Raw genomic sequence first — 112,731 nt, 5'->3', positions numbered from 1 at the left:
CGCCTTCGCGCCCGGCGAGGTGCTGCGCAGCGATCCCATGGCCAACTACTTCGGCTGGGAGTCGAAGGGCGGCAAGCAGGTTCGTGGCAACGGCGCGCTCGTGCTCACGGGGCAGCGGCTGTGGTTCCGGCGCGCGGGATCGTCCGAGCCGCTGGAGATTCCGCTCACCGCGGTCACCGGGGTCGAGATCGTGCGCTCGCACAACGGCAAATCGGTGCGCCAGGACCTGCTGCGGATCTCCGTCGACGGCGACAGCGTGGCCTGGTGGGTGCGCGAGCCCAAGGTCTGGGAGGGGCACCTGCGCTCGCTGCTGCCGCGGTGAATCCCGAGCATCGGCAGGGGGAGTACCGGGCCCGCTTCGACTGGGGGCTCGTCGGCGCGGAGGCGGTTCGCGCCGACGTGACCGTCGTGGTCGACGTGCTCTCCTTCACCACCACCCTCTCGGTCGCCGCCGACCTCGGGATCGAGGTGTTCCCGTACCGGTGGGGGCACGGCGGGGTCGCCGGGTACGCCGCCGCGCGGGGTGCCGTCGGCGCGGTCGGGCGCCGGGTGGCCGGGCCGGGGCAGGGGGAGATCGGGGCGGCGTTGCGGGGGTGTGCGTCGGGGCGGGAGTTGATCGCGGCCGGGTTCGCGGAGGATGTGGGGATCGCGGGGGAGGTGGGGGTGAGTTCGGTGGTGCCGGTGCTGGACGGGGAGCGGTTCGTCAGCACAGTTCCCGGTAGGGGATGGCCGCCAGGTAGCGGGGCCACTCCTCGCGGGTGAGGCCGCTGGTCCCGCTCGCGCAGAGGCCGGCGATCACGGCGTCCGGGTCGGTCGCCCAGACGCGGAGGACGCCGGCCGGGCCCGCGCCGACGAGGAAGCGGCCGCCCGCGCCGTAGGCGACATCGTTGACCCGGCCCTCGTAGGCCCTGAGCTCGGCGAACGGCACCTCGGGCTGCGCGAGGTCCCAGATCCAGGCGCCGCCGTCGGCGCCGCCCGCGACCACCCGATCGGAATCCGGACCGAAGTTCACCGTGAGCAGTGCGTCGGCCGGGCCGCGCAGGACGGCGAGCCGCCGGGGGCGGTCCCGATCCGCGATGTCGAACAGGTGGACGCTGTGGTCGGCGTCGCCCGCGGCGAGCAGCCGGCCGCTCCGGTCGATCGCCACCGTGAGCACGTCCCGGCCAGCGAGGTCGGCGAGCGGCGGGCGGGGGCGGGGGCGGCGCGGGTCGGTGACGTCCCAGAGCAGGACGCGGTCGTCGGAGGTCGAGATGGCCAGCAGATCGCCCTGCGGGGCGAAGGCGACCATGGAGGGAAGGCCGGGGCCGCAGTCGAGTTCGGCGATCCGGACCGGAGCCGCCGGGTCGGAGACGTCCCACGCGGTGGCGACGGAGTCGTCCTGGCCGGCGACCACCAGGATCGAGCCGGTCGGGTCGAAGGCCATCGCGCCGACGATCTCGCGCACGGCGGGGAACTCGGCCCGCCACCGCGGATTCTCCGGATCGCTCACGTCCCAGAGCTGGGCACCGCCCGACGTGGTTCCCGCGGCGGCGAGGCTGCCGCCCGGCGCGAGCGCGGCGGCGCCGGATGCCCGTGCGCCGCCCGACATCCGGAGCCCGGGGAACTCCGTCGGGGCGGCGGGATCGGAGAAATCCCAGTGGTGGGTGATCGGGTCGTCGGCGTTCGAACCGGTGAGCAGGCGGGTGCCGCTGCGGTCGAACCACGTCTGGTAGAGCTTGCCCGTCGACCCGGGCAGCACCGGGCCGGGGCGCGGCCAGAATCGCAGCACGCCGTCGGCGCCCGCGGCGATCAGGGTGCGGCCGTCCGGCGCGAACTCGACCGCGGTGACGATGGCGGAGGCGAGCAGCGCCTCGCCGGCGTCGGCGGGGTCGTTCACCCGCCAGACCCGGGCGGTGTTGTCGGAGCCGCCCGCGGTCAACAGCGTGCCGTCGGCGCTGAAGCCGACGTCGTTGACGTAGCTGCCGAAGCCGGACAGCTCGCGGATCGGGTTCGAGCCCGCGCCCGCGATGCGCCACAGCGTCACCCGTGTGCTGCGGCCGGTGACCGCGAGCGTGCTGCCGTCGGGGGAGACGGCGAGCGCGTGGATCCACGCGCTCGCGGTGGGTTCGGGGGTGTGCGCGAAGACCTGGCGCGGGGCGGAGCCGGGGTCGGCGATGTCCCAGAAGCGCAGCGCGCCCCGGCCGTCACCGGCGACGAGCAGCGTGCCCGCGCCGTCGAAGGTCACGATGGTCTCGGCGCCCATCGGCAGTGCGGGCAGCTCACGCACCGCGGCGGCGCCGATGTCCCAGCGCAGCACCCCGCCCGCCGCGGTGCCGGCGGCCAGCTGGGCTCCGCCCGCTCCGAATGCCACGGCGCGCACCGTGCCCGCCACCGGGAGCTCGGCCCGGCGGCGCAGTCCGGTCCCGCCGTCGACCTCGACGAGGTGGACAGCCCCGTCGACCGCGACGGCCAGGGTGCGGCCGGCCCGGTCCACCGCGATGGCGGGTGCCGTCGCCCGGTCGGTGAGCGGGATCGCGGCCAGGACCGTGCTGTAGTGCGCCGTCGAGGACAGCCGGAGCTCCCCGTCCGCGCCGATCGAGGCGACCCAGCGGCCGCCGACCGGGTCGACCGCGCTGCTGATCTCGGAGGTGCCGGTGACGAACCGGCCGGGGGTGGGCACCGCGGTGGAGTCGAGCAGCGCCGACCTGGCCCGGTCCGTCGGGTGGTGCCGGTAGGCGGCGACCGCCATGAGCTGGGCGACCGCCGGGTCGGTCTCGCGGAATCCGGCCGTCGCGCTGGCGATCAGCCGGGACTGGGCCTCCACCCGGACGCGCTCGGCGACCGCCTGGGCCGCGCGCTCGGAGCGTCTGGCGTCGGCCAGCGCGACACCACCCGCGCCGACCACCCCGACCATGACGACCGCGAGCGCGGCCGCGCCGAAGGCGGCGAGGTTGTAGCGCCGCCGGGTGTAGCGAATCGCCTCGGGCAGGGTGGCGGCGCCCCGCACGGAATCCTCGAACCCGGCGGGCGCCTGCTCCCTGACCTCGCTGACCTCGCTCTTGGCGACGATCACCCGCAGCGCCGCCAGCTGCGCGGCCTTCAGCTTCTCGCCGTAGTAGCCGACCCGGGTGAGCGCGGCGCCGTCCAGCCCGGCGGTGACGGCGCTGCGGGTGTCGAGCGTGCGCCACCGCCAGCGGCCGGTGTAGGGGCGCGGCAGCAGGTCGTCCAGGCCGATCGCCATGGCCGCCGCCATGGACGGGCCGCGCAACCGGGTGGCAGGCACCCCGTGGTCGTGCGTCACCGACCAGGCGACGCAGGCCTTCCCGACCCCGCGGCTCGACTGCCACGCCTCCGCGAAGCCGCGGGCGAGTTCGGCGTCGGCCTCCAGGAAGAGCATGCGCGCGGGGTCGGGGTGCAGTCCGACCGGCCCGTCGTCGAGGTGCCGCAGGTGCAGGGTCGCCGTCACCCCGGTGCCGCCGACCTCGAGCAGGACCGTCGTCCGGGTGCTGTGGCTGACCCGGCACCGGCGATCGGCGAGCTCCTGCGCGAGCAGCAGGACGAAGCCGCGGACCCGTTCCAGGCCGGGGATCCGCTCCTCGCCCTCGCCGACGAGCAGTCTGCGGAGGAGCACCGGCAGCGCGCCGGTGCCGAGCATCATCGGGAGCCGGGGATCGATCAGCTGGAGGTCGGTCGAGACGAGCCCGGCGCGCTCGGCGTGCGCGATCACCGGCTGCAGCGCGGCGACGGCGGCGGCGTCGGAGAGCTGTGGCGTGGCCAGCGCGACCGCGAGCGCCCTGCTCGCCTCGGCGGCCGCCAGCTGGTGCGGGTTGTCTCCCAGCGCCGCCCGGTCCTCCTGGCTCAGCAGTCCGCTCGCGGCGTCCGCGCCCGCCGCGATCGCGGCCCGGCACAGGGCCAGCCAGTGCTGGTCGCGGCCGGTCAGCCGGACCCGGCGCTGCTGACGTTCGGCCTGCACCGGGGGCCGGCCGGCACCGAAGAGGTGGTCGAGGTCGTCGTCCCCGGTCACGGCGTGGCCGCCGCGATGGCGGCCGCGGCCCAGTGCCCGGTGGGCAGCGCCACGGCCGCACGGTGCCAGACGGCCCGGATACCGGGGCTGCAGACCGCCACCGAGTGGGTGAGTTCGGCGGCGGCCTCCGGCAGGGCGTGCAGCGGTGTCGGCTCGCCGACCGCGATGGCGCCCCAGCCGGTGCCGATGTCGAGGAAGGTCTCGCCGACCGCGAGCGCGCCCTGCTGCTCGAGCACCAGGAAGCGGACGAGCGGCGCGGTGCCGACGGTCAGCCTGCTGACGTGCAGGTCGGCCGCGCGGGCGAATTCGAGCACCAGGTGCAGCCGCGCCTCCTCCGGCAACGGCGTGCGGGTGATCCGGAAGCGGTGCTCGGTGTCGGTCTGGCTGTGCGGCCCCGCCGCGGGCTGCTCATCCGCTGCCGCGGCCGCCATCGGCAGGTCGGTCCTGGCCGGGATCACGCGCAGCACCGCGGGGATGCTCCCGGGGAGCGCGGCGTCGAGCAGGGCGGCGTGCAGGCGGGCGCGCTCGTCGCTGCCCGCCGCGATCCGGCGGATCCGCGCGCCCGGCGGTTCCGCGGCCCAGAGCCGCCGGAGCCGATCGAGCAGAACCGGATTCCGGAGCACCGCCGCCGCCTGGAACTCCGAGAAACCGAGGGTCGCGGCGTCGGCGATCTCCAGCGGGTGCAACCCGGGCAGCTCCCCGCCGCGGTACGCCGAGACCACGAAGCCGAGCTGCGCGCCGAGCTCGTCCCCGCCCGCGCCGTCGGCGAGCGCCGCCAGCTCATCGGGGGTCAGGTGGGTGCGGAACTCCTCGTCTGCCACGGCGATCAGTGCTCCCAGCCGCGGGTCGGATCCGGGTTGTGCGGTGCGCACACGGTGACGCAGTTGGGGTGCGGGTTCCCGAGTTCCGCGGCGAGCCCCGCCTCCGCGGTGTGCAGGCTGTCGATCCATCCGGCGGTGTCCGGCGGCTGCCGCTCGGCGGCGAGGCGGGCGAAGCGGACGCGGTCGGCGCGGGTTCCGGTGCTCTCGCCGGTTCCGAGGGTGGTGGCGGCGAGCTCGAGCAGCTCGAGGGCGGGACGCTCCGCGGCGGAGCGGAAGCGGTCGTAGCCGTCCAGCGCGGCGTGGATACCGGGCGCGCTGCGCATGGTGCCGGTGGCGGCGAGCACACCGGCGACGTAGATGCCGCGCCGCAGCACGGCGAGCAGCGCCGCGTTGCCGCGGGAGACCGTCGTGACGCTCGTGCCGAGATCACCGGCCACCCTGGTGATCCGGCCGCGATTCGGATCGTGGGTGTGTCCGTTCCGCTTCCTGGCGCCGCGGGCGCGGCTGCCGGTCGGCGCGGCTCGCTCCGGCGGCGCCTCGGTGCCGGTGAAGGCGTAGATCCGGTCGATGAGCTCGACGGTGCCCGCGGAGAGGCCGCCGCGCTCCAGCAGCACCCGGACCAGCCGGCGCAGGGCGGCGTGGCGGCGTGCGGAGCTGTGCTCGGTGAGCACGACGACCGCGGGATCGATGTCGAAGGTGGCGTACGGGTCGCGGGCGAAGCGGTCGCCACCGGGTTCGGCGATGGAGCGCGGCGGGCCGTCGGGCACGGGGGTGTATCCGGTCGGCGCGGCGCCCGCGCCCGCGCCGGGGTCGGCAACGGGCGTCGCCGCGGTGGCCCGGCAGTCGCTGAGATGCCGGTTGCGCACCGCCGTGTAGAGCAGCCCCCGCCCGGGGCGCTCGGTCAGCTTCCCGACCAGCTCGCGCACCCGCGACTCGTCGGGCTCCCGACGTAGGCGCAGCTCGTCCAGCTCGGCCCCGGCGTCGGCCAATCCACCGAGCAGGCTCCGGTACGTGGCGCCGACGATGTCCTCGGCGTCGGCGCGCTGCACGCCGCGGCGGGCGAGAAACGCGAGCAGGCCGTCGTATTCGGCGAGGAAGGTCTCGCTGAGCAGATCGCGGGCCCGCTCGAACAGGTCATCGATGTCGCCGGTGTGCACCGGGGTCGCGCCCATCGGTCCGCCTACCGGGACGGCTCCCGCCGGGGCCGCGGTGGTATCGACGCTCTCCGAATTCGGGTGCCGTGCATGCGATCCGTCCCTTCGATCCGGCGATGCTCCCAGTGTGGCCCACCCGGCGGGGTTCGGGCTGTCCGCGAAACGTCTGTCGCCCGAACGGCGGACACGCCCGAGCTGTCAGCCCGGCGCCCGGACCACCCCGACCGCCCGTGCCAGCCGCGACGCGTACCCCCGCCCGCGGAACCCGGCATCGGTGCAGACCGCACTGATCTCCGTCCACCCGGTCGGATGCATGCGCTCCCCGGCCGTGGCGACCAGCGCACCGCGCACCCGGATGCCGGGGTAGGTGCCCATCTCGATGGTGCGCGGGGCGAACGGGCCCGGTTCGGTGCGGGCGATGGGCTCGAGGATCTCCGGGACGTCGGCGGCGGTGAGCACCTCGAGGGTGGGGTCCGGTTCGGTGGGGTGCAGTGCGATCTCGGGTTCGATGGCCGTGTCGATGGTCAACGCACGCTCCTCCTGCCCGGTGTCCGACCTAGGACGTCAGCGAGGCGCACGATCGCGGGCACGGGTTGCGCTCACCGCAATTCCATCCGGAGGCGCCGCCGATCATCCAGGGCGGCGCCTTCGTGCGCCAGGACCGCTTCGCCACCATGCGGAAGCCGCGCGAGGTCTCCGAGGCGAAGAAGCTCTCGCTGCGCGAGGTGGTCGTCGACCAGTTCGAGCGCGGGCCGCTGGCCGGCACGCCGGAGCAGGTGGCGCAGCAGATCGACGACTTCGTGCAGAACGACGGCTCGGACGGCTTCATCCTCGGCTCGCACCCGATGCCGACCGGGCTGGACGAGTTCGTCGACGACAACCTCGGCCTGCCCGACCTGCGCAACGCCGACCGGGTCGCCGCCGACGCCTGACCGGGGCGGGCGGCGCCGCCCCGCCCGTCCCGGCCCCGGTTCAGGCGAAGTCGAACACCGGTGGCCAGAGCGCGAGCACCAGCGCCGCCCAGATCCCGAAGACCGGCAGGTAGCCGGTCTGCCAGCGCTCGATGTCGGCGAAGCCGCGCCTGCGCCGCAGGAATCCCCACGCCAGGTAGGCCGCCCCGGCGAGGTTCACCAGCAGCACCAGGTTCATGCCGAGCGCCGCCGTCTTGTTGGCGGTGGCGCCGAACTCCGCGATCCGGCCGAGCATGGCCGCCAGCATGAGCAGGTCGACCGCGAGCGCCAGCGCGATGAGCAGCAGCTGCAGGTGGTCGAAGAGGTCGGGCGGGCGCAGCGGGTCGCGGGCGGAGACGGCGTAGAGCACCAGCCCGAGCACCAGGATCAGGATGGCGTCCATGGTGATCAGCAGGCCGCGGTCCACGTCGGTGACGCTGCCGCTCGCGGCCAGCGCCACCAGCAGCGCCAGCAGCATGAGAATGGTGAGCGGCGTGAACACGCGGGTCAGCACCGGCGCGATGTTCTCCACCACGCTCTGCTTGGCCTCGACCAGCCAGGCCGCCACCACCAGCGCGGTTCCCGCGCCGATCGGCAGCACCCACTCGGCCACGAAGTCCTCCACCTCCAGCCCGACGGCGTCGAAGGCGCCGACGGTGAGCCCGGTGAGCACGCCGCCGCCGAGCGCGAGCAGCGTCAGGTAGACGACCCACTCACCGGTGAAGCGGACGAAATCCATCCGACGCCGGTCCGAGCGCCATTCCCCGCCCAGGTAGGCCCAGCCGACCGCGAGCCACAGCACGATCGGCGCGTGCACGATCACGACGATCTCGACATCGCCGTCCTCGGCGAACGGGTAGACGTTGAGCAGCACCCCGGCCAGCGCGAACGGCACCGGCAGCAGCGCCACCGCGCGGCCGGGCATGCGCCGCTTCCAGGCGAAGTAGACCGCGAGGAAGGGCAGCACGAAGAGCCCGATATTGCGGGCGATCAGGCTGTCGTCCAGCTCGAGCACCCGGGCGAGCTCGAGCGTGAGGCCGGCGCCGAGTCCGAGCAAGAGCACCACGAGCAGCTCGAGGTCGGGTTTGCGGCCGCCGGTGCGCTCGGGGGCGGGCGGCAGCACCAGCTGCTTCCACAGCCGGTCGGAGTGCTCGCGGGCGAACTCGCGGGAGATGTCGTCCACCCGGCCCATGCGCTTCACCGCGACCAGGAAGGCCTCGTCCGGCTCCAGCCCCGCGGTGGTGAGCTCGGCGATCCGGTCGCGCAGATGGTCCTCCATCTCGTCGGCGTCCGCGGCCGAGATCACCCGGTGCCGCACGACGTAGCCGCGCCATTGCCCGATCTGCGCCTCCAGCGCCACGTCGGTCACGCGGGGCTGCCCGCGGTGACCGGGGGAAGGCCGCGCCAGACCTGGTCCAGCGCCGCCGCCACCACCACCCACTGGCTGCGCCGCTGCGCGAGCGCCTCGCGGCCGGCCGGGGTGATGGCGTAGTGCTTGCGGCGCCGCCCGGCCGGGGATTCGCCCCAGGTGGCGCTGAGGTAGCCGGAGCGCTCCAGCCGGTGCAGCAGGGGGTAGAGCATGCCGTCCGACCACTGCATGCGGCCGCCGGAGAGCACCCGGACCCGCTCCAGAATGGCGTAGCCGTAGGACTCGCCGTCCGCGAGTATGCCGAGCACGAGCGGCGTCGCCGAAGCCGCCACCAGATCCTTGTCGATGTACATGGCACCCCTATGCCTAGTTCCGCTAGGTATGTGGGCACCAGCCTAGCAGCTCGAGGTATGGGTGATGTGGATCACGGTCACGGCGGGGCCGGGCGCGGTGTCGAAACCGGTGTCCGACTCCGACGAAGGGATGCCGCCGTGCCCGCTCTGCCCGTTCTCGATTCGTTCCTGCACTACACCGACACCGGTAGCGGTGCCGTCCCGGTGGTGTTCCTGCACGGGAACCCCACCTCCTCGTACATCTGGCGGCGCGTGCTGCCCCACGTTTCCGGTGCGCATCGCTGCCTCGCGCCCGACCTCATCGGCATGGGGGATTCCGGGAAACCGGAGATCGGGTATCGGTTCACCGACCACGCCCGCTACCTGGATGCCTGGTTCGACGCGGTGGTCCCCGGCGAGGTGGTGCTGGTCGGCCACGACTGGGGCGGGGCGCTCGGCATGGACTGGGCGGCCGGGCATCCGGGGCGGGTGCGCGGGATCGCGCTGGTGGAGACCTTCCTGCGACCGCTGCGCTGGGCCGAGCTGCCGCCGCGGGGGGCCGAGCTCTTCCGCCGGTTCCGCTCGCCCGAGGGGGAGCGGATGGTGTTGCGGGAGAACATGTTCCTGGAGTTCAACCTGCCCGGCCAGGTGCCGGGACTCACGCCGGACGACCTCGACGTCTACCGGGCGCCGTACCCGGCACCGGGCTCGCGGCTGCCCATGCTCGCCTGGCCGCGCGAGTTCCCGCTGGACGGGGAGCCCGCCGATGTGGTGGCGATCGTCGAGCGGTACGGGCGGTGGATGGCCGGGTCGCCGGAGGTGCCGAAGCTGCTGATGGCGGTCGAGAACGGGGTCGGGCTCGGCTCGCCCGAGGTCATCGACTGGGCTGCGGCGGAGTTCGCCGCGGTCGAGGTGGTGTCGATCGGGGCGGCCGGGCATCACGCGCCGGAGGAGCGGCCGGACGAGATCGGCACCGCCGTCGCGGCGTGGCTGCGGCGGAACGGGCCGGCCGCGTGAGCGCGGTTGCGGAGGGGCCGGGCGCGGGTGACCATCGGGGCATGGTGCACGAGGCCGACGCGGAGCCGGGCGGCGCCGAACTCGTCGCCGGGGCGACCGGTGGCGGGGTCGCGGAGCCGGGCGATGCCGAGCTGGTCGCCAGGGCGGTGGGCGGCGAGGTCGCGGCGGCCGAGGCGGTGCTCAGGCGGCTGCAGGACCCGCTGTACCGGCTGGCGCTGCGGATGACCGGCAACCGCGCCGACGCCGAGGACGCCACCCAGGAGATCCTGCTCCGCGTCCTCACCCACCTCGCCACCTGGCGCGCCGACGCGGCGCTGCTCACCTGGGCCTACCGGATCGGCGTGAACCACCTGCTGAACCAGCACCGCCGCTCCCCGCAGGAGCGGGGCGGGATCGACCTGGAGATCTTCGCGAACACCCTGCTCGACGGCCTCGCCACCGCCGATCACCGCGGCCCCGAGGCCGAGCTGCTCGCCACCGAGGTCAGGTTGCAGTGCAGCCAGGCCATGCTGCAGTGCCTCGACCGCCCCGAGCGGGTCGGGTTCGTGCTGGCCGAGGTGTTCGAGCTGAGCTCGGCCGACGCCGCCTGGATCCTCGGCATCACGCCGGCGGCGTACCGGAAGCGGTTGCAGCGCACCAAGGCCAGGCTCGGCGGGTTCCTCACCGCCAACTGCGGCCGGGTCGACAGCAGGGCCCGCTGCCGCTGCACCCGCCGGATCGACCCCGCCACCGCACGCGGCCGCATCGACCCCGCCCGCCCCGCGTTCACCGGCCACCCGGTCACCCCCGGCGGCCGCGACGCCGCAGCGGCCGAGCGGCAGATGATCCGGCTGCACGACGCGGCCGCCGTCTTCCGCGCGCACCCGGACTACGCCGCCCCGGCGGAGAAGGTGGAAGGCGTTGTCGCGCTGCTGCGTTCGGGACGATTCCCGCTACTCGGCTGAGACGCCCGCCGGCGCCGGCCGGTTCGTTGTTCGCGCGCCCGGCCGTGCGGGTGGCGGCCAGGCCGCGGGGTGCGAGCCGATCCCGGCCGCTCCAGCGAGGCGCCGGCGCCGTCCCGCGCCACCACGTCGGTCACCGCCTGTTCGCCGGAGCGGGTCAGCGGGCGGCGGCGAGTGCGGCGAGGGTCTCCGCCGCGGTGTGCGTCGGCTGCCAGCCGAGGTCGCGCTTGGCGCGGGTGGTGTCCATGACCACGGGGGTGCGCATGATGTGCAGCCACTCCAGGGTGGCGGGGACGAAGGGGAGCCGGGCCAGCGCGGCGGAGGCGACGGTGGCGGTCGCGGCGGGCACTCGTACCGGGCGGCCGCCGAGCGCGGTGGCGACCTCGGAGAGGGTGAGGGTGCCGTCGCCCGCGATGTTGTAGGGACCGGGCGCGGCGGAGGTGGTGGCGGCAAGGGCGATCGCGGCGGCGACATCGTCGTGGTGCACCAGTTGCAGCGGGTGCCCCGGGTCCGGGATCACCGGCTTGAACAGCGGCGCGGAGCGCATCAGCGCGCGGACCGGGCCGGGCACCTTCTCCCACGGAAGGTCGTGCAGCGCGGGCGCTTTCGGCCCGGCGACGATACACGGGCGGAGGACGTAGACCTCGAGGCCCGAGTTCGCGGTGAGCTCGAGCAGCGCGCGCTCGCAGGCGGCCTTCTGCTCGGAGTAGTAGTGCTCGGGGGAGCCGATGGGCGGCACGTCCTCGGTGATCGGCGACGGGTTCTCCGGGTGGTAGCCGTAGGCGGCGACCGAGGAGGTGTAGACCAGGCGGCCCGGGCGGCCCGCGGCCACGGTCGCCGCGAAGACGTTGCGCGTGCCCTCCAGGTTCACCCGGGCGCTCTCCGCGCGCGAGCCCATGATGACGAAGGCCAGGTGGATCACCACGTCGGCGTCGGCGACCAGGGCGTCGACCGCGGCCCGGTCCAGGATGTCGCCGCGCCGGTACTCGGTCCGGGTCCAGCCGTGCGCGGCCGGGTCGAAGGGGCGGCGGGCCATCCCGATGATCCGGTCGACGGCCGGATCACCTTCCAGCGCGGTGACGGCGGAGATGCCGATCTCACCGGTCGGACCGGTGACGGCGACGGTGATTCCCATGGGGTCGGGTTGCCCGCGCCGCCACCGGTGAAACAGTCAGTCGGGGGGCTCGACGGCGTCGGCGTCGTCGTTGCCGTCCTCGTTCTCCGGGACCTTCCGCTGCTCGGATTCGTAGTCGTCGGGGTGCGTGGTGTCGGTGTGCTCCCCGAGATCGGGCGCTGTGGTGTTTCCGGGTTCGGTCACGGAATCGGGATTACCCATTCCGGGCGCGGAATCTCAGCCGATTCGCTCGGCGGCGGCGATCAGGTAGGAGCCGCCGGTCGGCTGCAGGGTGAGGACGCGCTGTTCCCGGCGGATGCTGCCGTCCGTGCCGGTGAGGAGGAGTTCGAGGGAGACCCGGTTGCGGGGCGCGTCGACGCCGGTGACCGTGACCGAGAGGGCGGCGATGGTGGACCAGAATTCGGTGTGCGCGGTTCGGCCGATGGTGCGCTGGTAGGCGGGGGTGAAGCGGGTCCAGCTGGCGGCGGGGTCGGCGGGGAGGTCGGAGTAGTGGTCGAGGACGAAGGCGGTCATCGTCTCCTCGGCCGGGGGGAGCAGGTCGGTGGTGGCGGGGGCGGCGGTCGGCGGGGCGGGGGAGTTCGGGACGGTGGCATTGCCCGCTCCCGCGCCTCCGCCCGTGGCGGTGCCGGGGACGGGGGCAGAGGTGGCGACGGTGGCGGAGCCCGCGGATTCGGTGTCGTCCGGGCGCAGGATCAGCACCGCGGCCGTCGCGAGCACGAGAACCGGAACCGCCACGGCCGCGCCGATGAGCGGCCACCTGCGGCGCCCACCCGGCGTCGTCGTAGCCGGAGGCCCCTGATCCGGCGCGGCCGAACCCGGCCCGAGCACCGTCGGCGCCGTCCGGAACGAGTGGTCCGCACCCGTGCCCGGCACAGCGGGATCCGGCCCCGGCCCGTGCGTGGTCCGCACCCCCGCATCCGCCGGCCCACTGGACCCGAGCACTGTCGGCGCCGTTCGTGACCCCTGCTCCGGGCCCCCGCCCAACGCCGCCCGGGCCGCCGCCGCGAGCGCCCCCGCGGTGGCGTACCGCGCGTCCGGCTCCTTCGCCATCCCGCACCGCACCACCGCGTCGAACTCCGCGGGCACCCCGGGGAGCACCTGCGAGGGCGCGGGCGGCGGCGTGTTCAGGTGCGCCACGATCTGGTGCTGAATGCTGTCGCCGGGAAACGGCAGCTGCCCGGTCAGCGCCTGGTGCAGCACGCAGGCCAGCGCGTAGACGTCGGCGCGGGCGTCGACCTCGGCCGCGCCGAGCCGCTCCGGCGCCATGTAGGTGAAGGTGCCGATGGTGGCGCCGGTGCTGGTGATGCCGGTCGCGGCCAGATCCTTGGCGATGCCGAAGTCGATGAGGTACGCGAAACCGCTCGCCGTGACGATGACGTTCGACGGCTTGACGTCGCGGTGCAGCAGTCCGGCCCGGTGCGCGGCGTCGAGCGCCTGCGCGACCTGCTCGAGGTAGTGCACGGCGTCGGCGGGCGCGAGCGGCCCGGCCGCGATGATCTTCCCGAGGTCGGTGCCCTCGACCAGCCGCATGTCGAGGAAGAGCTGCCCGTCGATCTCGCCGTAGTCGTGGATCGGGATGACGTGCGGGTCGGTGAGCCGGGCGGCGGCGTGCGCCTCGCGGCGGAACCGCTCGCGGAACCCGGCGTCCGAGGCGTACTGCTCGGGCAGCACCTTGAGCGCGACGGTCCGGTCGGTGCCGGTGTCGTGCGCCCGGTACACCCGGCCCATACCGCCGGCGCCGAGCAGATCAAGCAGCCGGTACCGGCCGAACGATGTCCCGTCCATCCCGTACTCGTACCATGAACCGCGCGTCAGGTCAGCCTGCGCACCACCGAGAGCGGCAGCCCGCGCAGCGCGTAGCCGAGCGGAATCCACGGCCACGCGGGCACGTACGCCTGGGCCTTCTCCTTCTCGACGGCGGCGACGATCGCCCTGACCCCGGTCTCGGTGTCGACCATGAACGGCGTCTTCTGCGTGACGTGCTCGTTCATCTCGGAGCGGATGTAGCCGGGGTAGACGGTGGTGACCTTCACCCCGGGGATCCGCTCCGAGCGCACCCCCTCGGCCAGGTGCGCCAGCCCGGCCTTGGTGGCGGCGTAGGTGGTGAGCGTCTTGCGCATGCCGCGCAGCCCGGAGATCGAGGAGATCACCACCAGGTGCCCGCCACCGGCGGCGCGGAAGATCTCCAGCGCCGCCTCCATCTGGGCCAGCGCGCCGACGAAGTTGGTGAGCGCGGTCTCCCGGTTGGCGTCGGCGCGGCCGGTGCCGAGCGGGGCGCCCTTGCCGAGCCCGGCGTTCACGATCACCCGGTCCAGCCGCCCGAACGCCGCCGCGATCTCCGCGAAGACCACGGGCACCGCGTCGAAATCGGTGACGTCGAGGGTGCGCACCTCGACCCTGGTACCCGGGTGGATGGCGGCGATCTCGCCCGCCAGCTGCTCCAGCCGCGCGGTGCGGCGCGCGGTGAGCGCGAGATCGTAGCCGCGCGCGGCGAATCGGCGCGCCATCTCGGCGCCGAGCCCGGAGCTGGCGCCGGTGATCAGCACGACCCCGCGGCTCATCGCTTCGCCCCGTGCTTGCCGAGCTCCAGCCGCGCGATGACACCCTTGTGTACCTCGTCCGGCCCGTCGGCGAGCCGCAGCGCGCGGGCGCTGGTCCATGCCGCCGCGAGCGGGAAGTCGTCGGAGAGGCCGCCGCCGCCGTGCAGCTGGATGGCGAAGTCGATCACCTGCTGGGCCATCGTCGGCGCCGCGACCTTGATCTGGCTGACCTCGCTGAGCGCGTTCAGCGGCCCGCCCTCGTCCAGCTTCCACGCGGTGTTGAGCACGAGCAGCCGGGTGGAGTCGATGGCGATCCGCGCCTCCGCGATCCGCTCCCGGTTGCCGCCGAGGTTCACCAGCGGCTTGCCGAAGGCGGTCCGGGCGAGGCCGCGCTCGCAGGCCAGCTCCAGCGCCTTCTCGGCGAGCCCGATCAGCCGCATGCAGTGGTGCACCCGGCCCGGCCCGAGCCTGCCCTGGGCGATCTCGAAGGCCCGCCCCGGCCCGGCGATCACGTTCGACAGCGGCACCCGGACATCGGTGAAGGAGACCTCGCCGTGGCCGAACGGCTCGTCCTGCATGCCCATGGTGGAGAGCATCCGCTCCACCTTCACGCCGGGGGCGTCGCGCGGCACGAGCACCATGGAGTGCCTGCTGTGCCGCGCGGCCCCGGGGTCGGTGAGCCCCATGACGATCAGGATCTTGCAGTCCGGGTGGCCGACGCCGGTGGACCACCACTTGCGGCCGTTGATCACCATCTCGTCGCCGTCGACGACGGCGCTCAGCTCCATGGTGGTGGCATCCGAGGAGGCCACGTCCGGCTCGGTCATACAGAAGGCGCTGCGGATCCGGCCCTCCAGCAGCGGCTCCAGCCACTCCGCGCGCTGCGCGTCGTCGCCGTACTTGAGCAGCACCTCCATGTTGCCGGTGTCCGGGGCGTTGCAGTTGAACAGGTACGGCGCCAGGAACGAGCGGCCGGTGACCTCGGCGATCGGCGCGTAGTCGGCATTGCTCAGCCCGGCGCCGCCCGCCGTGCCGTACCGCGCGGCATAGGCGTCGCCCTCGCCCGCGGGCAGGAAGAGGTTCCACAACCCCTGCGCCCGCGCTTTCTCCTGCAGCTCGGCCAGGAGCGGCAGCGGCTGCCACGGGTCGCCGCCGGATTCGCGGAGCGCGGCCACCTCGTGGTGGTACCGCGCCTCCACCGGCTCGATCTCGGTGTCCAGGAACGCGCGGGCCGCCGCGGTGAGCTCGGCGGCACGGTCGGAGGGCCGGAAGTCCATGGCCCGACCCTAACCCACTATTGATCGCTGATCGATAAGATCCCCGGCGCCGCGCTCAGCGTCGCCGGTAGGCGTCGATCTGCGCGGCCACCGTCTCGACGGCGTCGCCGAGCGGGAGGGTCAGGTCGGCGACGTGCAGCCCCCAGCCGGGGTCGGGGAACGGGCCGAGCGGCGGGGCGCCGGGCTCCGGCGCGGCCAGCAGCACGTGCGCGCCGCCGACGTGCGCGCACTGCGCCCGGTAGCGCTGCGCGGGCCGCAGCCAGGGGGTCGGCGGGGTGGGCAGGGCGGTGCCGAGCGCCCGCGGGGCGGTCCCGGTGCGGACCAGCGTGTGCAGCGCGACCTCGTCGGTGCTGCCCGGCGCGGCCGGATTCACGCACGCCACCTCGTAGCCGGGGCCGTACGGCCGCGGCGCGGCCTCGGGGGTGGTCGGCGTAACGCCGTAGCGCGCATCCGCGGGCGGGGCCTCGCCGAAGAGCGACCAGGCCAGCGCGCAGTGCGTCTGCGCGCGCTCGCGGCAGAGCGGCACGGTGCGGAAATCGCCGCCGACGTCGGCGCCGCGCGGTACCACCACATTGCCGCCCGCCAGCACCGCCGACACCAGCCGCGCGTTCACCGCCGGATCCGGCTCGATCCGTTCGCGGAGCAGTTGCCTGAGCATCCTGGTCCCCTGCGAGTGCCCGATCAGCACGACCCCGCGGCCGCGGTTGTCGTTGGCCAGGTACTGCTCCCAGGCCCGCGCCACGTCGGCGAAGGCGAGCTCGGCAGCGGCCCGCGCCTGCTCCGGCGAGCCGGGGGAGCGCAGCGCGAGCAGGGTGCGCTGCCGGTAGACCGGGGCGTACACGTCGCACACCTGGGTGAAGCGCTGCGCCTGCTGCTCGGCGATGAACCGAAGCGGCGGCGCGACCTCCTTGCTCGCGGAGTACGAGAGTTCCGTGGAGACCGTCGGGTAGACGTAGAAGCAGTCCACCTCGCGCGGCCCGGTGGCGGGCCGGACCACCTCGGGCGGCTGCCCGTCGCGGTAGACCGTGGTGCCGAGGTCGCCGCGGCACGGGTCGGCGGGGAGGTCGGGGCGGCAGAGCCAGAGCACGTCGTCCGGCTGCTCCGGCAGCGCCACCGCGCCCGCCGCGGCGGTGACCAGGGCGAAGAGCAGGGCCAGCAGGGTCGTCACCCCGCGCCGCGGGGACATCCGGGAGACAGGGGCCACCCGAACCTCCTTCGATCGGGCTCACTGTACGGCGATCACCCCCGGTTCCGGGGGCGGTACGAATCCGGCTGAGCGCAAACGGTGCCCGGCGTAGCGTCGGCTGTCATGGTCTCCGCACGCCGCCCCCTCGGGACCGTGACCGGAGTCAGCGGACGGGCGGACGTCTACGCCGCCGCCGTCGACCCGGCCCGCTCCACCCTGGACACCGCGGTCGAGATCGCCCGGCTGGCCGAGGAGCACCGGATCGACGCGCTCTTCGCCGCCGCCCTGCTCGCCTTCGGCAAGCAGGGCGCCATCGGCGCGCAGGAGCCGCTGATCTTCCTCGCCGCGCTCGCGCTACGACGCCGGCGTGCTCGACCTCATCACCCTCGGCGGGCTCGCCGACCCGCGCGGCCGCGAGTACGTCCTCGACGGCCTGCTCCCGCTGCTGCGCAAGCGCGGCATCGTCGGCGAGGACTACCCCGGCAGCACCTTCCGGGAGAACCCGGAGCTGCCGCCGCTGCCGTGACGGTCAGTCCGTCGGGCCGCCCGCCACGTAGATGACCTGGCCGGAGACGAAGCCGGCGCCCTCGCTCACCAGGAACGACGCGGTGTGCGCGATGTCGTCCGGCTGCCCGGCCCTGCCCACCGGGATCTGCCCGACCAAGGCCTCGGTGAACTGCTCGAAGGTGACGCCGACCCGCTCGGCGGTGGCCGCGGTCATGTCGGTGGCGATGAAGCCGGGCGCGATGGCGTTCACCGTGACCCCGAACTTGCCCAGCTCGATGGCGAGCGTCTTGGTGAAGCCCTGCAGCCCGGCCTTGGCCGCGGAGTAGTTGGCCTGGCCGCGGTTGCCGAGCGCGGAGGTGCTGGAGAGGTTCACGATCCGGCCGAACTTCGCCTCGGTCATGTACTTCTGGGTGGCCCTGCTCATCAGGAAGGCGCCGCGCAGGTGCACGTTCATGACCGCGTCCCAGTCACCAACGGTCATCTTGAACAGCAGGTTGTCGCGCAGGATCCCGGCGTTGTTGACCAGTACGGTGGGCGCGCCCAGCTCCTCGGCGACCCGGCTCACGCCGCGCTGCACCGCCTCCTCGTCGGCAACGTCGACCGCGAGCCCGATCGCGCGCCCGCCCGCCGCGGTGATCTGCTCCGCGGAGGCCAGGCCGGCAGCCTCGTCGAGGTCGAAGACGGCGACCGCGAGGCCGTCGGCGGCCAGGCGGCGCGCGGTGGCGGCGCCGATGCCGCGCGCGGCTCCGGTGACGATCGCCGTGCGAGGGGCGGTGCTGGTCATGTCGGTCCTCTCGTCGGATGTACTCAACGATTCATACTCGATCCGGCTCCGGCTCCGGCGCCGGGTGAGGTGGCCCGCGCCGCGCGTGCTGCGGTCGCGCACGGAGCGGTGGTCACCGCGGCGGCGACAGGCGGTAGTCCCGCCTTCGCGGCCGCGCCGCGCGGAGGCGGTACTCCACGAGCGCGCCCGGCCAGTTGTGCGCGTCCCGGCCCGCGGCATCGCGGTACCAGCTGCGGCAGCCCGAGTTCCAGGCCAGCGGGCGGGCGAAGCGGCGGTCGAGCAGCCGGGACCAGCGGGCGAAGGCGGCCTCGGTCACCTCGAGCGCGCTGCCCGGCGGGGCGGCGGCGAGCCGGGTGACGGCGGCGGCGATGTGCGCGGCCTGGGTCTCCAGCATGAAGACGATCGAGCCGGAGCCGAGGTTGGTGTTCGGGCCGTAGACCAGGAAGAGATTCGGGAAGCCGGGCACGGTGAGCCCGAGGTGCGCGCGGGCGGTGCCCGCCCACCGCTCGGCCAGTGTCGCGCCGGTGCGGCCGGTGATCTCCAGCGTGGTGGCGAAGCCGCCGGTGGCGAAGCCGGTGGCGAAGACCAGGGTGTCGGCCGGGTGCCGCCCGGCGGCGGTGCGCACGGCGCCCGGCTCGACGGCGATGATCGGCTCGGTGACCAGCGTGACGTGCGGGCGGGTGAGCGCGGCGTGGTACCCGTCGGCCATCAGGATGCGCTTGCACCCGGCCCGGTCCGCCGGGGTGAGCGCGGCCCGCAGCGCGGGGTCGGCCACGGTGCGCCGCAGCGCCCTGGCGTGCGCGCGCTCGATCGGCCGGAGCAACGCGGGCCAGCGCCAGAAACCGAGCGTGACCGCCTCCAGCCCGGTCCAGAGCGCGGCCCGCGTCGCCAAGCGCACCGCGGGGAAGCGCCGGTGCAGTGCCCGCACCCGGTACGGCACATCGGGTTTCGGCAGCACGTAGGGCGCGCTGCGCTGCACGACGGTGAGCGCCGCCGCCCGCCCGGCCAGCTCCGGGATCAGCTGCACCGCGCTGGCCCCGGTGCCGACCACCGCGATCCGCCGGCCGGTCGGGTCGAAATCGTCCGGCCAGTCCGCGGTGTGCAGCACCCGGCCGCCGAACTCCGCGAGCCCGGGCAGCGGCGGCACCGCGGGCACCGCGAGCTGCCCGGTGGCGGCGACCAGCACGTCGAACCGCTCGGCGGTGCCGTCGCCGAGCGTCAGCAGCCAGTCCCGGCCGGTCCATGCCGCGGCCGTGACCGCGGTTCCGGTGCGCAGGGTGAGCCCGGCGGCGCAGCGCTCCAGGTAGCCGCGGATCTCCGCACCCGGCGCGAACCGGCGCGACCACGCGGGCGGCTCGGTGAAGGAGTAGCTGTACACGTGCGAGGGGGCGTCGCAGGCGACGCCGGGGTACCGGTTCGCCGCCCAGGTGCCACCGGCGCCGTCCCGTGCGTCGAACACCGTGACTTCCCGGTGCCCGGCCGCGCGCAGCCGCAGCGCCGCGCAGATTCCGCCGAAACCCGCACCGACGACGGCAACCCGAATCGTGCGGAAATCATTGCTGCACATGGCTTCTCCCGATCACCCCGATGACCCGGGGCATCGATCACCGTAGCTGGAACCTGTTCCAGAAACAAGCGTGGATTTTTGTTGACGCGCGTCGAATCGCGGCTTAGAGTGCGTGTGATCGCCGTCACGCTACCGTCGACGGCGCAGTGGCAGGAGGCCCGATGCCCCATCCGACGGTCGCCGTGATCGGCGCCGGGATCAGCGGTTTGACCACCGGGAAGATGCTCGGCGACTACGGAATCCCGTACACCTGCTTCGAGTCGTCGGACCGGATCGGCGGCAACTGGGCGTTCGGCAACCCGAACGGGCACAGCGCCGCCTACCGTTCGCTGCACATCGATACCTCGAAGTACCAGCTCTCCTTCCGGGACTACCCGATGCCGGAGACCTACCCGGACTTCCCGCACCACAGCCAGATCAAGGAGTATCTGGAGGGGTACGCCGCCGCCTTCGAGCTGAAGCGCCGGATCGAGTTCGGCAACGGCGTCGCGCACGCCGAGCGGCTGCCGGACGGCGGCTGGAACATCGCCACCCAGCGCGGCGAGCAGCGCCGCTTCGACCTGCTGGTGGTGGCCAACGGGCACCACTGGGACCCGCGCTTCCCAGACTTCCCCGGCGAGTTCACCGGCGCGGCGATCCACTCGCACGCCTACGTCGACCCGCGCACCCCGCTGGACCTGTACGGCAAGCGCATCCTGATCGTCGGCATCGGCAACAGCGCCGCCGACATCACCGTCGAGCTCTCCTCGCGGGCCATGGACAACGAGGTCTGGCTCTCCACCCGCTCCGGCGCCTGGGTGGTGCCGAAGTACCTGGCGGGCACCCCCGCCGACCGCTACTACCGCACCCTGCCGTACGTGCCGCTGCGCTGGCAGCGCAAGCTGGCGCAGCTCTTCACCCCGGTCATCTCCGGCAATCCGGTGAACTACGGGCTGCCCGCGCCGAACCACAAGTTCATGGAGGCGCACCCGACCCAGTCGGTCGAGCTGCCGCTGCGGCTCGGCAGCGGCGACGTCACCGCGGTCGGCAACGTGGCCGGGCTGGACGGGCGCACCGTGCACTTCGAGGACGGGCAGGCGAAGGACTTCGACGTCATCATCTACTGCACCGGCTACAACATCACCTTCCCGTTCTTCGACCCGGAGTTCCTCAGCGCGCCGGGCAACAAGATCCAGCTCTACAAGCGGATCTTCAAGCCGGGGCTGGACGATCTGGCCTTCGTCGGCTTCGCGCAGCCGTTCCCGACGCTCTTCCCGTTCGTCGAGTGCCAGGCCCGGCTGGTCGCGGCCTTCGCGGCCGGGCACTACCGGCCGCCGTCGGACTCGGAGATGCAGGCGGTGATCGACGAGGACGAGCAGAAGTTCATCGGGCACATGATGAACACCGCCAGGCACACCCAGCAGCTGGACTACTGGCTCTACGAACACGACCTGCGGGTGCGCGAGCTGCCCGCCGGGTACCGCAGGGCGGGGGCGCTCGCCGGGCGGGCGACGTGAGCGCTCGGGCGCGCACCGACCGCCGGGCGCCGCACCGCGGCGACCTGCGGCGCTCCGCCCTGCTCGGCGCGCTGGCCGAGCTGCTGCAGGACAGTGGCGGCGATCTGGACCCGATCACCATCGCGGAGATCTCCAAGCGCGCCGGGGTGACCCGCTCCGCCTTCTACTTCTACTTCGAGAACAAGGCGGCCGCGGTGGCCGCGACGTTGGAGGAGATGTACGACGAGATCTTCGCGGTGACCGACGTGCTGGTGGGCGCGGGCGACCCGGCGGCGCGGATCGAGCACACCGCGCGCGGCCTCGTCGAGTTCTCCGAGCGGCACCGGCACCTGCTGCGGGCCGCGCTCGAGGCGCGCTACGCCTCGCCCGAGGTGCGGCGCATGTGGGAGGCGGATCGACAGGCCTTCATCCCGGCCATCGCCGCCATGATCGACGGCGAGCGCGCGGCGGGCCGCGCCCCCGACGGCGCGGACGCCACCGCGCTCGCCGATGTACTGCTGCTGCTCAACGAGCGGCTGCTGGAACGGCTCACGCTCGGCGACGGGCTGGACCGGGAGAACTACGTCAATGCCGTGGTCACCGTGTGGCTGCGCACCGTCTACGGCCGGACGCCGGCCGATCGGGGAACGTCATGACCTCAACGCTGCCGGCCGGCGCCACCGCGCTGACCTTCGACTCGGCCGGGACGCGCTGCGACGCCTGGCATTTCGCGGCCACCGCGGACGATTTCGCCGGCCCGGCCGGGCGGCCGGTCGCGGTGCTCGCGCACGGGTTCGGCGGGACCAAGGACTCGGGGCTCGCCTCCTTCGCCACCGCGCTGGCCGGGGCCGGCATCGACGCGCTCGCCATCGACTTCCGCGGGTTCGGCGGAAGTGCGGGGGAGCGGCGGCAGCGGATGCGGATGGGCGAGCAGATCGCCGACTACCGCGCCGCGATCGCGGCCGCCGCCGGGCTGCCCGGCGTCGATCCGGAGCGGATCGTGCTGTGGGGCGTTTCGATGTCAGGGGGGCATGTGCTCGCCCTGGCGGCCGAATTCGGCGCCGCGGGTGCGAACGGTGCACCGGGCACGGGTGCCGCGCAGGCAACGAGCGGTGCGCAGGCGGCGAGTAGAGCGCCGGGTGCGGATGGCGCGCAGGGGCCCGTTCCCGACGGCCCACGGCGCGCGGACGCGGCGGTGCCGCGGATCGGCGGCGTCGAGCCGCGGGTGGCGGCGGTGGTCTCGCTGACCCCGCTGGTCGACGGCCGTGCCGCGGTGCGGCACGCCCTGCGGCACGGCGGCCCGCTCGCCTCGCTGCGCGGCGCGGCGGGCGGCGTGCGCGCCGGAATCGCCCGGCTGCGCGGCGAACCAGGGCTCATCCCGCTGGTCGGCGCGCCCGGCAGCGGCGCGGCGCTCTCGCTGGACGGCTACGAGCGCTCCTACCGCGCGCTCAGCGGCCCCACCTGGCAGAACGGCATCGACCCCGCCGTGCTGCTGACGCTCCCCAACTACCGCCCGGCCCGCCGCGCCGCCGACATCACCGTGCCGGTGCTGGTGCAGATCGCCGACTTCGACCGCGCCGCCCCGCCGCACGCCGCCGCCAAGGCCGCCTTCGCCGCCCGCGCCGAGGTCAGGCATTACCCGTGCGACCACTTCGACGTCTGGCCCGGCGGCGAGTTCCACGCCGCGACCGTCGAGCACCAGCTGCACTTCCTGCGCAGGCACCTGGGCTGAGCCTCAGCCCGGCTCGGCGCGCGGGCGGGCGCGCAGGTGCGCGCGCTCGCCCTGCTTGCCGAAGAGGCTGAGGAACTCGACCGAGTCGGCGTCCGCGGAGCCGAACCAGTGCGGCACCCGGCAGTCGAACTCGGCCGCCTCGCCCGGGGTGAGCACCAGGTCGTGCTCGCCGAGCACCAGCCGCAGCCGGCCGTTCAGCACGTAGATCCACTCGTAGCCCTCGTGCGTCTGCTGGGTCGGTTCGCGGCGGCCGTCGCCCGCCGGGATCACCAGTTTGTAGGCCTGGATCCCGCCGGGGCGCTTGGTGAGCGGGAGGAAGGTCATGCCGCGGCCGTGCACCGGGCGCAGGTGCACCCGCGGGTCACCGGTCGGCGGCGCGTCGACCAGCTCGTCCAGGGTGACGCCGTGCGCCCTGGCCAGCGGGAACAGCAACTCCAGGGTCGGCTTGCGGCTCCCCGACTCCAGCCGGGAGAGCGTGCTCACCGAGATGCCGGTGGTCTCGGCGAGCGACGCCAGCGTGGTCTCGCGCTGCTTGCGCAGGGCCCGCAGCCGGGGGCCGACCGCCTCCAGCGCGCGGTCCAGGTCGTCGTCCATCGCCCCATTCTGCCCAGCGAGTTGCCACTTCGGCAAACCAACTTGCCACTCTCGTGGGCCGGCGGGCACTCTCGGGGCCGAGGAGGTGGTCAGGGTGACCGAAGAGTTGCGGGACGGCTACGACGTGGTGGTGATCGGCGGCGGCGCCGCCGGGCTGAACGGGGCGCTCATGCTGGCGCGCTCGCGGCGCTCGGTGCTGGTGATCGACGCGGGCGCGCCGCGCAATGCCCCGGCGGACGGGGTGCACGGCCTGCTGGCCAGGGACGGGACCCCGCCCGCCGAGCTGGTGGCGCGCGGGCAGGCGGAGGTGCGCGGGTACGGCGGGCAGATCCTGCGCGGTGAGGTGCGCGAGGTGGCCCGCGCCGGTGCCGGCTTCACTGTGACGCTCGCCGACGGGCGTGCGGTGTCGGCGCTGCGGCTGCTCGTCGCGACCGGGCTGGTGGACGAGTTGCCGGAGATCCCAGGCGTGCGCGAGCGCTGGGGGCGGGACGTGCTGCACTGCCCCTACTGTCACGGCTGGGAGGTGCGCGACCGGGCGATCGGGATCATCGCCACCGGGCCGAACGCCGTGCACCAGGCGCTGCTCTTCCGGCAGCTGAGCGCCGACGTCACGGTGTTCGCGCACACCGCGCCGCCCGGCGCCGAGCAGGTCGAGCAGCTCGCCGCGCGCGGGATCGCGCTGGTGCCGGGCTCGGTGGAAGAGGTGGTGATCGCCGGCGACCGGATCACCGGGGTGCGGTTGGGCGACGGCACCGTGCTGCCGCGCGAGGTGATCGTGGTCGGGCCGCGCATGGTGGCGCGCGGCGGACTGCTCGCCGGACTCGGGCTGGTGACCGAGGAGCACCCGTCGGGCATGGGCGAGACGGTGCCCGCCGACGCGTTCGGCCGGACCGAGGTGCCCGGCATCTGGGTCGCGGGCAACGTCACCGACCTCTCCGCCCAGGTCGGCGCCGCCGCCGCGGCCGGGGCCATGGCGGGGGCGCAGATCAACGCCGACCTGGTGCTGGCGGAGACGCGGGCCGCGGTCGAGTTGCACCGCGCCCGCGCCGGTTTCAGCCCAGCCGGGGGATGATCTGCGGCAGCTCGACGCTGCTGCGGATCCCCGGCTCGGCCGCGCGGACCGCCGCGACGACGTTCACCGCCCGGTTGGCGGTGAACGCGGGCGACACCGCCGCCATCCGCTCCAGCGGCACCGCGAACCGGAGGTCGACCTCCATCGGGGCGTCGCCGCGCACCGAGATGTGCCAGCCGGTGTCGCCGATCGGCCAGTCGACCGCCAGGTCCGGGGTGCAGTACCAGGTGGCGCGGAAGGTGAGCAGCGGCGTGCCCGCGCGGATGCCGTTCACGGTGATGCGCTGCGCGGCGACGGTTCCCGCCGGAATGGTTCCCGCCGCGATCCGCACCTCGGTGCGCGCCGTCGCCAGCTCGGCGTGCGCCACCACGTCGTCGAGCACCAGTCCGAGTGCCTCGGCGACCAGCCGCAGCGAGGGCCCGAAGCTGCTCAGCATGTGCGGGGCGAGGAACTCGCTCACCGCCGTCTGCTCGCGCCCGAACCCCATCACGTCGAAGAGCAGCTCGGGCGAGTCCCGCCGGGAGAGGTCGGCGTACTCGTCGATGACGATCCCGGTGAGCTCGCGCTGGATCGAGGCGAGCACCAGCGGCACCGCCTCGGTGATGAACCCCGGACTGCTCCCGGTGCTGTGCAGCGTGCTCCCGCCCGCCGCGCAGGCCGCGGTGACCCGCTCGCGCAGCGCGGGCTCGGTGCTCGCCGGATGGTGGAAGAGCCCGCAGGTCGTCACCACGTCGCTGCCGGCCGCGAGCAGCGCGCAGACCTCGTCGGCGTCGAAGGCGAGCGGCATGTAGAGCACGCAGTCCGGGCGCAGTGCCAGCACCTCGTCCAGGGTGCCGACCGCCGCGATGCCGATCGGCGCGATCCCGGCGAGCTCGCCCGCGTCCCTGCCGACCTTGGCGGGCGAGTGCACGCGCACACCGGCGAGTTCCAGCCCGGGGTGCGCGTGCACCGAGCGCAGCGCGTAGCCGCCGATGGTGCCGGTCGCCCACTGCACGACACGCAGCGGGGCGGGGGAGTGGGTCATGGAAACCTCAATCCAGGAAGAGATCCGGCGTCGGGTTGTCGCCGCCGCCGTAGCGGGCGAGATCGTCGATCCCGGCGTAGACCGAGACGGCGTCGGCGTCGAGGAAGCAGTTGCCGGTGACCGACTTCGCCGGCTGCGTCACGATGGCGACCGCCGCGTCCGCCATGATCCGCGGGCTGCGCGCCGCGGCCAGCTGGTTCTCCGCGTCCGGCAGCGCGGCCACCGCCGAGGTGGCGATGAAGGTCTGCGGCCACAGGCAGTTGAAGGCGATCCCGGCGTCGGCGTACTCGGCCGCCCAGCCCTGGGAGAGCAGCGTCATGCCGTACTTGGAGAGTGTGTAGACCGGATGCGCGCCGAGCCAGCGCGGGTTCAGGTTCACCGGCGGCGCGATGGTGAGCACGTGCGGATTGGCCGACTCGCGCAGGTGCGGCAGCGCCGCGGCGGTGAGCAGGAAGGTGCCGCGCAGGTTGATGTCCTGCATGAGGTCGAAGCGCTTGGGGCTCAGCTCGTGCGTCGGCTCGGTCGCGATGGCGGAGGCGTTGTTCACCACCACATCGATGCCGCCGAACCGCTCGACGGCCGTCTGCACCAGCCGCGCCACGTCCTCCTCCCGGCGCACGTCGCCGACGACCGCCGCGGCCCGGCCACCCGCCGCCTCCACCTCGGCGGCCGCGGTGTGCACGGTGCCGGGCAGCCGGGGGTGCGGCTCCGCGGTCTTGGCCAGCAGCACCACGTTCGCGCCCTGCTCGGCGGCGGCGACCGCGATGGCGAGGCCGATGCCCCGGCTGGCGCCGGAGATCACCACGGTGCGATCGAGCAGCGGACGGTCCTGGTCGGGCATGGTTCTCCTCGCGGCAGCGGTATTGGCATTCTCATTTTCTGGAAGTAGCATATCCGTCGATGAACAACCACGTGCAAAATTGGTCTCGGACCTGGTGGGAGGCACCGTGCGCATCGGCGTGATGATCGGTCCGGAGAAGGGTGATTCCGGCCGCAAGCTGGAGCGCATGCTGCGCGACATCGAGTGGGCCGAATCGGCGGGGATGGACACCGCCTGGATTCCGCAGATCCCCACCGATTTCGACGCGCTCATCACCATCGCGGCGATGGGGCTGAAGACGTCGCGGATCGAGCTCGGCACCGCGGTGGTGCCGCTGCAGGCGCAGCACCCGATCGCCCTGGCCAGGCAGGCGCTCTCCGCGCACGCCGCGGCGGGCGGGCGGCTCGCGCTCGGCGTCGGGCCGTCGCACCACTGGATCGTGCGGGACATGCTCGGGCTGCCCTACGAGAAGCCCGCCGCCTACTCCCGCGACTACCTCGACGTGCTGAACGCCGCGCTGCGCGGCACCGGCTCGGTGGACGTGGAGAACGACACCTTCACCGTGCACAACCCGCTCGACCTGGGCCCGGTGGCGCCGGTTCCGGTGCTGATCGCCGCGCTCGGCCCGGTCATGCTGCGGATCGCGGGCGAGCGGACCGACGGCACCGTGCTCTGGATGGCCGACGAGCGCGCCATCGAGCACCATGTGCTGCCCAAGATCAGCAAGGCCGCCGCGGACGCGGGCAGGCCGGCGCCGCGGATCGTGGCCGGGCTTCCGGTCTGTCTCTGCGCCGCCGGCGAGGTGGACGAGGCGAAGGCGCGGGCCAACCGGATCCTCGGCGAGGCCGAGGTCTCGCCGAACTACCAGCGGCTGCTGGAGCAGGGCGACGCCCGCGACATCGGCGACCTCTGCATCGCAGGCGACGAGGAGACCATCGCCGCCGGGCTGCGCCGCTACGCCGACGCGGGCGCCACCGACCTCTCCATCCGGCTGCTGCCGATCGGCGACGATCGGGACACGCTCGTGGCCTCCAAGCGCCGGACCAGGGAGATGATCGCGGTACTCGCCCGCGAACTGCGCTGAGCGTTCGCGTCGTCCGGCGCCGACCTCTCCGAACCGGGGACTCGGTCGGCGCCGGAACCGTAGGACCCCTCGTCCGGCGCGGGCGCTCCTACTCGTAGTCGACCGTGATGTCGGCGGTGTCCGGCACGGCCTGGCAGGTGAGGATGTACCCCTCCTCGACCTCGTCCTCGGCGAGCGCCTCGTTCTGCCGCATGGTGGCGTGCCCCTCGGTCACCACGGCGATGCAGGTGGCGCAGTTGCCCTGTTCGCAGGAGAACGGCGGGCTCAGGCCCGCGCGCCGCGCCGTCTCCAGCAGCGTCTCGTTCGCGCGCCGCGGCACCGCCGTCTTCTTGCCGTTCAGGATGACGGTCACGGTGCCGTCCGCCGGACCTGAAGAACTGGGACTCGCCATGAACATCCTCCTCCTGGTACGTATATTCTAATGCAAAGAGAATTACATTCTCACCTATGTGACGGGAACTTCCAAGATGGCGGCTGACGGGACGCTCCTCTTCGAGGATCGCGCCTATACCCGGCCCGAGCTGAGCGCGCTCGCGGCGGGGCTGGCGGCCGAGCTGGCCGCCGGCGGCGTCCGCGCGGGCGACCGGGTGGCGCTGATGTCCGGCAATCGCCCCGAGTTCGTGATCGCGGTGCTCGCGGTGTGGCGGCTGCGCGCCGCGGTCGTACTGCTGAGCCCGGCCTGGAAGGCGGGCGAGGTGGCGCACGCGCTGGCGATCACCGAGCCCGCGCACGCCGTCGGCGACAACGGGGAGCTGGCCGCGCGGCTGCCCATGCGGCACCTGGACGAGCCGATCACCCCGGCCGAACCAGTGGACGCCGCGCCCGATCCGGACGCCGACGCGGTGCTGGTCTTCAGCTCGGGGACCACCGGGCTGCCGAAGGCGGTGCGGCACACGCACGGCTCGCTCGCGGTCGCGGTGCGGCAGTGGATCGAGGTGCTCGGGCTGACCGCGGCCGACCGGCTGCAGATCGCCACGCCGCCCTCGCACATCCTCGGGCTGCTCAATATCCTCACCGTGCTGGAGGCGGGCGCGAGCATGCGGCTGCACCGCCGGTTCGACCTGGACACCGTGCTCGGCACCATCGCAACGGAGCGGATCACGGTGGAGATGGCGGTCGCGCCGATCGCGCTGGCCCTCGCCGCGCATCCGGAGCTGGAGCGCTACGACCTCAGCTCGCTGCGCTACATCATGTGGGGCGCCACCCCGGTCACCACCGAGGTCGCCGAGCGGGTCACCGCGCGCACCGGCGTGCCGTGGCTGCCCGCCTACGGCGCCAGCGAGCTGCCGGTGATCGCCTGCAACCCGCTGACCGGCGCCCGGCTGGACACCGTCGGCCGCGCCGCGCCCGGCGTCGAGATCCGGGTGGCCGAGCTGGGCAGCGGTGCGCCGCTGCCGCCGGGCGAACTCGGCGAGATCCAGTGCCGCGCCGCCTCGGTCATGGCCGGATACCTGCCGGACTCCGAGACCGCGAGCGCCTTCGCCGACGGCTGGTACCGCACCGGCGACGTCGGCTGGGTGGACGCCGACGGCTGGATCCGGCTCACCGACCGGGCCAAGGAGATGATCAAGGTGCGCGGGTTCCAGGTCGCGCCCGCCGAGATCGAGGCGGTACTGCACGGCCACCCGCAGGTGCACGACTGCGCCGTCTTCGGCACCCCCGACGAGCGCGACGGCGAGGCCGTCGTCGCCGCCGTGCACGCCGACGGCGTCACCGCCGACGAGCTGATCGCCCTGGTGGGCACGCACCTGGCCGGCTACAAGCGGCCCCGCCGGGTCGTGTTCGTGCCCGAGATCCCGCGCCTGCCCTCCGGCAAGGTGCTGCGCCGAGTCCTCGAGGAGCGCTATGGACGTCCGACTGACCAGTGAGCAGCGGCAGCTGCGCGATGCCGCGGCGAAACTCGCCGACGACCTCGGCCCCGGTTCGGTGGCCGAGCTGGACGACGCGAAGCGGCTGGCCCGGCTGGAGAAGGCGGTGAGCACCGCGGGCTGGCGCACGCTGCGCTCGGACGGCGCCTCCGGCGTCGAGGTCGCGCTCGTCGCCGAGGAGTTCGGGCGCGGGCTGGTCGACGTGCCGTTCCTCGGCCCGATCCTCGCCGACGACCTGCGCGGGCCGGTCGACGGCTCCGCGACCATCGGGCTCGGCGGCCGCGCGATCGACATCGCGGTGCCGGGTGGCGCCGCCGCCCGCCCCGCGGATGGCGCCGGGCGGCAGCGGGTGGTGCTGCTCGACGACCGGCGGCTGCTCGCCGCCGAGGTGGGGGAGCGGCTGCCCGGCGCCGACCTCACCCGGCACACGGCCGAGATCACCGGCGCCACCGAGGAGCTCGGCGAGCTCTCGCCCGAGCAGCTGAGCCAGTGGCAGGCGCTCGCCGTCACCACGACCACCGCCGACCTGCTCGGCGCCGCGCGGGGCGTGCAGGATCTGGCCGTCGAGTACGCGCGGATGCGCGAGCAGTACGGCCACCCCATCGGCTCGTACCAGGCCGTCGCGCACCTGCTCGCGGAGAGCAGGGCGCTGATCGAGGGCTCGATCAGCGTGCTCAGGCACGCCGCCTGGGCGGTGGACGAGCTGCCGCCCGCCGAGGCGCTGCGCGCCGCCCGGATCGCCAAGATCTACACCGCCCGCGCCGCGCGCACCGTGTGCGAGACCTCGATCCAGGTGCACGGCGGCATCGGCAACACCTGGGAATGCCTCGCGCACGTGTTCCTGCGCCGGGTGCTCACCTCGACCGAACTGTTCGCCGTCCGTCTGGAGGAGATCGACCATGGACTTTCGTGATTCGCCCGCGGAGGCCGAGTTCCGGGCGCGGCTGCGGACCTGGCTCGCCGGGGTGGCGGGCGAGTACCCGTCCTCCGGCGACGCGTACTGGGCCCGCGCGGGCGAGTGGCACCGCGCGCTCTACGGCGCCGGGTTCTTCGGCCTCTCCTGGCCCGCCGAGTTCGGCGGGCACGCGCTGCCGCCGGTCTACGACGTGATCCTGGACGAGGAGCTGGCCGCCGCGGGCGCCCCCGCCCGGCCCAGCCTCGGCTACCTGGTGGTCGGGCTCGGCAGGCACGCGAGCCCCGAGCTCCAGCAGCGCTTCCTGCCCGGCATGATCGACGGCACGCAGCGCTGGTGCCAGGGCTTCAGCGAGCCGGGGGCCGGCTCCGACCTCGCCTCGCTGCGCACCACCGCCACCAGGGACGGCGACGACTACGTCCTGCACGGCCACAAGATCTGGACCAGCTACTCCGACGTCGCCGACTGGTGCCTGCTGCTGGCCCGCACCGACCCCGACGCGCCGCGGCACCGCGGCATCTCCGGCTTCATCGTGCCGATGAAGCAGCCCGGGATCGAGCAGCGCCCGCTCACCATGATCAGCGGCGTCACCAAGGAATTCGGGCAGGTGCTCTTCGACGGTGCCAGGGTGCCCGCCGCGCAGATGGTCGGCGCGCCCGGCGACGGCTGGAAACTGGCCATGACCGTCGTCGGCCACGAACGCGAGCCATCCACACTGGGTTTCGCCGCCCGCTACGCGAAGACGGTGCGGCAGCTGCAGTCCCGGGTGACCGGCCCGCAGCCGGCGGAGCTGGCCTGGGCAGCGGTGGAGACCGAGATGCTGCGGCTGCACGTCCGGCGCCGACTCTCCGAACAGCTCGACGGCGTCACGCACGGCCCCGACGGCTCGCTGGACAAACTGCTGATGACCTGGGTCGAGCAGTCCGTCGGGCACGCCGCGCTCGCCGTCGCCGGTACCGGCGACGAGGAGATGCTCGGCAACTACCTCTACAGCCGCGCCCAGAGCGTCATGGGCGGCACCTCGCAGATCCAGAAGAACATCATCGCCCAGCGCATTCTCGACCTAGGAGCCTGATCATGTACGACCTGCCCGCCGAGATCCGCGTCGACGCCGAAGGCCCGCTCCGGATCATCACGCTGAACCGCCCCGACGCGCTGAACGCGGTGAACGACAGCCTGCACACCGGGCTGGCCAAGCTCTGGCCGCAGCTCGACGACGACCCCGAGGCACGGGTCGCCGTGCTCACCGGCGCGGGCAAGGCCTTCTCCGCGGGCGGCGACTTCGCCTACCTCGCCGAGCTGGCGCAGGACGCGCCGCTGCGCGCCAAGACGATCCGGCACGGCCGCGAGATCGTGCTGGGCATGGCCCGGCTGCGGATCCCGCTCGTCGCCGCCGTGAACGGCCCCGCCGTCGGCCTGGGTTGCAGCCTGGTCGCTCTGAGCGACGTCGCCTACATCGCCGAGACCGCGTACCTGAAGGACCCGCACGTCCAGGTCGGGCTCGTCGCCGCCGACGGCGGCCCGCTCACCTGGCCGTTGCACACCAGCCTGCTGCTCGCCAAGGAGTACGCGCTCACCGGCGCCAAGATCCCCGCCGCGCGGGCGCGGGAGATGGGGCTGGTGAACCACGTCGTCGCCGACCCGCTCACCGAGGCGCTCGCCGCCGCCAAGCGGATTCTGGAGTTGCCGCAGCAGGCGGTCGAGAGCACCAAGCGGCTGCTCAACCTGCACCTTGAGCGGGCGGTGCTGGCCACCCTCGACTACGCCAACGCCGCCGAGGACCTCTCCTTCCAGCACCCGGATTTCCACGCGACGATCGCGAAGCTCACCGCGGGGAAGTAGGGGTCCCGGCCGGGCAGGCAGCCACCCGGTAGCGGACACGGGTGGTACCATATGTGGCATGGTCAAGACGACGGTGTACCTTCCGGACGAGCTGGAACTGAGGCTCGATGCGGAAGCGTCGGCGACCGGGGTGAGCAAAGCGGAACTCATTCGCCGCGGCATCGCAATGCTGCTCGATGCGTCCGACCGGCCGCGCAACGACGCGCCGCTGCCGGTATTCCGCAGCGGGCGCTCGCGCGATACCGATGAGATGCGTGACGATATCTATCTGCAGATCAAGCAGCGGTCGGGCCGTCGGTGATCGTCGTCGCCGACACATCGGCGCTCTTCGCGGCGTTCGATGCCGACCAGGATGAACACGAGCAAGCGCTGCGGGTGATGGAGCGGGAAACCTTGATCATCTCGCCGCTCGTGCTGACCGAGCTGGATCATCTGACTCGCCGCGATCTCGGTTTCGCGGCGGCCATGAACATCACCGATGCCCTGCTGAATCGCGCTATCGAGGGGCGGTATCGGCTTGCCGAGCTGAAGCATGTCGATCTGTCGACAGCGCAGAGTGTTCGGGCCAAGTACGAAGGGTTACAGCTGGATCTCGCCGACGCTGTCGGCGTCGCGCTTGCCGACAAGTACAACACCGATCAAGTCTTCACCCTCGATCAGCGTGATTTTCGCGCAATCGAACCCCTGACTCCGGATTTCCGCTCGTTCCGAATCCTTCCCGCTGATCTATAGGTCGGCTGCGTCGCAAGGCGGAGGAGACGAACCAGCGGGACCGAGGTCGAGGCCGGGTTCGCCCTTTCGGGCGGCCCGGCCTCGGTCATGCCGGTGCCGGGACGCCGACAGGCATCACCTCGGCGGGAAGCGCAGGGCGCCGTCGAGGCGGATGACCTCACCGTTCAGGTAATCGTTCTCGATGATGCTCACCGCGAGCTTCGCGTACTCGTCCGAGCGCCCCATCCGCTTGGGGAACGGGATCTGCGGGGACCAGTACGCCTCGAGCTTGTCGGCGTTCTGCCCGTAGGCGGGGGTGTTGATGGTGCCGGGGGCGATGCTGACCACGCGGATGCCGAGCGGGGAGAGGTCGCGGGCGGCGACCAGCGTGATGGCGGCGACGCCGCCCTTGGCGGCGGCGTAGGGGAGCTGGCCGATCTGGCCCTCGTAGCCGGCGATCGACGAGGTGGTGACGATGACGCCGCGGGCCCCCTCTTCCAGCGGCTCGCTGCGGGCGATGCCCTCGGCGGAGAGCCGGAGCACGTTGAATACCGCGGTCAGGTAGAACTCGATGGTGGTGCGGAAGCCGTCGAGCGCGAGCGCTTTTCCGTCCTTGCCGATCAGCCGCCCGCCGGTGGCGGGGCCGCCGTGGGTGTCGACCGCGATGCGCAGCGGGCCGAGCGACTCCGCCTCCTCGACGGCGGCGCGCACCGAGTCCTCGTCGGTGGCGTCGGTGTGCACGTAGCGGATGCCGAGTTCGCTCGCGAGCTCCTTGCCCTTGTCGTCAGCCACGTCGGCGACGACGATTCGCGCGCCCGCGGCGTGCAACCTCCGCACCGTCGCCTCGCCCAGCCCACCGGTGCCGCCGACGACGAGCGCGGAGCCTCCATCGATCTGCATGTCGCAATCCCTTCTCGCAAGTCGTACTCTCGATTACAAAGAATACTATTCTCACATCGAGCCGGGGAGGCCCTCCATGCCCGAAGCCGTCATCGTCTCCGCGCTGCGGACACCGATCGGTACCGCCAGGAAGGGGACGCTGCGCGACACCAACGCCTTCGACCTGGCAAAGCACGTGGTGAGCGCGGCCGCCGAAGGGTTGGACCCCGGCCGGATCGACGACGTCATCCTCGGCGAGGGCCGCTACGGCGGCGGGGTGCTGGCCAGGCACGCCGCGGTCACCGCGGGGCTCACGACGGTGCCGGGGCTGGCGCAGAACCGGCACTGCGCGGCCGGGATGGCCGCGGTGCAGTCCGCGGCGGCGGGGATCAGGTCCGGGATGGACGAGCTGATCATCGCGGGCGGCGTGAACAGTGACTCCACCGCGCCGCGCGCCCGCTTCAAGGTCGGCGAGGACGAGTGGATCGACCCGTGGACCTCGCCGAGCCACCCGGACCGCCCGGACGCCCCGGCCATGGACATGTCCATCACGGTGGGCTGGAACGCCGCGGTGCGCGCCGGGCTCACCCGCGAGGAGCAGGACGCCTGGGCGCTGCGCTCGCACCGCAATGCCATCGCGGCGATCGACGAGGGGCGCTTCAAGGAGGAGATCGTCCCGATCGAGACCCCGCACGGCCTCTTCGACACCGACGAGCACCCGCGCCGGGAGACCAGCCTGGAGAAGCTGGCCTCGCTCAAGGTGCTGCACCCGGAGATCGAGGGCTTCTCGATCACCGCGGGCAATGCCTCCGGCGCCAACGACGGCGCGGCCGCGCTCGCCGTCGCCAGTGACAAGCTGGGGCTGCCCGCGCTCGGCTACATCCGGGCCTGGGCATCGGTCGGCGTCGATCCGGCGGTCACCGGGCTCGCGCCGATCGAGGCGATCACCAAGGCCGTGCGGCGGGCGGGGATCTCGCTGGGGCAGGTGAAGCTGATCGAGATCAACGAGGCGTTCGCCTCGGTGCCGATCGCCACCATCAGGGCGCTCGACCTGAACCCGGAGATCGTGAACTACAGCGGCAGCGGCTGTTCGCTCGGCCACCCGGTGGCGGCGACCGGCGCCCGCATGATCGTCACGCTGGTGCACGAGCTGCGCCGCCGCGGCGGCGGCTTCGGTATTGCGGCGCTCTGCGCGGGCGGCGGCATGGGGTCGGCGACCGTGATCGAGGTGCCCGCCCCCTGAAACGGGTGAGCGAGCGGAGGGCGGCGTCCCTCCGCTCGCTCACGCGTGCGTTCGTTCTCTCCGGCGGCCCACCGGACACCCTCACCGTGTCCGGACCCGGGGATCGTTCGTCCTACCCGCGCGCGAAACCGTGCGCGCAGAAGTTCCATACCTCGGTGGCGGTGATCGGGTGCTGCGTCTCCTCGTCCACCGCGCCGGTGGACTGGGCGGTGAACATGACCGTCTGCATCACCATGGCGGCGGTGCGGCGGGAATTCATGTCCTGGCCCAGCTCGCCCTTCTCCTTGGCCTGGTCCATCAATTCGGTGAAGAGCGCGAGCATGGGCGCGTGCGCCACCTTGACGTGACCGGGGTGCGAGACGAGCAGCTGCGGGGCGAAGTCGGTGAAGAGCGGGCGCTGCGCCGCCGGATCGGGCCGGCACAGCTCGAAGAGCAGCTCGACCGCGACCTGGAGCTTGTCCATCGGGTCGGTCTGGCCGTCGGCGGCCGCGCGCAACTGCTCGGAGGTGCGCGCCAGCGCGTCCTCGAAGAGCGCGAGCAGCAGCTCGTGTTTGCCGTCGAACTGCAGGTAGAAGCTGCGCAGCGACTGGCGGGAGCGGTCGACGACCTCCTGCACGGTGAAGTCGGTGCTCCCCTTCTCCGTGATGATGGCCTGGGCGGCATCGAGGAAGCGCTGTACGCGTTCCTCGGCGCGTAGCTTCGCCGAGCGCAGCGACCGCTCGATCGCGCGCTGCTTCCAGGCCGGCTTCTCGCTCGGGCTGGTCACGGGCACCTCGATCCCCGGTCATATGAAGAGAACATGAATGCACTGTACCGGAGAACGTCATGCGACAGTGCCGTCACGGTACGCATGTTTCCTCTTTGTAGAGACTATTACTTCCGCAAGTGAGAATGCTATTCTCGCTCCATCGCACCCCGGCGGCAAGGAGCACGTCTTGTACATCCGTTACGAAGTCGCGGACCGCATCGCCACCATCACCCTGGATCGGCCCGAGGTGGCCAACGCCCAGAACGGTGAGCTGCTGGACGAACTCGACGCCGCGTGGACCCGCGCCGCCGAGGACGCGGAGGTCGCGGTGATCGTGCTCAGGGCGGAGGGCAAACATTTCTCCTCCGGGCACGACCTCAAGGCAGGCAAGGGCTGGACGGACAAGATCACACTGGAGCAGATCTACGCCTCCGAGGCGCAGCGGTACCTCGGGTACTCGCTGCGCTGGCGCAACGTGCCGAAACCGTCCATCGCGGCGGTGCAGGGCCGGTGTATCGCCGGCGGGCTGCTGCTGTGCTGGCCCTGCGACCTGATCGTGGCCGCCGAGGACGCGCTCTTCTCCGATCCCGTGGTGATGATGGGGATCGGTGGCGTCGAATACCACGGCCACACCTGGGAGCTCGGCGCTCGCAAGGCGAAGGAGATCCTGTTCACCGGCCGTCCGGTCACCGCCGAGGAGGCGCGCCAGACCGGCATGGTGAACACCGTGGTGCCGCGGGACGAGCTCGACTCGCACACCAGGCAACTGGCCGCGCACATCGCGACCATGCCCGCCTTCGGCCTGCGTCAGGCCAAACGGGCCGTCAACCAGACACTGGACGTGCAGGGCTTCTACGCGGCCATCCAGTCGGTGTTCGACTCCCATCAGACCGGGCACGGGAACGCGTTGAGCGTCAACGGTTTCCCGGTTCTGGTTCATCTGGACGACATGAAGGCCAAGATGCAGTAGGTCCGGAAATCGTCCGTTCCCTCCCCCTGAAACGAGGAAGTTTCATGCGCGAATCCCTCTTCCGCAAGGCAACAGCGTGTATCGGTCTCGCGGTCGTCGCGTCCGCCGTGCTGGTCGGCTGCGGCTCGGACGACGAGTCCGACGCGGCCACGAGCACCAAGGCCGCCGCCACCACGACGGCCGCGCCCGCCACCGCCGACGCGGCGACCACGCAGGCGATCACCCAGGCCTACATCACCTTCTTCGACGCCACGCAGCCCGCCGACAAGCGGGCCGCGCAGGTGCAGAGCGGTGACGCCTTCCTGCCGATCCTGCAGGCGCAGGCGAGCAACCCGCAGGGCCAGGGCACCTCGGTCTCGGTCGGCGCGATCAAGCTGGTCGACGCGAGCAATGCCGATGTCGGGTACTCGCTGCTGATCAACGGCGCGCCGGTGCTCCCGGACCAGACCGGGCAGGCCGTGAAGGACGGCAGCACCTGGAAGGTCGCCTCGGCCACCTTCTGCGCGCTGATCGCCATCCAGGGTGGTACCTCGACCGCCTGCTGACCCGTCGGGTCCGCCGATCGCCCGGTGCCGGAAATTGTTCCGGTGCCGGGCGTTCGCTGTCGGCGGGACGGAGCAGGTCGAGCCGATGCCCGGCACGTCCCCGGGCGCCCTCGTCGGCGAGTGCCTCGGCGACCCGGTCCACGCCTGCCCGCACCGCCGAGCCGGTCGGGACGAGGGGGGTCCGGCCATCACGTCGAGCAGCAGCGCGAGGTCACCGGCGGTGCGCGCCATCGGCCCCGCGACGGCGATGTCGAGGTCGGAGCCGATGGACAGCGCGCCGAAACCGGCGGCCAGCACCGCGGTCGTGGTCCCACGGATTGCGGGTGATGCCGTAGATGTCGTCGAAGGTCTGGATGTCGCGCAGCACGAACGGCACGTTGTCTTGCCGAGGATCACCGCGCCTACAGCTTTCAACCGCGGCACCTGCACCGCGTCCTGGGCCGGCACGTGGTCCCGGTGCGCGGGTATGCCCCAGGTCGTCGGCGACCCGGCGATGTCGTAGGACTCCTCGACCGTGACCGGAATACCGAGCAGCGGCCGCCCCGCGCCCGGTCGAAATCCGGGACGCAGATCGCGTTGATCGCCTCGCCGTCGCGTTCGATGCGGGCGATCGCCTCCTCGGTGAGCTCCACCGAGGTCACCTCGCCTGCCCGCATGGCCGCTGAAAGCTCTTCTGCCGAGCACAGACTCCACTCCATGGCTCCGACGCTGACGGCCCGCCACCGGAGGCATGTCCGCTCGGCACGGTCGCGGCGAGCACGATCGGGTACGCGGCGGGGCCTGCCCGCTGCGGTGCGGGTCAGAGCTGGGCGAGCCGGGGTGCCGCGCCCGCGTTCCGGATGTAGGCGCCCGCCTCGCGGGTGAGTTCCCGTGTGCTGCCGAGCAGTCCGTCCAGCACCAGGGTGCGGCGCACGTGGCTCTGCAGTGCGTGCTCGGCGGTGAAGCCGATGCCGCCGAGCACCTGCTGGCAGTGCCTCGCCGCGGTGAGCCCCGCCTGCCCGGCCGCGGCCTTCGCCAGCAGCGCGGCGTGCGTCGCGGCCGCGGCCGGGTCGAGGCCGTGCACCGCCGGGGCGGTACCGGCCGCGGCCGCCTCGTCGGCGACGAGCAGCGCGGCTTCGGCGCCGTCCAGGGCGACGAGGGTCTCGGCGAGGCGGTGCCTGACCGCCTGGAACGAGGCGAGCGGGCGGCCGAACTGGGTGCGCTCCAACACGTGCGTGCGGGCGAGGGTGAGCATGGCGTGGCCGGTGCCGAGCAGCCACCAGCCCAGCGCCCGGCGCCCCTCGGCGAGCGCGTGCGCGGGCAGCGTCGCCCCCGCCGCGACCGCGCGCAGCGGCAGCGCCTCGTCCACCGAGCCGGGAACGTGTCCGTCGCCCGTTCCTTCGCCGTCGGGCCGGTGCCCGTCCGCGCCTGCCCCACCCGGGTTCCGGCTGTGCGCGCCGAGCCCGTCCGCGTCGTCCCCGATCCCGCTGGACCCGCTCCCGTTCGCGCCGGGTCCGCCCGCCGGGGGCGATTCGGCCCACTCCACCCACCGCCCGCCGGCGAAGGGCAGGGCGGAGGGAGCGGCGCCCGCGTGCCGGAGCACGTCGAGCAGCAGCGGGGCGTGCGCACCGGTCTCGCCGAGGAGCCGGAAAACCAGCGGAACGGCGAGTTCCGGCGCGTCGTCGAGCAGGTCGGGCCAGCCGAGCTCGCCGAGCGCGGCGACCAGCTCCGGGCCGGAGGCACGGGACATGGTGCGGCGCAGGGTGTCGGTGAGCATCGCCAGTTCGGCGGCGTCCAGTCTCACGCCTACTCCTTTCCGAGGTCGAGCAGGCGGCGCGCGATGATGTTGCGCTGGATCTCGGCGGTGCCGCCGTAGATGGTGGCCGCCCGCGAGTACAGGAACTCGGTGCGCCACGGCCCGTCGTCCAGCTCGACGGCGCCGGGAAGCAGCTCCCGCGCGGTATCGAAGAGCCGCTGCTCGGCGGTGGCGAGCAGCACCTTGTCGATCGAGGTCTCCGGGCCGAGCCTGGCGCCTGCGGCGAGGTTGCGCTGGGTGCCGCGGGAGCGGCTGCGCACCTGGTGCAGCGCCAGGTAGGCGGCGCCGAGCGCGGCGTCGTCGGCCTGCGTGGTCTGCTCGAGCACCTGGTCGAGCCGGGTGAACAGGTAGGCGATGCGGTGCCAGAAGCAGGTGGAGCGCTCGTGCGGGAGCAGGTCCATGGCGACCCGCCAGCCGTCGCCGGGCCGGCCGAGCATCCGGTCGGCGGGGACGACCACGTCGTCGAAGAACACCTCGGCGAACTCGTCGACGCCGTGCATGGTGCGCAGCGGGCGGACGGTGATGCCGGGGGAGTCCATGTCGACGAAGAACGCGGTGATCCCGTCGTGGCCGGGTCCGGTGCGGGTGAGCAGGACGCAGCGGGCCGCGTACTGCGCCAGGCTGGTCCAGACCTTCTGCCCGGAGACCACCCAGGTGTCGCCGTCGGGGACGGCCTTGGTGCTGAGCGAGGCCAGGTCGCTGCCGGAGCCGGGCTCGGAGAAGCCCTGGCACCACTGCTCGCGGCCGGAGAGCAGCAGCGGCACCATCTCGGCGGCCAGCTCGGGGCGGGCGTAGGAGATCATGGTCGGGGCGAGCACCTCGATCATGGACCAGATGCCCGGCTCGGCCAGGTCGCGGGAGGCGATCTCCTCGCCGAGCACGGCGCGCAGCGCGGCCGGGCCGCCGAGCCCGCCGACCTCGGCGGGCCAGCCGTAGCGGATCCAGTCCGCGTCGAAGAGCGCGCTCCGCACCCGGAGCAGCTGTGCCACCTGGCCGTCCAGCGAGTGGTCGGGGCCGGGGGTGAGATCATTCGCCGCCAACCAGGCCCGCAGCGCCGCGCGGAACTCCGCGACGCCCCGGTCACCGGTGTAGTCCGCGCCCGCGGTGGCACCGCTCCCGCCCGCCGACCGCGCGTCGGCACTCATCCCTTGGTGCGCTCGAAGGCGTGCGGAATCCCGGAGTCGTGATCCCCGCTGCGCCGGATGAAGGTCATCCGCCGCGTCTTGATCCGCCACCCGTCCGCGGTGCGCACCAGCGCGTCGGTGTAGTACCCGATGCGCATGTCGTGCGTGCTCTGGTCGATGAAGCAGAGCGGCTGGGTGCCCTCGGCGGTGTCACCGTCGATCTCCAGCACCGGGAGCCCGGTCAGGAAGAGCCCCTTGGGCGCCGCCGCGACCAGGTCGGGGAAGAGGTCGAGGGTGTAGGTGTCGCCGAAGGCGCTGTAGCTGCCGTCCGGGGTGAAGACCGCGAGCAGCCCGTCGATGTCGCCCTTGGTGATGGTCACCGCGTACCGGGCCAGGGTCTGCTGGATCTCCAGCAGGTCGTCACTTCTGGACATGGATCTTTCCGCCTTTCATCACGAACCGCACGTCCCTGGTGTGCGTGATGTCCTCGATCGGGTCGCCGGGGATGCCGATCACGTCGGCCAGCAACCCCTCGGCGAGCCGCCCGCGGTCCTCGACGCCGATCAGCTCGGCGCCGCGGATCGTGGCCGCGCGCAGCACGTCGACCGCGGGCAGCCCGCGCTCCACCAGCGCCACCAGTTCGTCGGCATTGCGGCCGTGCGGGATCGCCGGTGCGTCGGTGCCGACGGCGATCTTCACCCCGGCCTTGTACGCGGCCAGCACCGAGGTGCGGGCCTTGGGGAACATCAGCGCGGCCTTGGCCTGCAGCTCCGGCTCGGCCTTCGACACGTCCATGGCGTCGGCGAGCCGGGTGGTCGGCACCAGCCAGGTGCCGTTCTCGACCATGAGGTCGATCGCCTCGTCATCGATCAGGAAGCCGTGCTCGATGCAGTCGATGCCCGCCGCGACGGCGTGCTTGACCGCGTCCGCGCCGTGCGTGTGCGCGGCGACCTTCAGGCCGCGGCGGTGCGCCTCGTCGACGATGGCGCGCAGCTCCTCGTCCGAGTAGTGCTGCGCACCGGGCGCCCCGGTGAGCGACATGACCCCGCCGGAGACGCAGATCTTGATCAGCTGCGCGCCGTGCTTGATCTGGTAGCGGACCGCCTTGCGCACCTCGTCGACGCCGTTGGCGAGCCCCTCCTCGACCGTCAGCTTGAGCACGTCGGGGGCGAAGGCGGCGAACATGGTCGGGTCCAGGTGCCCGCCGGTGGGGGTGATGGCGTGCCCGGCGGGCACGATCCGCGGCCCCTCGATCCAGCCCTGGTCGATCGCCTTGCCGAGCGCGACGTCGAGCAGGTAGCCGCCGGTCTTGACGAAGAGCCCAAGGTTGCGCACCGTGGTGAACCCCGCGCGCAGGGTGCGCCGGGCGTTGCCGACGGCGCGCAGCACGCGCAGCGCCGGGTCGTCCTTCACGCTGGAGGAGAGCCCGGTCTCGCCGCGCCCGCCCATCAGCAGGTTGACCTCCATGTCCAGCAGCCCGGGCAGCAGCACGAGGTCGCCGAGGTCGACGATCTCGCCGGTCACCGGCCCGCCGACGCCGACGATCCGATCGCCCTCGATGCGCAGGATGCCGGGCCGGACGATCTCACCGGCGTCGACGTCGAGCAGCCCGGCCGCCTTCAGCGTCAGCGCTGTCATCGGCGGCACCTTCCTTCCCTGCTTGGAGAATTACGTTCTCAAAATCCAACTAGTAGATTTCCACGCAGGCGGGGCCATGTCAACGCCGGGTCGGCGGCCGGGTCGGCCGGGCCGGTGCCGTGCACCCGCATAGCGCCACTCTCCGGAAACCAGATATTGATTATCCAAATCTGAGAAGATAGTTTCCGTTGCAGTGCAGCGGCAGAGGAGGACCACGGTGAAACCGCAGCGAACAGTCGTCGCCCTGATGGCGATCGCGCTCCTGATAGCGGGGTGCGGTCGTGAAGGCGGCTCCCGCGAGGAGACCCCGACCGGCGGTGGCAACGCCCCGGCAGCCTCCGGTGACTTCGGCTCCCTGAGCGATGTCTGCAAGCCGGGCAGCCCCGGGGCCTCGTCGGCCCAGGGCGTCTCCGACACCGAGATCGAGATCGGCGTCTTCTCCGATATCGGTTTCACCAAGAACCCCGACTTCGTCGACGCCGCCAAGGTCTTCACCTCCTGGTGCAATGCCGCGGGCGGCATCAACGGGCGCAAGATCTCCACGAACCTGCGCGACGCCAAGCTCATGGAGGTGCGCCAGCGCATGCTGGAGGCCTGTCGTGAGGACTTCTTCCTGGTCGGCGGCAGCGCCGCGCTGGACGGGCTCGGCGTCAAGGACCGGCTGAACTGCCTGCTCCCGGAGTTCCCGGCGCAGGTGACGCAGACCGCGAACACCGGCTCGGACCTGCAGCTGAACGCCGGCTCCACGATGTCGGAGAACGTGAACCCCTACACCGGGTTCCAGGACTGGCTGATCAACACCGCCTACCCGGACTCCAAGGGCGCGATCGGCATGATCAACGGTGACAACCCGATCACCAAGGTGATGGGCGAGAAGCTCACCGAGTCGCTGAAGGCGGCGGGCGCGACCATCACCTACAGCGATCTGTACCCGATCTCCGGCGTGCCGGACTGGACCCCCTACGCGCAGGCGATCAAGGCCGCGAACGTCAAGGGGCTCATCTTCTTCGGCGAGTTCCGCTACCTCGCGAAGCTCGAAGAGGTGCTGACCAGCATGAACTACAAGCTGGACTGGATCGACGCGAACTCCAACTCGTACAACGAGATCTTCCTCGACGCCGCCAAGACCTCGCTCGGCTTCCAGAACAACGTGGCCGACCTGACCGACACCGCGCCGCTCTCGGCCGCGGACAAGGTCCCCGCGGTGCAGCAGCTGAAGGATCTGTACGCGGAGTACTCGCCGGACAGCGACATCACCTTCCAGGGGCTCAAGGCGTTCGGCGCCTGGCTGCTCTTCGCCAAGGCGGCCACCGCCTGCGGTGACGACCTGACCCGAGCCTGCGTCTACAACACCGCGGCGAAGGAGACGAAGTGGACCGGCGGCGGGCTACAGGCCCCGGTGGACCTCTCCAAGCCGTTCGCCGACCAGAAGCGCTGCTTCAACGTGCAGCAGGCGACCCCGGACGGCTGGAAGGCCGCGGACTTCGGGCCGAACACCGACGGCATCTTCAACTGCGGCTTCACGCCGTACAAGTACACCGCCGACTTCGGCAAGCCGCTGACCCTCGCCGACGTCGGCAAGAGCATCGCCGATCTGAAGTGACGGAGCACGGGCGCTGATGGAACAGTTCCTCGCCTTCGGGATCGTCGGTCTCAGCACCGCGGCGATCTATGCCATCATCGGCAGCGGACTGGTGCTCACCTACACCACGACCGGCGTGTTCAACTTCGCGCACGGCGCGGCGGGCATGGTCTCGGCGTTCGTGTACTGGCAGCTCTCGGTGGGCTGGGGCTGGCCGGTTCCGCTGGCCCTCGCCGCCGTGCTGCTGGTCTTCGCCCCCGGTTTCGGGTTGCTCTTCGGCAAGGCGCTGGCGCCGACCCAGGGGCTCGGCGACGCCGAGAAGCTGGTGATGACGATCGCGCTGCTGAGCGGGCTCATCGTGCTGGCCCGCTGGGTCTGGAATCCGAACGAATCCCGTTCGCTGCCGCGGTTCTTCGCGGACCAGCCGTCGATCGACCTCGGCGTGGTGACGCTCACCTGGCACCAGGCGCTCACCATGATCGTCGCGATCGCGGTCGCGATCGGGCTGCGCGTGCTGCTGACCCGCACCAGGACCGGTGCGGAGATGCGGGCCACCGTGGACGACCGCGCGCTGGTCGGGCTGACCGGCGCCGACCCGCGCAAGGCCAATCGGATCGCCTGGATCCTCGGCATCGAGCTGGCCGCCATCGGCGGCATCCTGATCGCCCCGACGGTCACCCTGGACGCCGCGCAGCTCTCGCTGCTCATCGTCTCCGCCTACACCGCCGCGATCTTCGGCAGGCTGCGCAACCTGCCGATGGTCTTCCTCGGCGCGGTCGTGGTCGGGCTGCTGGAGAGCTACCTGACCGGCTACCTGCCGCAGAACGAGTACCTGCCCGGCCTCCGGCTGGCGGCGCCCGCGCTGCTGCTCTTCCTGGCGCTGCTCGTCTTCCCGCACGGCAGGCTGCGTGGCCGGGACCGCAAGCTCGGCGCGGTCCCGCTGCCGACCCTCGGCGGCTCGGCGGCCTTCGCCGCGGCAGTGGTCGTGCTCGGGCTGATGCTGGCGAGCATGCTCAGCGAGCCGGACCTGATCACCTACGGGGCGATGTTCGCCTGGGGCATGATCGCGCTCTCCTACGTGCCGCTGCTCGGCTTCGCCGGGCAGATCTCGCTCTGCCAGCTCAGCCTGGCCGGGATCGGCGCGGTGGCCTACGGGCACCTCGGGCCGGACGGCCAGTGGTGGGCGCTCTTCGCCGCCATGGGGATCGCCGGCGTGGTCGGGGCGGTGATCGCGATTCCGGCGCTGCGGCTCTCCGGGGTCTACATGGCGCTGGCGACCGCCGCCTTCGCGGTGATCCTGGACCGCTGGATCTTCACGCTGCCCTCGTTCGAGCTGCTCGGGGTGAAGATCTCGCTGTTCGACCAGGGCTCGGTCTCCATCGTCGGGCCCGACCTGTTCGGGTTGAAGGTCGAGACCACCGCGGGAATCACGGTCTTCGCCGCGGTCTGCCTCGCGGTCGTCGGAATCGGCATCGCGCTGCTGCGGCGCAGCAAGTTCGGCCGCAGGCTGATCGCGCTGCGCGACAGCGAGGCCGCCTACGCCACGCTCGGCGGCAACCTGCTGGTGGCCAGGGTGCTGGTCTTCGCGCTCTCGGCGGCGATCGCCGGGCTCGGCGGCGCGCTCTACGGCATGCAGATCAGCGCGGTGGCGCCGGAGCAGTTCAACCTGGTCGCCGGGTTGCCGATCTTCCTGATCGTCACCATCGCCGGGCTCGGTGCGGTCGGCGCCGGGCTCTTCACCGGCCTGGTCTTCGCCGGGCCGCTGAACGTCATCCCGGTGCTCTGGCCGGGGCTGCTCAACCTCTCGCAGGTGCTGCCATCGCTCGGCGGCATCCTGTTCGGCGGCGGCGTGCTCAAGGAGGGCGCGATCACCCCGATGCGCCGCGAGTGGTTCCCGATGCTGCGCGACCGGCTGGTCGCCCCGGTGCTCATCGCGGTGATCCTCGGGCTCTGGGGGCTGCGGCTGCTGGAGACCATCGACGGCTGGGAGTTCACCGGCGGCGTCGTGCTCGCGCTGATCGCCGCCCGGGTCTGGCACAGCTCGCGCACCAGGCCCGCCCCGGATCCGGCGGTCGTTCCGGTCGAGTGGTGGGGCGTGAAACGGCCGTTCAAGACCGAGGACGAGGAGGTGCTCGACCGTGCCGTCACTACTGGAAGTTGACGACGTGACCGTGGTGTTCGGCGGCAACCGGGCGCTGGACGGCGCCGGGCTGCGTGCCGAGCGCGGCGCCGTCACCGGGCTGATCGGCCCGAACGGCGCGGGCAAGAGCACGTTGTTCGACGTGATCTGCGGCCTGCGCAACCCGACCACCGGCACCGTCGCGATCGGCGGCAAGGACGTCACCAAGCTCGGCCCCGCGCGCCGCGCCAGGCACGGGCTGGCCCGCACCTTCCAGCGGCTCGAACTCTTCGGCCGGCTGAGCGTGCGGGACAACCTGCTGGTCGCCGCGGAGCTGGGCCCGGCCAAGCGCAAGGCGGCCCAGGTCGTCACCGAGATCATCGAGCGGCTCGCGCTGCACCACGTCGCCGACCACTCGGCCGACGAGCTGCCCACCGGCACCGCCCGGCTGGTCGAGGTCGGGCGGGCCATCGCGGCCAGGCCGCACCTGATCCTGCTGGACGAGCCCGCCGCAGGCCAGGACCACACCGAGACCGACCGCTTCGCCGGGCTGCTCCGCTCGCTCGCCGACGACGGCACCGCGGTGCTGCTGGTCGAGCACGACATGGGGCTGGTCATGAACGTCTGCGACGAGCTCTACGTGCTGGATCTGGGCAAGATCATCGCCTCCGGCCCGCCCTCGGTGGTCCGCTCGGACGCCTCGGTCCTCGCCGCGTACCTGGGGGAAGTATGACCACCGGATTCCCGGCGGAGACCGGATCGCGCAACGGCTCCGGCCCCGCGCCGCTGCTCGCGCTGGACGGCATCAAGGCCGCCTACGACGCCATCACCGTACTGCACGGCGTCGACCTCGAGGTGCGGGCCGGACAGGTGGTGGCGCTGCTCGGGCCGAACGGCGCGGGCAAGACCACCGCGCTCAGCGTCATCTCCGGCACGCACCCGGCGGCCGCGGGCAGGCTGCTGCTCGGCGGCCGCGACGTCACCGGCGCCGACCCGCGCGACCTGGCAAGGGCGGGTGTCTGCCTGATCCCCGAGGGCCGCGGCGTCTTCCCGAACCTCACCGTGCGCGACAACCTGCTCATGATGACCTTCACCGGCCGCCCGCGCGCGGAGATCGAGGAGATCGCGTTCAGCCGCTTCCCGATCCTCGGTGAGCGGGCGAACCAGCTGGCGGGCACCATGTCCGGCGGTGAGCAGCAGATGCTGGCGCTGGCCCGCGGCCTGGCCACCGACCCGGCGGTACTGCTGCTCGACGAGCTCTCCATGGGGCTGGCGCCGCTGGTGGTCGGCCGGCTCTACGAGGAGGTCGCCGAGATCGCGCGGCAGGGCGTCGCGGTGCTCGTGGTCGAGCAGTTCGCCGCCGCCGTGCTCGACATCGCCGACCGTGCCGCCGTGCTCGTGCGCGGCCGGGTGGTGCGCCAGGGCCACCCGGACGACGGAATCCGCAACGAATTGGCCGCCCTCTACCTAGGAAGTCACACCCCATGACCGAAACCCGCGCGGACCGTTTCGTCCGCGAACTGCAGGAACTCAAGATCCCCGACCCGGCCGCAGGTCGCTCCGGGCTGTGGCTGCGCACCGGCGTCGTGCTCATGGTGCTCGGCCTCGTCGCCGCGGTGATCTCGTACTTCCTCGCGCACGGCACCACCGACCCGCTGGCGCAGCGCGACGCCATCACCCTCGCGCTCGGCGGAGTGGCGGGGACCATCGTGGGTTCCGCGCTCTTCCTGCGCTATTCGATCACCAACTTCCTCCGCTTCTGGCTCGCCAGGCAGTCCTACGACCTGGACGCGCTCGGCCACCGGGTGGCGGGGGAGACGCGCCTCGACGATGCGGCGCCGACGCCGGTGAACTCGGCGTCGCTCTGACCCGGTGCCACGGCACCCGGGCGACCCGCGCTCGTCCGCGCGCGCCCGCCTCGACTGGGGAGGCACAGGGGTAGCGCGCCGGATGGACGATCGCCGGTCGAAGCCGCCGGTGCGGGAGGTTGGATCGGCCTCCCGCACCGGCGTGCTCGCGACCGCATGACGAGAACTGGAGGTGCACAGTGTCCGAAGGAATGAACTTCGAACTGTCCGAGGATCAGGAACTGATCCGGTCGTCGGTGGCCGAGCTGTGCCGCAAATTCGACGACAACTACTGGATGGAGAAGGACCGGGCGCACGAATTCCCGACGGAGTTCTACGAGGCCGTCGCGAGCGGCGGCTGGCTCGGCATCACCATCCCCGAGGAGTACGGCGGGCACGGTCTCGGCATCACCGAGGCGACGCTGCTGGCCGAGGAGGTCTCCCGCTCCGGCGGCGGCATGAACGCCGCCAGCTCGATCCACATGTCGATCTTCGGCATGCACCCGGTGGTCGTGCACGGCTCCGAGGAGCTCAAGCAGCGCACCCTGCCCCGGGTCGCCGCTGGTGACCTGCACGTGTGCTTCGGCGTCACCGAACCCGGCGCCGGGCTGGACACGCCGCGGATCACCACGTCGGCCAAGCGCGACGGCGACCACTACGTGATCAACGGCCGCAAGGTGTGGATCTCGAAGGCGCTGGAGTCGGAGAAGATCCTGCTGCTCACCCGCACCACGCCGTACAGCGAGGTGACCAAGAAGACCGACGGCATGACGCTGTTCCTCACCGATCTGAACCGCGACCACGTCGACATCAGGCCGATCGCCAAGATGGGCCGCAACGCCGTGAGCTCCAACGAGGTCTTCATCGACGACCTGCGGGTTCCGGTCGAGGACCGGGTGGGCGAGGAGGGGCAGGGCTTCAAATACCTGCTCGACGGGCTGAACCCGGAGCGCATGCTGATCGCCGCCGAGGCACTCGGGCTCGGCCGCGTCTCGCTGGACCGCGCCGCGCGCTACGCCAAGGAGCGGGTGGTCTTCGACCGGCCGATCGGGCAGAACCAGGGCATCCAGTTCCCGCTCGCGGACTCGCTGGCGCACCTGGACGCCGCCGAGCTCATGCTGCGCAAGGCCACCTGGCGCTACGACAACGGCAAACCCTGTGGCCGCGAGGCGAACACGGCCAAATACCTGTGCGCGGACGCCGGCTTCACCGCGGCCGACCGCGCGCTGCAGACCCACGGCGGCATGGGGTACTCGGAGGAGTACCACGTCTCCCGCTACTTCCGGGAGGCGCGCGTCATGCGGATCGCCCCCGTGAGCCAAGAAATGATCCTGAACTACCTGGGCACGCACGGCCTGGGACTGCCGAGGAGCTACTGATGGCGCAGCGCAACCTGTTCGACCTCACCGGCCGCTCGGCCCTGGTGACCGGCGCGGCCGGCGGCATCGGCTCGGCGGTGGCCGAGGCGCTCGCCGCCGCGGGCGCGGCGGTGCTGGTGACCGATCTGGACGGTGCCGCGGCGGCCGCGGTCGCCGAGAAGATCACGGGCAACGGCGGAACGGCGGCGAGTTTCGCGCTGAACGTGACCGACCGGGATGCCGCGGGCGAGGCGGGGGAGCGCGCGGCCGCGCTCACCGGCGGCACGCTGCACATCGTGGTGAACAACGCGGGCGTCACCGCGCCGGCCATGTTCAAGGACACCACCGCGGATTCGGTGCGGCAGCTCTTCGAGATCCACGCGCTCGGCACGGTGAACGTCACCCAGGGGGCGCTGCCCTTCCTGGCCACCGACGGCACCGGCCGGGTCATCAACGTCACCTCGGCGGCCGGGCTGGTCGGCACGCTGGGGCAGGTGAACTACTCGGCGGCCAAGGCGGCGATCATCGGGATCACCAAGTCGCTGGCGAAGGAGTTCGCGCGCAAGCAGATCCTGGTGAACGCGCTGGCCCCGCTGGCGGCCACCCCGATGACCGCGACCATCCGCACCGACGACCGGTTCGCGCCCGCGATGCTGGACCGGATCCTGCTGCGCCGCTGGGCCGAGCCGGAGGAGGTCGCGGGGGCGTTCGTCTTCCTCGCCTCCGATGCCGCCTCGTTCATCACCGGGCAGGTGCTGCCGGTGGACGGCGGCACGGTGATCTGATGGGGCCGCTCGCGGGCGTCACCGTCGTCGCGCTGGAGCAGGCGGTCTCGGCGCCCATGTGCACCCGCACGCTGGCCGACTTCGGGGCGCGGGTGATCAAGGTGGAGAACCCGGCGGGCGGGGATTTCGCCAGGCACTACGACGACGTCGTGCTCGGGCAGGCGGCGCACTTCGTGTGGGTGAACCGGGGGAAGGAGTCGGTGGCGCTGGATCTCAAATCCGAGGCGGGCGTCGCCGTTCTGCACCGGCTGCTCGCCGGGGCCGACGTGCTGGTGTCGAATCTGGCGCCGGGTGCGGTCGGCCGGCTGGGGTTGTCCTCGGCCGAGCTGGCCGAGAAGTACCCGGAGCTGATCTCGGTGGAGATCGACGGGTTCGGGACCGGTGGGCCGCTCTCGCACAAGCGGGCCTACGACCTGCTCGTGCAGGCGGAGTCCGGGGTGTGCGCGGTGACCGGCACCGCCGACGCGCCCGCCAAACCCGGGCCGCCCATGGCCGACGTGACCACGGGGCTCTATGCCGCGCTGTCCATCCTCGCCGCGCTGTACGAGCGGGACCGCGCTCGTGGCGCCACGCGATCCGGCGGCGCGAGTATCGCGGTGAGCCTGTTCGACACGATGGCCGAGATGATGGGGTACCACCTGACCTACGCCAGGCACTCCGGCATCGACCAGCTGCCGCTGGGCATGAGCTCCCCCGCGGTGGCGCCGTACGGCGCGTACCCCACCCGCGACGGCCGCACCGTCGTCCTGGGCACCACCAACGACCGCGAATGGCAGCGCCTCGCCACCGCCATCCTCGACCGCCCCGACCTCGCCGCCGACGACCGCTTCCGCACCAACCCCGGCCGCACCCGGCACCGAGCCGAACTCGACGAGGCCATCACCGCCTGGTGCGCCGGGCACGACCTCGCCGACATCCAGCGCATCGCCGACGCCGCCGGAATCGGCAACTCCCAGTACAACCGGCCCAGCGAGGTCCTGAACCACCCCCAACTGGTCGAACGCGACCGCTGGCGCGAAATAGACACCCCCGCAGGCCCCATCCCCTCCCTCCTGCCTCCCGCGATCCTCTCCGGCTTCGACCCCCCGATGAACCCGGTCCCCGGCCTCGGCGAACACACCGACAGCGTGCTCGCGGAGTTCGGTTACGACGCGGGGGAGATCGCGACCCTTCGGTCGACGGCCGTGATCGGCGGCGAGTCCCGGGCCGAGGCAACCCCATGAGCAGCCCGGACGGCACCGTCCTCCTGACCGACGACCACGACGGCGTCCGAACCCTGACCCTGAACCGCCCGCACCGCAGAAACGCCATCGACGCCCGACTCTGGGCCGAACTGGCGGACGCGTTCCGAGCCGCTGCCGAGGATCGCACAGTGCGGGCCCTGGTACTCCAGGGCGCGGGCAAGGCGTTCTGCTCCGGCGCCGACATCTCGGTCCCGGACAACGCCCACCCCATCTACCGCATGCGTGCCCTCACCGACGTGGCGGTCCTCCTGAACGAACTGCCACTCCCGACCATCGCCAAGGTCACCGGTCCGGCCGTCGGCGCGGGCTGGAACCTGGCCCTCGGCTGCGACCTCGTGGTCGCCGCCGAATCGGCGACTTTCGCCCAGGTCTTCACCAAGCGCGGCCTCACGATGGACCTCGGCGGCTCCTGGCTGCTCCCCAAACTGGCAGGCATGCAGCAGGCCAAACGCCTCACCATGCTCGCCGAGACCATCGACGCCACCGAGGCGAAAGCCCTGAACCTCGTCACCTGGGTCGTCCCCGACGCCGAGATCGACCCCTTCACCGACGAGCTCGCGCACCGGCTGGCCGCAGGCCCCCCGGTGGCCCTCGCCCAGACCAAAGCCCTCCTGCACGAGGGCGCCGACACCACCCTGCGCCAGGCCCTCAGCGCCGAGGCCCGCGCCCAGGGCCTCAATTTCGCCACGGCGGACGCACCGGAGGCCTTCGCCGCGTTCGCCGAACGACGGGAGCCGCGATTCACCGGCCGGTGGACCATCCACCGCCCGCCGATCCGCCCCGAGAACGGGAGCTGAACATGCCCGAGGTAGTCATCGCCGGAGCGGTCCGCACCGCCGTCGGCAAACGCAACGGCGGCCTGGCCGGGGTGCACCCGGCCGATCTCTCCGCCGTCGTGCTGACCGCGCTCGCCGAGCGCACCGGGCTGGACCCGGCCCTGGTGGACGACGTGATCTGGGGCTGCGTCTCCCAGGTCGGCGACCAGTCGAGCAATATCGGCAGGTACGCGGTGCTGGCCGCGGGCTGGCCGGAGAGCATCCCCGGTACCACGGTGAACCGCGCCTGCGGCTCGTCGCAGCAGGCACTGGACTTCGCCGCGCAGGCGGTGCTCTCCGGCCAGCAGGACGTGGTGGTCGCCGGCGGCGTGGAGTCCATGAGCCGGGTGCCGCTCGGCGCGGCCAAGGCGGGCGGCGCGCCGTACGGGCCGCGTGCCCTTGCCCGTTACAACGATTTCGAGTTCAACCAGGGCATCGGCGCCGAGCTGATCGCCGAGAAGTGGGGTTTCGACCGCACCCGGGTGGACGAGTTCTCCGTGCTCTCGCACGAGCGCGCCGCCGCCGCCCAGGACGCGGGCGCCTTCACCGACCAGATCGTCGCGGTCGACGGCGTCACCGCGGACGAGGGCATCCGCCGCGGCAGTACCGTCGAGAAACTGGCCGGGCTGAAACCCGCCTTCCGCGACGACGGCGTGATCCACGCGGGCAACTCCTCGCAGATCTCCGACGGCGCCGCCGCCCTGCTGCTCACCACCCCGGAGAAGGCCCGCGAGCTGGGCCTGACCCCGCTGGCCCGCTACCGCGCGGGCGCCGTGGCGGGCTCGGACCCGGTGCTCATGCTCACCGGCCCCATCCCGGCCACCGAGAAGGTGCTGCGCAAGACCGGTCTCGGCATCGGCGAGATCGGCGTCTTCGAGGTGAACGAGGCGTTCGCTCCGGTCCCGCTGGCCTGGATCGCCGAAACCGGCGCCGACCCGGCGCTGGTCAACCCGCTCGGCGGCGCCATCGCGCTGGGCCACCCGCTCGGCGGCTCCGGCGCCGTGCTGATGACCCGGATGCTGCACCACATGCGGGACAACGACATCCGCTACGGCCTGCAGACCATGTGCGAGGGCGGCGGCACCGCCAACGCCACCGTCGTCGAGCTGGTGAGCTGACCGTGCGCCGCGATCTCTTCACCCCCGACCACGAGTCCTTCCGCGAGTTGGTGCGCACCTTCGTGGAGAAGCAGGTGGTGCCGAACTACGTCGGCTGGGAGAAGGAGGGCAAGCTGCCGCGCGAGCTCTTCGCCGAGATGGGCGAGCTCGGCATGCTCGGCATCGCGCTGCCCGAGGAGCACGGCGGGGCCGGGCTGCGCGACTACCGCTACAACGTGATCCTGCAGGAGGAGGCGTACCGGGCGCAGGTCACGCTCGGTACCGTCCGCACCCAGCTGGACGTCATCCTGCCGTACTTCCTGGAGTACGCGAACGCCGAGCAGCGGGCGCGCTGGTTCCCCGGGCTGGCGAACGGCACCCTGCTCACCGCCGTCGCCATGACCGAGCCCGGCACCGGCTCCGACCTGGCCGGAATGCGCACCAGCGCGGTCAGGGACGGCGACGAGTACGTGCTGAACGGGGCAAAGACCTTCATCACCGGCGGGCTCCTCGCCGACCTGGTGATCGTGGTTGCGCGCACCTCGACCGACCCGGAGAACCGCCGCGCCGGGCTCACCCTGCTCGTGGTCGAGGACGGCATGCCCGGCTTCGAGCGCGGCCGGATGCTGGAGAAGATGGGCTGCAAGGTGCAGGACACCATGGAGCTCTCCTTCACCGACGTCCGGGTGCCCGCGCGCAACCGGCTCGGCGAGGAGGGCGCCGCCTTCGGCTACCTCGGCCACAACCTGCCCCAGGAGCGGCTCACCGTCGCCGTCGGCTCGGTCGCCCAGGCCCGCGCCGCCATCGCCGCCACCATCGACTACACGAAGGAGCGCAAGGCCTTCGGCACCCCGGTCGCCTCGTTCCAGAACACCAAGTTCGAGCTGGCCGCCATGAGCGCGGAGGTCGAGGCCGCGCAGACCATGATCGACCGGGCCGTGCTCGACCTGGTGGACGGCGTGCTCTCCGGCGCCGACGCCGCCCGGGTGAAGCTCTTCTGTACCGAGACGCAGGCTCGGGTGGTCGACCGCTGCCTGCAGCTCTTCGGCGGCTACGGCTACATGATGGAGTATCCGATCGCCCGGCTCTACACCGATGCCCGCGTGGCCAGGATCTACGCCGGGACCAGCGAAGTGATGAAGATGATCGTCGCAAGGGATCTCGGGCTCTCCTAGCTCTCAGCGCGCGAAAACGGCCGGTCGGGCCCTCCTCAGCGGAGGGAACCCGATCGGCCCTTCGGCGTGCCCGCAGCACCCGGGCAACAGCGACGGTTGACGATTCGCCCGCGGGGTGAAAGTCTGTTGTTCACATATGAGAATGCTATTCTCGTAGCGGAGACGGCCACTGCCAGTATTAGAGGAGACCGACAATGCCCTTCTTCCCGAAGCCCGAGGCGGGTACCTGGACCGAGAACTGGCCCGAACTCGGCACGGCTCCCGTCAACTACAACGACTCGGTCGACCCCGAGCACTGGCTGCTGGAGCAGCAGGCCATCTTCAAGAAGACCTGGCTGCAGATGGGCCGCGTGGAGCTGCTGCCGAAGAAGGGCAGCTACGTCACCCGCGAGCTTCCCTCGGCCGGTCCGGGCACCTCGCTGATCATCGTCAAGGACACCGACAATGTGGTGCGCGCCTTCTACAACCTGTGCAGGCACCGCGGCAACAAGCTGGTGTGGAACGACTACCCGGGCGAGGAGGTGTCCGGCGTCTGCCGCCAGTTCACCTGCAAGTACCACGCCTGGCGGTACAGCCTCAAGGGTGACCTGACCTTCGTCCAGCAGGAGGGCGAGTTCTTCGACCTGGACAAGAACCAGTACGGCCTGGTCCCGGTGCGCTGCGAGGTCTGGGAGGGGTTCATCTTCGTGAACCTCGACGACAACGCCGTGCCGCTGGAGGAGTACCTGGGCGAGTTCGGCCAGGGGCTCAAGGGCTACCCGTACCACGAGATGACCGAGCACTACAGCTACCGCTCGGAGATCAACGCCAACTGGAAGCTCTTCATCGACGCCTTCACCGAGTTCTACCACGCGCCGATCCTGCACATGAAGCAGGCGGAGCGGGAGGAGGCGGAGAAGCTGGCCAAGTTCGGCTTCGAGGCGCTCGCCTACGACATCAAGGGCGACCACTCCATGGTCTCGTCCTGGGGCGGCATGTCGCCGCCGAAGGATCTGAACATGGTCAAGCCGATCGAGCGGATCCTGCACAGCGGGCTGTTCGGTCCGTGGGACCGGCCGGATATCGATGGCATCAAGCCCGAAGAGCTGCCGCCCGCCATCAACCCGGGCAGGCACAAGTCGTGGGGCACCGACTCCTTCGAGTTCTTCCCCAACTTCACGCTGCTGTTCTGGGCGCCGGGCTGGTACCTCACCTACAACTACTGGCCGACCGCGGTGGACAAGCACATCTTCGAGGCGGACCTGTACTTCGTCCCGCCGAAGAACCTGCGCGAGCGGCTGTCGCAGGAACTCGCCGCGGTGACCTTCAAGGAGTACGCGTTCCAGGACGCGAACACCCTCGAGGCCACGCAGACGCAGATCGGCACCAGGGTCGTCACCGACTTCCCGCTCTGCGACCAGGAGATCCTGCTCCGCCACCTGCACATGACCGCCCACCAGTACGTGGACCGCTTCAAGGCCGAGCGCAACGGCACGGCCGCCGCCACCGCCACCAACGGAAAGGATCGCGCCAATGTCTAAGCTGCCCGAGGAATTCGCCGATCTGGAGCGGTTCAGCGACTGGTGCCTGCCGACCGAGGAGGAGCGCTACGCCAAGCGGCTGGCCTCCACCATGGAGGAGATGCAGGAGCTCTACGACGCGGGCATGGCGCGGCTCGAGGACATCATGGTCTACGTCGACGCGCGCTTCCCGCTCGCCTCGATGCCGGACGACGCCAAGGCGCTGGTGCACCTCGGGCAGTCCGTCGTCATGGTGAGCTTCCCGATCGAGGTCTGGAAGCAGCCGCGGGTGCTCGACAGCGGTGCCGCCTACATCCGGCTCGTCAAGGAGCCGGTGGTCTAGGCGGTTGCGGCCACGTCCCGCCGAACGCGGGCGGGCGCGGCCCGCGCCGGGCCATCGTGGCGGGGTGAAGATCGTCCTCGTGGCCGTCGCGGTGGCGGCGGCGTTCGCGCTGCCGCACCCCGCGGCCGCCGCCCCGCCCGCGGGCGGCAGCACCCTGGTGGTGCTCGGCGACTCGTTCGCCGCCAATGCCGTGCACTGGGACGCCGCGGAGTGCGTGCGCGGCGCCACCTCGTGGCCCACCCAGCTGAGCAGGCTGCTCGGGGTGGCGGGCACCCCTGACTTCCTGGACGAATCCTGCGCGGGCGCCGCGCTGGAGTCGGAGACCGGCTACACGCCGGCCCGGGAGGCGGTCGAGGCCGATCGGGCCGGTGGGTTCGGGCCGGAGACCGCGCTGGTCGCGATCCAGTTCGGCTTCAACGACGCGTGGGGGACCGAGAACCCGAAGACGCTGTGGGGATCGCTGGTCTCCTGCGTCTACAACCTGCTCGACGGCTGCGACCGGGAGGCGGCGGCGCAGGGCCGGATCACCGACTTCCGCGCGGTCTCCGGCGCCGCCTACGCCGAGCGGATCGAGGAGGTCGTGCGGTATGTGCGCTATTACGCGCGCCAGGCCCGCATCGTCCTGGTCGGCTACCCGGAGCTCTTCCCGCCGGGTGACACGGTCTGTCTCAACGTGCTCGGTGCCGGCGACTTCGTGCAGCCCCGCGGCGGTGCGGTGACCGAGTACCTGAACCGGCTCGACACCGCCCAGCGCGAGGCGGCCGCGCTGCTCGGCATCGACTTCCTCGACACGCGGGCGATCACCGCCGGGCACGGGCTGTGCTCGGCCGAACCGTGGGCGAACGGCACCCTCGACCCGCGCGCCGACCTGACCGGTATCCCGTTCCACCCGTCCGCGCGCGGCGACGCGGTGCTGGCGGGCGCGCTCTACGAGCGGTACGGGAGCGGCCGCTGAACGCCGGGAAGCGCCCGGCTCGCGCGCCGGATCGCCGTCGTCGGCTTCGCGGCACTCGGTGTGGTGTCCGCCCCGCTCGTGCTGCGGCGCCCGCTGCTGCTGCCGGTCCGGACGGGTGATTGGTTCGGCTCGATCAACGGGGCCGTCCTCCGCACCGTGCTCGGGAGCGGGCGAGGTGCCCGGCCGGGTCAGCCCGGTCCCGCTGCGCGACCTGGTCGCCGTGCTGATCGCGGGCCCGAGCTCGGCGACCGTGCAGATCGTCGGCGACCTCCTGGTCTTCGCCGCACTGGGATTCGCCGCGCCACTCCGCTTCCCGGCGCCGGCCTCGATCCCGCGCGTGCTCGCGCTGGCGGCGGGCTGCTCGATCCTGGTCGAGGTCGCGCCGTACGCGCTGCGGCTGGATCGGGTCTCGTCGGTGGACGACGTCCTGCTCGACACCGCGGGCGCCGGGCTGGCCGCGCGCGCCGCGCGCCGCTGGTGGCGGATACCGGCAATGCCCTGAACTTTGTGGGCCTCCGCTGCGACCCATTCCCCGACAAACAGGGCGCACGTCGGGTTTACTCGAGCGAGCGAATCACGTCGCGCGGGTGGCTGGGAGGCGTCTTGGAGGTGCTCGGAGCGGGCGGCGGAGGGAAGGCGGCCGGGCTGCGGGCCCTGGTAGCCGCCGGGGCACGGGTGCCGGAGTGGACCGTGCTCGGGACCGAGGTGTTCGCCGGATTCCTGGCCGCCACCGGGCTGGGTGAGCGGCTCGCCGCCTTCGCGGGTGCCCCGGATCTCGACTCCGCACTGACCGCGGCCGCCGACCTGCGCAAGGCGATCGGCGAGGCGCCGCTGCCGGCCGAGGTGTTCGAAGCGATCGAGACCGCCTACGAGCGGGTCGGCGGGACCGTCGCGGTGCGCTCGTCCGGGGTCGGCGAGGACGGTGGCGCGGATTCCTTTGCCGGACAGTTCGATTCCTTCCTGCACGTCACCGGCGTCGAAGCGGTGGCCGGGCGGGTGCGGCAGTGCCTGGCCTCCGGCTTCGCCGAGCGGGCGGTCCGGTACGCCTTCGCCCGCGACCGGCCCCCGATCACCGAGCTCGCCGTGGTGCTGCAGCGCTTCGTCGCCGCGCGGGCCAGCGGCGTGCTCTTCACGGTCGACCCGGTGACCGGCGATGCCGACCGGCTGGTGGTGAGCGCGGTCTACGGCCTGGGCGAGGGGCTGGTCTCCGGCGCGGTGGACGCCGACACCGCGATCGTCGGCCCGGACGGCACGGTGCTCGAGCTGACCGTCGGCGCCAAGGAGCAGGAGTACCTGCCGGGCCCCGGCGACGGCCTCGTCGCCGTCGACGTCTCCGCCGAGCGGCGCGCCGCGCAGGTGCTCGACGCCGCCGAACTGGCCGAACTCGCCCGTCGCGGCCGTGAGCTGGCCACCGCGCTCGGCGGCCCGCAGGACATCGAGTGGGCCATCGACGCCGACGGCCTCTGGTTCCTGCAGGCCCGCCCGATCACCACCCTCGGGGCCCCCGCGCGAAGCCAGGACCAGGCGCTCGATGAGGGTGCGGGCGAGGACGTGCCCGCGGGCGAGCTGCGCATCTGGGACAACTCGAATATCATCGAGAGCTTCAGCGGCCTCACCTCGCCGCTCACCTTCACCGTGGCGGCCGGCATCTACGGCCGCGTGTACCGCGGCTACGCGAAGTCGCTCGGCGTTGCGGAAGCGCAACTGCGACAGCTGGATTCGTGGACGCCGTACCTGCTCGGCCGGTTCAACGGCCGGGTGTACTACAACCTGCTGCACTGGTACCGCATGGTCGGCATAGCGCCGGGCTACCCGCTGAACCGCAAGGTGCTGGAGGCGGCGCTCGGCGTCGCCGAGCCGCTGCCGGACGAGATCGCGAAGACCCTGCGCCCCTTCACCTTCGGCTCCCCGCTGCGCCGGGCGCGCTCCCGGCTGCGGACGGCTGTCATCTACCGGCGCAGGCTGCGCGATATCGACAGCATGATGGCGGAGTTCTGCGCCGAGTTCTACCGGGTCTACGACCGCTACGAGGCGGTCGAGTACACCGGCGGCGCCGAGGCGTACGCCGCCTACCGCGAGGTGGACCGCGACCTGGTCGAGCGGTGGGGCCCGATGATGGTGCTCGACGCCATCCTGCTCACCCTCACCGGCGCCATGTTCCTGCTCACCAGGCTGTTCCTGCCGCGCGCACCGGAATCGCTGCTCTACGCCCTGCTCGGCCCCGGCGCCGACGTGGAGTCGGCCGAACCGGCCCGCGCCATGACCGGCCTGGCCGAGCGCGCGCACGCCGACCCGGCCGTTGCCGAGCTGGTCCGCGGCACCGACCCCGGGCAGACCTACGCCGCGCTGCGGGAGGCGGGCCACCGCGATTTCCTGCGCGAGGTCGACGACTACCTGGACCGCTACGGCTACCGCAGCCTGGACGAGCTCAAGCTGGAGATCCCCGACCTGCGCGAGGACCCGTCCGGGCTCTTCGTCATGCTCCGCTCCGCGCTCGGCCGGATCGGCGCCGACGACACCGCCGTGCCCGGCGCCGACGCCATCGACCCCGATGCCTACCTGGACGAACACCTGCGCGGCGGCCGCCGCCGGATCTACGACCGGGTGCGGGCCAAGACCGCCCGCTGCGCCGCGCACCGGGAGCGGCTGCGGTTCTGCCGCACCCGCGCCTTCGGCATGGTCAAGCGGATGATCAGGGCCATGGGGCGCGACCTCGCCGAGCGCGGCGTGCTGGACGACTTCACCGACGTCTTCACGCTCACCGTCGACGAGCTGTGCGAGTGCTACGACAGCGCGCCCGCCCCTGAGCTCCGCGACCGGATCGCTGCCCGCCGGGTCGCGCGAACCGCCGACGCCGCGCTGGTCGCCCCGGCCCGGTTCGAGACGCGGGGAACCGATTTCACGCCGGGGGCGCTGGCCGCGCAGGGCTGGGTTCCGGTCACCGACGTGCCGGCCGCGGAGCCGGGCGACGTGCTCGGCGGCATCCCGTCGGCAGCGGGCGTCGTCGAGGGCAACGCGGTGGTGGTGGACGAGCCGCGCGACGTGGCGGGCGGCATCCTGGTCACCTACCGCACCGACCCGGGCTGGGTGGCGGCGCTGCCGTCGGCGTCGGCGCTGGTGATCGAGCGGGGGAGCCCGCTCACGCACGTGGCCATCGTGGCGCGCGAACTCGGGGTGCCGACGGTGGTGCAGGTGCCCGGCAGCACCCGCAGGCTGCGGACCGGGATGCGGATCCGGGTCGACGGGACAGCGGGCACGGTCACCGTGCTCTCCGGAGGAGGAGCCGAGAGTGGAGCCTGACGAGCACGTCGCGACGATCCGGGGCTGGCTGGCCGCCCCCGCCACCGATGCCGGGGTGTACTTCGCCGAGGAGGGCGACGGCTGGGAGTACCGCAGCTACGCCGAGCTCGCCGAGCTGAGCTGGTCCATCGCCGCGCTGATGCGCGAGCGCGGGCTGCCCGGCGGCGCCGGGGTCTGCGTCATCATGCCGACCGGGTTCCCCTGCGCCGCCGCCTTCTACGCGGTCTGGGCCTGCGGCGGAATCTTCACGCCGGTGGCGCCGCCGCTCTTCGGCGACCTGAACCAGTACATCGCGCACGTCGCCGCCATCCTGGAGCAGGCGCGGCCGCGACTCGTGGTGACCTCGGTCGAGTTCGCCGACCTCGCCCGGCAGGCGCACGCCGCCGCTGGCCGCACCGACGAACCCCTCGTGGTCGACCCGGCCACGCTGCCCGCCCCGGGCGAGCGGGAGTTCTCCGACCCGGACGAGTGCGCGCTGCTGCAGTTCACCTCCGGCTCGACCGGCACGCCGCGCGGTGTCCGGGTGAGCTGGCCCAACCTGGCCACCAATGTCGGCATGATCTCCCGGCTGGTGGACTGGCGGCCGGGCGAGGCCATGGTGTCCTGGCTGCCGCTCTATCACGACATGGGGTTGGTCGGGGCGTTCCTCACCACCGTCACCAACCAGGGCGACCTGTACCTGATGCGGCCGGACCAGTTCGTCCGCGACCCCGCGCGCTGGCTGCGCGCCATGACGAGAGCGCAGCACTCGCCGTCGCCGTCGTTCGCGCTCGGGTACGTCGCGCACCGGGTGCGGGCCGAGGAGATCGCCGAGCTCGACCTCTCCGGCTGGCGCACGCTCGCGGTCGGCTCGGAGCCGGTGGAGCTCGCCGACCTGCGCTCCTTCGCCGCGCTGACCGGGCCGCTCGGCTTCTCCACGCGCGCGTACACGCTCGCCTACGGGCTGGCGGAGTCGACGCTCATGGTGACCTCGTCGGCGCGGGACCGGCCGATCACCGCGCTGCGGGTGGACCCGGCCGGGCTGCGGTTCGGTGCGCCGGTCCCCGTGCTCGAGGTCGCGGAGTTGCGCGACGGGGCGAGCATCGAGGGGGCGGGGTGGATCACCGGGCTCGGGTTCTCCACGCCGGAATCGACGGTGCGTGTCGTCGATGCGGATGGTGTCGAGCTGCCGGACGGCACGCTCGGCGAGATGACGGTGGTCGGTGGGTCGGTGGCGCTCGGGTACTCCGGGCCGGCCGGGCCCGCCTCCTCCACCCGGATCGAGGGCGGGGTCCTGTACTCCGGGGACGCCGGGTTTCTTTGTCGCGGTGAGGTTTTCGTGCTCGGGCGGATGGGGTCGAGCCTGAAGGTGCGGGGCAAGCCGGTGTTCATGGAGGACATCGAGTCCCGGGTGGCGCAGGAGGCCGGGATCACCAAGGGGAAGTTGGCGGCGGTCGCCGTCCCGGATGCCGGGAACCAGGGGATCGTGCTCTTCGCCGAGTCGGCGCCGGGGGAGTGGCTGGCGAAGGCGCACACCATCATCCGGGGTGAATTGGGCCCGGCGCAGACCGTGCGGATCGTGACCGGGCCGCGCGGGATCATTCAGCGGACGTCGAGCGGGAAACCGCGGCGGCGGCACATGTGGGAGCTGTTCCGCTCGGGTGGGATTCCGGGCGGTGAGGTCTACGAGCCGGACCGGACGGCGGCCGGGGCCGTAGACCGCGATCAGGCGCGCGGTTCTGTGTCGCACGGGCATGAGCCGGATCCATCGGTGATCGGGGAGGCCGCGCCGGGCAGGCGCGTGGCGGGCGGGGTCCGCGGGCGGCCGGGACCGGCGCTGCCCGCGCAGCGGGTGGCCGGGCTGCTGGAAGCGGCGCTGCGGCAGGTGCGGGTGCCCGAGGGGGCGGCGGTGCTGTTCGAGGGGTCGCTGGCGGAGGGGTTCGGCAATGCCGGGTCCGACGTGGACTTCCTGGTGGTGGCGGCGGGCGACGAGGAGCTGCCCACGCTGCCGACCGTGCTGTTCGTGGACGGGCGGCGGGTGGAGATCCGCACCCGCTCGGTCGCCCAGCTGCACCGGCAGCTGGCCACCGTCGCCGACGGTTCGGCGCTCGACGAGGACGTGCTGAACCGGTGCCAGCGGTTCCTCGGCGCCACCGTCGTGCGGCCGGGGTCCGCGGTCGACCTCGACGCGCTGCGCGCCCTGCTCCCGGTCGAGGAGCTCGTCGCCCGGCTCTCCGGCTGGTGGAGCGGGCGGGCAGCGCAGGCGCTGCGGTACGCCGTGCTCTGGCGCGCGCTCGGGGCCGATGCCGAGGCGTCGGAGTGGGCGCGGGACGGGGTGAACCAGGCGCTCAAGGGGTGGGCGGCACGGTCGGGGGAGACCTATCTGGAGAGCAAGTGGCTGCCCGAGCAGCTGGAGCGGGCCGGTGCCGCGGGGCGTGCGGCGGCGGCCCGGGTGCCGTCCGGGGTCGCGGAGTCGCTCGCCTTCGCGGCGGAGCTCGGGGTCGACGGGGTGCCGGACGACCCGGCGCAGCTGCGCTTCACCCGGCGTCCGGGGGTGACCACCTGGCAGATCGGCGATCGGGTGCACGTGCTGCGCGGGGAGGACGTCTTCGTGCTCGCCGACGGCGCGGCGCGGGCCTGGCGGTCGGTGGTGTTCCGGCGGCCGGTGGACGCGGTGCTGGAGCGGGGTGGTGCGATCGGGGCCGAGCTGGCGGAGTTCGTGCGGCTGGGATTCGTCGGGGTCGAGTGGCGCGGAGCCGGGGTCCTGACCCCCGCCCTCGCCATGTGCGACCCGGTCCGGCCGTACACCCCCGTTCCGCACGGCGCGGCTCCCGCGCTCGGTGTGCGGGGGGCGGCGGGAAGCGGGGCCGCGGTGACGCTCTCGCCGCTGCCCGCGCGCCGCTTCACCGAGTGTGCGCTGCGGCTGGTCTGGTCGAACATCGTGCTGGAGAACGCCAGGGAGGATCTCGCCGGTGCGGTGAAGGACGGGCAGTGGGCGGTCGCCGATATCGCGGCGCACCGCATGCTCGCCATGGCGGTCCGGGTGCTGCTCTCCGCCTTCGGCGTGCACCCGCTGCCCGCCGATGTCGCGGCCGCGGCGACGCTCGAGCGGCTGCTGCCCGCCGCCGCCGAGCACCGCGCCGAGCTGCTCGTCACCCTCGGGGCCGCGCAGGGTGCGCGGTTCGCCGCGGCGGGCGACCCGAGCTCCGCCCTCGCCCTCCTCGACGACTTCGTGTCCCTGGTCCGCCGGGTCGCGGGCGGCAGCGATTTCCCGGCCTCCTTCGACTCCAGGGAGCAGTGGCGCCGCACCCTCGCCATCGGCTACGACTGGCTGCGCATCGCCGGCTACCTGAACACCGACCTCCCGCTGGACGAGGCGCGCGACCTGCTCGCCTCGGGCGGGCAGCAACCGCACCTGCGGGAAGGAGCGCAGGCATGAGCGACCCCGCCGCGGCCGCGCGGGTCCGCGAGCTGGTCGCCGCCATGGCGCCGCGCCCGGCCGCCGAGCTCACCGCCGAGCACCGCCTCATCGAGGATCTCGGCTACGACTCGCTGCGGCTCATGGAGCTCACCGTCGTCCTGGAGCGCAGCTTCGACCTGCCCGGGTACAAACCCGAGCAGCTGGCAGGCGTGCTCCGCGTCGGTCAGGTGGAAGAGCTGATCGGCTCCTCGCTCGCGGAGCGCACCGCGTGACCGGCGCCGTGCTGGTGACCGGAGCCAGCGGCCTGGTCGGCGCCGAGGTGGTGGCCCGGCTCCGGGCCGCGGGCCGCCCGGTGATCGCGCTGCTGCACGCCGCGTCGGCCGTCGTCGGCAACGACGGCACCGTGCTCGAACCGGACGAGCGGCTCTCCGGCGACGTCCGCGAGCCCGACTTCGGCGGCGCGGCGGCCGATCTCGACGGCCGCGTCGCGCTGATCGTGCACTGCGCCGCCACCACCGCCTTCGACGCCACCGAGCGGCAGTACGCGGAGCTGAACGTCCGCGGCACCGAGAACGTGCTCGCGCTGGCCCGGCGCTGGGCCGTCCCGCTGGTGCACGTGAGCACCGCCTACGTCTGCGGCATGCGCGGCGGCACCGTGCTCGAGGACGAGCTGGAGCACGGCCAGGCCTTCGGCACCGGGTACGAGGCGAGCAAGTACCGGGCCGAGCAGCTGGTCCGCGGGTCCGGCCTGGACTGGGCCGTGGTGCGGCCCGGGATCGTCACCGGCGCGAGCGATACCGGCGCCATCCGCGACCACAAGAACCTGTACACCGTGCTCAAGCTCATGGTCGAGGGCAAGCTGCGTTCGCTGCCCGGCCGCTACGACGCCACTCTGAGCCTCGCCCCGGTCGACCACGTCGCCGACGTGATCGCCACGGCGGCGCTCGATTTCGACCGGGCCCGCGGCCGGACCCTGCACGCGGTCGGCCGCGACACGCTCTCCCTGCGCGAGGTCTCCGACGTACTGGCCGAGTACCCGTCGTTCGCCGTGGCGACCTTCGTCCCGGAGACGACCTTCGAGGAGACCGACCTGCCGCCGATCGAGCGCGAGTACTACCGGCGCATCGGCGCCCTCTACACCAGCTACTTCGTCCGCAGGCTGCGCTTCGACACCCGCAACGCGGAGCTGCTGCGCCCGGCGCCCGAGTCCGGCGCCGAGTACCTGCGGCTGCTGCTCGACCACGCGCTGGAGATCGGCTACCTGGGTGACCCGCTGCCCTCGATCGAGGACATCCTGGCCGGGAGCAGGCGGTGACCGGGGGCGCGCTGGAGGCGCTGCTGGCCCGGCTCACCCCGCAGCCGGAGAAGGTGGCCGCCTACCGCGGTGACACCTACGTCGCCGAGACCGTCGAGCAGCTCGAGCGGCTCGGGCTCGACCCGGCCGCCTTCGCCATCGGCCACTCCATGCTGCTGCTGAAACCGGACGCGATCGTCGCCCGCGCCGTCGACCCGGCCCTGAAGTGGTTGCACGACAACGGCTACCGGGTGGTCGCCGCCGAGATCATCCCGGTGAACCGGCACCTGGCCCGCGCCCTCTGGTACTACGCCTGGAACATCGCCTCGCCCGAGCGCCGCCGCCTGGCCGACCTGCTCGTCGGCATCTCCGACGCCCTGCTCCTCGTCGTCACCGCCCCCGGCGACCCGCTCCCGGTCCCCCTCCGCCTGGCCCGCGCCAAGGGGCCGACCGACCCGCGCAAGCGCCGCCCCGGCGAGCTGCGCCACCTCCTCGGCCGCGACAACTACCTCCTCAACCTCGTACACACCCCCGACGACCCCGCCGACGTCCTCCGCGAACTCGCCATCTACTTCCCCGAACAGACCCGCGCGGAGGTCATCGAAGCCGCCCGCGCCGCCGACCACCCGGACGGGGCTTCATCGTCTCCCGCGACAACAGGTCGAGCCGCCGCGGGCGATGCGCCGGTCACCCCGCTGGAACCGGCGGATCGTGCCCGCGCACTGTCCGAGCAGCTGTATGCCCGAACCCCCGAACGCTCCTTCGACCCCGGCGTCGCCCTGGAGCGGATCCGCAACGACCTGAACGAATCCGGCACCGACGACAACCCCACTCTGCTCAACACCGCACTGACCCGGGGCGCCCCCGTCGACCCGTGGTCGGCGATAGTCCTCGGCTCCCAGGTACTGCCCATGCGAACCGGCACCGAGCCCCAGACCCTGCGCCCGGTAACCGCCACCGACTGGACGGAGAAATTCGGATGAGCCTGGAAGCGGTCGTCGCCGGCGTATCCCACCAGCAACCCATACGCCGCGAGCTCACCCACCGCGCCGCCGTGGCCGAGGTCTTCGTCACCTCACTCGCCACCAGGGACACCGGCGGCTATCTGGCCGGCGCCCAGCTACCCCGGATGCACGCCTACTACGGCGACCACACCGGTGCCCCCGCCCGCCTGCACGACCCGCTGCTCATCATGGAGACCGCCCGCCAGGCGTCGATCGCGCTCACCCACGAGTTCTTCGGCGCACCGCTGGACTCGGCGTTCCTGGTCCGGACCTTCAACGGTGCCGGTGTCCGCGGGGTCGCCTGGGAGACCACCCCCGATCCGACGAATCTTGTTCTCGCGGTGGATGTCCCACGCGTGCACCACCAGGCGGGCGCGGTCTGCGGCCTGGACATGGTCCTGGAGATCTCCTGTCCCGCGGGCCCCCTGATGACCGTGGACGGCTCCTTCTCCTGGACCTCCCCCGACCGCTGGTCCCGCCTGCGCGGCGCCTTCCGGCAGAGCCTCGAACTCCCGCCCGCGGTCGGCCCGACGGTCGCCGCCCGGCCGGTCCCGCCCGGCACGGTCGGCCGGGAGAACCGGCGCAATGTCATCGTCGGCGCCCCGGAGCAGTTCGGCGCGGCAGTCCGGGTGCCGCTGGCAGTCGACCCCCTGCACCCCTTCCTCTTCGACCACCACCTCGACCACGTGCCGGGCAGCGTTCTCCTGGAAGTCGCGAGGCAGAGCGCCCTCACCCTGCTGGACGCCGGATCCGCGAACCCGCAACTGCTCTCCGTCACCAGCCGCTTCGACCGCTTCGCCGAACTCGACCTCCGCACCGAATGCCGAGCCGAGATCACCGCCCGCACCGGCGACCTGACCACCGTGCGCTGCGTGATCGCCCAGGAAGCCACCGCTGCCGAGATCGACCTGACCTTCCTGGACGGCCGGGAGCCCGGGTGATCGGCACCCTCACCCGCCTGACCCATTTCACCCGGGTCATGTACAAGCCGCACTACCTGCTGTACGGCGTCCTGTGGGTCTTCGCCCTGGAGGCCACCCTCGCCCTGCTCGCGGCGCCGGACACGCCGTGGCGACCGTCCTGGTCGACGGGGCTGCGGGTGCTGATCGTCGCGATCGTGCTGCTCTACCTGCGCATGGTCGACGAGCGGAAAGATCTCGCCTACGACCGGGTGCACAACCCCGACCGGCCCCTGGTCACCGGGGCGGTCACCGCCACCGACCTCCGGATCGGCATGGCGGTCATCGCCGTTCTCGCCGTGGCCGGGAGCCTGCTGCTCTCGGTGGGGTCCGCGCTCGCCATCGGCGCGGTGCTGCTCTACGGGCTCGGGCTGTGGGGGCTGGAGCGGGTCTCGGCGTGGGTCCGGGACGACATCCTGGTCAACCTGGTGGTCACGTACCCGGTGCAGTTGCTGGTCACCGCCTACGTCCTGGTCTCGGTGCTGGACACCGAGGGATCGAACGCCGGGTTCTGGAAGTCGGCCCCCGCCGCGCTGATCTTCGCCGGTGCGTTCCTGCAGTTCGAGTTCGCCAGGAAGACGGCGCACGAACCGCTGCCGGGCGAGCACTACTACTCGAATGTGCTCGGAGCGCGGGGGAGTACGGCCGTGTCGCTGCTGTTCGTGGCGCTGGCGGTCGGGGCGGAGCTGGCGCTGGTGCGGCCGTGGGAGTACGACGGCGCCAGGTCATGGCTCGGGCTGCTGCCGGTGCCGCTGGCCCTGCTGCCCGGGTACGGCGCGCTGCGGTTCCTGCGCGGCGGGGAGTACCCGCTCGGACCGCCGGTGCTGTTCATCCTCGGGCTCTACGCCGTGCTCATCGCCCAGTCCGCGGTCGGAGCGTGACCGGAAGCCGGGACGGCGCCGCGACGAAATCCCCGCTCGACGGCCGCACGCGATAACCACTGTCCAGCGCCGGATTCCAGTGTGTGAAGAGCGCGGCGGTGGCGAGCGTGATGGTGAGCAGCGCGAAATTGTTGCCGGGGCAGTGCCTGGCGCCGACGCCGAAGGGGAGCACGGCCTTGCGGTCGATGCCGTCCACCCGCTCCGGGGCCCAGCGCTCCGGGTCGAAGCGGGCGGGGTCCGGGTAGTGCCTCGGGTCGTGGTGCACCAGGTACGGGCTGTAGACGACGACGGCGCCGTCCGGCAGGGTGAGGCCGTCGAAGGTGACCGGGCCGTCGGCGTTCTGGGTGCTCACCCACGGCCCCCAGTAGCGCAGCGTCTCCAGGATCACCCGGCGCAGGTACGGCAGCCGGTACAGGTGATCGGGCTCGACCGGACCCGCGCCGACCTCCGTATCCAGCTCGGCGCGGACGGCTTTCGCGATCTCCGGGGAGCGAAGCGTCTCGTACCAGACCCAGGCCAGGATGGAGGCGGTGGAGCCGACGCCCGCCGCGAGCATGAGGATCAGCTCGTCCACGATCTCCTCGTCGCCGAGCCTGGCGCCGGTCTCGGCGTCGACGTGGCCGATGAGCGCGGAGAGCACGTCGCGGTGGTCCCGCCCGTCGGCGCGGTAGGCGCGCACCACCGCGCCGATCTCGCCGCGCAGCGCCGCGGCCTTCGCGGCGAACCTGCGGTCGGCGAGGAACCTGGCCCGGTTCACGGCGTCGGGGAGGGCGGCGCGCTGCACCACCTGTGCCAGCAGCCACGGGATGTTCCGCCTGACCTCGGCCTTGGCGGCGGCGCCGAAATCGGCGGTGAAGAGGGTGGCGGAGATGGTGTCGAGGACGAGGGCGTGCGCCGACTCCATCAGGTTCACCGTGCCGGGCAGGGCGGCGGCCCACTCGTCGGCGATGCCTGCGGTGACGGCCGCGTAGTCCTGGAGGCGGCGCCGGCGCAGGGCGGGGGCGATCATCCGGCGGCGCAGTTCGTGCGGGGGGCCGGCGAGGACATTGGAGGCGCCGCGGACCACCTCGTGCATGGCGGCGCGCAGGTCGTCGCGGTGGAATTCGCCCGCGGTGCCGAAGCCGACCTGCCGGATGAGCTCCGGGGTGGTGAGGACGTAGGCGGGGCGCGGGCCGAGGTAGACGCGCACCACCGGGCCCACCGCGGCCAGCGAGCGGACGAAGCCGAGGCTGTCGCGCAGGGCCGCGATGCTGTGGCCGAGCAGCGGCAGCCTGCCCGGGGCGGTCGGCACCTCCGCCGGGGTGCGCGGCATGCGCGCGTGGGGCGGGTCGGCGATCAGCTCCGCGTAGACGGCGGTGATCTCGGCACTGAGCGCGGACTGGCGGGCGGGGAACGGCGTGGCCGCTATCGCTGTGCGGCGGGTTTCCAGCCCGGCGGGGGAGTCCGCGAGGGTGCGCAGTGCGGCGGCGATGGCGTCGGGTTCGGGGCCGGTCAGGACCCCGCCGCCCGGCGGAACCGACTCGCTGAGCGCGGCGTCGCAGTACACCACCGGCAACCCCGCCGCCGCGGCCTCGAGCAGGGCCATGCCCTGGGTGTCGAAGCCGAGGGACGGGAAGAGCAGGATGTCGTGCTCGCGCATGGCGTGCAGGCAGTCACGCTGCGAGCGGGCGCCGTGGAAGCGGATCCGCGGGTCGGCACCCGCGAGTTCGCGGGCCGCGGCCAGCTGGTCGCCGTCGCCGTAGACGTCGAGGACCGCGCCGGGCACCCGGAGCACGGCTTCGATCGCGGCCAGCGGCCGTTTCTCCGCGGAGAGCCGGGCGCACCACAGCACCCGGAGCGGCCCGGCGTCCGCCCGCCGGGCGGTTGCGCCGAGGTCGGCACCGAGCGCCGTCGCGTCGCGGCCGTCGGCGGGCGGCGTTGCCTCGAGTTCGTCGAGCAGGTCGTCGTCGACACCGTTGGAGATGACGTGCAGCCGCCCGGCCAGCCCGTGCGCCCGCAACCGCTCGGCGAAGTGCGCGGACGGCACGATCACCGCGTCCGCGGCCTGCGCCTGCGCGATCATGGTGTGCCAGGCGTGCCGGGCGGACCGCGACTCCGGATTGCGCGGCATCCGCCCCCGATGCGGGAGCACGCTGTTGTGCAGTGCCCGCATGGCCAGCGCCGCCGGGTAGGGGGCGGGCGAGGTGTGCTGGATGAAGACGTCGTCCCGGCTGTGGATCGTCTGCACCAGCGGAATACCGTGCCGCCGCGCCGCTTTCACCCCGGCGACGGCGACTCCGTAGGTGGTCTGGGTGTGCACGATGTCGACCGGGCCGCGCTCGGCGAAGACCGCGTCGATCAGCCGCGCGTTCGCCCTGGTCGGCAGAACCGCGGCGAAGCCGTTGACCGAGAGCGCACGCACCGGCGAAAGGACCACGAGGTCCGGGTCCGGTTCGGTAGATTCCGGACCGGGCGCGGTGAATACCGTGACGCGGTGCCCGAGCCGCCGAGCACCGCGGTACTGGGCGGCCACCGAGGTCTGGATGCCGCCGACGGTTCCGGGGTGGAAATCGGTGAACAGCGCGATGTGCATAGGGCCACGGTAGTGAGGGAGCTGGTGTGAAGATCGCAATTCCGTTGACCGGGACCAGAGGTGACGTGCAGCCCGCCGTCGCGCTGGGGCTGACGCTGCGCGACCGCGGCCACGAGGTGATCGTCGGCGCACCGCCCAACCTGGTCGACTTCACCGCGGGCACCGGACTGAAGGCTCAGCCCTGCGGGCCGGACGTGCAGCAGCTCTACTCCTCCGAGGAGGGGCAGCGGGCGCTCGCCGCGGGCAGCAGCCTGCGGCTGATGCAGCTGGTGGGCAAGCAGATGGCCGAGTACGCGGAGCGGATGAACCGCGAGGTCATCGAGGTCTGCGCGGGCGCCGAGGTGATCGTCTCCACGCTGCTCACCGAGGATCGCGCGGTGTCGGTGGCCGAGGCGTCCGGCGCCGGGCTGGTCACGCTGCACGGCTTCCCGGGCCGCAAGACCGGTGCCTACCCGTTCCCCGGCGCGCTGCCGCCGCACTGGCAGCCGCCCGCCGCGGTGAACCGGGCCACCTGGTCGGTCGCGGAGAACCTGCGACGGGTGGTCTTCCTGCGCTACCTCAACCAGCTGCGCGGCGAGCTCGGGCTGCGCAGCACCACGAAGAGTCCGGCCGCCATGTGCGCGGCGCGCGGGGTGTCCGAGGTGCAGATCTACGACCCGGCGCTGGTGCCGGGGCTGGCCGAGGACTGGGGCGATCGGCGCCCGCTCGTCGGCTTCCTCGCGCTGCCGCGCGCCGCCCGCGAGGCCGTCGGCGAGCTGGCCGACGACCACACCGAGTTGCTGGCCTGGATCGACGCGGGGGAGCCGCCGGTGTACTTCGGCTTCGGCAGCATGCCGATCCGGGACACCCACCAGGTGCTGGCCATGGTCACCGAGGTGAGCGAGCGGCTCGGCAGGCGCGCGCTGGTGAGCGCCGGGTGGAGCGATCTGGACGCGGCCGAGGCCGAATCCGGTGCGGCGGTCAGGGTGGTCGGGCCGCTGGCGCACGACATCGTCTTCCCGAGGTGCGCCGCCGCGGTGCACCACGGCGGCATCGGCACCACCTTCGAGAGCCTGCGCGCCGGGCTGCCGACGCTGGTCTGCTCGGTCTCCTTCGACCAGCCCATGTGGGGCGGGCAGGTGGAGCGGCTCGGGGTCGGGGTGCACCTGCCGTTCGCGAAGCTCGACGCCGACCGGCTCACCGCGGGGGTGCGCACGCTGCTCGAGCCGGAGACGGTGGCGCGCACCCGCGAGCTGGCCGGGCGGCTGGCGGCGCGCTCCGATGCCGCCGAGCGCGCCGCCGACCTGGTCGAGGCCGCCGCTCGGTGAACCGGCTCGCGGCCGGGTGTGCCGACTCCCTCGTCATGTTCCGGCGCGCGCTGCGCCGGACCGTGCGCGGCCGCGACACGCTGCTGGTCTCGGCGCTGCTGCCGATCCTGCTCATGCTGCTGTTCGTCTACGTCTTCGGCGGGGCGATCCAGGTCGGGATGCCGTACCTGGACTACGTGCTGCCCGGAATCGTGCTGCTCTGCACCGGTTTCGGCGCCTCCATCACCGCGACGGGGGTCGCCACCGACGTGCGCGGCGCCGCCGTCGACCGGTTCCGCACGCTGCCGATCTACCGGCAGGCGCTGCTCGCCGGGCACGCGCTGGAGGGGGTGGTGCGGAATCTCGGCGTCGTCGCGGTGGTCTTTCTCGTCGCCGCCGCGCTCGGGTTCCGCACCACCGCCGGGCTCTCCGGCCTGCTCTCCGCCGCCGGGATCGTGCTGCTGCTGGTCGTGGCCGTGACCTGGATCGCGGTGGCGATGGGGTTGCTCGCCCGCACCCCCGAAGCGGCGGGTGGCTTCACCTACGCCATCATGTTCGTGCCCTACGTGAGCAGCGCGTTCGTCCGCACGGAGACCATGCCGGGGTGGTTGCGAGGGTTCGCCGACAATCAACCGGCCACGCCGATTCTCGGAGCAGTTCGCGGTGCGCTGACCGGTGCGGGCGGGGAAGTGGTGCCCGCCGTGCTGTGGTGCGTCGGGCTCACCGCCGCCGGATACGTCGCCGCGGCCTCGCTTTTCGCCCGCCGCGTCCAGGGCTGACGGAACCCACGCGGCGAGGCCGGACCGACGTGTCGTCGGTCCGGCCTCGGCCGTGCGCTCGATTCGCTACTCCGCGAGCAGCGCGCCGCTCGCGTAGATCGACTTGTACTCGAGGAATTCGTGGAACCCCTCCGGCCCGAGTTCGCGCCCGATCCCACTGCCCTTGACGCCGCCGAAGGGGGCGTCGAAGTCGTTGACGTAGTAGTTGATTCCGATGGTGCCGGTGCGGATGCGGCGGGCGATGCCGAGTCCGCGGTGTTCGTCGGCGGTCCACACCGACCCGGCGAGGCCGAAATCGGTGTCGTTGGCGAGCGCGACTGCCTCGTCCTCGTCGGTGTAGGGGATGACGGTGACGACGGGGCCGAAGATCTCCTCGCGGGCGATCCGGTCGGTGTTGGCGACGTCGGCGAAGACGGTCGGCTCGATGAACCAGCCCCTGGTCAGCCCGGCCGGTTGCCCGCCGCCGTGCACCAGCCGCGCGCCGTCGGCGCGGGCGAGCTCGATGTACCGGCGCACCGTGGCGAGCTGGCGTTCGCTCGCCATCGGGCCGATGGTGACGGCGGGATCGAGCGGGTCGCCGATGGTCTGGGCGGCGGCCCACTCGGCCAGCGCGGCGACGACCTCGTCGTAGCGGGAGCGCGGGGCGAGGATGCGGGACTGGCCGGTGCAGGTCTGGCCGTTGTTCATGAACGAGGCGGTGCCGATGCCGGTGACGAAGGTCTCCAGATCGGCGTCATCGAGCACGATCGCCGCCGACTTCCCGCCGAGCTCGAGCGTCATCCGCTTGAACCCGCGCCCGCCCTCCGCGCCCACCTGCGCGCCGGAGGCGGTGGAGCCGGTGAAGGCGATCTTGGACACCAGCGGATGCCGGGTGAGCAGCGCGGCGGGGCCTCGATCGGCGAGCACGATATTGAGCACGCCGGGCGGCAGCCCGGCCTCCGCCGCCGCCTCGGCGATCACATAGGAATCCAGCGCGGCGTCGGGGGAGTGCTTGAGCACCACCGTGCAGCCGGCCGCGAGCGCGGGCGCGATCGAGATGAGCGCCTTGGCCTGCGGGTAGTTCCACGGGGTGATGACCGCGGCCACGCCGACCGGTTCGCGGCGCACCAGGGTCGAGCCCATGGCGCTCGGCCGGATCTCCTCGAACTCGGTGCCAGCGGCCAGATCGGCGTACTGGCGCAGCAGGTGCGCGGGCGCCTGGCCGTTGAAGACCTGGGAGAGCCCGATCGGCATGCCGATCTCCCTGGTCACCAGCTCGCTGGTGGATTCGCCCCTGGCGGCGAGCGCGTCGGCGAAGCGGTGCAGCACCTTCGCCCGCTCGGCGGGGGTCGCGTTCGCCCACTCACCGCGCTCGTGCGCCGCGTTCGCGGCGGTGACGGCGGCCTCGATGTCGGCCTCGCCACCGAGCGCCGCGGTGCCGAGCGGCTCACCGGTGGCGGCCTCGATCGCCTGCCACACCTCGGAACTCTTCGGGGCGACCCACTGCCCGTCGATGAAGAAGGTGGGGCGATCCGATGTCTGGTCGGCGCTAGGCATGAGCAGCTCCTGCCGGGGTCGGGACAAGGATCGTCGCGCGCATCACTGCATCCCCTCGGCGTACCAGGTGCGGAACTCGTCGTAGCTGGGCATCTCCTCGGAGTTCGCCTTCGGGTCGACCACCACGTGGATGACGCCCGGTTTGCCGCTGGCGTAGGCGCGCTTGATCGCGGGCGCGATGTCCTCCTCGCGCTCCACGTACTCGCCGTGGCAGCCGAACCCCTCCGCGATCTTGTCGAAGCGGGTCTCGGTGCTCCAGTGCGTTCCGGTCTCCAGCGAGCCCTGGCCGAAGAGCCCCTTGTAGACGCCGACCTCGAGGCCCCAGGAGTAGTCCACCGCGACCACGCAGACCAGCGGCAGGTTCAGCCGGGCCGCGGTCTCCAGCTCGCCGATGTGGAAGAGGAACGAGGAGTCGCCGGTGACCAGCATCAACGGGCGCTTGCGACCCTCGGCCACCGAGGCGCCGATGGCGTAGGGGAGCCCGGTGCCGAGGTGCCCGAAGTTCTGGTTCCAGATCACGTCGTGCGGCTTGGCCTGCGAGTAGGTCCAGCCGAAGATGGTGGTGGCGCCGCCGTCGCGGACCATGATGCCCTCCGGCGGGAACGCCTTCGTGGCCTCCACGATGAGCCGGGCCGGGTGCACCTGCTGCTGCCCGGACGGCGCGGTCTCGGCCAGCTCGGCGAGGCGCGCGGCGTCCTGTTCGATCCAGCCCGCCAGCTCGGGGGTCGCGGTGCGCGGGGTGTCCTTCAGCGCCGCGACCAGCTGCGGGACGATGGCGCGGAGATCGCCGACCAGCGGGACGTCGATCGGCCGGTTCACCCCGATGGCCTCCGGATTCTGTTCCACCAGAATCCATTTCCGGTTCGCCTCGCCCGCGACCCAGTGCCTGCCGACGCCGTAGTGCACCGGCTCGCCCAGCTCGGTGCCGACGGCGAGCACCAGATCGGATTTCACCACCGCGTCGATGGACGAGGGGGAGAAGCCGTAGGCGAAGGTGCGGTCCTCCAGCCCCTCGATGAACGAGGTGCCGCCGGAGGTCTGGATCACCGGGACCGCCATCAGCTCGGCCAGCGCGCGCACCGACTCCCCGGCCCTCGTGGTGTGCACACCGTGCCCGACGATCAGGATCGGCTGCTTCGCGGCGCGGATGAGCTCGGCCGCCTCGTCGATCCGGTCCTGCCCCGCGGTCTGCCCGACCAGCCGGTAGCGGTGCGGCGGCAGCGGTTCGGGGACATCCAGTTCCTCCTGGATGATGCCCTTCGGCCACTCGATGTAGACCGGGCCGGGGGTGCCGGTGAGCGCCCGGCGCAGCCCCTCGCGGATGATCTCGTCGGTCTGGTCGGCGTACTCGATACTCGCGCTGTACTTCACCGACGGCGCGAAGAGCTCGGCCTGCTTGACGAACTGGATCCGACCGCGGCGCACCCGCTGCTCGGTGATCCGGGCGCGCTGCCCGCCGAGGAAGATGACCGGGGAGTTCTCCACCTTGGCGCACTGGATGGCGCCTGCCATGTTCGCCATGCCTGGACCGAGCGTGCCGATGCAGACCGCGGCCTTGCCGGTCATCCGGGAGACCGCCTCGGCCATGAACCCGGCCGTCTCCTCGTGGTGCGGGGCGATGACGTTCCAGCCGCGCTCCTCGGCGAGGTGGAACATGTGCACGAAGTTCGGGTCCGGAATACCGAATACGGTATTGATGCCCTCGGCTTCGAAAAGCTGGATGATGCGTTCGTAGACCTTAACCGACATGCTGCGCACCCTCCGTGGCCAGCGCGAAACTTCTCGTCAAATGGTCGACGTGCCCGGTTGCGGTGGGCAGGATCCAGGAGTTCGCGGTGTCCCGGATCTCGTCGATGCGCTCGCCGACCTGCTCGACCGTCCAGGCGGGCTGGTAAACCCCTGCGGTCTCGGCGAGATAGACCCGCGCCACCCGCCCGGCCACCGCGGCGTAGATCTCGCCGCTGACCGAGCAGGATTCGTGCGCGAGCCAGCCGACGGCGGGTGCCGTCAGCTCGGGGCCCATGGGCGGGTAGGCGGAGGTGTCCAGCCCGTCCGCCAGCCTGGTGACCGCGGCGGGGACGATGACGTTGCTGGTCACGCCCGCCTCGGCGCCCTCGAGGGCGATCACGTTGGAGAGGCCGAGCACGCCGGCCTTCGCCGCCGCGTAGTTCGCGACATTCCTGTTGCCGTAGAGCCCGCCGATGGACGAGGTGAGCACCACCCGGCCGTAGCCGGCGTCGGCCATGACCGGGAAAGCGGCCCGCGCCACGTGGAACGCGCCGCGCAGGTGCACGTCGAGCACCGCCTCGAAATCCGCGTAGGGCATGTCGCGCAGGGAGCCGTAGCGGACATTGCCCGCGTTGTGGATCAGGATGTCGAGCCGGCCGAAGCGCTCGAGGGCGGTGTCGACGATCGCCTGCCCGCCCTCGGGGGTGGCGACCGAGTCGGTCGAGGCCGTGGCCGTGCCGCCCGCGGCCTCGATCTCGCTGACCACCTCGGCGGCCGGGCTGCCGACCACCTCGTCGCCGCGCACGCTGCTGCCCAGGTCGTTGACCACGACCTGGGCACCGCGCTCGGCGAGCAGCAGCGCGTACGCACGCCCGAGCCCGCGCCCGCCACCGGTGATGACGGCGACCCGCCCGTCGTAGCGCAGTTCGCTCACTTCCCGAGCTCCAGGCCGGGCAGCTCGCCGGTATCCCGCCACGCCTGCAGGACGTCCTCGAAGGCGTAGAACCCGGGCCAGTACGGCTCGCCGAGGTGCGAGCGGATCTGCTGCTCGCCCTCGTTGTTGTAGTACCCGGGGGTGCACTCGCGCTGGAAGCTGGTGTTGTCCACCGCGGTCTCCCGGACGGTGGTGCACCACTCCTGGACCGCCTCCGGCGTCGGCTCGACGGAGGTGATCCCGGCGCCCGCGGCGTGCGCCAGGATGTAGGCGATGTGCCCGGCCTGCTGGTCGAACATGTCGGTGGTGCTCGCCGTGACTCCGCCCTGGATGAACCCGGTGAAGAAGATGTTCGGGAAGCCGCGGGTGGTCAGCCCGTGCAGCGTCTTGTACCCGTCGCCCCAGTGCTCGTAGAGCGAGACCCCGTCGCGCCCGGTGAACGGCGCGATGCCGAGCCGCCGGTCCAGGTCGGTGGTGATCTCGAAGCCGCTGGCGAAGATGATGCAGTCCACCTCGTGCTCGACGCCGTCGGCGACGATGCCCGTCGCGGTGATGCGCTCGACGCCCTTGGTCTTCGAGACGTCGACCAGGGTCACGTTGTCCCGGTTGAAGGTGGGCAGGTACTCGTCGTTGAAGCACGGCCGCTTGCACAGGAACCGGTAGTACGGCTTGAGCGCCGCCGCCGTCGCCGGGTCGTCGACCAGCGCGTCCACCCGCTGCCGCACCCGCTCCATCGCCTTGTAGTCCTCGAGCTCGCGCAGCTCCATGAACTTCTCCGGGGTCAGCGTGGCCCAGCCCTGGGTGGCGGTGAGGTGCGCCTCCACATTGCGGCTCACCTCGGTCCAGCCGTCGCAGATCAGGTCCGGCTGTCCCGGCGCGAACGCCTCGAAGGCGGCGGTGTGGAAGTTGCGCTTGCGCTCCCTGGTCCAGCCGGGCTTCAGCGTGGCGGCCCACTCGGGATCGGTCGGCACGTCGCCGCGCTCGTAGACGTAGGAGGGGGTGCGCTGGAAGACGTACAGGTGTTCGGCGGATTTCGCGAGGTGCGGGACCACCTGGATGCCGCTGGCGCCGGTGCCGATCACCGCGACCTTCTTGCCCGCGAGCCCGTCCAGCCCGCCCTTCATGCTGCCGCCGGTGTAGGCGTAGTCCCAGCGGGCGCTGTGGAAGGTGTGCCCCTCGAACTCCGAGATGCCGGGGATGCCGGGCAGTTTCGGCTTGTTGAACGGGCCCTGCGCCAGGATCACCCAGCGCGCGCGGATGGCGTCGCCGCGGTTGGTACCGATGTTCCACCGGCTGCTCGGCTCGTCCCACTCCAGCGACTCGACCAGCGTGCTGAAGATGGCCCGCTCGTACAGGTTGTAGTGCTTGCCGATCCGCTGGGCGTGCTCGAAGCACTCGTCGCCGCGGGCGTACTTCTCGGTCGGGATGTACCCGGTCTCCTCGAGCAGCGGCAGGTAGGCGTAGCTGTCGGTGTCGCACTGGATGCCGGGGTAGCGGTTCCAGTACCAGGCGCCGCCGAAATCACCGGCCAGCTCGATGATCCGGAAGTCGGTGACGCCCGCCTCCTGCAGCCGGGCGGCGGCGATCAGCCCGGCCCAGCCGCCGCCGAGGATGGCGACGCCGATCTCGTCGGTGATCGGCTCGCGCGGCTCGACCGCGGTGTACGGGTCGCCCGCGTAGAACTCGTCGAAGCCGTCCTCGGTGACGAGGTACTGGCCCTGCCCCTCGGTCCGCAGCCGCTTGTCCCGCTCGGCGAGGTAGATCTCGCGCAGCGCGGACAGGTCGACCTCGGGGGTCTGCGTGGGTGCACAGTCGGTCATGGGGTGGTTCCTTCAGCTCAGCTCGGTGGGTTCGCCGGTGCCCATGTACCTGGCGAGATTGTGGTGCAGGTTGACGACGCTGCGCTCGCGGTACGGGTTCGGCTTGGGACCGGAGAAGCCGCGCGACTTCATGCCCTGCTGCACGGCGGCCATGTTGTCGAAGTCCTGCGGCAGCACGGAGCGCCAGCCGGGGTCGCCGACCGGGGTGTACTCCCACTCGGTCTCCGGCTCCTGCCCCTCCGGGAAGAGCTCGAAGACGGCGGCCTCGAAGATGCACTTGTCCGGATCGGTGCCGTAGGGCCGGAAGCGGTAGCACAGCATGTTGTTCACCGCGTGCCCGATCTGGAAGTTCGGGAAGATCTGCCACGCGGTGCCCGCCTGCGCCACCACCGACGGGTCGACCTTGGGCCAGTCCACGCCGCGCGCCTGGTCCTCCGCGCGGGCGGTGTCCAGCCAGTAGCGCAGCACCTGGTCGCTCGGGGTGCCCTCGGGCAGCTCGTCCACCAGCCGGTTGGCGACGTCGACCAGGGTGCGGGTGGTGTTGGTGTTGGCGTTCTCCCAGGTGAAGTTCTGCAGCGTCGCGGTGGAGACCCTGGCGTCGGCGCCGCCGCCGACGCGCAGCTTGGCCTGGTTCTCCTCCATGCCCTTCGGCGCGTCGTAGCCGATGTTGGAGTGCTTGCCCTGCGGTCGCGCCCAGCCGAGGAAGCTGCCGAAGTTGGCGAACTCGGGATGCGTGTAGGGCACGTGGTAGGTCTCCATGAAGGCCTCGAAGGCGACCTTCCAGTTGCAGTCGAACTCGACCCAGCGGCGCCAGCGGTACCGCATCTTCTCCAGCTCGAAGTGCTCCAGCAGCGCGGCGGCCGGGTTCAGGTAGTCGCGCAGCGGCTCGGCCTCGGGATCCATGGTGATCCAGAGCCAGCCGCCCCAGGTGTCGACCCGGACCTGGTTCAGCCCGTCGTTGCGCTCGGTGAGCGCGCAGTTCCAGTCCTCGCGCTCGGGCACGAAGGTGTTGCGGCCCTCCAGGTCGTAGCGCCAGCCGTGGAAACCGCAGACGAACTGCTTGGCGCTGCCGCGGGCGTCGTGCGCGCCGGGCGGGGTGTCGACGAGCCTGCGGCCGCGGTGTGCGCAGACGTTGTGGTAAGCGCGGAAACTGTCCGGCGCGGTGCGCACCACCAGGATGGAGTCGTTCATGATGTCGTAGGTCAGGTAGTTGCCGACCCGGGGGATCTCCTCCACCCGGCCGACCTGCTGCCAGACCTTCGCCCACAGCTTCTCGCCCTCGGCGCGGGCGTATTCGGGGGAGATGTAGGCCTCGACACCGATTTCGGCCGGCGTCGACAGCGATTCCGTTGGGTTCTCGGCGGTTTCGGTCATGACATTCTCCCGATCGGGGTCAGCGGGTGATCGCGGCGCGGAAATCCTCGTTCTCGAGGAACAGCGAGGTGTGGTCGGCGCCCAGGTGGGTCCACTTGAGGTTCAGCCCGCCGTCGACGAGCAGCGTCTGGCCGGTGATGTAGCTCGACAGGTCGGAGAGCAGGAACAGGATCGGCCCGGCCTGCTCCTCCGGGGTGCCGCGGCGGCCCATGGCGATGGCTGTGCGGTCGCGCTCCGGGTCGTCGCCGACGTAGGCGGTGGAGGCGGGGGTCGCGGTGACGCCCGGCGCCACCGCGTTCACCCGGATGCCGGTCTGCGCCAGCTCGACCGCGAGTGTGCGGGTGGCGGCGACCAGCGCGGCCTTCGCGGTGCCGTAGGCGATGTGGAACGGGGCGGTGTTCATGCCGCTGATCGAGGAGAGCGAGACGATCGAGCCCGCGCGGTTCTTCGCCTTCAGCTCGGCGGCGACCGCCTGGCTGAGGAAGAACATGGTCTCCAGGTTCTGCGCGAAGAGCGCGCGCCAGTCCTCGCGGGTGACGCGGGTGGCCGGCATCCAGGTGGTCGGTGCCGCGCCGCCGGCGATATTGACCAGGCCGTGCAGCTCGCCGCCGGCGGAGCGGGCGCGCTCCAGGATGCTCGCGACGCCCTCGTCGGTGCTCGCGTCGGCGGCGAAGGGGATGATCGGAAGACCCGCGTCGGCAAGGGGCTTGACGTGCGTGTCCAGGTTCTCCGTGCCGCGGCTCACCGCGAGCACGGTGGCGCCCGCCCTGGCGATCAGCTTGGTGACCGCGGTGCCGATGCCGCCGCCGCCCGCGCCCGCGACGATCACCACGCGGCCGGTGAGGCCGAGATCGATATCGCTCATGCCGTGCGCCTCCGTGGTGCGGTCGGGAACTCGGCGTGGCCGGCTTCGGGCACGGCCATCACCCCTCGACGCGGACGGCGAGGACACTGCCCTCGGCGTCGGCGGAGACGTAGACGGTGCCGTCCGGGCCCGCGGTGATGCCGGCGAACGGCCCCATCGGACCGGAGAACGGCGGGGTGCCCTTGAGTGGCTTGGCGACCACGCCATCCGGCACGCCGAGCGGCAGGTCGGAGGCGAGCGTCTGCCTGGCCTTGGTGACCAGGTCGACCGCGATCAGCGCCTTGAGCCCGACGTCGACGATGAGCAGCTGGTTGCCGCGCACCAGGATTCCGTGCGGCGTCTCCAGGCCGTCCACCACGGTGTCGACCGCGCCCGCGCGCACCGAGACGACGCGCCCGGCGCCGGACTCGGAGGCCAGCACCGCGTTGTCCGGGCCGAAGGCGACGCCGATCGGGCGCTGCAGCCCGGAGGCGAGCACCTCGGTCTGCCCGCCGCGGATCGAGGCCACCTTGCCGGTGCCCGCGTCCGCCGTGACGATGGTGCCGTCCGCGTCGACCGCGACCCCGTACAGCTGGTCGAAGCCGTCGGCGATGAGCGCGGTCTCCGGCTCCGGGCCGTGCTTGTAGGTCACGATCTGCCCGGTCGAGGTCGAACCGATGAATTCGCCGACACCGGTCGCGGTGATGCCGCGCACGTAGCCGGGGGAGTTCAGGCTGAACAGCGAGGCGATCACCTGGAGCGCGCCGTCGCGGAGTTCGTAGAGGAAGGTGCCGTCGGCGACGTAGAGCGTGCCGTCCGGGCCGACCGTGAGATCGAGCGGCCACAGCAGCCCGCCCGGCAGCACCGACTTGCTGTCGCCGCCGCCGAGCACCTCGGTGATCGAGCCGTCGAAGCTGGAGACGAAGAGCCTGCCGTCCACGAAGGTGCAGTTGTCCAGCCCGGGCGCGAGCTGGGCCAGCACCTCGCGGGTACCGGTGCGCGGATCGATCCGCAGCACCTGGCCGGAGCCGGCCTGGGTGGAGACGATGAACCCGGCGGCGTCGAACTTGACCGAGTCCGGCCCGGCCAGGTCGCCGACGACCCGCTCCGGGGTGCCGCCGTCCGGGTCGATGCGCCAGATGTCGTTGGTGCCCATGACCGGGTAGTAGAGGAGCCCGTCCGGGCCGACCTCCATCGCGTTCGGCATGGGCAGGTTGTCCTGCAGCACCACCGGCGCGGAGCCGTCCAGCGGCAGCTCCATGAGCCGCCCGCCGATCCGGCACTCGTTCACGAAGAGCCTGCCGTTGTGCACGGTGATGCCGTTGGCGCCGGGCAGGTCGTCGCGGAGCACCCGGCTGCTGCCGTCGGTGCCGCGCACGCTGACCCTGGCGTCCATGTACTCGGTGGCGATCAGGTTCCCCGCCGGGTCGAAGGCGATGTCGTCGGGGGCGACGATGTCGCCGCCCTTGGCGCTGATCGTCTCCAGCTCGCCGCTCCGGACGTCGAGCGCGCTGATCTGACTGCCCGCGACCTGCGCGATGTAGATGCGGTTGTCCGGGCCGGTGCGGAGACCGTTGGCGCCGAACAGCCGGCTCGGCGGCGTGAGCCGCTCGACGCCGACGCCATCGGCGAGGGTGAACGGAGTGGTGGTGCTGTAGCGCGCCCCTCGAGTCAAGGCGGAGCCTCCCGTGCGGATCGGAGGAGTGTGTCGCGGGCCACGCTACGTCAATCCTCACAAGGATTGCAATACTTGCCGATCGCAAGGAAAACCGAAGGTGGGCAGGGGTCGTCGGGTGGGCGCGCGGAGCCGTCCGGTCGCGGGGCGGTCCGCGCCACGCGGCCGGAATATGGTATGAGCAATTCTGAGAATGAGATTACCCAACGCGCGCCCGAGCAGGGCGGAGTTCGCCGAAAGCGGTCTACAGCCGGGTGCGCGACACGGTCTGCATGGCGAGCCGCGCCCCCGCGGGGGAGGCGTTCACCACGCCCCCGTCGAACCGCTCGAGGACGACGGCCTGGCTGGCGGCGAGGTGGGTCCGGTAGAGCCGCTCCGCCTCGGCGGCGCGGCCCGCCTCGATCTCCCTCGCGATCCGGCGGTGCGTGCGCACCACCGCGTTCGCCTCGTCGCGGGAGGGGTACTCGCCCTGCCTGGTGATCACCTCGGCCCAGGCCTCCTCCTGCGCCGACCACAGCGTGACCAGCGTGCTCACCACGGAGCGGACCGTCACATTCGGTGTGTGCGCGACGATCAGGTCGTGGAACTCCCGCGCGACGTGCGTGAAGGCGACGCCGTCGTCCAGCAGCCCCGCGGATTTCTCGACGTTCTCGGTGAGCGCGGGGACGACGGTCGCGGCGCGGTCCGGCCTGGTGGCGCACTCGGCGGCGCAGGTCGGCTCCAGCATGCGCAGCCCGGCGGCCAGGTCGCCGAGTGTGACGCGGGCGGCCTGCAGCGCGAGACCCAGGTGGTATGCGGCCGACGACGCGTCCGGCCGGTGTACCTCGGCGCCGCCGACATTGCCGCGCCGGACGGTGACCAGCCCCTCGGTCTCCAGGATGCGCAGCGCCTCCCGGATCGACGGGTAACTGACCCCGAAGTCCTGGACCAGCTGGTCCTGGGTGGGGAGGCGGTAGGTGTCGTCCCCGGCCAGGATGCGGGTGCGCAGCTCGGCGGCGACGGTCTCCGCGATCCGGCGCTGCGGCACCCGGCCGCGGCGGGGGCTCGTCATCGGCGCCACCCGTCGCCGGTCCGCCCGCGGGTCGCTCTCACCGTCATGGCGGCAGTGTAGTCAGCGGCGAATGACCATACAAATATTGCTATCCTTATGAGGATTGAAGTACGGTGCGACGCATGGACTTCACCATGGGCGAGGCCGCCGCGAGTCTGCGGGGCGAGCTCCGGCGGCTGATCGCCACGGAGGTCCCGGACGGCTTTCTCGGCGCCTTCACCGACGACCCGGCGGATCTCGCGGTGGCGCAGCGGTTCAGCGGGGTGCTCGCCGAGCGCGGGCTGCTCTGCGCCGCCTGGCCGGAGCGGTTCGGCGGGCGCGGCGCCTCGATGTGGGAGCAGACCGTCGTCCGCGAGGAGATGTGGGCCAAGCACGAACCCCGCGGCGCCCAGTACATGGGCGTCAACTGGGTCGGGCCGACCGTCATGCGGCACGGCACCGAGCAGCAGCAGCGCGAGCACCTGCCGCCGATCGCGCGTGGCGAGGTGATCTGGTGCCAGGGCTTCAGCGAGCCGGACGCCGGCTCCGACCTGGCCTCGCTGCGCACCGCGGCGCGACCCGACGGCGACGGCTGGCTGATCTCCGGACAGAAGATCTGGACCTCCTACGCGACCATGGCCCAGTGGTGCTTCCTGCTCGCCCGCACCGGGTCGGGTGAACGGAAACAGCAGGGGCTCACCGTTTTCCTGCTGCCGATGTCGGCGCCGGGGATCCTGGTCCGGCCGATCCGGTCGATGCTCGGGCCGCACCACCTGAACGAGGTGTTCTTCGACGGGGTGCGCGCCACTCCGGCCGACGTGCTCGGCCGGGTGGGCGAGGGGTGGTCGGTGGTGCGCGAGGTGCTCGCCTTCGAGCGGGTCGGGATCGCGCGCTACGCCCGCTGCGAGCGGTTGCTGCTGACCGCGCCCGAGGTGCTCGGCGAGCGCTGGGCGACGTTGCCCGCCGCGCTTCCCGGGCGCTGGGCGCGCATGCTCACCAGGGCGCGGCGGGCGCGGTTGCTGGCGTACCAGGTGATCGCCACGCAGAGCACCGGCACCGTCGATCCGGCCGACACCGCCGCCTACCGGATCGCGGTCACCCGGCTCGACCAGGAGAGTGCCGCCCTGCTCACCGAGCTGGCGGCGCACGTGCCGGACGAGGAGGGGCCGCGGCGGTGGTTCCGCCGTGCGGTCGATGATCACTGGCGGTACGCGAATGCCGCCACCGTTGCCTCGGGGAGTATCGAGATGCAGCAGATTCTGCTGGCGCGAGCGTTGCTCGGCGGCGGCCGTCGGAACGGGGAGGCGGCGTGAGTGCCGCGGCAGTGCCGCCCGACGGGGCGGTGTCGCCGGGTGCCGGGGTGGACGGTGCCCCCGGGCGGCGTGCGGTGGTCGCCGGTGCGGCTGTGGTTGCGGCCGACGCGCGTGGGGTGGTCGCGGACGGGGAGCGCGGGCGCGCGCGGCCGTCGGCGGAGGGGGATGTGATGCGGATCGAATTGGCAGACGAGGCGAGGGAATTCGGCGCACAGGCGCTGCGGGCGCTGCGGGCGGCGGGCGGGGACGAGCTGGTGCAGCGGGCGGAGGCGGAGCCGGGGTTGCGGCAGGAGCTGATCGCGCCGGTGCTGGAGCGGCTCGGGGCGTGGGAGCTGGCGCCGTATCGGGATCCGGTCGAGCTGGAGGCGGCGGCGGCGCTGTGCCGTAGCGCCGGATACTGGGCGACGCCGTATCCGGTCGCGGAGCGGCTCGCTCGCCCGGCCGATCTCGAGGTGGACGCGCTGGTCGTCGTGGCGGGTCCGGAATCGGCCGCGGCGCTCGCCGGGCTCGATCTGCGGGTGGCCGCGGTCGGGTTGACCGGTGCGCGCGGCCTGGTGCGGGCACTGCCCGGCACCGGGACCGTGCGGGAGACCGCGTTCGTGGTTCCGCTCGAGGTCGAGCCGATCGATGCCGCCGGTGACCCGGCGCTCGCCCTGACCCTGCCCGGCTGGACCCTGCTCGGCATGCTCGACCGCGCCGTCGAACTCGCCCGCGAGCACGTGCTGCTCCGCGAGCAGTTCGGCAAGCCGCTGGCCGAGTTCCAGTCGGTGCAGTTCCAGCTCACCGATGCCGAGGTGGAGCGGAGGGGCGTGGAGATGCTGGCCCGCTACGCGCTCTGGAGCATCCAGGCGGGTCGCCCCGAGGCCGTGGCCGACGCGCTGGCGTTGCGGCTGGCCGCTCTGGAGGCCGCGGAGACCGTTTTCCGGGTGGCGCACCAGGTGCACGGCGCGCTCGGCTTCTGTGACGAGGCCACGCTCTCCTGGCTGTCCAGGCACAGCCTTCCGCTGCGCCGGTTTCCGCTCGGTATCGCCGGGACCGAGGAGGCGCTCGCCGCCCAGATCGGGACCGCCGGGCTGGCCGGGCTCTTCTCCGACCCGCGAGGGGTGTGAACGTCGTGCAGCTGCCTCCCGGGCTCACCATCACCGCCGACGGTCCGGTGCGCATCGTGCTCATCGACCGGCCGGGCGAACTCAACGCCGTGAACGCCGACCTGCATCGCGCGCTCGCCGAGGTCTGGCGGCATCTGGCCGCTGACACCGAGGCCAGGGCGGTTGTGCTGACCGGTGCGGGGCGCGCTTTCAGTGCCGGCGGCGATCTGAACTGGATCACCTCGTTCCTGGACGACCCGGTCGCGCGGGACGAGAGTATCCGCGAGGGCGCGCAGATCATCGAGGAGCTGCTGCGTTTTCCGCTGCCGGTGATCGCGGCGGTGAACGGCGGTGCGGTCGGGCTGGGCGCGAGTATCGCGGTGCTCTGCGATGTGGTGCTCATGTCGGAGAAGGCGTATCTCGCCGATCCGCACGTCGCGGTCGGGCTGGTCGCCGGAGACGGGGGTGCCGCGTTCTGGCCGCTGCTCACGCCGATTCTGCGGACCAGGGAGTTCCTGTACACGGGGGATCGGATCGATGCGGCCACCGCCGTGCAGGTGGGGCTGGCGAGCCGGGTCGTCGCGCCGGATGCGCTGCTCGACGAGGCACTGGCGCTGGCGCGGCGGCTGGCGGCGCAGCCGGTGGAGGCGTTGCGGGGGACCAAGCGGGTGGTGAACATGTACCTGTCGCAGGCGCTGGGTGGGCCGATGCAGGCGGGGTTCGCGGCGGAGGTTGTTTCCATGCAGAGCGCGGAGCACCGGGAGCGGTTGCTGGCGTTGCGGGATCGGGCGCGATGAGCGCGGATCGGCCGGAGGAGCTCGGCGCGTTCCGGGAGCGAGTCCGGGAGTGGTGCCGGACGGAGATTCCGGCGGATTGGCGGCAGGCGCAGACCGGTGTCGGCGGGGCGGAATTCGTCGCGTTCCAGCAGGACTGGTTCCAGCGGCTGCGGCGGGCCGGGTTCGCGGTTCCGCACTGGCCCGCGGAGTACGGCGGCGGGATGTCGGTCGCGCAGCAGATCGTGCTCTACCAGGAGCTGGCCGCGCACGACGCGCCGCGGCTCGTGCTCGCCTTCGTCTCGGTGCACCACGCCGCGGCCACCCTGCTCGGCGCGGGCACTCCGGAGCAGCGGCGGCGGCACCTGCCCGCGATCCTGGACGGCGAGATCTGGGTGCAGGGCTTCTCCGAGCCCGGCGCCGGCTCGGACCTGGCGGCACTGCGCACCGCCGCGCGCCGCGAGGGCGGGGAGTTCGTCGTCACCGGGCAGAAGGTGTGGGCCAGCGGCGCCCAGTACGCCGATTGGTGCCTGCTCCTGGCCCGCACCGACCCGGAAGCGCCCAAGCGGCGCGGAATCTCGTACTTCCTGCTCGATATGCGCAGTCCGGGGATCGAGGTGCGGCCCATCCGGCAGGCCACCGGTGACGCGCACTTCTGCGAGATCTTCCTGGACGAGGTGCGCATCCCGGCCGAGAACCTGATCGGTGCCGAGAACAAGGGCTGGCAGGTCGCGCAGCAGACGCTCGGCGCCGAGCGCGGGCTGACCATGCTCGAGCTCGCCGAGCGGCTCGGCCACGCCGGATTCCGGTGGCTGGTCGAGGAGGCGCGGGCGCACGGTGACCCGGTGGTCGACGATCGGCTGGCCGCGCTGGAGATCGAGCTCACCGGGCTGCGGGCGCTGTGCCGCGATCTGGTGGAGCGGCACGAAGCCGGGACGGCGGGGCCGGCCGATGCCTCCGTGGTCAAGCTCTTCTACAGCGAGCTGTTGCAGCGGATGACGGATTTCGGGGCCGAGCTCGGAGCGGTCGGTGCGCACACCGTCCTGCGCAAACCGATGTCCGGCGGGTGGGAGTCCGGGGCGTGGGTGCTCGACTTCGTCGGGTCGTGGGAGTGGACCATTCCCGGCGGGACCAGCGAGATCCAGCGGACCATCATCGGGGAGCGCGGGCTCGGGTTGCCGCGGGAACCGGTGGTGTCGTCGTGAGCGCGTTCGCGGAGTTCCACGACGAGTTGCGGTCCGTTGCCAGGGAACTGCTCGGCAAGGTGGGGGACGGGGCGGTGCCCTGGGAGGTCGTCGCTCGGGCCGGATGGCCCGGGCTGGCGGTGCCGGAGGAGTTCGACGGGGCCGGGGCGGGGGTCGCCGAAGTGGCGGTGCTGTTGACCGAAGTCGGCCGGGCTGCCGCGCGGACCGCGCTGCCCTCGGTGCTCGCGCTGAGCGTGCCCGCGCTGCTCGCCGTCGGCGGTGACGCGGTGCGGGACGAAGTGCTGCGCACGACGGTGGAGGGCAGCCAGGTGCCGGTTGTGGTGCTCGGGGGTGATTCACCGGTGCCGGGATCGGCCGCTCCCCGGACCGGCGCGACAGCACCCTTCCGGCTGGAGGGCGGGCGGCTGACCGGTGCCGAGCACTTCGTGCCGGACGCTCCGACGGCGGATCTGCTGCTGATCCCGGCTCGGGACGCCGACGGCGACCCGGTGCTCGCCGCGGTCGAACCCGGTGCGGTGACGTGCACGCCGGTGCCGCTGGTGGACGCTACCCGGACGGTCGGGTCCGTCACCGCCGCCGGCGCGGAACCGCGCGCGGTGTGGCGGATCGAGACGCCGATCGCGCTGGGCGCGCGGGCCGCGCTGGCCACGGCGTGCGATTCGCTCGGCATCGCCGAGGCCATGCTCGACGCGACCGTCGCCTACGTGCGGGTGCGGGAGCAGTTCGGCCGCCCGGTCGGCTCGTTCCAGGCGGTCAAGCACGCCTGCGCCGACATGCTGGTCCGGGTGACCGTCGCCAGGCACCTGGTCGCCGAGGCGGTGCGTGTTCTGGAGATCTCCGCACCCGGTGCGGACATCTCCACCAGCATGGCCAAGTCCTACGCCGCCGAGGCGGCGGTCGCGGTCGCGGGCGCCGCGATGCAGCTGCACGGCGGGTACGGCTACACCTGGGAGAGCGGCATCCACACCTACCTCAAGCGCGCCACCCTCGACCGCGCCCTCTTCGGCACCCCCGCCGCCCACCGCCGCATCCTCGCCGCCCGCTACCGCGCCTGAGGCGTTCTCTCGAGCCGAGCCTGCGGCGCGGCGAGCGCACCAGCCCAGCTCGGCGACCTGGTCGGCGGGCAGCACGGTCCAACTCGGAACGCGCCGTCGAACATCGCGCGAACGCGTGCGAGGGGCTCCGGCACCGACTCCCTTGTCGGCCTCCGGAACCCCTCGCACCCCCATCCGGCACCACCCCGTTGTGGCGCCGAGACTCAGCCCAACCGCTTCGCGGCCAACTCCCGCAGATCGGACGATTTGATCTTCGCGCTCCCGGTGAGCGTGAACTCCTGCTCCGCGAAGAGCAGCACATGCCGCGGCACCTTGTAACTGGCCAGCCGCTCCCGCAGGAACCCGCGCAGCGCGTCCCCGTCGACCGACGCCCCCGGCTGTGGCACCACACACGCCACCACGACCTCACCGAGCGTCTCGTGCGGCACCCCGACCGTGCGCCCCACCTTCACCCCGGGGAACCGCGCCAGCTCCTCGTCCACCTCGAGCGGCGAGACGTTGGCCCCGCCGGTCTTGATGATGTCGGTGAGCCGCCCCTCCCAGTACAGCCGGTCGACGTCGTCCAGGTAGCCGCCGTCGCCGGTGTGGAAGTACCCGTCGGCGTCGAGCGTCTCGTCCAGCGGCGTGCCGACGTAGCCGAGCATGAGCGTCGGCCCCTTGACGCAGATCTCCCCGCTCTCACCGCGCGCGAGCACCGCGCCGCTGAGCGGGTCGGTGATCTTCACCGTCACCCCTGGCAGCGGCACTCCGCTGCTGCCCGCGTGCACCTCGTCCGGCGTGCAGGCGGGGTAGCAGGTGGTGATGGTGAAGGTCTCGGTGTTGCCGTAGGCGTGGCCGCACTCGGTCCACTCGGTGGTCACCGTCGGGTGCGCCGCCGCCGGGGTGTGCTTGTCCACGAAGGTCAGGCTGCTGAGATCGGTCTCCGCCCAGTTCGGCGCGCCGGCGAGCTGGGCCCACTGGTGCGGCCAGGCCACCGGGAAGGTGACCCGCTCCGATTCGATCAGCGCCACCGCCTCGGCGGCGTCGAAGAGCCGCTGCAGCACCAGGGTTCCGCCGACGGCGAGCGTGGCGCCGAGCGCCTGGCCGAAGTTGCCCGACCAGAAGAAGCCGTTGGCGGTCCAGCAGCGCACGGTGTCGTCCGGGGTGAAGCCGAACATCTGCCCGAAGCGCCACATCTGCACCGCAACCCCGCGGTGCGCGCTGCGGATCCCCTTCGGCTTGCTCGTCGTCCCCGAGGAGAAGAAGAGCACGGCGGTGTCGCTCGGCCGCACCGAGTCCGCGGCGGCCTCGACCAGCTCGGCCGGTTCGCGCGCGCCGCGGGCCAGGAAGGCGTCCCAGCTTTCGATCGCGCCGCCTGGGGTCTCGCCGACCACGGCCAGGTGCCGCAGGAAGGGGTACGCCGTCGAGCGCAGTTCACCGGGGTCCGTCCCGGCCAGCGCCGGTTCGAGTTCGGTGAGCACCGCCGCGAAATCGGCCCGCGCGACGTGCCGTTCGAACAGCAGCACCGAGACCCCGGAGACCCGGAGCAGGTGGTCCAGCTCGGCCGGGGTGGAGAAGGTGCTCAGCGCCACCGCCACCCCGCCGGCCAGCGAGGTGCCGAAGACGGCGGCGAGCCACTCCGGCCGATTGGTCATGAGCACGCCGACGCGGGAATCCTTGCCCACCCCGGCGGCCCGGAGCGCGCGGGCGACCTCGACGGCGCGGTCGTGCAGTTCGCGGTATGTCCAGCTGACGCCGCCGGGGACGCGCAGCGCCTCCCGGTCGCCGTAGCGCGCGGTGACCTCGCGCAGGAAGCCGGGCAGGGTGAGCGGGCCGAGCCCGGGTTCGTCGGCGAGCGGTGGTCCCGCGGCGATGGCGGGGGAGCGGGTGGTCATGGTTTCCGTGCCCCTCAGTGCGGGAGTTCGATCTCGGCGAGGCAGCTGACCAGGGTGCCGAAGTTCTGGTCGGTGAGCTTCAGCTTCACCTGCACCAGCGGCACCCCCCACGCCGAATCCGTGATCTTGTCCACGATCTCGGCGTCGAAGTAGGTGACGTCGCCCTCGAAGGCGGGCAGCCGGAAGTCGGCCTTGGTGTGCCGCACCAGGCCGTCGTTGCCCGCCCAGTAGCTGAGGTAGTCGGTGCACCAGGCGCCCATGGTCGCGCCGTAGCCGTAGGCCCGCGCCATGCCGACCTCGCCCGCCTTGTCGCCGTCGATGTGCCCGCGCGACGGGCCGACGTAGAGGCCGTCGCGCTTGCGCGGGTCGATCTTGGCGCCCTCCTCGTCGAACTCGAACCCCTCGGTCCAGCCCGGGTCCTGGTTGATCCACGGATCCTGGATCCCGGGCGGCGCGACCCAGCCGAAGGTGCCCCAGATATTGAAGAGGAAGGCGCGGTACTCGGTGGTGAAGGTGGCGATGCTGTGCGGGCCGATCACCCGGCGCGGCAGCTTGTCGCCCACCTTCACCTCGTCGAAGTGCGGTGAGACGCCGAGCCGGTTGGAGAGGATCCACTCGTGCCGGAGCTGCTCCACCTCGGTCAGCTCGGCGGCGGTCCAGCGCTTCACTTCGCCGAGCTGGTTCTCGTACATGCCGCGCTTGTTCGCCTCCTCGGCGAGGTAGCGGATGGCGGTGGAGCGCTCCCTCGCGACCAGCACGCCGTGCTGGTTGCGGTGCGTGGTGTCGCCGCGGGAGAACATGGTCGGGCCGGCGAACTTGGTCTCGGCCACCTTGTAGTCGTGGAAGCGGCGGTCCTGGAACAGCGTGTCGCCCGGCCGCACCGGGGCGCCGTAGAACCACCACTCCTCGCCGCCGAAGATCAGGTGCGAGCCGGGGATGTGGCCGACGCAGGCCGGCTGCGCGCCGTGGCCGTAATCCAGGCCGACCGCGATGGACTGCGGGGCGATCAGCCCGCCGTAGCGGGATTCGCGGGCGAACTCGTGATCCCAGTGCAGCGGGTTCGGGTAGTCCATCGCCATCACCCAGCGGCGGATGTCCGAGGTGCTGCACGGATCCCACAGCTGGCCGCCGCCGACGGGTTTGCCCACCCGGTGGTCGACATCGGAGAGGTCGAGTTCGACGCCGCCCGGCGACGTACCCGCGCCCTTGCCCGGAGCCGAGTTCCCGCGCGCGGCGGCGGCTTTGCGCGCGGGCGCGGCCTTGCGCGCGGGCGCGGCCTTGCTCGCGGCGGCAGTCGCGGCTTTGCGCGCGCCGGTCCCCGCCGTCTTCCGCGGCGTTGCGGAATTACCTGTGCTCACGGCTGCTCCTCAGCGATTCACGTCGACGACGATGCGACCGCGAACGGTCCCGTCGATGAAGCGGCCCGCGGCGGCGATCGCCTCGCCGAGCGGGATCTCGGTGGCGATCGAATCCAGCGTGCCCGGGTCCAGATCGCGGGCCAGCCGCGCCCACGCCTCGAGCCTGCGCTCCTTCGGCGCCTGCACGCTGTCGATGCCGAGCAGCGTCACCCCGCGCAGGATGAACGGCGCGACGGTGCCGGGCAGGTCCATCCCCTGCGCCAGCCCGCAGGCCGCGACCGCGCCCCCGTACCTGGTCTGCGCGGCGGCGTTCACCAGCGTGTAGCTCCCCGCGGTGTCGACCACCCCCGCCCAGCGCTCCTTCTGCAGCGGCTTCCCGCGCTCGGCGAACTCCGCCCGGTCGAGCACGGTGCTCGCGCCGAGCCCCTTCAGGTATCCGGCCTCGGCCGCCTTCCCGGTCGCCGCCGCCACGGTGAACCCGGCCGCGCTGAGCAGCGCGATGGCGACGCTGCCGACCCCGCCGGTCGCCCCGGTCACCAGGATCTCGCCGTCCCCCGGACGAATCCCGAAGCGCTCCAGCGCCTCGACGCAGAGCCCGGCGGTGTACCCGGCAGTGCCGATCGCCATCGCCTGCCGCGCGTCGAAGGCGGACGGCAGCGGAATCAGCCAGTCGCCGTTCACCCGCGCCCGCTGCGCCAGCCCGCCCCAGTGCGATTCGCCGACGCCCCAGCCGTTCAGGATCACGGCGTCGCCCGCCGACCAGTCCGGGTGGTCGCTCGCGGCGACCACACCGGCGAAGTCGATGCCGGGCACCATGGGGAACTTGCGCACCACCGGCGACGAGCCGGTGAGCGCGAGCGCGTCCTTGTAGTTGAGCGTGGAGTAGGCGACGTCGACCGTCACGTTCCCCTCCGGCAGCGCGGTATCGTCCACGCTGGTCAGCGCCGCTGTCGTGCCCGCGTCGCCCTTCTCGATGAGTAGTGCAGAAGACATCGCCGAGAGTGTCCTTCCTCCGGTCGGAGCTGATTCTCATCACCGATGAGAATGCAATTCTCCTATGGGTAAAATTATGCTTTCATCCGGGTGTTCGGGTGTCAACCGGCTCGCGCCGGAACTTGCAGTTCAGCGGGCTGTCCAGCCGCCGTCCACGACGACGGTCTGCCCGGTGACGTAGCGCGCGGCGTCGCCCGCGAGCCAGGTGATGGCGCCGACCAGGTCCGCGGCGGTGCCCTCGGTGGGCAGCGGGGTATTGCGGCGCAGGTACGCGGCGCCGCGCTCGTCGTCGTAGAGGCTGTCGGTGATCTCGGAGCGGAAGAAGCCGGGCGCCACCGTGTTCACCCGGATCGAGTGCCGTGCCCACTGCACCGCCAGTTCCGCGGTGAGCCCGGAGAGCCCCGCCTTGCTCGCCGCGTAGGAGGCCTGCGGGATGCCGGGCACCCCGACCCGCCCGCTGATCGAGGAGACGTTGACGATCGCGCCGCCGCCCGCGTCGCGCATGTGCGGGAAGACTGCCTGGGCCAGCAGGAACGGCGCGACCAGGTTCAGCCCGATGGTGTCGTGCACGGCGTCCGGCGGCTCGTCCTCGGCGCGCGCGGTGGTGAACCGGTTGCCCGCGGCGTTCACCAGGATCACCGGCGGGCCGAGCTGCTCCACGACCGCGGGCACGATCTCGGCCACCTGGGCGGGATCGCCGAGGTCGCGCGCGAGGGGGAGACCGCCGGTCCGCGCGGCGAGCTCTCCGAGCCGGTCCGCGCGCCGTGCGACCAGCGCGACCCGGGCGCCGAGCTCGGCCAGGGTCTCCGCCACCGCGGCGCCCAGCCCCGAGGAGGCGCCGGTCACGATCGCCACCCGCCCGCGCAATCCGAACAACCGCAACACCGGCCCCTGCTCCGCGCTCATCGGGCCGGCTCCGCGTCCGCCGCGGTGACCAGCGCGGTGAGCCCGGTCCGCTCCACTTTGCCCATGGCGTTCACCGGCAGCGCCGCCACCCGCGTCCAGACCTCGGGCACCTTGTACCCGGCCAGCTCGCGCCTGCAGTGCGCCGCCAGCTCCGCGAAGTCGAGGTCGCGCGCGCTCTCCACCACAGCGGCGACCTTCTGCCCGAGCCGCTCGTCCGGCACCGGGCAGACCGCCACCTTGGCGACATCAGGATGGGTGGCGAGCACCCGCTCCACCTCCAGCGGGTACACGTTGGCGCCGCCGCGAATGATCACCATCTTCCTGCGGTCGAGCACCGCGAGGTTGCCCGCGGCGTCGACGGTGCCGATATCACCGGTGGCGAAGGGCCCGGGATCGGGCGGCCGGACCGCGCCGTCCGCCCAGTACCCCAGCGTCGGCCGCCAGAGCCCGGCCCACGGGCCCTCGCCCGCGGCGGCGAGCCGCAGTTCACCGAGCGCGCCCGGCGCGAGCCGGGTGCCCGCGTCGTCGTAGGCGGCGACGTCGAACTGCGGGGTCACGGTGCCGCTGGTGCCGGGGATCCAGGCGGCGCCCGGCGGGTCGATGGCGACAACGGTCGGTGCCTCGCTGAGCCCGTAGGTGGCGCGCGGGACGATGCCGTGCGCGGCGGCGAACGCTTCGCGCAGGGCGTCGGGGGTATCGCTACCGCCGCTCCAGACCTCGCGCAGCGAGCCGAGCTCCGCCTCCGGCCGCCGGGCCAGGTCGTGCAGCTGGGCAGGCGCGCCGTTCCACACCGTCACCGCGTGCCGCTCGATCCACTCGGCGACCCCGGCGGCGTCCCTGCGGTCCATGATCACCGCGCAGCCCTGCGCCTGCGCGGTGGTCAGGGTGGAGAGCACCAGCATGTTCAGGATGGTGAGCGGGAAGCTGTCGCCGCGCCGCAGCTCCGGCCCCCAGCCCCTGGTGGCGACGGTGACCGCGCCGGGAAGCAGCAGGTTGCGCTGGCTGTGCACCACCGCCTTGGGGCGGCCGGAGGTGCCGCTGGTGAAGCCGATTCCGGCCGGGGCGTCGACATCGTGCGCCACCTCCGGAGCCGGTCCGGCCCCGGCCACCAGCTCCGCCCACCGGTCGGGATCGACGGCCGAACGGGATGCTCCGGTCCAGCGCGGCCCGGCCAGCACCGCGCTCGGTTCGAGGAGATCGTGCAGGTACTGCTGCTCCGCGGGGGCCAGCGCCTCGCCGATTCCGGCCCAGATCGCGCCGATCCGCTGCGCGCCGTGGAAGGCGGCGACGATCTCGAGATCGTTGGGCAGGCAGGCGGCGACCCGGTCGCCGGGACGGACGCCGAGCGCCCAGAGCGCCCCGGCCGCCCGTGCCGCGCGCTCGTCGAGTTCGCGATAACTCCAGGTCTCGGCGGCGCCGATGACGGCGGGGGCCTCCGGGCGTGCGGCGAGTGCGGCATCGAGCACGGCCGCGATCGGGCGCGGGGCGCGGAGTTCGCCGGAGAAACTGTCCACCGCTCTTTGATACCACTATCCTTGCAAGGATTCATCAGATAGCGGCGGAAGAGGACGCGATGGAGCACACAGGTCCGCTCTCCGGGGTGCGGGTCATCGATCTCACGGCGATGGTGATGGGCCCCTATTGCACCCAGATCATGGCCGACATGGGCGCCGACGTGATCAAGGTCGAGCCGCCGCGCGGCGACGACACGCGGTACATCTCGGTGGGGCCGGAGCCGGGGATGGCCGGGGTCTTCGTCAACGTCAACCGGGGTAAACGGAGCGTGGTGCTCGATCTGCGCACCGAGGCGGACGCCGCCGCGCTGCGCGAGCTGGTGGCCGGTGCCGACGTCTTCGTGCACTCCATGCGGGCTGCCGCCATCGAGCGGCTCGGCTTCGGCTACGCCGACGTGGCCGCGCTGAACCCGGGCATCGTCTACACCAACTGCTACGGCTACGGCCGCGGCGGCCCGGACGCCGACCGCCCCGCCTACGACGACACCGTGCAGGCCGAGTGCGGGATTCCGGCGGTGCAGGAGATGCTCACCGGCACACCGGGGTACATGGGCAGCATCGTCGCGGACAAGGTGGCCGGGCTGACCGCGGTCTACGCCACCACGATGGCGCTGTTCCACCGCGAACGGACCGGGGAGGGGCAGGAGGTGGAGATCGCCATGTTCGAGACCATGGCGGCGTTCATGCTGGTCGAGCATGCCAACGGGCGGCTCTTCGATCCGCCGCTCGGCGCGGCGGGGTATCCGCGGGCGGTGACGCCGAATCGGCGGCCCTACCGCACGGCCGACGGGTACCTGGCGGCGCTGGTCTACAACGACAAGCACTGGGCCGCCTTCGTCGGTGCGGTGCGACCGGCCTGGGCGGGGCCGGAGTTCGCGACGCTGACCCAGCGGGCGGCGCGCATCGACGAGGTGTACGGCCTGCTCAGCGCGACGTTCGCCGAGCGAACCACCGCGGCGTGGCTGGAGCTGCTGCGCGACCTGCAGATCCCCGCGGCGGCGGTCAACTCGCTGGACGACCTCTTCGACAACGAGCACCTGAACGCGGCCGGCTTCTTCCAGACGGTGGACACACCGAACGGGCCCGTGCGCTTCCCCGGGCCGCCCGCCTGGTTCTCCCGCACCCCCGGCCGCATCGCGGGCCCCGCCCCCCGGCTCGGCGCCGACACCGAGGTGGTCCTCGCCGGCCTCGGCCGCGCGGCGCGACCAGCCGCGGCCGAGGCCGTCCCCGGTCGGACGGCGGGAGCCGACGCAGCGTCCGGGGCGGGCTCAGCGGCAGCGGGATCCGCGCGCCGTCCCGGGGCGAACGGCGCCTCCGCGAACGGGTCCGCGCGGTGACCGCGATCCCACTCGCCGACCTCGATCTGCGCACCGTTCTCCGCCCCGGCGACCGCATCGTCGCAGGCCAGGCCTGCGGTGAACCCACCTCGCTGATCGAGGCCCTGATCGAGCAGGGCCCCGACATCCCCGATCTCTCGCTCTTCATCGCCACCAGCTTCTCCGGCCTCCTCACCCCGGCCACCGCCGAGGCGTTCCGCGCGGTGAGCATGGGCGCCATCGGTGCACTCCGCGCCCTCGCCAAGGCGCACCTGCTGGACGTGATCCCGTGCCACGTGAGCCGCGTCGGCCCGATGCTGGAGACCGGGGCCATCCCGTGCGACGTCGCCTTCATCCAGGTGCCCCCCGCCGACCCCGACGGCACGCACAGCCTCGGCCTGATCAGCGACCACGTCCTGGCCGCCGTCCGCGCCGCGCGAACCGTGGTGGCCGAGGTCAACGACCGGGTCCCGCGCACCGCGGGCGAGCGCATCGCCGCGGCCGACATCGACTACGCCGTCGAGGTCTCCCTGGACCCGGTGCAGGTGTCACCCGCGCCGATCACCGAGCTGGATCAGTCCATCGCCGGCCACGTCGCCGAGTTCATCGGCGACGGCTCGGTACTGCAGGTCGGCGTCGGCGCGGTGCCGGACGCCGTACTCCGCCTGCTCGGCGACCGCCGCGACCTCGGCGTGCACTCCGGCATGCTCGGCGACGGCCTGGTCGACCTGGTCGAGGCGGGCGTGATCACCAACGCGCGCAAGGCGATCGACACCGGCGTCTCGATCACCGGCGCCCTGATCGGCACCGACCGGCTCTACCGTTTCGCCGACGGCAACGACCGCATCCGCATGTGCGCCACCGCCTACACCCACGACCCGGCGGTGCTGGCCCGGCTCGACCGGCTGGTCACCATCAACTCCGCGGTCGAGGTCGACCTGACCGGCCAGGTCAACGCCGAGCAGAGCGGCTCGGCCTACCTGGGCGGCACCGGCGGCCAGGTCGACTTCGTGCGCGCGGGCGCCCGCTCGCCCGGCGGGCACGCGGTGATCGCGCTGCCCGCCACCGCCAGGGGCGGCACCGTCAGCCGGATCACCGGCGCGCTCTCCGGCCCGGTCACCACCGCGCGCAGCGACGTGGACGTGATCGTCACCGAGTTCGGCGCCGCCGAGCTGGCCGGCCGCACCCTGGCCGAGCGCGCGAGACGCCTCGTCGCCATCGCGCACCCCGATTTTCGCGACGACCTGGAGCGCGCGGCCCGCGAGATCCAGCGGAGAGGATTCTGATGAGCGACGACGCCGTCCTGTTCGACGCCCGCCCGGACGGCATCGCCGTCCTGACCCTGAACCGCCCCGACACCCGCAACTGCCTGGCGAAGGATGTCCGCGACGGTCTCTTCGCCGCCTGGGAGCGCTTCGAGCGCGACCCCGCGCTGCGCGTCGCGATCCTGACGGGGGCAGGCCGCACCTTCTGCGCGGGCGGCGATCTCAAGGAGATGGTGGCGACCGGCATGGGCGTGCCGCCGCGCGAGATGTTCCCCATCCCCTACGACACCATCGAACTGAGCAAGCCGACCATCGCCGCCGTGAACGGCCCGGCCTTCGCCGGCGGCTGGATGATCGCGCAGGCCTGTGACCTGTGCGTCGCGGCGAGCACCGCGACCTTCGCCGTCACCGAGGTGAAGGTGGGCCGCAGCTCGCCGTGGGCGTCGCCGCTCATCCACATGATCCCGCAGCGGATCATGATGGAGATCCTGCTGACCGGCAAGCCCATCGACGCCCGCCGCGCCTACGAGATCGGGCTGGTGAACCGGCTCGCCGAACCGGAGAACCTGCTGGAGACCGCGCTGGAACTGGCCCGCGACATCCTGGCGGGCGCGCCGCTCTCGGTGCGCGCCGCCAGGGAGACGGTCATGCTCGCCACCGAGATGGGCCGCTCGGCCGCGCTGCGGGCGGCCAGGCACGCCTCCACCCAGTGCTACGAGAGCGCCGACGCGCAGGAGGGGCCACGCGCCTTCGCCGAGAAGCGCAGGCCCGAGTGGAGCGGACGTTGACCGGGTCCGCGAGCGCATGCTAAGCATGTGCTCAGCCTTCATGCCGAGCGTTCGCTCGAGCTCGACCAGGGGAGTACCGCCATGGCCGGAAACGCCAACGAGCCAGCTACCGCGACCGCCGTGGAGGCGACGATCCTGCTCGACGGACGCACCGAGACGGTGCGGCTCGCGTCCGACGACACGGTGCTCGAGGCCGCCCGCAGGGCCGGGCTGAACCCGCCCTTCGCCTGCGAGGCGGGGAACTGTGGCACCTGCATGGCCGTGCTGCGGGAGGGCAGGGTGGAGATGCGGATCAACGACGCGCTGACCGATGAGGACCTCGCCGAGGGGTACGTCCTCACCTGCCAGTCCGAGCCGCGCACCCCCGCCATCACGATCGAGTACGAGTGATCACGGCTCGATCAGCACCTGGCCGACGTACCCCGTGCTCTCGGCGAGCTCGGCGGCCGAGCGCATGAGCTCGGGCACGATCGGCCCGAAGGCGAGCAGCTTCTCGTCGCCGCCCGCGCGCTGGAAACCCTGCTCCAGCACGATGGCCAGCTTCCACTGCGCCAGCACCAGGTAGTAGTCGAGGTCGTCGACCTGCCGGCCGGAGACTGCCGCGTAGTGCGCGGCCACCTCCTCGCGCGCGGGCAGGTGCCGCATGTCGACGTAGGCGAAGGCCCCCGGCTCCGGATCGGCGGTATCCGTCGGCCAGCCCTGCAGCATCCACGCCAGATCCAGTTTCGGGTCGCCGACGGTGCCCATCTCCCAGTCCACGATGGCGGCCAGCCGGGCCGGGCCGCCGTGCCGGTACATGACGTTCGCGAACTGGTAGTCGCCGTGCATGATGCCGGGCACGAAGTCGAGCGGGCGGTGCGCGCGCAGCCAGTTCGTCGCGGCGTCCATGCCGTCCAGTTCGCGGCCCCTGATCCGGTCGAAGAAGCCGGTCCAGCGGTCGACCTGGCGATCGTGGAAGCCGTCCGGGCGGCCCAGATCGCCGAGGCCGCGGCCCTGCCAGTCCACCCGGGAGAGCAGCGCGATGCCCTCGGCCAGTTGCAGCGCCAGCCCGCGGCGGGACTCGATGTCGCCGTCGAAGGGGTCGGGCCAGGCCTGCTGGTGATCCATCGGCGACCAGCCGTCCACGAAGCCCATGAGGTAGAAGGTGCGGCCGAGCACCGCCGGGTCGGTGCAGACCGCGAGCGCGGGGGTGTGCGGGACGTCGGTGCCGTCCAGCGCCGCGATGATCCGCCACTCGCGCAGGATTCCGCTGTCCCGGCCGGGCGGGGCCGCTGCCGGTGGAATGCGGAGGGCCGCGCGGAATTCGGCGCGCGCCACCTCGTAGATCTCGTTCTAGGTGCCGCCGGAGAGCAGCCGGGTGCGGAGCGGGGCGCCGACGCCGGGTAACCCTCGCTCGTCCATCCACGCGGCCAGCCGCGGGGTGTGCAGGTGGGTCATCGCACCTCCGATTCGGGTTGAGAATAAGCATCTCATGATTCAGAATGCAATTCTGAGAGAGGTGGTGGCACGGGTGGACGAACCGGGTGCGGTCGCGCGCCGGATCGCGCAGCGGGCGCTGGCCAGGCGGGGTGCCGACTACGCCGACGAGGTGCGCCGCCTGCTGGACGCCGCACTGGTCGTCATGGCGGCCGGTGGCACCACCGGCAAGCCGCGGGTCGCCGATATCGTGGCCGCCGCCGGGCTCTCCAACGAAGCCTTCTACCGCCACTTTCCCTCCAAGGACGCGCTGGTCGCCGCGCTGCTCGAGGACGGAGCGGAGCGGCTCGCGCGCTACACCGAACACCGGATGGCCGGGGAGCGCGAGCCGCGCGCCCGGGTCCGGCGCTGGGTCGGGGCGGTGCTCGCCCAGGCCGAGGCGGAGTCGGCGGCCGCCACGCTCGCCGTCCTCTGGAACGCGGCGGGCCCCGGCATCGCGCTCGAGCCCGGCCCCGGCGTCGTCGGCGAGGCGCTGGCCGGGCTGCTGCACGCCGATCTGGCCGAACTCGGCAGTGCCACGCCCGATCTCGACGCCGTCCTCATCGCGCACGCCACCATCGGCACCCTCACCGACCTGCTCCGCCGCCGGGAACTCCCCGATCTTGGACTGGTCGACCGGATCACCGCCTTCGCCCTGCGCGCGCTGACGCCGCCCGCCTGAACCACCCCCCGGGTCCACGCGCTCGCGCAGGCGGCCGGGGGATTCACGCGGGGCGGGCGACCAAGGTGAGCGCGGTCGCGCGCAGGTCGGGTCGTGGTTCCCGGGCGTAGAGCTCGGTGAGCGCGATCTCGGCCACCATCGCGACGAGCAGGTGCGCGACCGCGCCCGGATCCGGCCAGCCGATCGCGCTCAGATCCGGCTCGATCCCGGCGGCGACGGTCCCGTTGCGGGCATGCACCTCGTCCAGCAGGTCGGTGTCGGTGCGCGACTGCGCCAGGAAGGCCTTGGTCCCGCGCGTGGCGAGGCAGGCGTCCAGGTAGCCGGCGACCGCGGCGGTGAGCCGGTCGAGGCCGGGAGCCAGCCCGATGGTCGCCTCGGCGACCGTCGCGCCGAGCGCGTCGTGGTAGCGCCGGTGCAGCGTGACGACGTAACTGCGCCGATCCGGAAAATGATGGTAGAACGAGCCCTTCGCCATCCCGGCCCGCTCGACGACGGCATTGATCGAGAGCCCGCGCAGCCCGCGATCGGCGGCGACCTCGGCGCCCGCGGTCAGCAGCGCGGTGCGACCCGGCTCGGCCGGACGTGGCATGCGATTCCTTCCTGTGACCCCCCTTTCGTCGATCCTACCGGCAGGCTACGGTGTGACCGACCGGTCGGTCATAACGATCGATCGGCGCCTACCAGGAGATCGATATGCGCATTCCCCGCCGCCTCGCGGCACTGCTCGCCGCCGCGACGGCGCTCGCGACGGTGTGGACGGCAGCGCCCGCCGCCGCGGACGAGCTGCCGACCTACAGCTACCTGTCCGGCCTCGCCGCGCAGGTCACGGCGCCGGGCAGCTCGCCACCGGGCGCGAATGTGCCGGGGTGCAAGCCGAGCCGGGAGCATCCGGAGCCGGTGGTGCTGCTGCACGGCCTGAGCAACGACACCATCACCTGGAACACCCTCGCGCCGGTGCTGGCCGGTGCCGGCTTCTGCGTCTTCTCGCTGACCTTCGGCACCGGCGCGCTCGGCCCGATCGGCTCGGTCGGCCCGGCGCCGGAGAGCGCGCGGCAGATCGCCGCCTTCATCGACCGGGTGCGCGCCGAGACCGGCGCCGCGAAGGTGGATCTGGTCGGGCACTCGATGGGCGGCGCCATCCCGTTCTACTACCTGCGCAATCTCGGCGGCATCCCGGCGATCGACGATTACATCGCGCTGGCCGCGCCGCTGCACGGCGCCACGCTGAGCGGCACCGCGGCGCCGTTCACCGTCGTGCTGGAGCAGCTCGGCGTGCGCGGTCAGGCGGAGGAGTCGTGCGGTCCGTGCCAGTTCTCGCCGGGCACCGCCTTCCTGGCCGAGCTGAACCCGGACCCGGCCATCGCGCCGGAGATCGAGTTCACCACCATCGTCTCCCGCTACGACCAGATCGCCACCCCGTATACCACCGGCCAGCTGACCGGCCCGAACGTCCGCAACGTGGTGCTGCAGGATCTGTGCGCGACCGACTACACCGAGCACTTCGAGCTCACCGCGGACCCGGTGGCCGTGCGCGAGATCCTGAACACCCTCGATCCCGCGCACGCCGCCCCCGCGGACTGTGCCGTGGTCCTGCCCTACATCGGCCCCGTCGGCTGATCCCGGAGGTACCGCGGCGGAACGTGGTTCGCCCACCCCTCGCCGGGCCAGTTGAACCACCCCGCCGAGGCGTGCGTGCCGCCGTCGGGGTGCAGGGTGGTCCCGGTGATGTACGCCGAGAGCCGGGAGGCGAGGAACACCACGCTGTGCGAGACGTCGGTGACCACGCCCGCCCGGCCCATCGGAATCGCCACCCGGACCCCGGCGGGATCGTCCAGCGCACCGTCACCACCGCCGATCCGGCGCAGGTTCGGGGTCGGGATGTAGTCGGGGGCGACGTTGTTCACCCGGATCCCGTCCGGCGCCACCTCCACCGCCAGCGTGCGGGCGAAGTGCTCGACCGCCGCCTTGGCCGCCGCGTACACCGCGAAACCCGGTGCGGCGCGGTGCGCCTCGACGGTCGAGATGGTGATGATGCTGCCCCCGCGCCCGCCTGCCCGCATCCGCGGGACGGCGAGCGAGCAGGCGTGCAGGACGTGCGTGAGGTTGGTGCGCAGCAGCGCGTCCCAGCCGCCGGGGGTGGTGTCGGTGAAGGCGGCGCGGAAGGTGCCGCCGACCACGTTCACCAGGGTGTCCAGCCGGCCCCAGCGCTCGTCCACCGCATCGAAGAGCGCGGTGAGCTGCGCCGGGTCGCGGGCGTCGCCCACCCGGACGAGCACGCCCTCCGGTAGCGCGGCGGCGGCCTCGGGGTCGCGGTCGAGCACCGCGACCCCGACCCCGTTGGCCACCAGATCCGCCACGATGGCCTGCCCGAGCCCACCCGCCCCGCCGGTGACGATCGCGACCGTCCCCGCCAGCCCGGCCCGCTCCTCGAACCAGCTCATGTCAGGTAGGTTCCGCCGAAGGCCGCCAGGAAGTCGAAGGTGGCCGCGGCGGTGGGGGTCCGGTTCGAGATGACCAGCCAGTCCACCCCGGCCGCGGTGAGCTCGGCGAAGGCCGCGCGGTGCCGCTCCGGCTCGACCTCCGGGTCGGCGGCGGCGTGGTAGGAGTACACCAGGTCGATGTGCTCGGTGCGCCCGGCCGCGGCCGCCTGCTCCCGGATCTCGCCGATCTTGCGGGCCAGCTCCGCGATGGTGCCCAGCTCCGGGGTCCGCGCGGTGGTGCTGAGCTCGGCGCCGCCGGTCATCGGGATCCAGCCCTGCGCCTTGGCCCCGACCCGCCGCCGGCTGAGCGCGGAGTTGCCGCCCACCCAGATCGGGATCGGCCGCTGCACCGGCCGCGGCCGGGCGACCACCTCCCTGGCGTCGAAGTGCGTGCCGGTGTAGCTGAACGGCTCACCGCTCCAGTGCAGCGGCAGCACGTCGAGCGCCTCGTCGAAGAGCGTGTTCCGCTCCGCGAAATCCACTCCCAGCGCATGGAATTCGCCCTTGAGATACCCGGTGCCGAGCCCGAGGGTGAGCCGCCCGCCGGAGAGCAGGTCGAGGGTGGCGGCCGCCTTCGCCAGCAGCATCGGGTTCCGGTACGGCGCCACCGACAGGTACGTGAGCAGCCGCAACCGGGTGGTCGCGGCCGCCGCGAAGGAGAGCGCGACGAACGGGTCGAGCGTCTGGTGCCCGCCCGCGGCCAGCCAGCGCGCGCCCGGCGCCGGGTGCTCGCTGATCGAGAAGCCGTCGAAGCCGTGCCGCTCGGCCGCCGCGGCCACCTCGGCGAGCGGCCCGGCGTCCAGCAGGTCGCCTCGGTCGCCGGCGAGCTCGGGGTAGTGGAAGAGGAAGCGCACGGTCAGTTCCGCCCGCGCTTGACCTGGTTGAACGGGACGTCCCGGTCCGCGGCGTACTCCCGCGGCATCCCGAGCACCCGCTCACTGATCACGGTTCGCGCCATCTCGGTGCTGCCGCCCGCCAGGCTCCAGGCCGCGCGGAAGAGGTAGTCCAGCCCGACGGTCTCGGTGTCGGCCGCGGCGCCGGGGGCGTGCGTGGCGCCGTCCGGCCCGGCGATCCGCAGCGCGGTATCGGTCTGCAGCCAGGCGTTCTCGGCGGAGAAGAGCCGGGTGATCGAGCCCGCCGCCGGGGGAAGCGCGCCGCTGGTGATGGCCTGGGTGATGTGGTCGATGAGCTGGTCGCGCACCACGGTCATGGCGTGCGCGGCGCCGACGTCCTCGCGCACCCTGGTGTCACCGAGCTGCCCGGTCGCCCGCGCGAGCCGCAGCAGCGCGTCCGGATCGCCGCCGAGGTGCGGGCGCGCCCCGCTGGTGTAGGGCGAGGTGCCGCCGAGCGCGCCCCGCTCGTGGAAGAGCAGCCGGGAGGCCGCGGCCCAGCCCGCGTCCACCTCGCCGAGCACCGCGTCGGCGGGCAGCACGACGTCGTCGAAGAACTCCTGGCAGAACTCGGTCGAGCCGGTGACCTGCTTGATCCGCTGCACGGTGACGCCGTCGGCGTGCACCGGAACCAGGAACATGGTGAGGCCGCGGTGCTTGGGCACCTCCCAGTTGGTGCGGGCCAGGCAGAGCCCGTAGTCCGCGGCGTAGGCGCCGGAGCTCCAGATCTTGGAGCCGTTCAGGATCCAGTTCTCGCCGTCGCGCTCGGCGCGGGTGGTGAGCCCGGCCAGGTCGGAGCCGCCCTGCGGCTCCGAGAGGAACTGGACGAGCAGCTCGTCGCCGCGCAGCACCGCGGGCAGGTGCGCGCGCTTCTGCTCCTCGGTGCCGAGGTCGAGCAGGCTGGCCGCGCAGATGGCCAGTGTCGGGACGTTGAGCAGCAGCGGCATCTCGTACGGCAGCGACTCCTCGTCGAAGGCGCGCTGGTACGCCGGGCTCAGGCCACGGCCGCCGTACTCGGCGGGGAAGCAGATCCCGGCGAAGCCGCCGTCGTGCAGGACGCGCTGCAGCTGCCTGGCGCGGTCCCACGCCTCCTCGGAATCGGATTTCATCTCGGTGCCGGATGCGGGCGGCAGGTTCTCGCGCAGCCAGTCGCGGGCGCGGGCCCGGAATTCCTCGACGGACTCGGTGTCGGTGCTCATGCGTGCGGGCCTTTCTCCGGTCAGGCGGCGGATTCGAGCAGGTCGGTGATGTGCCTGCGGTGCTCCTCGGGCGTGCCGTAGAGGGCGCGGCCGAGGGTGATCCGGCGGAGGTAGAGGTGCAGGTCGTGCTCCCAGGTGACGCCGATGCCGCCGTGCAGCTGCACGCAGTCCTGCGCGATCACCGGGGTGCGGTCGGCCACATACGATTTCGCGATGCTGACGTTCTCGGTGGTGGCGGACGAGCCCGCGTCCCACGCCGCCGCGGCGGCGAAGGCGGTGGCGCGGCACGCCTCCAGCCAGGTCTTGTTGTCCGCCATCCGGTGCTTGAGCGCCTGGTACGAGGCGAGCGGGCGGCCGAAGGTGTAGCGGTCGAAGAGCCAGGTCAGGGTGGCGGTGAGCGCCTGGTCGGCGGCGCCGACCGACTCGGCCGCGGTGAGCAGCGCGGCGGTGTTCGCCTGTGCGCGCAGCGCCCGCACGGCGGCATCGCCGGTGTGCACGGCGATGCCGGCGGCGCCGTCGAAGGTGACGGTGGCGGTGCGGCGGGTGAGATCGATGGTCCAGGCCGGGCTGACCGTGACGCCGGGGTCGTCGGCGCGCACCAGCAGCTGTACCGGGCCGTCCGCGCCGTCCGCGGTGACCAGGAAGACGTCGGCCTGGTCGGCCGCCTCCACCCGGTCCTTGACCCCGGTGATCAGGTAGCCGTCGCCCGATCGCGTCGCGGTGGTGCCGGGCACCTCGCCGCCGAGCGCGTCGAAGCCGCGGCCCGGCTCGTACACCGCCCAGGTCGCAATGGTCTCGCCGGACAGAATCGCGGCCACCGTGTCGGCCACGTCCTCACCCGTCGCCAACCCGGCCAGCACGGCGCTCGTGGTGACGAACGGCCCGGGCGCGGCGGCCCGCCCCAGCTCCTCGGCGACGAGGGCGAGCTCGGTCATCGGCTGTCCGGAGACCGAGCCACCACCCAGCTCCTCCGGCACCAGCATGGCGGTCCAGCCGAGCTCGGCGCCGCGGCGCCACCAGCCCCTGTCGAAACCGGTGCCGGACTCGGCGAGCGCGCGAACGGTGCCGATCGGCACCGTCCCGGCGAGGAAGTCGCGGGTGGTGGCTTGGAAAAACCGCCGGTCCGCGGTGGAATCATCGGTCATGGATTCGGTTCCTTCGGTTGACGCGCAGCTGCCGTTGTGGAAATCTCATACTCACATGTGAGAGCCTTATTCTCAATCACGGAAGTCAACTGGCGAAGTCGCCGCGCAGCGGAGTCCGCCGGAGTGTCGAAGGGACCGTCGCGTGGCCAACAATTTCCAGGATCTGGATTTCTTCCTCGGCCAGGAACTGGTGGCCGATCCGTACCCGTACTTCGACGAACTGCGCGCCGAGTGCCCCGTGAAGCGCGAGAAGCACCACGACGTCATGATGGTGACCGGGTACGAGGAGGCGCTCGAGGTCTACAACGACGTCGACCGGTTCTCCTCCTGCATCGCGGTGACCGGCCCGTTCCCCGGCTTCCCGGTCAAGATCGAGGAGGGCGACGACGTCGCCGCGCTGATCGCCGAGCACCGCGACAGCCTCCCCATGAGCGACCAGCTGCCCACCCTCGACCCGCCGACGCACACCGCCCACCGCGCCCTGCTCATGCGGCTCATCACGCCGAAGCGGCTGAAGGAGAACGAGGAGGCGATGTGGTCCATCGCCGACAGGATGCTGGACAACTACCTGGCGACCGGCGGCGACTGCATGCGCGAATTCGCCGGCCCCTTCACGCTGTACGTGATCGCTGACCTGCTCGGCGTCCCGAAGGACGACCAGGAGGAGTTCCTGCACGCGCTGCAGCGCGACCCGCACCGGCAGAGCGGCACCGTCGGCAGCAACTCCGGTGACGACCTGTCGCACAGCCCGATCGAGTTCCTGTACGGCAAGTTCTCCACCTACGTCGAGGAGCGCAGGCAGAACCCGCGCAACGACGTGCTCACCAGCATGGCGACCGCGACCTTCCCGGACGGCTCGCAGCCCGAGGTGATCGACGTGGTCCGGGTGGCGGCGAACCTCTTCTCCGCGGGCCAGGAGACCACCGTCCGGCTGCTCAGCTCGGCGCTGAAGCTCATCGCCGAGCGCCAGGACATCCAGCAGTACCTGCGCGAGGATCCCAGCCGGATCCAGAACTTCATCGAGGAATCGCTGCGGATGGAGAGCCCGGTCAAGGGCGACTTCCGGCTGGCCAAGGAGACCGGAACCGTCGGCGAGACCGAGGTCCCGGTCGGCACCGTCCTGATGGTGGTCAACGGCGCCGCCAACCGCGATCCGCGCCGCTTCGACGACCCGACCACCTTCGACCCCGCGCGCTCGAACGCCCGCCAGCACCTCGCCTTCGGCCGCGGCGTGCACTCCTGCCCCGGCGCCCCGCTGGCCCGTGCCGAGGCGCGCGTCGCCATCGAGCGGCTGCTCGCCCGCACCGCGGAGGTGCGCATCGACGAGTCGGTGCACGGCCCCGCCGACGCCCGCAAATACCACTACCTGCCCACCTTCATCCTGCGCGGCCTCACCTCCCTGCACCTGGAACTCGACGTCGCGGAGGGTGACCGGTGAAGGTCACCGTCGACGACGACCGCTGCCGCGGGCACGGGGCCTGCCTCGGGCTCGCCCCCGAGGTCTTCACGCTGACCGACGGCGGGTACGCCGAGGCGATTGCCGGGGCGGTGCCGGTGGAGTTCGAGTCGGTCGTCGAGGAGGCGGTGTCGGCCTGCCCGGAGCGGGCGATCGTCGTCGAGTAGGGATCGGTCGGGCCGCGAGCGCCTGCTCCCGCACCGATCCCGTTCCGGCCCGCGGGCGGTCCCGGCCGTCCGCGGGGCGGCGAGCGACTGGCCGGACGAGGAGCCCCCCTCGAGGCCGACATCGCTTCCTTCCAGCCCTGCTCCGGGGTGGTGCGTGGCGATGACGCGATCGAGGGCTTCACCCGGCGGGTCGCGCCGATGGATCGGAGACGGTCCCGAGCGGCGCGCTCGCGCGGGTCAGGGGCGGGCGACGCCGGCCTCGATGGGGGCGGTGAGGAGGCCGAGGTCGGCGCCGAGCGCGTCGGCGAGGGCGCGCGCCACGGTGACATCCTTGCGCAGGAATTCGCCTACCGAGGAGCGGAATTCGGCGACCGACCCCTTGGCGGCGATGCCGGCGAGGGCGCGGGAGTTGCCGCTGGCGTGCGGAAGCGCGGCGAGGAGGGCATCCTCGGGGAGGCCGAGCTCGGCGCCGAGGCGGACGGCGTCCGCCACCAGGCCGATCTGGGCGGCGAAGAGGGCGTTGTTCACCAGCTTCACCCGCTGGCCGGAGCCGAGTGGGCCGACGTGCAGGATCGGATCCGCGTAGGCGCGCAGTACTTCCCGCGCGACGGCGACATCGGCATCGGCACCGCCGAGAAAGACCGTCAGGGAGCCGCGGGCGATGTCGTGCGGGCCGCCGCTCACCGGGGCGTCCACCACGTGGGTGCCGCGGGCGGCGACAGCGGCAACGGTCTCCGGGCTGCCGGTGGTATGCACGATCAGCGTTGCGTCACCGAACGATTCGGCGGCGCAGACCTCGCGCACCTGATCGTCGGTGAAGACGCAGAGCACGACGGCATCGGCACCCTCGGCCGCCTCCGCCACGGTGCCGGCCGGGGTGGCGCCGAGCTCCGCCACCCCGGCCCGCGCTTCGGCGGAGCGGCCGAGCGCGCGCACCTCGTGGCCCGCGCCGGCCAGCCGGGCGACCATGGGCGAACCCATCCGCCCGGCCCCGACGAACCCGATCCGCACGCTCAGCGCTTCCGATCCATGAGCGCCAGCGTCGCATCGGCGGCCCCGACTTCGATCCCGGTCGCGACCCCCGCCTTCGAGGCCAGGTCGGCCACCAGCCTGACATCCTTGAGCAGCAGGTCACCCGCGTGCGCGGCCAGCTGGTCCAGCGAACCGCCCGCCGCGACGACCCGCCCGAGGGCGAAGCTGTTGGCGGTGCCGTGCGTGATCACCTCGCCGAGGCGACCGGGATCGATGCCGAGTTCCGCGCCGAGCCGGAGCGCGCCGTGCGCGGTGGCCAGGTTGGCGGTGAAGAGCAGGTTGTTGAGCAGTTTCGCGGACTGCCCCGAGCCGAGGTCGCCCAGGTGCACGATCGGGTTCGCGTAGGTCTCGAAGACCGGCCGCGCCCGCTCCACCGCCTCCGCGTCCCCGCCGACCATGACCAGCAGCCGCCCCGCTTCCACCGCGGGCGCGCCGCCGGAGACCGGGGCGTCGATCACCGTGACGTCCTTGGGTGCGGCCAGTTCGGCGAGTTCCCGGCAGGTGTCCGGGTGCACGGTGGCGTGGATGGCCAGGATCGAGCCGGGCGCCATGCCGGCGAGCACCCCGTTCTGCCCGGCCGCGACCTCGCGCACGTCGGCATCGCCGACCACGCAGAGACACACCAGGTCGCTGACCTCGGCGAGCGCGGCGGGGGAGTCGGCGGTGCGGGCGGCGGTGTCCGCGTAGGGCTCCAGGGAAGCGGCGCGGCGCGCCCAGAGCGTGGTCGGGAAGCCGCCTTCGACGATACGGCGGGCCATGGGCCCGCCCTGGCTGCCGAGTCCGATGAATCCGACGCGCATCAGTGCGCCTCCTCCGTGGTAGTGGGCCGGTAGAAGACCGCGAGCAGGCCGAGCGTGGCGACCACCCCGAGCCCGAGCGCGATTCCGCCGCCCGCCCAGCCGGTGATCTCGATGTCGAAGGCGTGGTCCAGTGAGATCCGCCCCGGCCCGAGCAGTCCGAGCGCGACGACGGTGGCGGCGAGCACGAGCACGTACTCGTACCCCTCCTTGAAGACGAAGAAACCGTTCGGGCGGTGCGCGAGCAGCCCGGCCACCAGCGTCACCCCGACGATGGCCGCGGCGGCGAACGGGGTGAACAGCCCGAGGATCAGCAGCGCGCCCGCGCCGATCTCGGTGATCACGCTGAACCACGCCTGCAGCACGCCGTTTCGCAACCCGAGGCTCTCGAACCAGCGCCCCGTCCCGGCGATCTTGCCGCCGCCGATCCAGTGGTTCACGCCGTGCGCGATCATGGTGCCACCAACGACCACGCGCAGCAGCAGCAGCGCGATATCGGTCTCGACCATTGCCTTCACCTTCCCGACGGCGCGGAACCGCCGTCGAATTGCGGTGTGGGACCGGTGAACTCGCCGGTCACGGCCGCTACCACGCACTCCTCCAGGAAGGCGAGCACCCCGAGGTGGTAGGCGGCGGCCGTGTGGCCCACGCTGATGTTGTGCCCGCTGTTGGGCTGCCGGTTGAGTACCACGCGCGGGGCCGCGGTGAACAGCGCGCCCACCTCGGCCAGCGCCTCCGGGTCACCGCGCCAGACCCGCTCGTACTCGGCGGTGGTGAATCGCACCGGTACCCGGACCCGTGCGGCCAGCTCCGGGAAGTCGTGGCTCGACCAGGTCCGCAGCGCCGTCGCCTCCATCCGCGGGCCGGGGGCGCCGATGGCGGCGCCGCCCCTGATGTCCGGCGGGTAGAGCCGCTCGGGCGTCCAGATCAGCGCGCCGACGCCCGGCGTGCGGTCGTCCCGCTGCCTGGCCTCGAAGGCGCGCACGAAATCCGGGTGCGGGCGGTGGCCGGTGCCGGACACCTCGAGGCCGAGCAGGTCGTCGGCGCGCGGGTCGACCGCCATCCGCACCGCCTGCTCGCACCCGGCGGAGTGCGCGAGCAGGAAGGTGCCGGCGCCGCGCGGCCGGTCGCCGAGGAAGGCCTCGACCGCGCCGAACATGAGGTCGAGTCTGCGCTCCGGCTCGATCAGGTCGTCGGCGAAGGGGGCGGAGGCGCCGTAGCCGGGGCGGTCGGGGGCGACCACGGTGTAGCCGAGGCGGTGCGCGATCCGGAAGAGCGAGAGCTCCGGGTGGCCGGGGCAGTCGAAGTAGCCGCCGCTGGTGGCGCCGCCGTGCATCGCGACCAGCACCGCGCGCGGGGCCTCGGCCACCGCGCGCAGCCCGGAGACCGGGATGCCGTCCACCTCGGCGAGCACCGGTTCGGGGCCGGCGCGTAGGTCTGCGAGGGTCACGACGCGGTCCGCAGCAGGATCGCGCCGCCGGGGGTGAGCCCGCCGCTGGAGACCACCGCGACCTTCGCGTCCGCGACCTGTCGCTCGCCGCCCTCGCCGCGCAGCTGGGTGATCGCCTCGTGCAGCAGCCCCATCCCGTGCGTGCGGCCGTGCGAGAGCTGGCCGCCGTGGGTGTTCAGCGGCAGCACGCCGTCGCGCGCGATGTTCTTGCCGCCCTGCAGGAAGTCCCCGGCCTCGCCGATGCCGCAGAAGCCGAGCGCCTCGATCCAGGACAGGCAGTTGAAGGTGAAGCCGTCGTAGAGCTGGGCCACGTCGACGTCGGCGGGGCGCAGGTCGGTGCGGGTCCACAGGTGCGCGGCCGGGCCGAGGACCTGGGGTTCGTGGGTGAGCGTGCTCTGGTCCCACTCGATCCGCTCGACGATCTGCGTGCCGACCGCCTCCACCAGCACCGGCGTCACCTGCAGGTCGTGCGCGGCCTCGACCGCGGAGACGATCACCGCGACCGCGCCGTCGCACGGGACGTCGCAGTCGTAGAGCCCGAACGGGGTGGTGACCGGGCGGGCGTTGAGGTAGTCGTCCATGGTCATCGGCTCGCGGTAGACCGCGCTCGGGTTCAGCTCGGCGTTGGCGCGCTGGTTCAGCGCGATCCAGCCGAGCGTCTCCTTCGAGGTGCCGTAGTCGTTGAAGTGCCGCTGCGCCTTCTGCGCGAGGGTGTGCGCGGCCGAAGTCGCGCCGAACGGCATGTGCCAGCTGGTGGTGCGGCCGCCGGACGGGGTGATCCGGCCCGCCTTCATCAACTCGGCGAAGGTCGCCTCCCAGACCGTGCGGAAGCAGAGCACGTGCCTGGCCATGCCGGTCGCCACCGCGGTCATCGCCGCGATCACCGAGCCGCCGGGGCCGAAGGTCTCGATGCCGCCGTTGTGCCAGGTGGGGCGGATGTCGAGCGCGGCCTCCAGGGCGGTGATGCCGCCCTCGCCGAAGCCGCCGAGGTTGCCGCCGCCGGGGTAGGAGGCGAGGCCGTCGATGTCGTCCAGGGTGAGCCCGGCGTCGGCCACCGCGCGCTCGCACGCCTCGACGGTGAGCTCCAGCGCGGGCACCATGAGCCTGCGGCCGATCCGGGACATGCCGATGCCGGTCAGCGCGACCCGGTCCTCGAACTTGTCGGTGCCGAGCATCGGGCGCACGTGTTCGCCGAAGCGCTCCGGCGGGATCTCGTCCACCGGCAGCGGGGTGGGCTCGCCCTGCACGGCGGCGGGGCGGAAGAGCGGGAGCCAGACGTCGGCATCCGGCTGGAAGGTGACCTCGAGCCGCATGCCGAGGAAGAGGTCGTCCGGCTCGGCGTCGACGATGTTGGTGGTCAGCCGGACCCGCTGGTCGTCCTCGAGGGCGACCGTCGCGACCACGTACGGCGGGGTCAGCCCGGGCATCGCGAACCGCTGGTTGACCGTCCAGCTCGCCAGCACCGCCTTCCCCGAGGTCTCGCGGACCCCGAGGTCGTGGCCGCGGCAATAGCGGCAGATCGGCTGCGGCGGGTGCAGCAGAGCGGCGCAGGAGCGGCACTCCTGGATGCGCAGCACCCCGTCCGCGCCGGATTTCCAGAAGAATTCGGTATCGAGCCCCAGCTGCGGCAGGGGC

104 protein-coding genes and 3 pseudogenes (1 of these 107 running past the window's edge) are annotated in these 112,731 nt (G+C 72.5%); 57 read left to right on the top strand and 50 right to left on the bottom strand.

What is annotated here, in order from left to right; translation table 11 throughout:
* Both ACFO0B_RS10525 and ACFO0B_RS10520 read left to right on the top strand, forming a co-directional pair.
* Positions 1-322, top strand: the 3' portion of a protein-coding gene (locus ACFO0B_RS10525; protein ID WP_378612192.1) for a hypothetical protein. The gene continues 125 nt to the left of window position 1, outside the view; 322 of the gene's 447 nt are visible here — the last part of the coding sequence; its start codon lies off the left edge, out of view; the stop codon is at positions 320-322.
* Complete coding sequence (locus ACFO0B_RS10520) at positions 319-762, top strand: hypothetical protein (protein ID WP_378612191.1); 444 nt, start codon at positions 319-321, stop codon at positions 760-762. Before ACFO0B_RS10525 ends, ACFO0B_RS10520 begins: the two co-directional genes overlap by 4 nt.
* Here the strand turns inward: ACFO0B_RS10520 and ACFO0B_RS10515 are convergent.
* The 4 genes and pseudogenes from ACFO0B_RS10515 to ACFO0B_RS10500 all read right to left on the bottom strand — a co-directional run.
* Positions 704-4,003 (bottom strand): WD40 repeat domain-containing protein, encoded by a 3,300-nt coding sequence (locus ACFO0B_RS10515; protein WP_378612190.1) that lies wholly within the window; start codon positions 4,001-4,003, stop codon positions 704-706. The genes ACFO0B_RS10520 and ACFO0B_RS10515 overlap by 59 nt on opposite strands.
* The gene (locus ACFO0B_RS10510) at positions 4,000-4,824 is read right to left on the bottom strand and encodes a hypothetical protein (RefSeq protein WP_378612189.1); all 825 of its coding nucleotides are present in this window, start codon (positions 4,822-4,824) and stop codon (positions 4,000-4,002) included. Before ACFO0B_RS10510 ends, ACFO0B_RS10515 begins: the two co-directional genes overlap by 4 nt.
* Before the next feature lie 5 nt (positions 4,825-4,829).
* Positions 4,830-5,996, bottom strand: a complete 1,167-nt coding sequence (locus ACFO0B_RS10505) for a hypothetical protein (RefSeq protein ID WP_378612188.1) — start codon at positions 5,994-5,996, stop codon at positions 4,830-4,832.
* A 201-nt stretch (positions 5,997-6,197) separates the two neighbouring features.
* Positions 6,198-6,452: pseudogene (locus tag ACFO0B_RS10500) on the bottom strand (GNAT family N-acetyltransferase); the annotation flags it as partial.
* A 119-nt stretch (positions 6,453-6,571) separates the two neighbouring features.
* On the opposite strand from ACFO0B_RS10500, the gene ACFO0B_RS10495 reads away from it, so the two are divergent.
* Positions 6,572-6,910 (top strand): hypothetical protein, encoded by a 339-nt coding sequence (locus tag ACFO0B_RS10495; protein WP_378612187.1) that lies wholly within the window; start codon positions 6,572-6,574, stop codon positions 6,908-6,910.
* A gap of 40 nt (positions 6,911-6,950) precedes the next feature.
* Here the strand turns inward: ACFO0B_RS10495 and ACFO0B_RS10490 are convergent, their stop codons facing one another.
* Positions 6,951-8,297 (bottom strand): permease prefix domain 1-containing protein, encoded by a 1,347-nt coding sequence (locus tag ACFO0B_RS10490; RefSeq protein WP_378612186.1) that lies wholly within the window; start codon positions 8,295-8,297, stop codon positions 6,951-6,953.
* Positions 8,294-8,650 (bottom strand): PadR family transcriptional regulator, encoded by a 357-nt coding sequence (locus tag ACFO0B_RS10485; protein ID WP_378612185.1) that lies wholly within the window; start codon positions 8,648-8,650, stop codon positions 8,294-8,296. Before ACFO0B_RS10485 ends, ACFO0B_RS10490 begins: the two co-directional genes overlap by 4 nt.
* Positions 8,651-8,788: 138 nt before the next feature.
* Here ACFO0B_RS10485 and ACFO0B_RS10480 point away from each other — a divergent pair, with 138 nt between their 5' ends.
* Together ACFO0B_RS10480 and ACFO0B_RS10475 are read left to right on the top strand one after the other, a co-directional pair.
* Positions 8,789-9,646, top strand: a complete 858-nt coding sequence (locus tag ACFO0B_RS10480) for a haloalkane dehalogenase (protein ID WP_378612184.1) — start codon at positions 8,789-8,791, stop codon at positions 9,644-9,646.
* Between the two features lie 41 nt (positions 9,647-9,687).
* Complete coding sequence (locus ACFO0B_RS10475; RefSeq protein ID WP_378612183.1) at positions 9,688-10,590, top strand: RNA polymerase sigma factor; 903 nt, start codon at positions 9,688-9,690, stop codon at positions 10,588-10,590.
* Between the two features lie 154 nt (positions 10,591-10,744).
* Here the strand turns inward: ACFO0B_RS10475 and ACFO0B_RS10470 are convergent, their stop codons facing one another.
* Genes ACFO0B_RS10470 through ACFO0B_RS10445 form a run of 6 tightly spaced genes read right to left on the bottom strand, consistent with a single transcriptional unit; the run spans position 10,745 to position 16,743 of the window.
* Positions 10,745-11,722: an NAD-dependent epimerase/dehydratase family protein gene (locus tag ACFO0B_RS10470; RefSeq protein ID WP_378612181.1), complete on the bottom strand. Its 978-nt coding sequence runs from the start codon at positions 11,720-11,722 to the stop codon at positions 10,745-10,747.
* Positions 11,723-11,758: 36 nt separating this feature from the next.
* Positions 11,759-11,905 (bottom strand): hypothetical protein, encoded by a 147-nt coding sequence (locus tag ACFO0B_RS10465; protein WP_378612180.1) that lies wholly within the window; start codon positions 11,903-11,905, stop codon positions 11,759-11,761.
* A gap of 33 nt (positions 11,906-11,938) precedes the next feature.
* Positions 11,939-13,507 (bottom strand): serine/threonine-protein kinase, encoded by a 1,569-nt coding sequence (locus tag ACFO0B_RS10460; protein WP_378612179.1) that lies wholly within the window; start codon positions 13,505-13,507, stop codon positions 11,939-11,941.
* Between the two features lie 26 nt (positions 13,508-13,533).
* The gene (locus ACFO0B_RS10455) at positions 13,534-14,283 is read right to left on the bottom strand and encodes an SDR family oxidoreductase (protein WP_378612178.1); all 750 of its coding nucleotides are present in this window, start codon (positions 14,281-14,283) and stop codon (positions 13,534-13,536) included.
* The gene (locus tag ACFO0B_RS10450) at positions 14,280-15,539 is read right to left on the bottom strand and encodes an acyl-CoA dehydrogenase family protein (protein WP_378612177.1); all 1,260 of its coding nucleotides are present in this window, start codon (positions 15,537-15,539) and stop codon (positions 14,280-14,282) included. The genes ACFO0B_RS10455 and ACFO0B_RS10450 overlap by 4 nt, the downstream gene beginning before the upstream one ends.
* A gap of 55 nt (positions 15,540-15,594) precedes the next feature.
* A complete protein-coding gene (locus ACFO0B_RS10445; RefSeq protein WP_378612176.1) occupies positions 15,595-16,743 on the bottom strand; it encodes a DUF3089 domain-containing protein in 1,149 nt (382 codons plus the stop codon).
* 349 nt (positions 16,744-17,092) lie between these two features.
* Between ACFO0B_RS10445 and ACFO0B_RS10440 the strand changes: the two genes are divergently transcribed.
* Complete coding sequence (locus ACFO0B_RS10440) at positions 17,093-17,251, top strand: hypothetical protein (RefSeq protein WP_378612175.1); 159 nt, start codon at positions 17,093-17,095, stop codon at positions 17,249-17,251.
* 3 nt (positions 17,252-17,254) lie between these two features.
* On the opposite strand, the gene fabG is transcribed toward ACFO0B_RS10440, so the two are convergent.
* Positions 17,255-18,016, bottom strand: coding sequence for a 3-oxoacyl-ACP reductase FabG (gene fabG, locus ACFO0B_RS10435; RefSeq protein ID WP_378612174.1), 762 nt, complete (start codon positions 18,014-18,016; stop codon positions 17,255-17,257).
* Between the two features lie 112 nt (positions 18,017-18,128).
* Positions 18,129-19,583: a flavin-containing monooxygenase gene (locus ACFO0B_RS10430; RefSeq protein ID WP_378612173.1), complete on the bottom strand. Its 1,455-nt coding sequence runs from the start codon at positions 19,581-19,583 to the stop codon at positions 18,129-18,131.
* Positions 19,584-19,744: 161 nt separating this feature from the next.
* Between ACFO0B_RS10430 and ACFO0B_RS10425 the strand changes: the two genes are divergently transcribed.
* Genes ACFO0B_RS10425 through ACFO0B_RS10415 form a run of 3 tightly spaced genes read left to right on the top strand, consistent with a single transcriptional unit; the run spans position 19,745 to position 22,790 of the window.
* Positions 19,745-21,079 (top strand): flavin-containing monooxygenase, encoded by a 1,335-nt coding sequence (locus tag ACFO0B_RS10425; RefSeq protein ID WP_378612172.1) that lies wholly within the window; start codon positions 19,745-19,747, stop codon positions 21,077-21,079.
* A complete protein-coding gene (locus ACFO0B_RS10420) occupies positions 21,076-21,714 on the top strand; it encodes a TetR/AcrR family transcriptional regulator (protein ID WP_378612171.1) in 639 nt (212 codons plus the stop codon). Before ACFO0B_RS10425 ends, ACFO0B_RS10420 begins: the two co-directional genes overlap by 4 nt.
* Complete coding sequence (locus ACFO0B_RS10415; protein ID WP_378612170.1) at positions 21,711-22,790, top strand: alpha/beta hydrolase; 1,080 nt, start codon at positions 21,711-21,713, stop codon at positions 22,788-22,790. Before ACFO0B_RS10420 ends, ACFO0B_RS10415 begins: the two co-directional genes overlap by 4 nt.
* 3 nt (positions 22,791-22,793) lie before the next feature.
* Here the strand turns inward: ACFO0B_RS10415 and ACFO0B_RS10410 are convergent, their stop codons facing one another.
* The gene (locus ACFO0B_RS10410; protein ID WP_378612169.1) at positions 22,794-23,384 is read right to left on the bottom strand and encodes a helix-turn-helix domain-containing protein; all 591 of its coding nucleotides are present in this window, start codon (positions 23,382-23,384) and stop codon (positions 22,794-22,796) included.
* A gap of 94 nt (positions 23,385-23,478) precedes the next feature.
* Between ACFO0B_RS10410 and ACFO0B_RS10405 the strand changes: the two genes are divergently transcribed.
* The gene (locus ACFO0B_RS10405; RefSeq protein WP_378612167.1) at positions 23,479-24,456 is read left to right on the top strand and encodes an NAD(P)/FAD-dependent oxidoreductase; all 978 of its coding nucleotides are present in this window, start codon (positions 23,479-23,481) and stop codon (positions 24,454-24,456) included.
* Here ACFO0B_RS10405 and ACFO0B_RS10400 read toward each other — a convergent pair.
* Positions 24,437-25,480 carry an NAD(P)H-dependent amine dehydrogenase family protein gene (locus ACFO0B_RS10400; RefSeq protein WP_378612166.1) on the bottom strand — a complete coding sequence of 348 codons (1,044 nt, stop codon included), beginning with the start codon at positions 25,478-25,480 and terminating at the stop codon, positions 24,437-24,439. The genes ACFO0B_RS10405 and ACFO0B_RS10400 overlap by 20 nt on opposite strands.
* A gap of 7 nt (positions 25,481-25,487) precedes the next feature.
* Positions 25,488-26,321 carry an SDR family oxidoreductase gene (locus ACFO0B_RS10395; RefSeq protein ID WP_378612165.1) on the bottom strand — a complete coding sequence of 278 codons (834 nt, stop codon included), beginning with the start codon at positions 26,319-26,321 and terminating at the stop codon, positions 25,488-25,490.
* Positions 26,322-26,427: 106 nt separating this feature from the next.
* Between ACFO0B_RS10395 and ACFO0B_RS10390 the strand changes: the two genes are divergently transcribed.
* Complete coding sequence (locus ACFO0B_RS10390; protein WP_378612282.1) at positions 26,428-27,384, top strand: LLM class F420-dependent oxidoreductase; 957 nt, start codon at positions 26,428-26,430, stop codon at positions 27,382-27,384.
* Positions 27,385-27,472: 88 nt separating this feature from the next.
* On the opposite strand, the gene ACFO0B_RS10385 is transcribed toward ACFO0B_RS10390, so the two are convergent.
* Positions 27,473-27,775: a 2Fe-2S iron-sulfur cluster-binding protein gene (locus ACFO0B_RS10385; RefSeq protein WP_378612163.1), complete on the bottom strand. Its 303-nt coding sequence runs from the start codon at positions 27,773-27,775 to the stop codon at positions 27,473-27,475.
* Between the two features lie 76 nt (positions 27,776-27,851).
* Here ACFO0B_RS10385 and ACFO0B_RS10380 point away from each other — a divergent pair, with 76 nt between their 5' ends.
* Genes ACFO0B_RS10380 through ACFO0B_RS10355 form a run of 6 tightly spaced genes read left to right on the top strand, consistent with a single transcriptional unit; the run spans position 27,852 to position 32,739 of the window.
* The gene (locus ACFO0B_RS10380) at positions 27,852-29,252 is read left to right on the top strand and encodes a class I adenylate-forming enzyme family protein (protein ID WP_378612281.1); all 1,401 of its coding nucleotides are present in this window, start codon (positions 27,852-27,854) and stop codon (positions 29,250-29,252) included.
* Positions 29,230-30,165, top strand: a complete 936-nt coding sequence (locus ACFO0B_RS10375) for an acyl-CoA dehydrogenase family protein (protein WP_378612162.1) — start codon at positions 29,230-29,232, stop codon at positions 30,163-30,165. Before ACFO0B_RS10380 ends, ACFO0B_RS10375 begins: the two co-directional genes overlap by 23 nt.
* Positions 30,152-31,240 (top strand): acyl-CoA dehydrogenase family protein, encoded by a 1,089-nt coding sequence (locus ACFO0B_RS10370; protein WP_378612161.1) that lies wholly within the window; start codon positions 30,152-30,154, stop codon positions 31,238-31,240. Before ACFO0B_RS10375 ends, ACFO0B_RS10370 begins: the two co-directional genes overlap by 14 nt.
* A 2-nt stretch (positions 31,241-31,242) precedes the next feature.
* Entirely contained in the window at positions 31,243-32,007 is a 765-nt protein-coding gene (locus ACFO0B_RS10365) for an enoyl-CoA hydratase/isomerase family protein (protein ID WP_378612160.1), read from the top strand.
* A 58-nt stretch (positions 32,008-32,065) separates the two neighbouring features.
* The gene (locus ACFO0B_RS10360) at positions 32,066-32,308 is read left to right on the top strand and encodes a ribbon-helix-helix domain-containing protein (RefSeq protein ID WP_378612159.1); all 243 of its coding nucleotides are present in this window, start codon (positions 32,066-32,068) and stop codon (positions 32,306-32,308) included.
* Positions 32,305-32,739, top strand: coding sequence for a type II toxin-antitoxin system VapC family toxin (locus ACFO0B_RS10355; RefSeq protein ID WP_378612158.1), 435 nt, complete (start codon positions 32,305-32,307; stop codon positions 32,737-32,739). Before ACFO0B_RS10360 ends, ACFO0B_RS10355 begins: the two co-directional genes overlap by 4 nt.
* A 114-nt stretch (positions 32,740-32,853) precedes the next feature.
* Here ACFO0B_RS10355 and ACFO0B_RS10350 read toward each other — a convergent pair whose 3' ends face one another.
* Complete coding sequence (locus ACFO0B_RS10350; protein WP_378612157.1) at positions 32,854-33,618, bottom strand: SDR family NAD(P)-dependent oxidoreductase; 765 nt, start codon at positions 33,616-33,618, stop codon at positions 32,854-32,856.
* A gap of 76 nt (positions 33,619-33,694) precedes the next feature.
* Between ACFO0B_RS10350 and ACFO0B_RS10345 the strand changes: the two genes are divergently transcribed.
* Positions 33,695-34,840: a thiolase family protein gene (locus ACFO0B_RS10345; RefSeq protein ID WP_378612156.1), complete on the top strand. Its 1,146-nt coding sequence runs from the start codon at positions 33,695-33,697 to the stop codon at positions 34,838-34,840.
* Positions 34,841-34,952: 112 nt separating this feature from the next.
* Here the strand turns inward: ACFO0B_RS10345 and ACFO0B_RS10340 are convergent, their stop codons facing one another.
* Positions 34,953-35,618, bottom strand: a complete 666-nt coding sequence (locus tag ACFO0B_RS10340) for a TetR/AcrR family transcriptional regulator (RefSeq protein WP_378612280.1) — start codon at positions 35,616-35,618, stop codon at positions 34,953-34,955.
* A 157-nt stretch (positions 35,619-35,775) separates the two neighbouring features.
* Here ACFO0B_RS10340 and ACFO0B_RS10335 point away from each other — a divergent pair, with 157 nt between their 5' ends.
* Positions 35,776-36,558 (top strand): enoyl-CoA hydratase, encoded by a 783-nt coding sequence (locus ACFO0B_RS10335; protein ID WP_378612155.1) that lies wholly within the window; start codon positions 35,776-35,778, stop codon positions 36,556-36,558.
* 44 nt (positions 36,559-36,602) lie between these two features.
* Entirely contained in the window at positions 36,603-37,103 is a 501-nt protein-coding gene (locus ACFO0B_RS10330; RefSeq protein ID WP_378612154.1) for a hypothetical protein, read from the top strand.
* A 315-nt stretch (positions 37,104-37,418) separates the two neighbouring features.
* Here the strand turns inward: ACFO0B_RS10330 and ACFO0B_RS10325 are convergent.
* The 5 genes and pseudogenes from ACFO0B_RS10325 to ACFO0B_RS10305 all read right to left on the bottom strand — a co-directional run.
* Positions 37,419-37,835 (bottom strand): annotated as a pseudogene (locus ACFO0B_RS10325) (amidase family protein); the annotation flags it as partial.
* Positions 37,836-37,902: 67 nt separating this feature from the next.
* Entirely contained in the window at positions 37,903-38,859 is a 957-nt protein-coding gene (locus tag ACFO0B_RS10320; RefSeq protein WP_378612279.1) for an acyl-CoA dehydrogenase family protein, read from the bottom strand.
* Positions 38,860-38,888: 29 nt separating this feature from the next.
* Positions 38,889-40,043 carry an acyl-CoA dehydrogenase family protein gene (locus ACFO0B_RS10315; protein ID WP_378612153.1) on the bottom strand — a complete coding sequence of 385 codons (1,155 nt, stop codon included), beginning with the start codon at positions 40,041-40,043 and terminating at the stop codon, positions 38,889-38,891.
* Positions 40,040-40,456, bottom strand: coding sequence for a nuclear transport factor 2 family protein (locus ACFO0B_RS10310; protein WP_378612152.1), 417 nt, complete (start codon positions 40,454-40,456; stop codon positions 40,040-40,042). The genes ACFO0B_RS10315 and ACFO0B_RS10310 overlap by 4 nt, the downstream gene beginning before the upstream one ends.
* The gene (locus ACFO0B_RS10305) at positions 40,443-41,660 is read right to left on the bottom strand and encodes a metal-dependent hydrolase family protein (protein ID WP_378612151.1); all 1,218 of its coding nucleotides are present in this window, start codon (positions 41,658-41,660) and stop codon (positions 40,443-40,445) included. The genes ACFO0B_RS10310 and ACFO0B_RS10305 overlap by 14 nt, the downstream gene beginning before the upstream one ends.
* A 217-nt stretch (positions 41,661-41,877) precedes the next feature.
* Here ACFO0B_RS10305 and ACFO0B_RS10300 point away from each other — a divergent pair, with 217 nt between their 5' ends.
* From ACFO0B_RS10300 to ACFO0B_RS10195, 22 genes are all read left to right on the top strand, one after another.
* Positions 41,878-43,263 carry an ABC transporter substrate-binding protein gene (locus ACFO0B_RS10300; RefSeq protein ID WP_378612150.1) on the top strand — a complete coding sequence of 462 codons (1,386 nt, stop codon included), beginning with the start codon at positions 41,878-41,880 and terminating at the stop codon, positions 43,261-43,263.
* 16 nt (positions 43,264-43,279) lie between these two features.
* A complete protein-coding gene (locus ACFO0B_RS10295; protein ID WP_378612149.1) occupies positions 43,280-45,403 on the top strand; it encodes a branched-chain amino acid ABC transporter permease in 2,124 nt (707 codons plus the stop codon).
* The gene (locus ACFO0B_RS10290) at positions 45,381-46,094 is read left to right on the top strand and encodes an ABC transporter ATP-binding protein (protein ID WP_378612148.1); all 714 of its coding nucleotides are present in this window, start codon (positions 45,381-45,383) and stop codon (positions 46,092-46,094) included. Before ACFO0B_RS10295 ends, ACFO0B_RS10290 begins: the two co-directional genes overlap by 23 nt.
* Positions 46,091-46,849, top strand: a complete 759-nt coding sequence (locus ACFO0B_RS10285; protein WP_378612147.1) for an ABC transporter ATP-binding protein — start codon at positions 46,091-46,093, stop codon at positions 46,847-46,849. Before ACFO0B_RS10290 ends, ACFO0B_RS10285 begins: the two co-directional genes overlap by 4 nt.
* Positions 46,846-47,229: a hypothetical protein gene (locus ACFO0B_RS10280; protein ID WP_378612146.1), complete on the top strand. Its 384-nt coding sequence runs from the start codon at positions 46,846-46,848 to the stop codon at positions 47,227-47,229. Before ACFO0B_RS10285 ends, ACFO0B_RS10280 begins: the two co-directional genes overlap by 4 nt.
* Before the next feature lie 191 nt (positions 47,230-47,420).
* Entirely contained in the window at positions 47,421-48,587 is a 1,167-nt protein-coding gene (locus ACFO0B_RS10275) for an acyl-CoA dehydrogenase family protein (RefSeq protein WP_378612145.1), read from the top strand.
* Positions 48,587-49,351, top strand: a complete 765-nt coding sequence (locus ACFO0B_RS10270; RefSeq protein WP_378612144.1) for an SDR family NAD(P)-dependent oxidoreductase — start codon at positions 48,587-48,589, stop codon at positions 49,349-49,351. Before ACFO0B_RS10275 ends, ACFO0B_RS10270 begins: the two co-directional genes overlap by 1 nt.
* On the top strand, positions 49,351-50,574 hold the full coding sequence (locus ACFO0B_RS10265) for a CaiB/BaiF CoA transferase family protein (RefSeq protein WP_378612143.1): 1,224 nt from the start codon (positions 49,351-49,353) through the stop codon (positions 50,572-50,574). The genes ACFO0B_RS10270 and ACFO0B_RS10265 overlap by 1 nt, the downstream gene beginning before the upstream one ends.
* Entirely contained in the window at positions 50,571-51,392 is an 822-nt protein-coding gene (locus ACFO0B_RS10260) for an enoyl-CoA hydratase/isomerase family protein (RefSeq protein ID WP_378612142.1), read from the top strand. The genes ACFO0B_RS10265 and ACFO0B_RS10260 overlap by 4 nt, the downstream gene beginning before the upstream one ends.
* 2 nt (positions 51,393-51,394) lie before the next feature.
* Positions 51,395-52,528 (top strand): thiolase family protein, encoded by a 1,134-nt coding sequence (locus ACFO0B_RS10255; protein ID WP_378612141.1) that lies wholly within the window; start codon positions 51,395-51,397, stop codon positions 52,526-52,528.
* A gap of 2 nt (positions 52,529-52,530) precedes the next feature.
* The gene (locus ACFO0B_RS10250) at positions 52,531-53,682 is read left to right on the top strand and encodes an acyl-CoA dehydrogenase family protein (RefSeq protein WP_378612139.1); all 1,152 of its coding nucleotides are present in this window, start codon (positions 52,531-52,533) and stop codon (positions 53,680-53,682) included.
* A 194-nt stretch (positions 53,683-53,876) separates the two neighbouring features.
* Positions 53,877-55,202 carry an aromatic ring-hydroxylating oxygenase subunit alpha gene (locus ACFO0B_RS10245; RefSeq protein ID WP_378612138.1) on the top strand — a complete coding sequence of 442 codons (1,326 nt, stop codon included), beginning with the start codon at positions 53,877-53,879 and terminating at the stop codon, positions 55,200-55,202.
* Positions 55,195-55,524: a hypothetical protein gene (locus tag ACFO0B_RS10240; protein WP_378612137.1), complete on the top strand. Its 330-nt coding sequence runs from the start codon at positions 55,195-55,197 to the stop codon at positions 55,522-55,524. The genes ACFO0B_RS10245 and ACFO0B_RS10240 overlap by 8 nt, the downstream gene beginning before the upstream one ends.
* 64 nt (positions 55,525-55,588) lie before the next feature.
* Complete coding sequence (locus tag ACFO0B_RS10235; RefSeq protein WP_378612136.1) at positions 55,589-56,479, top strand: SGNH/GDSL hydrolase family protein; 891 nt, start codon at positions 55,589-55,591, stop codon at positions 56,477-56,479.
* Positions 56,480-56,654: 175 nt separating this feature from the next.
* Entirely contained in the window at positions 56,655-56,981 is a 327-nt protein-coding gene (locus tag ACFO0B_RS10230; protein ID WP_378612135.1) for a VanZ family protein, read from the top strand.
* A gap of 107 nt (positions 56,982-57,088) precedes the next feature.
* Positions 57,089-59,779 (top strand): phosphoenolpyruvate synthase, encoded by a 2,691-nt coding sequence (locus ACFO0B_RS10225; protein ID WP_378612278.1) that lies wholly within the window; start codon positions 57,089-57,091, stop codon positions 59,777-59,779.
* The gene (locus ACFO0B_RS10220) at positions 59,769-63,197 is read left to right on the top strand and encodes an AMP-binding protein (protein ID WP_378612134.1); all 3,429 of its coding nucleotides are present in this window, start codon (positions 59,769-59,771) and stop codon (positions 63,195-63,197) included. The genes ACFO0B_RS10225 and ACFO0B_RS10220 overlap by 11 nt, the downstream gene beginning before the upstream one ends.
* On the top strand, positions 63,194-63,451 hold the full coding sequence (locus ACFO0B_RS10215) for an acyl carrier protein (RefSeq protein WP_378612133.1): 258 nt from the start codon (positions 63,194-63,196) through the stop codon (positions 63,449-63,451). Before ACFO0B_RS10220 ends, ACFO0B_RS10215 begins: the two co-directional genes overlap by 4 nt.
* Positions 63,448-64,494, top strand: a complete 1,047-nt coding sequence (locus ACFO0B_RS10210; protein ID WP_378612131.1) for an SDR family oxidoreductase — start codon at positions 63,448-63,450, stop codon at positions 64,492-64,494. Before ACFO0B_RS10215 ends, ACFO0B_RS10210 begins: the two co-directional genes overlap by 4 nt.
* Positions 64,491-65,456 (top strand): nucleoside-diphosphate kinase, encoded by a 966-nt coding sequence (locus tag ACFO0B_RS10205; RefSeq protein ID WP_378612130.1) that lies wholly within the window; start codon positions 64,491-64,493, stop codon positions 65,454-65,456. The genes ACFO0B_RS10210 and ACFO0B_RS10205 overlap by 4 nt, the downstream gene beginning before the upstream one ends.
* The gene (locus ACFO0B_RS10200) at positions 65,453-66,418 is read left to right on the top strand and encodes a ScbA/BarX family gamma-butyrolactone biosynthesis protein (protein ID WP_378612129.1); all 966 of its coding nucleotides are present in this window, start codon (positions 65,453-65,455) and stop codon (positions 66,416-66,418) included. Before ACFO0B_RS10205 ends, ACFO0B_RS10200 begins: the two co-directional genes overlap by 4 nt.
* Positions 66,415-67,317, top strand: coding sequence for a hypothetical protein (locus tag ACFO0B_RS10195; RefSeq protein ID WP_378612127.1), 903 nt, complete (start codon positions 66,415-66,417; stop codon positions 67,315-67,317). Before ACFO0B_RS10200 ends, ACFO0B_RS10195 begins: the two co-directional genes overlap by 4 nt.
* Here the strand turns inward: ACFO0B_RS10195 and ACFO0B_RS10190 are convergent.
* Complete coding sequence (locus ACFO0B_RS10190; protein ID WP_378612126.1) at positions 67,289-69,889, bottom strand: cytochrome P450; 2,601 nt, start codon at positions 69,887-69,889, stop codon at positions 67,289-67,291. The two genes, ACFO0B_RS10195 and ACFO0B_RS10190, sit on opposite strands and share 29 nt — an antisense overlap.
* A gap of 26 nt (positions 69,890-69,915) precedes the next feature.
* Here ACFO0B_RS10190 and ACFO0B_RS10185 point away from each other — a divergent pair, with 26 nt between their 5' ends.
* Together ACFO0B_RS10185 and ACFO0B_RS10180 are read left to right on the top strand one after the other, a co-directional pair.
* Positions 69,916-71,196, top strand: coding sequence for a glycosyltransferase (locus tag ACFO0B_RS10185; RefSeq protein ID WP_378612125.1), 1,281 nt, complete (start codon positions 69,916-69,918; stop codon positions 71,194-71,196).
* A complete protein-coding gene (locus ACFO0B_RS10180; protein WP_378612124.1) occupies positions 71,193-71,954 on the top strand; it encodes an ABC transporter permease in 762 nt (253 codons plus the stop codon). The genes ACFO0B_RS10185 and ACFO0B_RS10180 overlap by 4 nt, the downstream gene beginning before the upstream one ends.
* 66 nt (positions 71,955-72,020) lie before the next feature.
* Here ACFO0B_RS10180 and ACFO0B_RS10175 read toward each other — a convergent pair whose 3' ends face one another.
* The 8 genes from ACFO0B_RS10175 to ACFO0B_RS10140 form a co-directional block, all read right to left on the bottom strand.
* Positions 72,021-73,490, bottom strand: coding sequence for an aldehyde dehydrogenase (locus tag ACFO0B_RS10175; protein WP_378612123.1), 1,470 nt, complete (start codon positions 73,488-73,490; stop codon positions 72,021-72,023).
* Between the two features lie 42 nt (positions 73,491-73,532).
* A complete protein-coding gene (locus ACFO0B_RS10170; protein ID WP_378612121.1) occupies positions 73,533-75,239 on the bottom strand; it encodes a thiamine pyrophosphate-binding protein in 1,707 nt (568 codons plus the stop codon).
* Positions 75,229-76,152 (bottom strand): SDR family NAD(P)-dependent oxidoreductase, encoded by a 924-nt coding sequence (locus ACFO0B_RS10165; protein ID WP_378612120.1) that lies wholly within the window; start codon positions 76,150-76,152, stop codon positions 75,229-75,231. Before ACFO0B_RS10165 ends, ACFO0B_RS10170 begins: the two co-directional genes overlap by 11 nt.
* A complete protein-coding gene (locus ACFO0B_RS10160) occupies positions 76,149-77,972 on the bottom strand; it encodes a flavin-containing monooxygenase (protein WP_378612119.1) in 1,824 nt (607 codons plus the stop codon). The genes ACFO0B_RS10165 and ACFO0B_RS10160 overlap by 4 nt, the downstream gene beginning before the upstream one ends.
* A 12-nt stretch (positions 77,973-77,984) precedes the next feature.
* On the bottom strand, positions 77,985-79,346 hold the full coding sequence (locus ACFO0B_RS10155) for an aromatic ring-hydroxylating oxygenase subunit alpha (protein WP_378612117.1): 1,362 nt from the start codon (positions 79,344-79,346) through the stop codon (positions 77,985-77,987).
* A gap of 19 nt (positions 79,347-79,365) precedes the next feature.
* Entirely contained in the window at positions 79,366-80,211 is an 846-nt protein-coding gene (locus ACFO0B_RS10150; RefSeq protein ID WP_378612116.1) for an SDR family NAD(P)-dependent oxidoreductase, read from the bottom strand.
* A gap of 58 nt (positions 80,212-80,269) precedes the next feature.
* Positions 80,270-81,865 carry a Vgb family protein gene (locus ACFO0B_RS10145; RefSeq protein WP_378612114.1) on the bottom strand — a complete coding sequence of 532 codons (1,596 nt, stop codon included), beginning with the start codon at positions 81,863-81,865 and terminating at the stop codon, positions 80,270-80,272.
* 244 nt (positions 81,866-82,109) lie between these two features.
* Positions 82,110-82,916 carry a FadR/GntR family transcriptional regulator gene (locus tag ACFO0B_RS10140; RefSeq protein WP_378612113.1) on the bottom strand — a complete coding sequence of 269 codons (807 nt, stop codon included), beginning with the start codon at positions 82,914-82,916 and terminating at the stop codon, positions 82,110-82,112.
* 122 nt (positions 82,917-83,038) lie between these two features.
* Between ACFO0B_RS10140 and ACFO0B_RS10135 the strand changes: the two genes are divergently transcribed.
* From ACFO0B_RS10135 to ACFO0B_RS10115, 5 genes are all read left to right on the top strand, one after another.
* Complete coding sequence (locus ACFO0B_RS10135) at positions 83,039-84,208, top strand: acyl-CoA dehydrogenase family protein (RefSeq protein WP_378612112.1); 1,170 nt, start codon at positions 83,039-83,041, stop codon at positions 84,206-84,208.
* Positions 84,209-84,378: 170 nt separating this feature from the next.
* Complete coding sequence (locus ACFO0B_RS10130; RefSeq protein ID WP_378612277.1) at positions 84,379-85,317, top strand: acyl-CoA dehydrogenase family protein; 939 nt, start codon at positions 84,379-84,381, stop codon at positions 85,315-85,317.
* Positions 85,318-85,322: 5 nt separating this feature from the next.
* A complete protein-coding gene (locus ACFO0B_RS10125; RefSeq protein WP_378612111.1) occupies positions 85,323-86,093 on the top strand; it encodes an enoyl-CoA hydratase/isomerase family protein in 771 nt (256 codons plus the stop codon).
* Entirely contained in the window at positions 86,090-87,274 is a 1,185-nt protein-coding gene (locus tag ACFO0B_RS10120; RefSeq protein WP_378612109.1) for an acyl-CoA dehydrogenase family protein, read from the top strand. The genes ACFO0B_RS10125 and ACFO0B_RS10120 overlap by 4 nt, the downstream gene beginning before the upstream one ends.
* The gene (locus ACFO0B_RS10115; protein ID WP_378612108.1) at positions 87,271-88,329 is read left to right on the top strand and encodes an acyl-CoA dehydrogenase family protein; all 1,059 of its coding nucleotides are present in this window, start codon (positions 87,271-87,273) and stop codon (positions 88,327-88,329) included. The genes ACFO0B_RS10120 and ACFO0B_RS10115 overlap by 4 nt, the downstream gene beginning before the upstream one ends.
* A 203-nt stretch (positions 88,330-88,532) precedes the next feature.
* On the opposite strand, the gene ACFO0B_RS10110 is transcribed toward ACFO0B_RS10115, so the two are convergent.
* The 5 genes from ACFO0B_RS10110 to ACFO0B_RS10090 all read right to left on the bottom strand — a co-directional run bounded on the left by ACFO0B_RS10110 (position 88,533) and on the right by ACFO0B_RS10090 (position 94,974).
* Positions 88,533-90,203, bottom strand: coding sequence for a class I adenylate-forming enzyme family protein (locus ACFO0B_RS10110; protein ID WP_378612107.1), 1,671 nt, complete (start codon positions 90,201-90,203; stop codon positions 88,533-88,535).
* Between the two features lie 14 nt (positions 90,204-90,217).
* Complete coding sequence (locus ACFO0B_RS10105; protein WP_378612106.1) at positions 90,218-91,561, bottom strand: FAS1-like dehydratase domain-containing protein; 1,344 nt, start codon at positions 91,559-91,561, stop codon at positions 90,218-90,220.
* Between the two features lie 9 nt (positions 91,562-91,570).
* Positions 91,571-92,554, bottom strand: coding sequence for an acrylyl-CoA reductase (NADPH) (gene acuI, locus ACFO0B_RS10100; RefSeq protein WP_378612105.1), 984 nt, complete (start codon positions 92,552-92,554; stop codon positions 91,571-91,573).
* A 129-nt stretch (positions 92,555-92,683) separates the two neighbouring features.
* Positions 92,684-93,460 carry an SDR family NAD(P)-dependent oxidoreductase gene (locus tag ACFO0B_RS10095; protein ID WP_378612104.1) on the bottom strand — a complete coding sequence of 259 codons (777 nt, stop codon included), beginning with the start codon at positions 93,458-93,460 and terminating at the stop codon, positions 92,684-92,686.
* The gene (locus ACFO0B_RS10090; RefSeq protein ID WP_378612103.1) at positions 93,457-94,974 is read right to left on the bottom strand and encodes a class I adenylate-forming enzyme family protein; all 1,518 of its coding nucleotides are present in this window, start codon (positions 94,972-94,974) and stop codon (positions 93,457-93,459) included. Before ACFO0B_RS10090 ends, ACFO0B_RS10095 begins: the two co-directional genes overlap by 4 nt.
* A gap of 59 nt (positions 94,975-95,033) precedes the next feature.
* Between ACFO0B_RS10090 and ACFO0B_RS10085 the strand changes: the two genes are divergently transcribed.
* The 4 genes from ACFO0B_RS10085 to ACFO0B_RS10070 all read left to right on the top strand — a co-directional run bounded on the left by ACFO0B_RS10085 (position 95,034) and on the right by ACFO0B_RS10070 (position 98,733).
* Entirely contained in the window at positions 95,034-96,311 is a 1,278-nt protein-coding gene (locus ACFO0B_RS10085; RefSeq protein ID WP_378612102.1) for a CaiB/BaiF CoA transferase family protein, read from the top strand.
* The gene (locus ACFO0B_RS10080; protein ID WP_378612101.1) at positions 96,308-97,576 is read left to right on the top strand and encodes an acetyl-CoA hydrolase/transferase family protein; all 1,269 of its coding nucleotides are present in this window, start codon (positions 96,308-96,310) and stop codon (positions 97,574-97,576) included. Before ACFO0B_RS10085 ends, ACFO0B_RS10080 begins: the two co-directional genes overlap by 4 nt.
* A complete protein-coding gene (locus tag ACFO0B_RS10075; RefSeq protein WP_378612100.1) occupies positions 97,576-98,343 on the top strand; it encodes an enoyl-CoA hydratase/isomerase family protein in 768 nt (255 codons plus the stop codon). Before ACFO0B_RS10080 ends, ACFO0B_RS10075 begins: the two co-directional genes overlap by 1 nt.
* Positions 98,344-98,424: 81 nt before the next feature.
* Complete coding sequence (locus ACFO0B_RS10070; protein ID WP_378612276.1) at positions 98,425-98,733, top strand: 2Fe-2S iron-sulfur cluster-binding protein; 309 nt, start codon at positions 98,425-98,427, stop codon at positions 98,731-98,733.
* Here ACFO0B_RS10070 and ACFO0B_RS10065 read toward each other — a convergent pair.
* Positions 98,734-99,780 (bottom strand): annotated as a pseudogene (locus tag ACFO0B_RS10065) (phosphotransferase family protein).
* 73 nt (positions 99,781-99,853) lie between these two features.
* On the opposite strand from ACFO0B_RS10065, the gene ACFO0B_RS10060 reads away from it, so the two are divergent.
* Complete coding sequence (locus ACFO0B_RS10060) at positions 99,854-100,480, top strand: TetR/AcrR family transcriptional regulator (protein WP_378612099.1); 627 nt, start codon at positions 99,854-99,856, stop codon at positions 100,478-100,480.
* A gap of 43 nt (positions 100,481-100,523) precedes the next feature.
* Here the strand turns inward: ACFO0B_RS10060 and ACFO0B_RS10055 are convergent, their stop codons facing one another.
* The gene (locus tag ACFO0B_RS10055) at positions 100,524-101,069 is read right to left on the bottom strand and encodes a TetR/AcrR family transcriptional regulator (RefSeq protein WP_378612098.1); all 546 of its coding nucleotides are present in this window, start codon (positions 101,067-101,069) and stop codon (positions 100,524-100,526) included.
* A gap of 104 nt (positions 101,070-101,173) precedes the next feature.
* Between ACFO0B_RS10055 and ACFO0B_RS10050 the strand changes: the two genes are divergently transcribed.
* Entirely contained in the window at positions 101,174-102,097 is a 924-nt protein-coding gene (locus ACFO0B_RS10050; RefSeq protein ID WP_378612097.1) for a lipase family alpha/beta hydrolase, read from the top strand.
* Here the strand turns inward: ACFO0B_RS10050 and ACFO0B_RS10045 are convergent.
* The 4 genes from ACFO0B_RS10045 to ACFO0B_RS10030 are packed head-to-tail and all read right to left on the bottom strand — an operon-like array spanning position 102,076 to position 106,194.
* The gene (locus ACFO0B_RS10045; protein ID WP_378612096.1) at positions 102,076-102,921 is read right to left on the bottom strand and encodes an SDR family NAD(P)-dependent oxidoreductase; all 846 of its coding nucleotides are present in this window, start codon (positions 102,919-102,921) and stop codon (positions 102,076-102,078) included. The genes ACFO0B_RS10050 and ACFO0B_RS10045 overlap by 22 nt on opposite strands.
* A complete protein-coding gene (locus ACFO0B_RS10040) occupies positions 102,918-103,814 on the bottom strand; it encodes an LLM class F420-dependent oxidoreductase (RefSeq protein ID WP_378612095.1) in 897 nt (298 codons plus the stop codon). Before ACFO0B_RS10040 ends, ACFO0B_RS10045 begins: the two co-directional genes overlap by 4 nt.
* A 2-nt stretch (positions 103,815-103,816) precedes the next feature.
* Positions 103,817-105,049 carry an acyl-CoA dehydrogenase family protein gene (locus tag ACFO0B_RS10035; RefSeq protein WP_378612094.1) on the bottom strand — a complete coding sequence of 411 codons (1,233 nt, stop codon included), beginning with the start codon at positions 105,047-105,049 and terminating at the stop codon, positions 103,817-103,819.
* A gap of 20 nt (positions 105,050-105,069) precedes the next feature.
* On the bottom strand, positions 105,070-106,194 hold the full coding sequence (locus tag ACFO0B_RS10030; protein ID WP_378612093.1) for an acyl-CoA dehydrogenase family protein: 1,125 nt from the start codon (positions 106,192-106,194) through the stop codon (positions 105,070-105,072).
* A gap of 142 nt (positions 106,195-106,336) precedes the next feature.
* Here ACFO0B_RS10030 and ACFO0B_RS10025 point away from each other — a divergent pair, with 142 nt between their 5' ends.
* A complete protein-coding gene (locus tag ACFO0B_RS10025) occupies positions 106,337-107,632 on the top strand; it encodes a cytochrome P450 (protein WP_378612092.1) in 1,296 nt (431 codons plus the stop codon).
* A complete protein-coding gene (locus ACFO0B_RS10020; protein ID WP_378612091.1) occupies positions 107,629-107,817 on the top strand; it encodes a ferredoxin in 189 nt (62 codons plus the stop codon). The genes ACFO0B_RS10025 and ACFO0B_RS10020 overlap by 4 nt, the downstream gene beginning before the upstream one ends.
* A 237-nt stretch (positions 107,818-108,054) precedes the next feature.
* On the opposite strand, the gene ACFO0B_RS10015 is transcribed toward ACFO0B_RS10020, so the two are convergent.
* The 5 genes from ACFO0B_RS10015 to ACFO0B_RS09995 are packed head-to-tail and all read right to left on the bottom strand — an operon-like array spanning position 108,055 to position 112,727.
* Positions 108,055-108,828, bottom strand: a complete 774-nt coding sequence (locus ACFO0B_RS10015) for an NAD(P)-dependent oxidoreductase (protein ID WP_378612090.1) — start codon at positions 108,826-108,828, stop codon at positions 108,055-108,057.
* Positions 108,829-108,830: 2 nt separating this feature from the next.
* Positions 108,831-109,649: an NAD(P)-dependent oxidoreductase gene (locus ACFO0B_RS10010; protein WP_378612089.1), complete on the bottom strand. Its 819-nt coding sequence runs from the start codon at positions 109,647-109,649 to the stop codon at positions 108,831-108,833.
* The gene (locus ACFO0B_RS10005) at positions 109,649-110,155 is read right to left on the bottom strand and encodes a DoxX family protein (protein WP_378612088.1); all 507 of its coding nucleotides are present in this window, start codon (positions 110,153-110,155) and stop codon (positions 109,649-109,651) included. Before ACFO0B_RS10005 ends, ACFO0B_RS10010 begins: the two co-directional genes overlap by 1 nt.
* A 5-nt stretch (positions 110,156-110,160) precedes the next feature.
* Positions 110,161-111,096: an alpha/beta fold hydrolase gene (locus ACFO0B_RS10000; RefSeq protein ID WP_378612087.1), complete on the bottom strand. Its 936-nt coding sequence runs from the start codon at positions 111,094-111,096 to the stop codon at positions 110,161-110,163.
* A complete protein-coding gene (locus ACFO0B_RS09995) occupies positions 111,093-112,727 on the bottom strand; it encodes a thiolase C-terminal domain-containing protein (protein ID WP_378612275.1) in 1,635 nt (544 codons plus the stop codon). The genes ACFO0B_RS10000 and ACFO0B_RS09995 overlap by 4 nt, the downstream gene beginning before the upstream one ends.
* Positions 112,728-112,731 lie beyond the last annotated feature (4 nt).

This window comes from Nocardia jiangsuensis, from assembly GCF_042650385.1.
Lineage (GTDB): Bacteria > Actinomycetota > Actinomycetes > Mycobacteriales > Mycobacteriaceae > Nocardia > Nocardia jiangsuensis.
Note: the sequence above shows the minus strand (reverse complement) of the source record. Positions and strands in the feature narration are given on the sequence as shown.

What these genes read in the sequence shown, in the direction of transcription:
- ACFO0B_RS10505 (WP_378612188.1), bottom strand. Translation starts at nt 5,996, where the DNA reads ATGGGCGCGACCCCGGTGCACACCGGCGACATCGATGACCTGTTCGAG.
- ACFO0B_RS10485 (WP_378612185.1), bottom strand. Translation starts at nt 8,650, where the DNA reads ATGTACATCGACAAGGATCTGGTGGCGGCTTCGGCGACGCCGCTCGTG.
- ACFO0B_RS10475 (WP_378612183.1), top strand. Translation starts at nt 9,688, where the DNA reads ATGGTGCACGAGGCCGACGCGGAGCCGGGCGGCGCCGAACTCGTCGCC.
- ACFO0B_RS10470 (WP_378612181.1), bottom strand. Translation starts at nt 11,722, where the DNA reads ATGGGAATCACCGTCGCCGTCACCGGTCCGACCGGTGAGATCGGCATC.
- ACFO0B_RS10460 (WP_378612179.1), bottom strand. Translation starts at nt 13,507, where the DNA reads ATGGACGGGACATCGTTCGGCCGGTACCGGCTGCTTGATCTGCTCGGC.
- ACFO0B_RS10455 (WP_378612178.1), bottom strand. Translation starts at nt 14,283, where the DNA reads ATGAGCCGCGGGGTCGTGCTGATCACCGGCGCCAGCTCCGGGCTCGGC.
- ACFO0B_RS10450 (WP_378612177.1), bottom strand. Translation starts at nt 15,539, where the DNA reads ATGGACTTCCGGCCCTCCGACCGTGCCGCCGAGCTCACCGCGGCGGCC.
- fabG (WP_378612174.1), bottom strand. Translation starts at nt 18,016, where the DNA reads ATGACCAGCACCGCCCCTCGCACGGCGATCGTCACCGGAGCCGCGCGC.
- ACFO0B_RS10430 (WP_378612173.1), bottom strand. Translation starts at nt 19,583, where the DNA reads ATGTGCAGCAATGATTTCCGCACGATTCGGGTTGCCGTCGTCGGTGCG.
- ACFO0B_RS10425 (WP_378612172.1), top strand. Translation starts at nt 19,745, where the DNA reads ATGCCCCATCCGACGGTCGCCGTGATCGGCGCCGGGATCAGCGGTTTG.
- ACFO0B_RS10415 (WP_378612170.1), top strand. Translation starts at nt 21,711, where the DNA reads ATGACCTCAACGCTGCCGGCCGGCGCCACCGCGCTGACCTTCGACTCG.
- ACFO0B_RS10410 (WP_378612169.1), bottom strand. Translation starts at nt 23,384, where the DNA reads ATGGACGACGACCTGGACCGCGCGCTGGAGGCGGTCGGCCCCCGGCTG.
- ACFO0B_RS10400 (WP_378612166.1), bottom strand. Translation starts at nt 25,480, where the DNA reads ATGACCCACTCCCCCGCCCCGCTGCGTGTCGTGCAGTGGGCGACCGGC.
- ACFO0B_RS10395 (WP_378612165.1), bottom strand. Translation starts at nt 26,321, where the DNA reads ATGCCCGACCAGGACCGTCCGCTGCTCGATCGCACCGTGGTGATCTCC.
- ACFO0B_RS10385 (WP_378612163.1), bottom strand. Translation starts at nt 27,775, where the DNA reads ATGGCGAGTCCCAGTTCTTCAGGTCCGGCGGACGGCACCGTGACCGTC.
- ACFO0B_RS10380 (WP_378612281.1), top strand. Translation starts at nt 27,852, where the DNA reads ATGGCGGCTGACGGGACGCTCCTCTTCGAGGATCGCGCCTATACCCGG.
- ACFO0B_RS10375 (WP_378612162.1), top strand. Translation starts at nt 29,230, where the DNA reads ATGGACGTCCGACTGACCAGTGAGCAGCGGCAGCTGCGCGATGCCGCG.
- ACFO0B_RS10370 (WP_378612161.1), top strand. Translation starts at nt 30,152, where the DNA reads ATGGACTTTCGTGATTCGCCCGCGGAGGCCGAGTTCCGGGCGCGGCTG.
- ACFO0B_RS10365 (WP_378612160.1), top strand. Translation starts at nt 31,243, where the DNA reads ATGTACGACCTGCCCGCCGAGATCCGCGTCGACGCCGAAGGCCCGCTC.
- ACFO0B_RS10360 (WP_378612159.1), top strand. Translation starts at nt 32,066, where the DNA reads ATGGTCAAGACGACGGTGTACCTTCCGGACGAGCTGGAACTGAGGCTC.
- ACFO0B_RS10350 (WP_378612157.1), bottom strand. Translation starts at nt 33,618, where the DNA reads ATGCAGATCGATGGAGGCTCCGCGCTCGTCGTCGGCGGCACCGGTGGG.
- ACFO0B_RS10345 (WP_378612156.1), top strand. Translation starts at nt 33,695, where the DNA reads ATGCCCGAAGCCGTCATCGTCTCCGCGCTGCGGACACCGATCGGTACC.
- ACFO0B_RS10330 (WP_378612154.1), top strand. Translation starts at nt 36,603, where the DNA reads ATGCGCGAATCCCTCTTCCGCAAGGCAACAGCGTGTATCGGTCTCGCG.
- ACFO0B_RS10320 (WP_378612279.1), bottom strand. Translation starts at nt 38,859, where the DNA reads ATGCTCACCGACACCCTGCGCCGCACCATGTCCCGTGCCTCCGGCCCG.
- ACFO0B_RS10315 (WP_378612153.1), bottom strand. Translation starts at nt 40,043, where the DNA reads ATGAGTGCCGACGCGCGGTCGGCGGGCGGGAGCGGTGCCACCGCGGGC.
- ACFO0B_RS10310 (WP_378612152.1), bottom strand. Translation starts at nt 40,456, where the DNA reads ATGTCCAGAAGTGACGACCTGCTGGAGATCCAGCAGACCCTGGCCCGG.
- ACFO0B_RS10305 (WP_378612151.1), bottom strand. Translation starts at nt 41,660, where the DNA reads ATGACAGCGCTGACGCTGAAGGCGGCCGGGCTGCTCGACGTCGACGCC.
- ACFO0B_RS10295 (WP_378612149.1), top strand. Translation starts at nt 43,280, where the DNA reads ATGGAACAGTTCCTCGCCTTCGGGATCGTCGGTCTCAGCACCGCGGCG.
- ACFO0B_RS10285 (WP_378612147.1), top strand. Translation starts at nt 46,091, where the DNA reads ATGACCACCGGATTCCCGGCGGAGACCGGATCGCGCAACGGCTCCGGC.
- ACFO0B_RS10280 (WP_378612146.1), top strand. Translation starts at nt 46,846, where the DNA reads ATGACCGAAACCCGCGCGGACCGTTTCGTCCGCGAACTGCAGGAACTC.
- ACFO0B_RS10275 (WP_378612145.1), top strand. Translation starts at nt 47,421, where the DNA reads ATGAACTTCGAACTGTCCGAGGATCAGGAACTGATCCGGTCGTCGGTG.
- ACFO0B_RS10270 (WP_378612144.1), top strand. Translation starts at nt 48,587, where the DNA reads ATGGCGCAGCGCAACCTGTTCGACCTCACCGGCCGCTCGGCCCTGGTG.
- ACFO0B_RS10265 (WP_378612143.1), top strand. Translation starts at nt 49,351, where the DNA reads ATGGGGCCGCTCGCGGGCGTCACCGTCGTCGCGCTGGAGCAGGCGGTC.
- ACFO0B_RS10260 (WP_378612142.1), top strand. Translation starts at nt 50,571, where the DNA reads ATGAGCAGCCCGGACGGCACCGTCCTCCTGACCGACGACCACGACGGC.
- ACFO0B_RS10255 (WP_378612141.1), top strand. Translation starts at nt 51,395, where the DNA reads ATGCCCGAGGTAGTCATCGCCGGAGCGGTCCGCACCGCCGTCGGCAAA.
- ACFO0B_RS10245 (WP_378612138.1), top strand. Translation starts at nt 53,877, where the DNA reads ATGCCCTTCTTCCCGAAGCCCGAGGCGGGTACCTGGACCGAGAACTGG.
- ACFO0B_RS10240 (WP_378612137.1), top strand. Translation starts at nt 55,195, where the DNA reads ATGTCTAAGCTGCCCGAGGAATTCGCCGATCTGGAGCGGTTCAGCGAC.
- ACFO0B_RS10215 (WP_378612133.1), top strand. Translation starts at nt 63,194, where the DNA reads ATGAGCGACCCCGCCGCGGCCGCGCGGGTCCGCGAGCTGGTCGCCGCC.
- ACFO0B_RS10200 (WP_378612129.1), top strand. Translation starts at nt 65,453, where the DNA reads ATGAGCCTGGAAGCGGTCGTCGCCGGCGTATCCCACCAGCAACCCATA.
- ACFO0B_RS10190 (WP_378612126.1), bottom strand. Translation starts at nt 69,889, where the DNA reads ATGCACATCGCGCTGTTCACCGATTTCCACCCCGGAACCGTCGGCGGC.
- ACFO0B_RS10175 (WP_378612123.1), bottom strand. Translation starts at nt 73,490, where the DNA reads ATGCCTAGCGCCGACCAGACATCGGATCGCCCCACCTTCTTCATCGAC.
- ACFO0B_RS10170 (WP_378612121.1), bottom strand. Translation starts at nt 75,239, where the DNA reads ATGTCGGTTAAGGTCTACGAACGCATCATCCAGCTTTTCGAAGCCGAG.
- ACFO0B_RS10160 (WP_378612119.1), bottom strand. Translation starts at nt 77,972, where the DNA reads ATGACCGACTGTGCACCCACGCAGACCCCCGAGGTCGACCTGTCCGCG.
- ACFO0B_RS10155 (WP_378612117.1), bottom strand. Translation starts at nt 79,346, where the DNA reads ATGACCGAAACCGCCGAGAACCCAACGGAATCGCTGTCGACGCCGGCC.
- ACFO0B_RS10150 (WP_378612116.1), bottom strand. Translation starts at nt 80,211, where the DNA reads ATGAGCGATATCGATCTCGGCCTCACCGGCCGCGTGGTGATCGTCGCG.
- ACFO0B_RS10140 (WP_378612113.1), bottom strand. Translation starts at nt 82,916, where the DNA reads ATGACGAGCCCCCGCCGCGGCCGGGTGCCGCAGCGCCGGATCGCGGAG.
- ACFO0B_RS10135 (WP_378612112.1), top strand. Translation starts at nt 83,039, where the DNA reads ATGGACTTCACCATGGGCGAGGCCGCCGCGAGTCTGCGGGGCGAGCTC.
- ACFO0B_RS10130 (WP_378612277.1), top strand. Translation starts at nt 84,379, where the DNA reads ATGCGGATCGAATTGGCAGACGAGGCGAGGGAATTCGGCGCACAGGCG.
- ACFO0B_RS10120 (WP_378612109.1), top strand. Translation starts at nt 86,090, where the DNA reads ATGAGCGCGGATCGGCCGGAGGAGCTCGGCGCGTTCCGGGAGCGAGTC.
- ACFO0B_RS10110 (WP_378612107.1), bottom strand. Translation starts at nt 90,203, where the DNA reads ATGACCACCCGCTCCCCCGCCATCGCCGCGGGACCACCGCTCGCCGAC.
- acuI (WP_378612105.1), bottom strand. Translation starts at nt 92,554, where the DNA reads ATGTCTTCTGCACTACTCATCGAGAAGGGCGACGCGGGCACGACAGCG.
- ACFO0B_RS10095 (WP_378612104.1), bottom strand. Translation starts at nt 93,460, where the DNA reads ATGAGCGCGGAGCAGGGGCCGGTGTTGCGGTTGTTCGGATTGCGCGGG.
- ACFO0B_RS10085 (WP_378612102.1), top strand. Translation starts at nt 95,034, where the DNA reads ATGGAGCACACAGGTCCGCTCTCCGGGGTGCGGGTCATCGATCTCACG.
- ACFO0B_RS10075 (WP_378612100.1), top strand. Translation starts at nt 97,576, where the DNA reads ATGAGCGACGACGCCGTCCTGTTCGACGCCCGCCCGGACGGCATCGCC.
- ACFO0B_RS10070 (WP_378612276.1), top strand. Translation starts at nt 98,425, where the DNA reads ATGGCCGGAAACGCCAACGAGCCAGCTACCGCGACCGCCGTGGAGGCG.
- ACFO0B_RS10055 (WP_378612098.1), bottom strand. Translation starts at nt 101,069, where the DNA reads ATGCCACGTCCGGCCGAGCCGGGTCGCACCGCGCTGCTGACCGCGGGC.
- ACFO0B_RS10050 (WP_378612097.1), top strand. Translation starts at nt 101,174, where the DNA reads ATGCGCATTCCCCGCCGCCTCGCGGCACTGCTCGCCGCCGCGACGGCG.
- ACFO0B_RS10045 (WP_378612096.1), bottom strand. Translation starts at nt 102,921, where the DNA reads ATGAGCTGGTTCGAGGAGCGGGCCGGGCTGGCGGGGACGGTCGCGATC.
- ACFO0B_RS10035 (WP_378612094.1), bottom strand. Translation starts at nt 105,049, where the DNA reads ATGAGCACCGACACCGAGTCCGTCGAGGAATTCCGGGCCCGCGCCCGC.
- ACFO0B_RS10030 (WP_378612093.1), bottom strand. Translation starts at nt 106,194, where the DNA reads ATGACCGATGATTCCACCGCGGACCGGCGGTTTTTCCAAGCCACCACC.
- ACFO0B_RS10010 (WP_378612089.1), bottom strand. Translation starts at nt 109,649, where the DNA reads ATGCGCGTCGGATTCATCGGACTCGGCAGCCAGGGCGGGCCCATGGCC.
- ACFO0B_RS10005 (WP_378612088.1), bottom strand. Translation starts at nt 110,155, where the DNA reads ATGGTCGAGACCGATATCGCGCTGCTGCTGCTGCGCGTGGTCGTTGGT.